The sequence below is a fragment of the Bacillus thermotolerans genome (assembly GCF_000812025.2).
Classification (GTDB): domain Bacteria; phylum Bacillota; class Bacilli; order Bacillales; family Domibacillaceae; genus Quasibacillus; species Quasibacillus thermotolerans.
Genome location: NZ_JWJE02000012.1, coordinates 1 through 92,493 on the forward strand (window position 1 = coordinate 1; position 92,493 = coordinate 92,493).

At 44.6% G+C, this 92,493-nt stretch carries 96 protein-coding genes, 1 pseudogene, 2 riboswitches and 1 other annotated feature; of the genes and pseudogenes, 18 read left to right on the forward strand and 79 right to left on the reverse strand.

Annotated features, from left to right (window positions below; genetic code table 11):
• A partial coding sequence (locus QY97_RS06520) for a transposase (protein ID WP_046128688.1) occupies positions 1–462 on the forward strand: 462 nt, incomplete at its 5' end.
• A 128-nt stretch (positions 463–590) separates the two neighbouring features.
• Here the strand turns inward: QY97_RS06520 and QY97_RS06525 are convergent.
• Positions 591–908: an iron-sulfur cluster biosynthesis family protein gene (locus QY97_RS06525; RefSeq protein WP_039233651.1), complete on the reverse strand. Its 318-nt coding sequence runs from the start codon at positions 906–908 to the stop codon at positions 591–593.
• A gap of 177 nt (positions 909–1,085) precedes the next feature.
• Here QY97_RS06525 and QY97_RS06530 point away from each other — a divergent pair, with 177 nt between their 5' ends.
• Positions 1,086–1,280: a YqzH family protein gene (locus QY97_RS06530; RefSeq protein ID WP_039233653.1), complete on the forward strand. Its 195-nt coding sequence runs from the start codon at positions 1,086–1,088 to the stop codon at positions 1,278–1,280.
• Positions 1,281–1,345: 65 nt separating this feature from the next.
• Here QY97_RS06530 and QY97_RS06535 read toward each other — a convergent pair whose 3' ends face one another.
• Positions 1,346–2,137, reverse strand: a complete 792-nt coding sequence (locus QY97_RS06535) for an SDR family NAD(P)-dependent oxidoreductase (protein ID WP_039233655.1) — start codon at positions 2,135–2,137, stop codon at positions 1,346–1,348.
• Positions 2,138–2,151: 14 nt separating this feature from the next.
• Complete coding sequence (locus QY97_RS06540; RefSeq protein ID WP_039233656.1) at positions 2,152–3,123, reverse strand: MBL fold metallo-hydrolase; 972 nt, start codon at positions 3,121–3,123, stop codon at positions 2,152–2,154.
• 238 nt (positions 3,124–3,361) lie between these two features.
• Positions 3,362–3,578, forward strand: a binding site (T-box leader).
• A gap of 74 nt (positions 3,579–3,652) precedes the next feature.
• On the opposite strand from QY97_RS06540, the gene proC reads away from it, so the two are divergent.
• Together proC and namA are read left to right on the forward strand one after the other, a co-directional pair.
• Positions 3,653–4,480: a pyrroline-5-carboxylate reductase gene (gene proC, locus QY97_RS06545; protein WP_039233657.1), complete on the forward strand. Its 828-nt coding sequence runs from the start codon at positions 3,653–3,655 to the stop codon at positions 4,478–4,480.
• 71 nt (positions 4,481–4,551) lie between these two features.
• Positions 4,552–5,568 (forward strand): NADPH dehydrogenase NamA, encoded by a 1,017-nt coding sequence (gene namA, locus QY97_RS06550; RefSeq protein ID WP_039233658.1) that lies wholly within the window; start codon positions 4,552–4,554, stop codon positions 5,566–5,568.
• Between the two features lie 35 nt (positions 5,569–5,603).
• Here the strand turns inward: namA and rnz are convergent, their stop codons facing one another.
• Positions 5,604–6,521, reverse strand: a complete 918-nt coding sequence (gene rnz / locus QY97_RS06555; RefSeq protein ID WP_039233663.1) for a ribonuclease Z — start codon at positions 6,519–6,521, stop codon at positions 5,604–5,606.
• Between the two features lie 171 nt (positions 6,522–6,692).
• Here rnz and QY97_RS06560 point away from each other — a divergent pair, with 171 nt between their 5' ends.
• Positions 6,693–7,058: a DUF1694 domain-containing protein gene (locus QY97_RS06560; protein WP_039233665.1), complete on the forward strand. Its 366-nt coding sequence runs from the start codon at positions 6,693–6,695 to the stop codon at positions 7,056–7,058.
• Positions 7,059–7,102: 44 nt separating this feature from the next.
• On the opposite strand, the gene QY97_RS06565 is transcribed toward QY97_RS06560, so the two are convergent.
• Positions 7,103–8,341, reverse strand: coding sequence for a DNA polymerase IV (locus tag QY97_RS06565; protein WP_046128689.1), 1,239 nt, complete (start codon positions 8,339–8,341; stop codon positions 7,103–7,105).
• 298 nt (positions 8,342–8,639) lie between these two features.
• Here QY97_RS06565 and QY97_RS06570 point away from each other — a divergent pair, with 298 nt between their 5' ends.
• Complete coding sequence (locus tag QY97_RS06570; protein ID WP_039233667.1) at positions 8,640–9,965, forward strand: aminotransferase family protein; 1,326 nt, start codon at positions 8,640–8,642, stop codon at positions 9,963–9,965.
• Between the two features lie 44 nt (positions 9,966–10,009).
• Here the strand turns inward: QY97_RS06570 and QY97_RS06575 are convergent, their stop codons facing one another.
• The 3 genes from QY97_RS06575 to mce form a co-directional block, all read right to left on the reverse strand.
• Positions 10,010–11,137 carry a M20/M25/M40 family metallo-hydrolase gene (locus QY97_RS06575; protein WP_039233669.1) on the reverse strand — a complete coding sequence of 376 codons (1,128 nt, stop codon included), beginning with the start codon at positions 11,135–11,137 and terminating at the stop codon, positions 10,010–10,012.
• Between the two features lie 138 nt (positions 11,138–11,275).
• On the reverse strand, positions 11,276–12,832 hold the full coding sequence (locus QY97_RS06580; protein ID WP_039233672.1) for an acyl-CoA carboxylase subunit beta: 1,557 nt from the start codon (positions 12,830–12,832) through the stop codon (positions 11,276–11,278).
• A gap of 6 nt (positions 12,833–12,838) precedes the next feature.
• Positions 12,839–13,252 (reverse strand): methylmalonyl-CoA epimerase, encoded by a 414-nt coding sequence (gene mce, locus QY97_RS06585; protein WP_039233674.1) that lies wholly within the window; start codon positions 13,250–13,252, stop codon positions 12,839–12,841.
• 175 nt (positions 13,253–13,427) lie between these two features.
• Here mce and prli42 point away from each other — a divergent pair, with 175 nt between their 5' ends.
• Complete coding sequence (gene prli42 / locus QY97_RS20970) at positions 13,428–13,523, forward strand: stressosome-associated protein Prli42 (RefSeq protein ID WP_156994624.1); 96 nt, start codon at positions 13,428–13,430, stop codon at positions 13,521–13,523.
• 53 nt (positions 13,524–13,576) lie between these two features.
• On the opposite strand, the gene QY97_RS06590 is transcribed toward prli42, so the two are convergent.
• The 5 genes from QY97_RS06590 to QY97_RS06610 all read right to left on the reverse strand — a co-directional run bounded on the left by QY97_RS06590 (position 13,577) and on the right by QY97_RS06610 (position 20,514).
• A complete protein-coding gene (locus QY97_RS06590; protein ID WP_039233676.1) occupies positions 13,577–14,572 on the reverse strand; it encodes an aromatic acid exporter family protein in 996 nt (331 codons plus the stop codon).
• Positions 14,573–14,653: 81 nt separating this feature from the next.
• Positions 14,654–15,091 carry a BrxA/BrxB family bacilliredoxin gene (locus tag QY97_RS06595; protein WP_039233681.1) on the reverse strand — a complete coding sequence of 146 codons (438 nt, stop codon included), beginning with the start codon at positions 15,089–15,091 and terminating at the stop codon, positions 14,654–14,656.
• Between the two features lie 203 nt (positions 15,092–15,294).
• Positions 15,295–16,389 (reverse strand): methylmalonyl Co-A mutase-associated GTPase MeaB, encoded by a 1,095-nt coding sequence (gene meaB / locus QY97_RS06600; RefSeq protein WP_039233683.1) that lies wholly within the window; start codon positions 16,387–16,389, stop codon positions 15,295–15,297.
• Positions 16,389–18,584, reverse strand: coding sequence for a methylmalonyl-CoA mutase (gene scpA / locus QY97_RS06605; protein ID WP_039233684.1), 2,196 nt, complete (start codon positions 18,582–18,584; stop codon positions 16,389–16,391). The genes meaB and scpA overlap by 1 nt, the downstream gene beginning before the upstream one ends.
• Positions 18,577–20,514, reverse strand: a complete 1,938-nt coding sequence (locus QY97_RS06610; protein WP_039233685.1) for a methylmalonyl-CoA mutase family protein — start codon at positions 20,512–20,514, stop codon at positions 18,577–18,579. Before QY97_RS06610 ends, scpA begins: the two co-directional genes overlap by 8 nt.
• Before the next feature lie 233 nt (positions 20,515–20,747).
• On the opposite strand from QY97_RS06610, the gene QY97_RS06615 reads away from it, so the two are divergent.
• Positions 20,748–21,608: a DUF1002 domain-containing protein gene (locus QY97_RS06615; RefSeq protein ID WP_039233687.1), complete on the forward strand. Its 861-nt coding sequence runs from the start codon at positions 20,748–20,750 to the stop codon at positions 21,606–21,608.
• Positions 21,609–22,094: 486 nt separating this feature from the next.
• Positions 22,095–22,985 carry a helix-turn-helix transcriptional regulator gene (locus QY97_RS06620; RefSeq protein WP_039233690.1) on the forward strand — a complete coding sequence of 297 codons (891 nt, stop codon included), beginning with the start codon at positions 22,095–22,097 and terminating at the stop codon, positions 22,983–22,985.
• Positions 22,986–23,040: 55 nt separating this feature from the next.
• Here QY97_RS06620 and QY97_RS06625 read toward each other — a convergent pair whose 3' ends face one another.
• The 7 genes from QY97_RS06625 to QY97_RS06655 all read right to left on the reverse strand — a co-directional run bounded on the left by QY97_RS06625 (position 23,041) and on the right by QY97_RS06655 (position 31,611).
• Entirely contained in the window at positions 23,041–24,327 is a 1,287-nt protein-coding gene (locus QY97_RS06625) for a dihydrolipoamide acetyltransferase family protein (protein WP_039233692.1), read from the reverse strand.
• Positions 24,328–24,354: 27 nt separating this feature from the next.
• Positions 24,355–25,338, reverse strand: a complete 984-nt coding sequence (locus QY97_RS06630) for an alpha-ketoacid dehydrogenase subunit beta (RefSeq protein ID WP_039233694.1) — start codon at positions 25,336–25,338, stop codon at positions 24,355–24,357.
• 17 nt (positions 25,339–25,355) lie between these two features.
• Complete coding sequence (locus QY97_RS06635; RefSeq protein WP_039233696.1) at positions 25,356–26,354, reverse strand: thiamine pyrophosphate-dependent dehydrogenase E1 component subunit alpha; 999 nt, start codon at positions 26,352–26,354, stop codon at positions 25,356–25,358.
• An 18-nt stretch (positions 26,355–26,372) separates the two neighbouring features.
• Positions 26,373–27,797 carry a dihydrolipoyl dehydrogenase gene (gene lpdA, locus QY97_RS06640; RefSeq protein ID WP_039233699.1) on the reverse strand — a complete coding sequence of 475 codons (1,425 nt, stop codon included), beginning with the start codon at positions 27,795–27,797 and terminating at the stop codon, positions 26,373–26,375.
• Between the two features lie 40 nt (positions 27,798–27,837).
• A complete protein-coding gene (locus tag QY97_RS06645; RefSeq protein WP_157761885.1) occupies positions 27,838–28,266 on the reverse strand; it encodes an acetate and sugar kinases/Hsc70/actin family protein in 429 nt (142 codons plus the stop codon).
• A gap of 29 nt (positions 28,267–28,295) precedes the next feature.
• The gene (bcd, locus tag QY97_RS06650) at positions 28,296–29,399 is read right to left on the reverse strand and encodes a branched-chain amino acid dehydrogenase (RefSeq protein ID WP_039233703.1); all 1,104 of its coding nucleotides are present in this window, start codon (positions 29,397–29,399) and stop codon (positions 28,296–28,298) included.
• Between the two features lie 151 nt (positions 29,400–29,550).
• The gene (locus QY97_RS06655) at positions 29,551–31,611 is read right to left on the reverse strand and encodes a sigma-54 interaction domain-containing protein (RefSeq protein WP_039233705.1); all 2,061 of its coding nucleotides are present in this window, start codon (positions 31,609–31,611) and stop codon (positions 29,551–29,553) included.
• 124 nt (positions 31,612–31,735) lie between these two features.
• On the opposite strand from QY97_RS06655, the gene QY97_RS06660 reads away from it, so the two are divergent.
• Positions 31,736–31,969, forward strand: coding sequence for a DUF2627 domain-containing protein (locus QY97_RS06660; protein ID WP_039233707.1), 234 nt, complete (start codon positions 31,736–31,738; stop codon positions 31,967–31,969).
• A gap of 90 nt (positions 31,970–32,059) precedes the next feature.
• Here the strand turns inward: QY97_RS06660 and QY97_RS06665 are convergent, their stop codons facing one another.
• The 29 genes from QY97_RS06665 to QY97_RS06805 all read right to left on the reverse strand — a co-directional run bounded on the left by QY97_RS06665 (position 32,060) and on the right by QY97_RS06805 (position 57,532).
• Positions 32,060–32,794, reverse strand: coding sequence for a glycerophosphodiester phosphodiesterase (locus QY97_RS06665; RefSeq protein WP_039233709.1), 735 nt, complete (start codon positions 32,792–32,794; stop codon positions 32,060–32,062).
• 492 nt (positions 32,795–33,286) lie between these two features.
• Entirely contained in the window at positions 33,287–34,078 is a 792-nt protein-coding gene (gene spo0A, locus QY97_RS06670; protein WP_039233710.1) for a sporulation transcription factor Spo0A, read from the reverse strand.
• 187 nt (positions 34,079–34,265) lie between these two features.
• The gene (gene spoIVB, locus QY97_RS06675; RefSeq protein WP_232506255.1) at positions 34,266–35,474 is read right to left on the reverse strand and encodes a SpoIVB peptidase; all 1,209 of its coding nucleotides are present in this window, start codon (positions 35,472–35,474) and stop codon (positions 34,266–34,268) included.
• A gap of 155 nt (positions 35,475–35,629) precedes the next feature.
• The gene (locus QY97_RS06680; RefSeq protein ID WP_039233714.1) at positions 35,630–36,322 is read right to left on the reverse strand and encodes an MgtC/SapB family protein; all 693 of its coding nucleotides are present in this window, start codon (positions 36,320–36,322) and stop codon (positions 35,630–35,632) included.
• A gap of 66 nt (positions 36,323–36,388) precedes the next feature.
• Complete coding sequence (gene recN / locus QY97_RS06685; protein ID WP_039233717.1) at positions 36,389–38,098, reverse strand: DNA repair protein RecN; 1,710 nt, start codon at positions 38,096–38,098, stop codon at positions 36,389–36,391.
• A 16-nt stretch (positions 38,099–38,114) separates the two neighbouring features.
• Positions 38,115–38,564, reverse strand: coding sequence for a transcriptional regulator AhrC/ArgR (gene ahrC / locus QY97_RS06690; protein ID WP_039233719.1), 450 nt, complete (start codon positions 38,562–38,564; stop codon positions 38,115–38,117).
• A gap of 262 nt (positions 38,565–38,826) precedes the next feature.
• Positions 38,827–39,672 (reverse strand): TlyA family RNA methyltransferase, encoded by an 846-nt coding sequence (locus tag QY97_RS06695; protein WP_039233721.1) that lies wholly within the window; start codon positions 39,670–39,672, stop codon positions 38,827–38,829.
• A gap of 2 nt (positions 39,673–39,674) precedes the next feature.
• The gene (gene dxs, locus QY97_RS06700) at positions 39,675–41,567 is read right to left on the reverse strand and encodes a 1-deoxy-D-xylulose-5-phosphate synthase (RefSeq protein WP_039233723.1); all 1,893 of its coding nucleotides are present in this window, start codon (positions 41,565–41,567) and stop codon (positions 39,675–39,677) included.
• Between the two features lie 233 nt (positions 41,568–41,800).
• Positions 41,801–42,685: a polyprenyl synthetase family protein gene (locus QY97_RS06705; protein WP_039233725.1), complete on the reverse strand. Its 885-nt coding sequence runs from the start codon at positions 42,683–42,685 to the stop codon at positions 41,801–41,803.
• A gap of 2 nt (positions 42,686–42,687) precedes the next feature.
• The gene (gene xseB, locus QY97_RS06710) at positions 42,688–42,915 is read right to left on the reverse strand and encodes an exodeoxyribonuclease VII small subunit (RefSeq protein ID WP_039233727.1); all 228 of its coding nucleotides are present in this window, start codon (positions 42,913–42,915) and stop codon (positions 42,688–42,690) included.
• A complete protein-coding gene (gene xseA, locus QY97_RS06715) occupies positions 42,905–44,260 on the reverse strand; it encodes an exodeoxyribonuclease VII large subunit (RefSeq protein WP_039233729.1) in 1,356 nt (451 codons plus the stop codon). Before xseA ends, xseB begins: the two co-directional genes overlap by 11 nt.
• Before the next feature lie 96 nt (positions 44,261–44,356).
• Entirely contained in the window at positions 44,357–45,208 is an 852-nt protein-coding gene (gene folD, locus QY97_RS06720; RefSeq protein ID WP_039233731.1) for a bifunctional methylenetetrahydrofolate dehydrogenase/methenyltetrahydrofolate cyclohydrolase FolD, read from the reverse strand.
• Positions 45,209–45,238: 30 nt separating this feature from the next.
• Positions 45,239–45,625: a transcription antitermination factor NusB gene (nusB, locus tag QY97_RS06725; protein ID WP_039233734.1), complete on the reverse strand. Its 387-nt coding sequence runs from the start codon at positions 45,623–45,625 to the stop codon at positions 45,239–45,241.
• A 185-nt stretch (positions 45,626–45,810) separates the two neighbouring features.
• Positions 45,811–46,233, reverse strand: a complete 423-nt coding sequence (locus QY97_RS06730; RefSeq protein WP_039233736.1) for an Asp23/Gls24 family envelope stress response protein — start codon at positions 46,231–46,233, stop codon at positions 45,811–45,813.
• A gap of 2 nt (positions 46,234–46,235) precedes the next feature.
• Positions 46,236–47,600 (reverse strand): acetyl-CoA carboxylase biotin carboxylase subunit, encoded by a 1,365-nt coding sequence (gene accC, locus QY97_RS06735; RefSeq protein WP_039233737.1) that lies wholly within the window; start codon positions 47,598–47,600, stop codon positions 46,236–46,238.
• A gap of 16 nt (positions 47,601–47,616) precedes the next feature.
• A complete protein-coding gene (accB, locus tag QY97_RS06740; RefSeq protein WP_039233739.1) occupies positions 47,617–48,126 on the reverse strand; it encodes an acetyl-CoA carboxylase biotin carboxyl carrier protein in 510 nt (169 codons plus the stop codon).
• A 209-nt stretch (positions 48,127–48,335) separates the two neighbouring features.
• Positions 48,336–48,920: a SpoIIIAH-like family protein gene (locus QY97_RS06745; RefSeq protein WP_039233741.1), complete on the reverse strand. Its 585-nt coding sequence runs from the start codon at positions 48,918–48,920 to the stop codon at positions 48,336–48,338.
• On the reverse strand, positions 48,920–49,561 hold the full coding sequence (gene spoIIIAG, locus QY97_RS06750; protein WP_039233744.1) for a stage III sporulation protein AG: 642 nt from the start codon (positions 49,559–49,561) through the stop codon (positions 48,920–48,922). Before spoIIIAG ends, QY97_RS06745 begins: the two co-directional genes overlap by 1 nt.
• Entirely contained in the window at positions 49,554–50,159 is a 606-nt protein-coding gene (spoIIIAF, locus tag QY97_RS06755) for a stage III sporulation protein AF (protein WP_039233745.1), read from the reverse strand. The genes spoIIIAG and spoIIIAF overlap by 8 nt, the downstream gene beginning before the upstream one ends.
• A 16-nt stretch (positions 50,160–50,175) precedes the next feature.
• The gene (gene spoIIIAE / locus QY97_RS06760; RefSeq protein WP_039233748.1) at positions 50,176–51,372 is read right to left on the reverse strand and encodes a stage III sporulation protein AE; all 1,197 of its coding nucleotides are present in this window, start codon (positions 51,370–51,372) and stop codon (positions 50,176–50,178) included.
• A gap of 42 nt (positions 51,373–51,414) precedes the next feature.
• Complete coding sequence (spoIIIAD, locus tag QY97_RS06765; protein ID WP_082090038.1) at positions 51,415–51,798, reverse strand: stage III sporulation protein AD; 384 nt, start codon at positions 51,796–51,798, stop codon at positions 51,415–51,417.
• A 24-nt stretch (positions 51,799–51,822) separates the two neighbouring features.
• Positions 51,823–52,026 (reverse strand): stage III sporulation protein AC, encoded by a 204-nt coding sequence (gene spoIIIAC, locus QY97_RS06770; protein ID WP_039233750.1) that lies wholly within the window; start codon positions 52,024–52,026, stop codon positions 51,823–51,825.
• An 18-nt stretch (positions 52,027–52,044) separates the two neighbouring features.
• Positions 52,045–52,557 (reverse strand): stage III sporulation protein SpoIIIAB, encoded by a 513-nt coding sequence (gene spoIIIAB, locus QY97_RS06775; RefSeq protein WP_039233752.1) that lies wholly within the window; start codon positions 52,555–52,557, stop codon positions 52,045–52,047.
• Positions 52,554–53,474, reverse strand: coding sequence for a stage III sporulation protein AA (gene spoIIIAA / locus QY97_RS06780; RefSeq protein WP_039233754.1), 921 nt, complete (start codon positions 53,472–53,474; stop codon positions 52,554–52,556). Before spoIIIAA ends, spoIIIAB begins: the two co-directional genes overlap by 4 nt.
• A 145-nt stretch (positions 53,475–53,619) precedes the next feature.
• The gene (locus tag QY97_RS06785) at positions 53,620–54,771 is read right to left on the reverse strand and encodes an acyl-CoA dehydrogenase family protein (protein WP_039233758.1); all 1,152 of its coding nucleotides are present in this window, start codon (positions 54,769–54,771) and stop codon (positions 53,620–53,622) included.
• Between the two features lie 101 nt (positions 54,772–54,872).
• A complete protein-coding gene (gene efp / locus QY97_RS06790; RefSeq protein ID WP_039233760.1) occupies positions 54,873–55,430 on the reverse strand; it encodes an elongation factor P in 558 nt (185 codons plus the stop codon).
• A 19-nt stretch (positions 55,431–55,449) separates the two neighbouring features.
• The gene (locus QY97_RS06795; RefSeq protein WP_039233762.1) at positions 55,450–56,511 is read right to left on the reverse strand and encodes a M24 family metallopeptidase; all 1,062 of its coding nucleotides are present in this window, start codon (positions 56,509–56,511) and stop codon (positions 55,450–55,452) included.
• On the reverse strand, positions 56,495–56,959 hold the full coding sequence (gene aroQ, locus QY97_RS06800) for a type II 3-dehydroquinate dehydratase (RefSeq protein ID WP_039233764.1): 465 nt from the start codon (positions 56,957–56,959) through the stop codon (positions 56,495–56,497). The genes QY97_RS06795 and aroQ overlap by 17 nt, the downstream gene beginning before the upstream one ends.
• A 66-nt stretch (positions 56,960–57,025) precedes the next feature.
• Positions 57,026–57,532, reverse strand: a complete 507-nt coding sequence (locus tag QY97_RS06805) for a YqhR family membrane protein (RefSeq protein WP_046128690.1) — start codon at positions 57,530–57,532, stop codon at positions 57,026–57,028.
• 129 nt (positions 57,533–57,661) lie between these two features.
• Between QY97_RS06805 and QY97_RS06810 the strand changes: the two genes are divergently transcribed.
• Both QY97_RS06810 and QY97_RS06815 read left to right on the forward strand, forming a co-directional pair.
• On the forward strand, positions 57,662–58,609 hold the full coding sequence (locus QY97_RS06810) for a DUF1385 domain-containing protein (RefSeq protein ID WP_039233766.1): 948 nt from the start codon (positions 57,662–57,664) through the stop codon (positions 58,607–58,609).
• Positions 58,610–58,654: 45 nt separating this feature from the next.
• Entirely contained in the window at positions 58,655–59,032 is a 378-nt protein-coding gene (locus QY97_RS06815) for an SA1362 family protein (RefSeq protein WP_046128474.1), read from the forward strand.
• Positions 59,033–59,040: 8 nt separating this feature from the next.
• On the opposite strand, the gene QY97_RS06820 is transcribed toward QY97_RS06815, so the two are convergent.
• The 3 genes from QY97_RS06820 to QY97_RS06830 all read right to left on the reverse strand — a co-directional run bounded on the left by QY97_RS06820 (position 59,041) and on the right by QY97_RS06830 (position 63,830).
• Entirely contained in the window at positions 59,041–59,913 is an 873-nt protein-coding gene (locus QY97_RS06820) for a patatin-like phospholipase family protein (protein ID WP_039233768.1), read from the reverse strand.
• A 197-nt stretch (positions 59,914–60,110) separates the two neighbouring features.
• On the reverse strand, positions 60,111–62,672 hold the full coding sequence (locus QY97_RS06825) for a vitamin B12-dependent ribonucleotide reductase (protein ID WP_039233771.1): 2,562 nt from the start codon (positions 62,670–62,672) through the stop codon (positions 60,111–60,113).
• Positions 62,673–62,993: 321 nt separating this feature from the next.
• Positions 62,994–63,830: a lipoate--protein ligase family protein gene (locus QY97_RS06830; RefSeq protein WP_039233773.1), complete on the reverse strand. Its 837-nt coding sequence runs from the start codon at positions 63,828–63,830 to the stop codon at positions 62,994–62,996.
• Between the two features lie 170 nt (positions 63,831–64,000).
• Between QY97_RS06830 and QY97_RS06835 the strand changes: the two genes are divergently transcribed.
• Positions 64,001–64,378: a rhodanese-like domain-containing protein gene (locus QY97_RS06835; protein ID WP_039233850.1), complete on the forward strand. Its 378-nt coding sequence runs from the start codon at positions 64,001–64,003 to the stop codon at positions 64,376–64,378.
• Between the two features lie 30 nt (positions 64,379–64,408).
• On the opposite strand, the gene gcvPB is transcribed toward QY97_RS06835, so the two are convergent.
• Genes gcvPB through gcvT form a run of 3 tightly spaced genes read right to left on the reverse strand, consistent with a single transcriptional unit; the run spans position 64,409 to position 68,333 of the window.
• A complete protein-coding gene (gene gcvPB / locus QY97_RS06840; RefSeq protein WP_039233774.1) occupies positions 64,409–65,872 on the reverse strand; it encodes an aminomethyl-transferring glycine dehydrogenase subunit GcvPB in 1,464 nt (487 codons plus the stop codon).
• The gene (gene gcvPA / locus QY97_RS06845) at positions 65,865–67,211 is read right to left on the reverse strand and encodes an aminomethyl-transferring glycine dehydrogenase subunit GcvPA (protein ID WP_039233776.1); all 1,347 of its coding nucleotides are present in this window, start codon (positions 67,209–67,211) and stop codon (positions 65,865–65,867) included. The genes gcvPB and gcvPA overlap by 8 nt, the downstream gene beginning before the upstream one ends.
• A 21-nt stretch (positions 67,212–67,232) precedes the next feature.
• The gene (gene gcvT, locus QY97_RS06850) at positions 67,233–68,333 is read right to left on the reverse strand and encodes a glycine cleavage system aminomethyltransferase GcvT (RefSeq protein WP_039233779.1); all 1,101 of its coding nucleotides are present in this window, start codon (positions 68,331–68,333) and stop codon (positions 67,233–67,235) included.
• A gap of 161 nt (positions 68,334–68,494) precedes the next feature.
• Positions 68,495–68,575: riboswitch (glycine riboswitch) on the reverse strand.
• 3 nt (positions 68,576–68,578) lie between these two features.
• Positions 68,579–68,669, reverse strand: a riboswitch (glycine riboswitch).
• 153 nt (positions 68,670–68,822) lie between these two features.
• Between gcvT and QY97_RS06860 the strand changes: the two genes are divergently transcribed.
• Complete coding sequence (locus QY97_RS06860) at positions 68,823–70,502, forward strand: DEAD/DEAH box helicase (protein WP_039233784.1); 1,680 nt, start codon at positions 68,823–68,825, stop codon at positions 70,500–70,502.
• Complete coding sequence (locus QY97_RS06865; protein WP_039233787.1) at positions 70,492–71,277, forward strand: YqhG family protein; 786 nt, start codon at positions 70,492–70,494, stop codon at positions 71,275–71,277. The genes QY97_RS06860 and QY97_RS06865 overlap by 11 nt, the downstream gene beginning before the upstream one ends.
• A 4-nt stretch (positions 71,278–71,281) precedes the next feature.
• Here the strand turns inward: QY97_RS06865 and QY97_RS19870 are convergent, their stop codons facing one another.
• The 8 genes from QY97_RS19870 to comGA form a co-directional block, all read right to left on the reverse strand.
• Positions 71,282–71,452, reverse strand: coding sequence for a YqzE family protein (locus QY97_RS19870; protein WP_082090037.1), 171 nt, complete (start codon positions 71,450–71,452; stop codon positions 71,282–71,284).
• Between the two features lie 61 nt (positions 71,453–71,513).
• Positions 71,514–71,894 (reverse strand): competence type IV pilus minor pilin ComGG, encoded by a 381-nt coding sequence (locus tag QY97_RS06870; protein WP_039233790.1) that lies wholly within the window; start codon positions 71,892–71,894, stop codon positions 71,514–71,516.
• Positions 71,891–72,379, reverse strand: coding sequence for a competence type IV pilus minor pilin ComGF (gene comGF / locus QY97_RS06875; protein ID WP_157761886.1), 489 nt, complete (start codon positions 72,377–72,379; stop codon positions 71,891–71,893). The genes QY97_RS06870 and comGF overlap by 4 nt, the downstream gene beginning before the upstream one ends.
• Positions 72,306–72,605, reverse strand: coding sequence for a type II secretion system protein (locus QY97_RS06880; RefSeq protein WP_039233796.1), 300 nt, complete (start codon positions 72,603–72,605; stop codon positions 72,306–72,308). The genes comGF and QY97_RS06880 overlap by 74 nt, the downstream gene beginning before the upstream one ends.
• Complete coding sequence (gene comGD, locus QY97_RS19520; RefSeq protein WP_052728939.1) at positions 72,589–73,047, reverse strand: competence type IV pilus minor pilin ComGD; 459 nt, start codon at positions 73,045–73,047, stop codon at positions 72,589–72,591. The genes QY97_RS06880 and comGD overlap by 17 nt, the downstream gene beginning before the upstream one ends.
• The gene (comGC, locus tag QY97_RS06890; RefSeq protein WP_039233797.1) at positions 73,037–73,360 is read right to left on the reverse strand and encodes a competence type IV pilus major pilin ComGC; all 324 of its coding nucleotides are present in this window, start codon (positions 73,358–73,360) and stop codon (positions 73,037–73,039) included. The genes comGD and comGC overlap by 11 nt, the downstream gene beginning before the upstream one ends.
• Positions 73,361–73,376: 16 nt before the next feature.
• Positions 73,377–74,444, reverse strand: coding sequence for a competence type IV pilus assembly protein ComGB (gene comGB / locus QY97_RS06895; protein ID WP_166701678.1), 1,068 nt, complete (start codon positions 74,442–74,444; stop codon positions 73,377–73,379).
• A complete protein-coding gene (gene comGA, locus QY97_RS06900; protein WP_039233855.1) occupies positions 74,383–75,456 on the reverse strand; it encodes a competence type IV pilus ATPase ComGA in 1,074 nt (357 codons plus the stop codon). The genes comGB and comGA overlap by 62 nt, the downstream gene beginning before the upstream one ends.
• 214 nt (positions 75,457–75,670) lie before the next feature.
• On the opposite strand from comGA, the gene QY97_RS06905 reads away from it, so the two are divergent.
• On the forward strand, positions 75,671–75,913 hold the full coding sequence (locus QY97_RS06905) for a DUF2626 domain-containing protein (protein ID WP_039233802.1): 243 nt from the start codon (positions 75,671–75,673) through the stop codon (positions 75,911–75,913).
• Between the two features lie 117 nt (positions 75,914–76,030).
• Here the strand turns inward: QY97_RS06905 and QY97_RS06910 are convergent, their stop codons facing one another.
• Positions 76,031–76,663 (reverse strand): MBL fold metallo-hydrolase, encoded by a 633-nt coding sequence (locus QY97_RS06910; protein ID WP_039233803.1) that lies wholly within the window; start codon positions 76,661–76,663, stop codon positions 76,031–76,033.
• Positions 76,664–76,859: 196 nt separating this feature from the next.
• Between QY97_RS06910 and QY97_RS19875 the strand changes: the two genes are divergently transcribed.
• Positions 76,860–77,036, forward strand: coding sequence for a DUF2759 domain-containing protein (locus tag QY97_RS19875; RefSeq protein WP_039233806.1), 177 nt, complete (start codon positions 76,860–76,862; stop codon positions 77,034–77,036).
• Positions 77,037–77,174: 138 nt separating this feature from the next.
• On the opposite strand, the gene QY97_RS06920 is transcribed toward QY97_RS19875, so the two are convergent.
• The 14 genes and pseudogenes from QY97_RS06920 to QY97_RS06975 form a co-directional block, all read right to left on the reverse strand.
• A complete protein-coding gene (locus QY97_RS06920; RefSeq protein ID WP_039233809.1) occupies positions 77,175–79,055 on the reverse strand; it encodes an LTA synthase family protein in 1,881 nt (626 codons plus the stop codon).
• A 295-nt stretch (positions 79,056–79,350) separates the two neighbouring features.
• On the reverse strand, positions 79,351–79,563 hold the full coding sequence (locus QY97_RS06925) for a YqgQ family protein (RefSeq protein WP_039233812.1): 213 nt from the start codon (positions 79,561–79,563) through the stop codon (positions 79,351–79,353).
• 54 nt (positions 79,564–79,617) lie between these two features.
• A complete protein-coding gene (locus QY97_RS06930; RefSeq protein WP_039233815.1) occupies positions 79,618–80,790 on the reverse strand; it encodes a rhomboid family intramembrane serine protease in 1,173 nt (390 codons plus the stop codon).
• A gap of 122 nt (positions 80,791–80,912) precedes the next feature.
• Entirely contained in the window at positions 80,913–81,476 is a 564-nt protein-coding gene (locus tag QY97_RS06935) for a 5-formyltetrahydrofolate cyclo-ligase (protein ID WP_083965820.1), read from the reverse strand.
• Between the two features lie 182 nt (positions 81,477–81,658).
• Positions 81,659–81,808: a 50S ribosomal protein L33 gene (gene rpmG, locus QY97_RS19880; protein WP_082090033.1), complete on the reverse strand. Its 150-nt coding sequence runs from the start codon at positions 81,806–81,808 to the stop codon at positions 81,659–81,661.
• A 230-nt stretch (positions 81,809–82,038) separates the two neighbouring features.
• Positions 82,039–82,854, reverse strand: coding sequence for a phosphate ABC transporter ATP-binding protein PstB (pstB, locus tag QY97_RS06940; RefSeq protein ID WP_039233821.1), 816 nt, complete (start codon positions 82,852–82,854; stop codon positions 82,039–82,041).
• A 29-nt stretch (positions 82,855–82,883) separates the two neighbouring features.
• Positions 82,884–83,774 (reverse strand): phosphate ABC transporter permease PstA, encoded by an 891-nt coding sequence (gene pstA, locus QY97_RS06945; protein ID WP_039233824.1) that lies wholly within the window; start codon positions 83,772–83,774, stop codon positions 82,884–82,886.
• 1 nt (position 83,775) lies between these two features.
• The gene (gene pstC / locus QY97_RS06950) at positions 83,776–84,720 is read right to left on the reverse strand and encodes a phosphate ABC transporter permease subunit PstC (RefSeq protein WP_408606252.1); all 945 of its coding nucleotides are present in this window, start codon (positions 84,718–84,720) and stop codon (positions 83,776–83,778) included.
• 75 nt (positions 84,721–84,795) lie between these two features.
• Positions 84,796–85,776 (reverse strand): PstS family phosphate ABC transporter substrate-binding protein, encoded by a 981-nt coding sequence (locus tag QY97_RS06955; RefSeq protein ID WP_039233827.1) that lies wholly within the window; start codon positions 85,774–85,776, stop codon positions 84,796–84,798.
• A gap of 224 nt (positions 85,777–86,000) precedes the next feature.
• Positions 86,001–88,130, reverse strand: a complete 2,130-nt coding sequence (locus QY97_RS06960; protein WP_456297780.1) for a peptidoglycan D,D-transpeptidase FtsI family protein — start codon at positions 88,128–88,130, stop codon at positions 86,001–86,003.
• Positions 88,131–88,275: 145 nt separating this feature from the next.
• Entirely contained in the window at positions 88,276–89,511 is a 1,236-nt protein-coding gene (locus QY97_RS06965; protein WP_099098542.1) for an MFS transporter, read from the reverse strand.
• A gap of 100 nt (positions 89,512–89,611) precedes the next feature.
• Positions 89,612–90,220 carry a superoxide dismutase SodA gene (sodA, locus tag QY97_RS06970; protein ID WP_039233833.1) on the reverse strand — a complete coding sequence of 203 codons (609 nt, stop codon included), beginning with the start codon at positions 90,218–90,220 and terminating at the stop codon, positions 89,612–89,614.
• Positions 90,201–90,377, reverse strand: coding sequence for a hypothetical protein (locus tag QY97_RS20620; protein ID WP_166701679.1), 177 nt, complete (start codon positions 90,375–90,377; stop codon positions 90,201–90,203). Before QY97_RS20620 ends, sodA begins: the two co-directional genes overlap by 20 nt.
• A gap of 78 nt (positions 90,378–90,455) precedes the next feature.
• Positions 90,456–90,911: pseudogene (locus tag QY97_RS06975) on the reverse strand (DUF47 family protein); the annotation flags it as partial.
• Positions 90,912–91,051: 140 nt separating this feature from the next.
• Between QY97_RS06975 and QY97_RS06980 the strand changes: the two are divergent.
• Entirely contained in the window at positions 91,052–91,351 is a 300-nt protein-coding gene (locus tag QY97_RS06980) for a hypothetical protein (protein ID WP_052717167.1), read from the forward strand.
• 54 nt (positions 91,352–91,405) lie between these two features.
• Here the strand turns inward: QY97_RS06980 and QY97_RS06985 are convergent, their stop codons facing one another.
• Positions 91,406–92,413, reverse strand: coding sequence for an IS1595-like element ISBath1 family transposase (locus QY97_RS06985; protein ID WP_039235659.1), 1,008 nt, complete (start codon positions 92,411–92,413; stop codon positions 91,406–91,408).
• Positions 92,414–92,493: the final 80 nt, after the last annotated feature.

A 92,493-nucleotide genomic window follows, 5' to 3' on the forward strand; every position in this document is an offset into this window, starting at 1 on the left:
ATTACACAAGGTGGACGTGCTAAAGAGGATGAGTTTGAGTTTAATAAAGATGCAGGTTTGTACGTTTGTAAAGCAGGTCACATGGCAATACGAAAAGCACGAACGGGAAAGAAAGAACAAGGGAAAAATCAAAAAGACACCTATTACTTTGATATTAAAAAATGTGCAGTATGTCCGTTCCGTGATGGCTGTTATAAAGAAGGGGCAAAAAGTAAAACATATTCTGTTTCAATAAAATCCACAGAACATAAGGAACAGGAAGCATTTCAAAATAGTGAAGAATTTAGAGAACATGCACGCTCTCGTTATAAAATTGAAGCAAAAAATAGTGAGTTAAAACATAGACACGGGTATGAAACAGCAACATCTGCGGGTCTATTTGGTATGGAAATTCAAGGAGCCACAGCGATATTTGCAGTAAACCTCAAGCGAATTTTGAAACTCCTTAATGAAAAGGAATAAAAAAAGAAAAGGAAAAAGGCAATTTTCCGCTTGAAAAACAGGTGGAAAATTGCCTTTTTGTATTCATTTGAATTTGCAGAATAAAAAACGTAAGTTTTTCAGTGCCCTCCTTCTTAAGCGGGAGGGTGTTATGTTCGTTTCATCAGGTTCATCTGTCCGTTTAAAATCTCTTCGGGACTGCTCAGCCGATACAGGTTAGCTCCCGAAACACCGATAGTCAGCTTCTCTGCAAAAAAGACCATTTGTGAGGCTTCTACAAGAACCGGCATGGCATTTGTTTGTATTTTGACATCTCCCTCGGCTGCCTCATCAACGATCCACAAAACAGGGACACCATTTACCCCGCAGCCGCAGCCTTCCGTATCGTAATGAAGCTTTAAATACGTACCGCTCTCAAGTTTGCTTTCAAGTCTTTCTGCCGCTCGTTCCGTTATATGTATGTTCATGTTATCCCCTTTCTATTTCTGTGTATTGCTTTTTTCTCTTCTTATTTATAATCAAAAATTTACAAATGACAAGCATGAGCTTCTAGAACAGCTGTTGCTTCCCTTTACCGCTCGCAGCCTCAGAACACAAACAGGCAGCTGTCCAATTTTTGCTTTTTCCTATAACGGGGGTGAATGATGCTGGACTCATTATTTATAAAGAGAAAAATTAAACAATGTCTCCGCCAATACGAATTTCATATCGAAGAATCTGAATTAGAAGTAGTTTATGAAGAGCTTTTGCTCCGTATTTATAAACACCAATTGGCAGAAGACGGCGAACTATATGAAATTATTGAAGACGAGGTATATGAATTTCTTGCAAGGGGATGAACCGACTATTCAGCTCCTTGTTAATATCGAAATAGCAGGGGCCGATTGATCTGGCAAACATTAAGTCATTTCTTAAAAAAGGCTTTACGGCCGAGCCGTTCTACCGTGCCTGGAAATAACGTATGAAGGATGCTTCCCGCGTTCATCCATCTCGGCAGGTTAATCTCTCTTTTTTGCGTTCCCATCGCTCTGATGACTTCCCTTGCTACTTGCTCAGGCTTCAGCATCCATCTTTCTACGCTTCTCGCATAAGAGCCGGACGGATCAGCAGTCGTAAAAAATTCCGTTGCGATTGGACCGGGATTCACAGCTGTTACATGCACACCATCACGGGCAAGCTCCATTCGCAGACTGTTCGTATAACCAAGCACCGCATGCTTAGTAGCCGCGTAAATGCTGGACTTCGGGGTAGCCATTTTCCCTGCCTGGGAAGCGATATTGATAATATGCCCGCTCCGCCGCGCCTTCATATGGGGAATTACCATCTGCGTACAAGCAATTAGGCCAAGAACATTGACTTTAAACATCGCTTCCGTTTCCTCCCACTTCGCCTCGTGTGCTTCATTGAACACACCAAAGCCCGCATTATTGACAAGGATATCAATCGCGGGAACTTTTTCTATGATTTGTCCGAAAACATACTCTACCTCCTCCTTTCGGCTAACGTCCACGCTATGAATCTGGATATCCACTGGAAGTGTACGGCCGATCTCTTCCTTTACTTTCTTTAACCGGTCCAGGCGGCGGGCAAGAAGAATGAGGCTGGCTCCTTCCTGCGCTGCCTGCCTTGCCATTTCAACTCCAAGACCGCTTGATGCACCGGTAATCAACACTGTTTTGCCTTTTAGACGGCCCATGCGTCCTCCTCCTTCTACCATGAGAAATAAGAATAAACACCCTGCTCGTTTTTCTCGACCCCAGCGGCTCCAATATCAAGCAAATAATCAAGCTGGCCGATCGTTTCAGACATTGTTAAGTCCAGCTCTCTTTTATAAACTGTCGGGAATAACCGCACGCATATGTCAAACGCAGTGAGAGACTGTTCTTCAATCATATCTTTTACGAACATGGCACGATCGTGCTGACGCTCAAACCGGCTTGCAATTAATGCATTTGCATTTTTTACTTCTGCTCCATGCCCCGTATAAATCGTATCCACCGGAAGACCCATCACTCTCTTTAAAGAATGATTATACTGCAATAGCGGTTTTGGCCGTTCTTCTCCATAGTTGAGCGGAGGCTCTAAGAGAGGATTCGAAGAAATCTTCGCTAGCACATGGTCGCCGCCGACCATTGCACCATCCTTTTCCCGGTAGAAAGCGAGATGACTCTGGGCATGGCCTGGCACTTCAAACACCTGCCAGTCTGCAAGCCCTGGCAGCGGGCTGCCCTCTTTTATTTCTAACGTCAGCGGACTCTCTCCGCTGCTGAACTTTAAAGGCGCCTGAATCCTTTTCAGCATCGGTTCAGCTTCAGCAGGCACGCCGCTTTCACGGAACAGAGCCCGATAAAATTCCATCGCAGAGCTAAGGAAGGCTTCATCCTTCACTACCCAATTAGCACAATAAGGATGACCGATTCGATCAATGTCTCTCGGAAGAAAATCAAGCAGGCCAGTATGATCCGGATGATGATGAGTCAGAAGCACCTGCTCGATGTCCTCCACTTTATAGCCGATGTCCGCCAATCCGGAAACAAGCGCTTCAAAAGAAGCGGCTGTCTTCGTACCCGCATCAACAAGCGTCAGCCTATCCCCCTTAATTAGAAATACATTTACGTCCCCGACCGGGAAAGGAGTCGGAAGTGTAATTTTTATAATATCGCCAAACTGTTCTGTATTCATGAATGCACTCCACCTTTTCTTACAGCTCTATCGCTTATCTTCCGCTAAGAAAGAAAGCGTTATATCAACAAGAGAATACTCCTATCAATTGTAGCGAGTTCTACAGCAATTGTCATTATTTTCACATAACAAACAACACAGGTAGAAATAAACAGAAAATTCTCTCTTGACAAGAGGCATCACATTCCTCATAATCACTAGTAAATATAATTTTGTTCTGAATGTGTGTGTTATATAGAAAAAAGCATCGACAAAGGACCAGTAAATAAATAATGGTGCAAGAGAGTGGAGCCCGTTGGCTGAAAAGCTCCATCACCCGCTTATTTATTGAACCTGCCTTTCGAGCTTTTAGGCAAACCTAAACGTTTCCCCCGGCGTTAACGGGAATCGAGTGTGCAGGCATTAGTCTGCAAACAAAGGTGGTACCACGGAAGCAACACCCTTTCGTCCTTTACATCAAGGATGAAAGGGTGTTTTTTATTTTACGGCCTATAACAGAACATACTCATCATGAAGGAGGATAATCAAAATGAAGACAGCATTCATTGGTGCCGGCTCTATGGCAGAAGCCGTGATCACCGGAGCTATTTCCAGCGGGGCATTGGCTGCTGATCAAATTCACGTAATCAATAAATGTAATAAAGAAAGACTAGAGGAGCTTAAATCGCGCTACGGGATTCATACGAGCTATGATACGGCTGAAATCCTTAAAGATAGCCATATCGTGGTGCTAGCCACTAAGCCGAAGGATGCAAAGGATGCGATCCAAAAAGTGAAAAAGCATCTCTCTCCATCCGCACTTATTATATCTTTAATGGCAGGAGTAACAATTGATTTTATTGCACACGAAACAAGCGCTTCTCACGCCATCATTCGAGCCATGCCAAACACTTCGGCCACTATTGGCAAATCTGCTACAGCGATTGCCCTGAATGAGCACGTCACCGAAGAACAAAAGATGACAGCGCTGGCTCTCTTCTCTTCTATTGGTTTAACGAAAATCGTAAAAGAGGAGCAGCTGGATGCTGTAACTGGCTTATCAGGGAGCGGCCCTGCCTATATTTATTATGTCGCAGAAGCGATGGAGCAGGCAGCAGAAGAGATTGGCCTCGAAAAGGAAGTCGCTAAACCGCTCATCATTCAAACCTTGCTTGGTGCAGCTGAGATGCTTTCAGCGACAGACGGTGAAGCAGAACAACTGCGAAAAGCAGTGATGAGCCCGGGCGGCACAACGGAAGCAGGCATTCATATTTTAGAAAACAAAGAGGTAAAGCAGGCCTTTGTCCGCTGTATTACAGAAGCAACGGCTCAATCTAAACGTCTTGGCCTTCCTTACAAAAACCCAATTCAACAATAGAAATAAGCCGATCATTTTGGTCGAAGAAACGATCTTGCTATAATGGAATCGGACACTAAAGGAGGATTCTGATGGCAAGAAAGTTATTTGAACCGTATACAATTAAAGATGTAACACTTAAAAACCGGATCGTCATGTCACCGATGTGCATGTACTCGGCGGAACAGGACGGAAAAGTGAACGATTGGCACCTTGTTCATTATCCAGCCCGGGCCGTCGGCCAAGTTGGTTTAATCATGGTGGAAGCGACTGGTGTTACGCCAGAGGGCCGTATTTCAGAACGGGACCTGGGCATTTGGAGCGACGAGCATATTGACGGACTCAAGCGCCTCGTCTCTTTAATCAAGCCTCATGGGGCAAAGACAGCTATTCAGCTCGCTCATGCTGGCCGAAAAGCGGAAGTAAGAGGTGAAATTCTAGCCCCTTCCGCTCTAGCATTTGATGAGACGATGAGAACGCCGAAAGAAATGACGAAAGAGGATATCGAGCGGACAGTGCAGGCCTTTGCTGATGGTGCACGCCGGGCAAAGAAAGCTGGTTTCGACATCATTGAACTGCATGGCGCGCACGGCTATTTGATCAATGAATTCCTCTCTCCGCTTACAAACCACCGGGAAGATGAATACGGCGGGAGCCCTGCCAATCGTCTGCGCTTCTTAACGGAAATCATCACCGAAGTGAAAAAAGTTTGGAACGGGCCATTGTTTGTTCGCGTATCCGCCAGCGACTACCATCCCGAGGGGTTAACAGCAGAGGATTATGTACCAATTGCTCAGCAGCTGAAAGAGCTGGGTGTTGATCTCATCGATACAAGTTCAGGTGCCGTTGTCCCTGCTAAGATCCAGTCTTTCCCAGGGTATCAGGTGAAATTTGCCGAAACAATTAAGCATGGGGCTGATATTCCAACCGGTGCTGTCGGCATGATCAACTCGGCGATGCAAGCAGAAGAGATTCTGCGGAATGAACGCGCCGATTTAATCTTCCTTGGACGCGAGCTGTTGCGTGATCCGTATTGGCCGCGTACAGCTGCAAGAGAATTGAGAACACAGATTGATCCGCCCAAACAATATGAACGCGGGTGGCAATAGGAGAGAAAAGGAGCAGCTGATCAGCTGCTCCTTTTCTATTGAACGGGAACCTCCATAAAGTCATGCGCCAGCACGACAGGCTTGAATACTGTTTCTGCTTCTCCTTTTAACCCCTTTGCTTCTTCCTTTGTATATCTAGAGCTAATGTGGTTCAACACGAGAACCTTTGCTCCTGCTTCTTCAGCAATTTGCGCAGCCTGTACAGTCGTGGAATGAAAGTAGTCATGCGCCATTTGCGGCGTTTCAGCTGAGAACGTAGCTTCATGTACCAGCACATCTGCCTCTTTAGCCAGCATCACAGCTGCCTTGCATGGTCTTGTATCTCCAAGAATCGCCAGGATTCTTCCCTTCTGAGGCGGCCCCATATACTTATGCGGCTGGATAATGCGCCCATCCTCCAGCTCAACTGACCGGCCTGCTTTGATGTCTTTGTATATAGGTCCTGGCGGTATATTATCCTTTCTTAATTCATCTACTAGCAGCGCTCCTGGCTTATCCTTTTCACAAATCCGATATCCATAGGAAGCAATACCGTGCTCTAGACGACGAGCCTCCACAATAAACTGCTCATCCTCAAAAATGACTCCCTCCTCTACCTCTTCAATAGTAAGCTCATATTGGAGTCTTGTTTTACTTATATTCAAGGCTGTTTGAAGGAATTCCCGGGTTCCTTCTGGTCCGTACACCGTAAGCGGCAGTTCTCCCCCTTGAAATGAGCGGCTGCCTAGTAAACCAGGCAGGCCAAAAATATGATCTCCATGTAAATGAGTAATAAAGATCTTCTCAATACGCCGAGGCTTTAATGAAGTGTGCAATATTTGATGCTGGGTCGCCTCTCCGCAATCAAACAGCCATACCGCCCCTCGTTCGTTCAGCATCTTCAAAGCCAAGGAGCTGACATTTCGTAATTTTCCCGGCACGCCCGCTCCTGTCCCTAAAAACAATAGTTCCATCTTTACCACATCCTCTCAATCAACTTCCCTTCTCATCGGGTGCAAGCCTTCTGTGTCTGCTGTTACACACAGTTCAGCCAGAAATCTCATAAAAAAACAAAAAACAGCATTTTAAATACTTTTCGGAGGGGTATATATAAATGAATGTCTACGCTAAAGGAGGAGACTTATTTGAGAAGGCTCAAGCTGGTTTTTGAACAGCTGACTGACACTTCGCCTATTGAACCGCAAGAATACTTAGGTATGCACAGAGAACAGATCGAAGGAGTTCTAACGGCCAAGCAAATTTATAAGGAGCAAGGAAAAAAAGAAGTAGAAGACTGGGTATCTCTAATTAAGGAAGGAGAAATGCGCTTAAGCAGCGACCTTGACTATACTTACTTAACTCCCTATATCCATTTAGCGATCCAATATCATATCCCCTACTTGCTTGTAGACCATGATGAATCCGAAACAAATGTAGGTCTTGTTGTTGCCCACTCTCGTCCCGTTGATAAAAGATCTATTTGGCTGCAGGAGGAGAATCAACTCTCCTGATTATCAATACCTCATCTTTCTCTCTTCTCAAAAAGCTGCTTTCATTATTCCAACTGACCATCGGGCCGTTTCCCTTTCTTGGGGCGGCCTTTTTGATGGGAGTGAACTCCTTTATGAATGATATCTTCTCCATGCTTTTGACGGATACCATCTATTAATTCGTTGAGCGCTCCCTTTTTCGCCTCTTCTTCATAAGAAAATAAGTCAAGCTGAATATCCGCCTGCTCTCTTTCAACAATGTCCTGGACTGTGATACCTAAGAGGCGAACACCATTCCCATTCCAATGGGTGAGCAGCAGCGCTTTAGCAGCCGCCCAAATATGTGCTGCTTGTTCGACCGGTTTCGTTAACCTCTTCGTGCGTGTAATCGTATGCCAATCTTTATAACGAATAGTTAACGTCACAGTACTTCCAAGTACGCCCTTTCTTTTTAGGCGAGCAGCCGTCCTGTCAGCTAGCTGCTGAAGCACCTTTAGAAGCTCCTGCTGCTTCGTTTCGTCCTTAGGAAGAGTCATCGATTGGCCGACACTTTTAAATTCTTCTGCTGCTTTCGGGTCTACCTTGCGGCGGTCCTCTCCATTAGCATATTCTTTTAAGCGTACACCTCGTATACCGAGCTGCTGCCGAATTGAATAATTATCTATAGCGGCTAAGTCTCCAATAGTGGAGATCCCCATCAGTGCCAGCTTATCTGCGGTCTTTCTTCCTATGCCATGCATCTCAATCACTGGCTTCGGCCATAAAACGGAAGGAACTTCCCTCTTTCGCAAAACAGTCAACCCCAGCGGTTTTTGCATATTAGAAGCCATTTTCGCCAGGAATTTATTTGGAGCGATGCCGATGCTTGAGGGAAGCTTTAGCTCCTGAAGCAATCGGGCCTGAATCTTCCTAGCAATGTCTATCGGCTTCCCAAGTGAATAGCTCTCCGTAATATCCATATACCCCTCGTCGATCGAGACAGGCTCGACAAGAGGAGTGTACTCCCTCAAAAGCTGAAACATATACGCAGAAGCCTGACGGTATTTATTAAAGTCCGGTGGTAAAATGACTAAGTGCGGACAAAGCCGTTTCGCCTGCCACACAGGCATGGTCGTTTTGATTCCGAAAGCCCTTGCCTCATAGCTGCATGTCACAATGATACCTTTCCGTTCCTCAGGCTGTCCGGCAATAGCAAGAGGCAGCCCTTTCAATGAAGGATTGTGGGCTATTTCTACTGACGCATAAAAACTGTTCATATCTACATGCAGAATGACGCGTCCATTCCTTGGATAGAAGCGCTTCAATCTCTCCACTTCCTTCTACTTACAAACAAGTTCTTCCTTATTATACCCTGAATTAAGGAAGAAGAACATTCATTCTCCTAGCCATTTTCCTCCCCGCAGTTACGTGTCTGACTAGTCAAATGACTTATTTACAAATTTTTCTGATTATTGTAAGCTACTATTATCTATCTGAATATGAAAGGCTACACAGCCTGGCTGAACATATTTTAGCTGCTTTTGAAAATACGGCTGACCGAAGCTGCTTCTCTATATAACCTGGATGAGGCGCGTCTACTAAAAAATTACGAGGTGACAATTGATGACTATACAAACAGCGTTAACGGGTCAATTATCTGAATTGGATAAGAAGCATTTTATTCATCCGACTTCTTCTATTAAAGAACAGCAGGAGAATGGACCGGCTGTCATATTTAAAGAAGGAAGCGGTGTGTACGTCACTGATATAAACGGCAAAACTTATATAGAAGGAATGGCCTCGCTTTGGAATGTAAATGTCGGCTACGGGCGCAAAGAACTGGCGGAAGCAGCTAAAGAGCAGCTAGAAAGACTCCCGTTCGCTTCAAGCTTTGCCACCTTTAGTAACGAGCCGGCGATCCGGCTGGCTGCCAAACTGGCAGAAATGACACCAGGTGATTTAAATGCGGTCTTCTTTACTTCTGGCGGCTCGGAATCGAATGATACATCCTATAAACTTGTCCGCCATTATTGGAAAATAAAAGGTCAGCCAAATAAGACGAAGATTATTGCCCGCAAGAGAGCGTACCACGGAGTAGCAGGGGCTTCTACCAGTGCCACTGGAATTGAGGATTTCCATCATATGACTACTTCTCTAGCGGGTGGATTTATCCATACGGAAGACTTCTCTCCAGAAGCTTTAAGAAAGACAATCGAACGGGAAGGAGCCGATACCGTTGCAGCCTTCCTGGCCGAGCCGGTACAAGGGGCAGGAGGAGTCAATATTCCGCCGGATGGCTACTTCCAGGAGATCCGCAAAATCTGTGACGAATATAATGTTTTATTGATTGCCGATGAAGTCATTACCGGATTTGGCCGCACAGGCAAAATGTTTGCTTGTGAGCACTGGGGCGTTGTTCCAGATGTAATGCTGCTCGCAAAAGGGATCTCCAGCGGTTATATTCCACTTGGCGCAGTGATTGTACGCGATCATATTCATCAAGACTTAATCAAGCTGTCGGAAGGTACGCTGCTGCATGGCTTTACCTATAGCGGTCATCCAACGGCATGTGCAGTGAGCTTGAAAAATCTTGAAATTTTAGAAAGAGAGAACCTCGTTCAGAACTCGAAAGAAATGGGGGCTTTTCTCTACAAAAAATTAAAAGCCCTTCAAGCGGAAACATCCATCGTTGGTGAAGTACGTGCTCTCGGCTTAATCGGAGCAGTCGAAATAGTAAAGGATCAGAATACAAATGAACGTGCTTCTCAAAAGCTGTCTCCGCAAATTATTGCAGAAGCGAGAAAGCGCGGTCTTATCTTAAGAAACGTCGTATTTGGCGACTCAGACACGATCGTCTTCTCACCGCCGCTTATCATTAATGAGCAGGAAATCAATGAATTTGTACGTATTTTAAAAGAAGCTATTTTAAAGATACAGCAGACTATATAAAAAGAAGCGAGGCCCGAAACAGGCCTCGCTTCTTTTCTCCTTCATCAGTTCGCTTCTTCTGCTGTGATCGCCACAATGGCAACAGCCATTTCCGCGAGCTTTACTAGCTCTTCAACAGGCATTCTCTCATTTTTCGTATGAATTTCTTCATACCCTACTGCTAAATTGACAGTCGGGATCCCAAAACCAGCGATCACATTGGCATCACTGCCTCCCCCGCTTGTCAATAGCTCGCTAGGCCGGCCAATGCGCTCAGCTGCCTTCTTAGCGATCTCCACCACATGATCACCATCGCTGAATTTAAATCCAGGATACATGACATCTACTTCTACATTTGCACGGCCGCCCAATGTCTCTGCTGTCTGTTCAAAGGCTTCCTTCATGGCTGTTACTTGCGCTTCCATCTTTTCTGGGACAAGCGAGCGGGCCTCAGCAAGAATTTGAACGTAATCACAGACAATATTTGTCGCCTGCCCACCTTCGAACCGTCCAATATTTGCTGTTGTTTCTTCATCAATGCGTCCAAGCGGCATTTTAGCAATCGCTTTCGCTCCAATGTTAATAGCAGACACACCTTTTTCAGGAGCTACACCAGCGTGAGCGGTCTTTCCGAATAGCTCTGCCTTAACCTTCGCCTGTGTCGGTGCAGCGACAATGATTTTTCCTACCGTGCCATCGCTGTCCAGGGCATAGCCAAACTTCGCCTTTATAAGAGACGGATCCAGTGCCTTGGCTCCCACAAGGCCCGATTCTTCTCCTGCAGTAATAATAAATTGGATCGTTCCGTGTCCAAGGTTTTCTTCCCTTAATACCTTCACAAGCTCCAGCATGGCCGCTAAACCTGCTTTATCATCTGCTCCAAGGATCGTTGTGCCGTCCGTTACAACATACCCATCTTTCACGCTTGGCTTCACGCCAGCACCTGGCACAACTGTATCCATGTGCGAAGTAAAATAAATCGGATCCACCCCGTCCTTCGTTGCTTCAAGCGTGCAAATCAAGTTCCCAGCTCCGTGGCCTGTCCGGCTGGATGAGTCATCTTCATATACATGAACGCCCAGCTCTTCAAATTTGCTTTTTAATATCTTTGCAATTTCAGCTTCATTTTTTGTCTCTGAATCTATCTGCACAAGCTCAAGGAATTCATTGAGTATCCGTTCCTTATTAATCATCGTATGTACCTCCGTTCTTTCGCCTCGTTATGTTTATTATCTCCCTTACAGTATACGCCTTCTCACCAGGCTATGCCAAATATTTGTAACCAAAAATGCCCATCTGGCGCATAGAGGCCGCCAGATGGGCTGAAAAAATTATAAAGGAATGTTTCCGTGTTTCTTCTTCGGACGGTCTTCCTTTTTCGTTCTCATCATTTCAAGAGCTTGAATAAGCTTAATGCGTGTTTCACGCGGATCGATTACATCATCTACCATACCGTGAGAAGCAGCTACATAAGGGTTAGCAAATTTCTCCCGGTATTCTTCAATCTTCTTGGCTCTTGTTTCTTCTGGATTGTCACTGTTCGCAATTTCTCTGGCAAAAATAATATTTGCCGCTCCTTGAGGTCCCATAACAGCGATTTCTGCATTTGGCCAAGAGAAAACTAAATCAGCACCGATCGACTTACTGTTTAAAGCTACGTAAGCGCCTCCATAAGCTTTACGCAAAATAACCGTGATCTTTGGAACCGTTGCTTCTGAATACGCATATAGAATCTTCGCACCATGACGGATAATGCCGCCATGTTCCTGCTTAACGCCAGGGAAGAAACCGGATACATCCTCAAATGTAATAAGCGGAATATTGAATGAATCACAGAAACGGATGAAACGGGAAGCTTTGTCAGAGGAATCAATATCGAGCCCTCCTGCCATAAACTTTGGCTGGTTGCATACAAGACCAACAGCTTCTCCCTTCACACGCGCGAAACCAACAACAATATTTTTAGCAAATTCCTTTTGTACTTCCGTGAAAGAGCCTTCATCTACAACTTGCTCTACTACTTTTCTTACGTCATACGGACGCAATCCGTCGAATGGAACGATATCTGTAATATCTTCACGATAATCATCTTCTTCATTGTGTTCCAGCCGCGGTGGTTTTTCTTCGTTGTTCTGTGGCAAATAACCAATTAACGCCCGTACCATTTCCAGCACTTCTTCTTCGGAACCTCCGCGGAAATGAGCGTTTCCACTAATAGAATTATGTACTTTTGATCCCCCGAGATCCTCGGATGTAATTTTTTCGCCTGTTACAGTTTCAATAACCTTTGGCCCTGTAATAAACATTTGGCTCGTTTTATCGACCATGAATACGAAGTCAGTGATTGCTGGTGAATAAACCGCTCCTCCCGCGCAAGGTCCCATGATAACCGAGATTTGCGGAATTACACCTGAATAAATGGCATTACGATAAAAAATGTGGCCATATCCGTCCAGCGAAACAACCCCTTCTTGAATACGAGCGCCGCCTGAATCATTTAAGCCGATGAACGGTGCGCCATTTTTCGCTGCCATATCCATAACGTTAGCGATTTTCTTGGCATGCATTTCTCCAAGGGCGCCGCCAAATACCGTAAAGTCCTGTGAAAATAAATAAACAGGACGGCCATTCACCTTTCCGTAGCCTGTGACTACACCATCTCCCGGACCTTTAACATCAGCCAGACCGAAATCAGTGCTGCGATGTTCAATAAATGGATTTACCTCAACAAAAGTACCGGGATCAAGAAGCAGTTCAATACGCTCGCGTGCTGTCAGCTTTCCTCTTTCGTGCTGCTTCTCGATGCGTTCATCACCACCGCCAAGCTCTACCTCGCGGCGCCGGTCATACAGTTCATTGATGCTTGTGAAAATATCTTGGGTGGTCATAACTTTTTATTCTCCTTCCGTCTTGCTCTTCTCACAAAGTTCGAATAACACACCATGAGCAGCTTTTGGATGCATGAAAGCGACGTCAGCTCCACCAGCTCCTGGTCTTGGCACCTCGTCGATCATGCGAATGCCTCTTTCCTTCATCTCCTGGATGCGCTCTTCAATATTATTTACTTTAAATGCTACATGATGAATCCCTTGTCCGCGCTTTTCAATAAATACAGCAACTGGGCTTTCACTATCTAACGGCTCAAGGAGCTCCAATTTCACATTTCCGGCATCGATAAATGCCACCTTTACTTTCTGGGTCGGTACTTCTTCTGTTTTCATATGTATAAGTCCGAGCTGCTCCGTATAAAAACGCAGCGTTTCTTCCAAGGAGCTGACAGCAATGCCAATGTGGTCCACTCCGTTCAATCATCTCACCTCTTTCAATATTAAAAATTCTCTAACACTTTAAACTTCGACATAAATCGTTAAATTCCTCCTCCATGCTTGAATATTTTTTCTTTTTCCTTGAGAAACAAAGTAAAACTCGCTATCATTAAAGAAAAGACCTCTCCCCCGGGATAAAGGAGTGTTAAGGTAGTTTATGCAAAACAGGACTATCCGGAAAGTCGTCGTATATATTATGTTAATCATTATGCTTGTTTCCACTTTATCGTTCGGCCTATCCATGATAATGTAGAACAACCGATACAAGCCATACAAAAAAAGAAGCCTATTTTGAACGTTAAAACGTCATAGGCTTCTTTTTTTCTGTATTCTGTATTCTTTATTATTATCGGCCTTTAATCCCTTAAAGGAACTCTTAATGACCAGGTACTGTTCAATTTCTTTAATGAATTGGAAAAGTGCCGCTCTTGCTTCGAATTCCTCCGTTGTTTTCGGCAATCCCATCTGGTCGATCTCCTTCTTTAAGTCGTACAGCTTATGCAGATGAACAAACGCTGTATTTCCCGGGTGAACCCGTTCACTCAAAATATCCATAAAATCAGCAAGCACATGAGCAGCCTTGACTTGATAAGAAATGGAAGTGACTATTCCTAATATGCGCTCAATAATTTCGAACTGCTTTTCCCTCATGACGAAATAGTGGTAAAACAGCGTATCATCCCTTAACAGATGATTTTCCACGTTCCGGAAAGCGAGTGCTTTCCCTTCCTTTAAAAGCTTCTCTGTCTCAATGATTTCTTTGCCGTCCCATAGATGGTTCTGATCCCGTAAATATAAAGCAATTTCATGAAAAATCCCCGCAAATTTCTCCTCAATCTGTCTTTGAAATGTATATAGCTCTCTTTCCACGCTCGGCATATACAAATTCATAATGAGGGCGACAATAATACCGATCGTAATAATACCCAGCTCATTGAACACCAAATCCATTGTCATTTCCCCTGCGGAGAAAATATGCAAAATAATAACGCTGCTTGTTATAACTCCCTCTTTCACCCCGACGGTGACGAGCGTTGGAATGAAAAATAGGAGCAAAAGGCCGATCGTCACAGCATGATAACCAATCATTTCAAAAAACACAAAAGAAAAAGCAATTGCTATCAGACAAGCTAAAAAACGGCTCCAGGCAGCCCATAGAGATTTTTTCTTCGTTCGCTGAATGCACAGCAGAGTAATAATGCCAGCCGAAGCGAAATTATCAAACCCTATCCATTGAGCAATCATAATAGCTGATGCCATTCCGACAGCGCTTTTTATTGTTCTATATCCTATTCTATACATGTGCCTCCCCTAACTTTTGAGCCCAAAGACGTATCCGCACAAAAGAAACCTTGCCATCAGTATGACAAGGTTTCAGTTGGTTTATACTTCTTCGCAGTATTTATCAAAAGCATCCTGAAGCTTCTGCACCACTGACATTGGGTCGTGCCCTTCAATCTCATGGCGTTCCACCATAGTGCAAAGCTTGCCGTCTTTCAGCAGAGCAAAAGATGGTGAGGACGGTGGATAACCGACAAAATAGCTTCTCGCTTTAGCTGTTGCTTCCTTGTCCTGTCCAGCAAATACCGTGACGAGCTGATCTGGGCGCTTGTCAGTGTGGATAGCATGAGCTGCAGCCGGACGGGCAATCCCCCCTGCACAGCCGCATACAGAATTTACGAGTACTAAAGTTGTACCTTCTTTAGAAAACGCCTGCTCTACTTCCTCTGGCGTTTGTAGTTGCGTATATCCAGCAGCCGCAGCCTCTTCACGAGCTTGACGAACGACATCATTCATTAAAAAATTAAAATCGATACTCATCTTCTTCACTCCTTTTCCCTTGCATGTACCCTTATGATAAGCGAATCACCAAGTGTTTTCAAATAAACATACTTAATTTTTTTGAAGAATAAGGTTTTAAACGGTTTCATTTGGGAATACATATAATGCAACTAGATCCATACCCCTAAACTCCCTAGTTTAAGGCTGGTGCTCACAGAGCACCAGCCATTTTTTGTTTACCCTTATTTATATATGTTTGAAAACAGCTCTTCGACCGCCTGGGCCGGAGTGACCTCCCCGCTCATGGCCTGGGATTCCATACGAGTTAAATTCCCCTTCACATAAGGATGGTTATAAAAGTTGGTCCTGAGCTGTTCGGTGATCAATGTGTGCAGCCATTCTCTTGTCTGCAGCTGCCGGCGCTCTTCAAATACACCGCTGGCCTTTGTTTTCTCTTCAAACTCTTGAATTGTCTCCCAAAGCTCAGGAATGCCGGTTCTTTCAATTGCCGAGCAGGTAAAGGCCTTCGATTCCCATCCCTTTGTGGCTGGCTGCAGCATATGAAGAACTTGATTAAATTCCCTCTTTGTTTTCTCAGCCAGCTTTTTATTCGCACCATCTGCTTTGTTCACGACGATGGCATCCGCCAACTCCATGATTCCTTTCTTCATCCCTTGAAGCTCATCTCCTGCTCCTGTTAGTACGATAAGCAGGAAGAAATCCACCATGCTGCGGACGATAAATTCACTCTGTCCAACGCCCACCGTTTCAATTAAGATCACATCGAAGCCAGCTGCTTCACATATAAGCATGGTTTCTCTTGTCTTACGGTGAACACCTCCCAGTGTGCCGCTTGACGGCGATGGCCGAATGAACGCATTCGGATGCTTGGCCAGCTGTTCCATACGCGTCTTATCTCCAAGAATACTGCCGCCCGAGATAGAGGAGCTTGGATCAATGGCCAGCACAGCCACTTTTAACCCTCTGTCGCACAGCATATGCCCGAATGACTCAATGAATGTACTCTTTCCAGCCCCTGGCACACCTGTGATGCCGATACGGATCGCCTTCCCTGTATGAGGCAGGAGCTGCTGAAGCAGCTCCTGCCCATAGTCATAATGACGTTGTAAATTACTTTCAATAAAAGTAATCGCTTTGGCGAGGTCATTGCGGCCGCCTGCCTGCACTTTCTCAGCTAACTCGTGAACATCCGGCAAATCCTCTGCTTTTTTGCGGAATCGCTTCCGCTTTGAAGACGCAAAGCCATCATGGGAGGAAGAGATTCCCTTCATTACATGCATAGCAGATTCGTTAGATGGATGCTCCTTCTTATCCATTACTCTTCCACTTCCTCGTAGCCTAGGTTCTGATAAATGACTTCTAGAATTTTCTGTGCAGAAACCGGGATAACCGTTCCAGGTCCAAAAATAGCAGCTACACCCGCATTTCGCAGAAACTCGTAATCTTGAGCAGGAATAACTCCGCCAGCAAAGACAACGATATCCTCTCTTCCCAGCTTCTTCAGCTCTTCGATCAAGGCTGGAAGCAATGTCTTGTGACCGGCTGCAAGTGAGCTGACACCGATGGCGTGGACATCGTTCTCAACTGCCTGGCGTGCAGTCTCTTCCGGTGTTTGGAACAGCGGGCCGATATCTACGTCAAAGCCCAAATCGGCGTAGGCAGTAGCCACTACTTTAACTCCCCGGTCATGGCCATCTTGCCCCATTTTAGCCATTAGCAAGCGAGGACGGCGTCCCTCCTGTTCGCTGAATTCAGCTGTCATTTGTTTGACCTCTTGAATCTCTTCCTCGTTGGAGAAGTGAGAGCTGTACACGCCGCTCACAGAACGAATAACGGCTTTATGTCTGCCGCTTACAGTTTCAACGGCATCGGAAATCTCCCCAAGTGTCGCTCTTTCTCTTGCTGCATTTACCGCAAGAGCAAGGAGGTTGCCTTCTCCTGTTTCCGCAGCTTTTGTAATTTCGCTAAGCGCTGCCTTGACGTTTTCTTCATTTCGAGAAGCTTTCATCTGTTCCAAGCGCTCAATCTGCTTTAAGCGAACAGCCGTGTTATCGATATTCAGAATATCAATTGGTTCTTCCTTCTCAAGGCGGTAACGATTTACCCCAATAATAGTCTCTTTGCCAGAATCAATCTGTGCCTGACGTCTAGTTGCCGCCTCTTCAATGCGCATTTTAGGAAGGCCGGTTTCAATTGCTTTAGTCATGCCTCCAAGCGACTCAATCTCTTCAATGTGCTCCCATGCACGCTCCATTAGCTCATTTGTCAATGTTTCTACGTAATAAGAGCCTGCCCATGGGTCAATCACGTTTGTAACGCCTGTCTCTTCCTGTAAGTACAGCTGGGTATTGCGTGCGATACGCGCAGAGAAATCCGTCGGTAAAGCAATCGCCTCATCCAGCGCATTTGTATGAAGAGACTGTGTGTGTCCCATCGCCGCTGCATGCGCTTCAATCAATGTACGAGTTACATTGTTAAATGGATCTTGCTCCGTTAAGCTCCAGCCGGACGTTTGGGAATGCGTACGTAAAGCCATAGACTTTGTATTCTTCGGTTCAAAAGACTTCATAAGCTGTGCCCAGATACGACGCCCTGCTCTCATCTTCGCTACTTCCATAAAATAGTTCATGCCGATTGCCCAGAAGAAAGATAAACGCGGCGCAAAGGAATCAATGTCAATACCGGCTTTTAAACCAGTACGTACATACTCCAAGCCATCTGCAAGCGTGTAAGCCAGCTCCAAGTCTGCCGGCGCTCCCGCCTCCTGCATATGGTAGCCCGAAATACTGATGCTGTTAAACCTCGGCATATTTTGAGAAGTGTATTCAAAAATATCAGCGATAATGCGCATAGATACTTCCGGCGGGTAAATATACGTATTGCGCACCATGTATTCTTTCAAGATATCGTTTTGGATTGTGCCGGCAAGCTTCTCCGGAGAAACCCCCTGCTCTTCCGCTGTGACAATGTAAAAAGCCATAACCGGCAGCACGGCGCCGTTCATCGTCATTGATACAGACATTTGATCAAGTGGAATGCCGTCGAATAAAATCTTCATGTCTTCCACAGAATCAATTGCTACCCCTGCTTTTCCTACGTCTCCTACTACACGCGGATGATCGGAATCATAGCCGCGGTGAGTCGGCAGGTCAAAGGCAACTGACAGTCCCTTCTGGCCCATTGCTAAATTCCGCCGGTAAAACGCATTACTTTCCTCTGCTGTAGAGAACCCTGCATATTGACGAACTGTCCATGGACGGTTTACGTACATCGTCGGGTAAGGGCCCCGCGTATACGGAGGCACACCTGGAAGATCCTGCAGATGCTCTAAATCTGCTGTATCTTCTTTTGTATAAAGAGGCTGCAGCTGAATGTTTTCATTCGTCTCAAATGACAGCTTCTCATAGGATTCTTTCACTGTCTCCTCTACAGACTTCTTCCACTCCTGCAGTGTCTCATTTTTCTTTTCCGTACGCTCGGGAGTGAACTGCTTGAAATTCGGTTTACTCATGTGCTGACTCTCCTTCCAAAAGATCAAGCAAATTAGCTAGCTTTTCTAAAATGTTCTGTCCGGCATAAATAGAGCCATTTAATCCTGATTGAGTCCAAGCCGATTGCGCTTCCTCAGGTAAGCGGCCTGCAAGGTCTACTGTCACGTTCTCTTTTGATTGCTTGATCGCTTCTGCAAGCTGCGGGCCGAATTGTTCATACGAGGCATCGGCGCCGCAAATGCAGTAATAAGGAAGGCTGCTGTCTTTCACAAATTGAACGGCTTCCTCTACCGTATGACACTCACCGCTTGTCTTTGCTGAAATGCCGCCAACCGCCAGCATACCGGTAACAAAATCTGCACGCGGCTTGAAATCCTTTAATTTTCCGAGACAGATCAGACCGGCCGCTACATCCTTCCCATCCGCACGAAGCGCTTCCGCTCTTGCACGCAGTCTTTCATAAGGCTCAGCCAGCCGCTCGGCTTTAACAGGAATGATTTCAGCTCCGCTATCCTGCACGTGGAGCTCCGCTGCAGATACGTCACCCTCTACAGATTGAATCACTTCATCAAAGGAAGAGACGGACTTGCTAGCCAGCAGGACTTCAGGCACTGGTGCTGATGTTGGAGCAGGTTCATTGATATCAGCATACACATTTGTACCGATCATCGATTTTTTGCGAAGAGCTAAATCTGTTTTTCTCTTCTCTAGTACAGCTGCTAGTTCTTTTTGAAGAACTCCGTCTTTCAGTACAGCAAGAATGCCTCCTGCCTCCTCGATATCCGTGAAATAGCCCCACGCTTTTTGACTGAGCTCTGATGTTAAGGTTTCTATGTAATACGATCCGCCTGCTGGGTCAATCACTTTATCTACATGTGATTCATTTTGCAGAATCAACGGGATGTTTCTCGCAATCCGCTCACCAAGCGGGGATGGCTGTCCATTTACCTGGTCAAATGAAGTCACTTGCAGGAACTCCACTCCACCCAGCAATGCAGAGAATGCTTCACTTCCCGTGCGCAGTATATTTACATGACGGTCCAGCCGGGATAGAGTAAAAGCGGAAGTTTCAGCCCCAACAGTGACTTTGACGCTGTCCCCTGCCAGCCCGTATGCTTCACATAAAGCGGTCCATGCTTTGCGGAATGCGCGCAACTTCGCTAGTTCCATAAAGAACTGAGAACCGATCGCGAAGTGAATATGCATCTTCTCTACTATTTCAGCTGGCGTCCATCCCTCTTCTTTAAAGAGCTCGATATAAAATACCGCTTCCGCCAGAGCAATAGAGATTTCCTGATAAGCATTCGCTCCTGCTGCCTGATACGGTGCTGTATCGATACGAATGGTTTTTAATTGAGGAAGCGCTTCTTTCATTTGGCTGATTGCTTCTATGTATAAGTTAAGTATATTTTTATCCGGCACTAATCCTTTTTGGGCGTATAATGATACGATATCCGTGCCGGCAGCTCCGCTGACCTTTTGTTCTCTCTTCTTCAATAAAAAGGCAGCAAAAGCTAGAAAATGGTCTTTCATGTCTATGTATAATGGCTGTTCATCTAATGGCAATTCTGAGAAATCACCATACGTCATACGGGCGGATACTTCCCCGCTAAATGATAAGGCTGTCTGTCCTGCTTTCATCGCCGTGGAGATTTTCTCCTGCAGCTGAGCTGGCGAATCTGCTGTTAGGGAATGGGCATTTCTCCAAGGCTTTTCCATATAACCGCCTTTTAAAAAGCCTCTCCTATAATCTGGTTCCCCTGGATACTGTGCAGCATCGCCGTCTTCTACATCCTCCGCACGGTAAAGCGGTTTCAAAGAGATCTCCTCATATGTAGCCGTATGAAGCGCTTCGAGCGGCTTTCCTTTTAAGGAAGCTTCAGCTGTCTTCTTCCACTCTTCCAAACTGACCTTGGAAAACGGCTGTTTTTTCATTTCTTGAACTTCCATGCACTCTCCTCCTTCATTTCTATTTCTAATTGAAGCCCGCGTGAAAAAGATTCTAAATTTTCTACCGGCTCATTTTTATTTTATCTCAACCTTTTCTATCAATCAATGACAACCTGACAGAAAGAATCGAACCTTCTCTCGTTCTCCTGCAGCCAGCCGTGAAAAAATTCCCATAACATGCTATGCTATCCTTACCTTCATTATTGAAGGAAACTGAATGGGGAGAGAATGAAATGAAAAAAATCTTCGCATGGTTAGGAATCTTGTTTCTAAGCTTTGTGACGGCCGCACAAGCAGACAGCGCGGTTGGTGATGTGATCGTGACGCTTGGAGAAGATTTATCACCTGCACAAAAAGAACAGCTCTTAAGCGAGATGGGTGTACCTGATAACGTAACGACTGTTACCGTCTCGAATGCGGAAGAACATCAATATTTAGGAGAATATATACCAAAAGCGCAAATCGGTTCACGAGCGATTTCATCAAGCAAAATTACGATGGCAGAGCAGGGTTCCGGGTTAAACGTAGAAACGAATAACATTACCTGGGTATCTAAAGGGATGTATACAAATGCATTATCAACTGCCGGCGTAAAAGATGCTGAGATTTACATCACAGCTCCTTTCGAGGTATCCGGTACAGCTGCTTTAACTGGTTTGATTAAAGCGTATGAAACCTCTACAGGTGAAAATATTCCGGAGGAACAAAAGCAAGTAGCAAACGAAGAAATGGTAACAACAGCTAAGCTTGGAGATGAAATAGGAGAACAGGAGGCCACCCAGCTTATTGAGCGTATCAAGGAAGAAGTGGCTCAGCAAAACCCACAGACCATCCAGGATATTAAGGTAATTATTAACAATGTATCTAATGAGTTAAATATCCAGCTGACTGACGAACAAACGAATCAACTGTCTGAACTATTTAATAAGATGAAAGAGCTAAATATTGACTGGGAACAGGTAAACAGCCAAATTGATCAGGCAAAAGAGAAATGGAACGAGTTCAAGAACTCTGAAGAAGGAAAAAGCATTTTACAGTCCATCATTGACTTCCTGCAGTCCATCGTTGACTCCATTGCAGGATTGTTTAAATAAGAGAAAAGGGCTCGGAATGGTCTCATTCCGGACCCTTTTTCGGCTTTTTACTAGTGTTGACCCTATTTATAAAAAAGACTGGACCTTGCCAAGTCCAGTTGGCCATTTTCTTAAGATTCATGGCAGCAAAAGTAAGTATCGCCTGCATGGACTATTTTTTAAGTCTCCTTAGTGAACTTAATTACTCTTGTTGATTGGAATGGAAGACGCGCAGACTCCTGCGGGATCAGCGGGACAGGTGAGACCCCGCAAAGCGCAGCTTGAGGAGGCTCACCGCCCGCCCCGCGGAAAGCGAAGCGTCTGGAGTGGAAATCAACACGCTTACAGGCAAAAATAAAAAGACTGTAGACGCTCGATTTCCATCGAGTTTGTCTACAAACTAAGGCTGCCACTCATCAAGTGGCAGCCTTTTCCTATAAGATAGCAAAAAAAGTCAAGAATTCGTTTTCTTCTTCCTTTATGATTTTATTAAAGGGGGGCTTAACGATGAATGATCCATCTTTTTTACAAAGTACACTCGAGTTCATTGAAGAACATCTAACAGAAAAGTTACCATTGAGCAGGCTGGCGGGTCACGCCGGCTTCTCCGCTTACCACTTCCATCGTGTCTTCCAAAAGGAAGCAGGAATGACAGCGGCGGATTACATTCGTTCCAGGCGGCTGGCGCTTGCTTCTGCCTTGCTTCTCTATTCAGAAGAATCAATCATGGATATTGCTTTAGAGCTCCATTTCAGCTCCCAGGAATCCTTTACGCGCGCCTTCAAAAAAGTATACCGGCTTCCCCCTGGAAAGTATCGAAAGCTAATGACTAACATGTTAACAAATGAAGGAGGAGATCTTATGACAAATCAGCAGACGAATGGATGGTTCCTCAGCGGCAGTCATCCGTTCCATTATGAGATGGGTACAGATACAAAGGTAGTTCATCAAGGGCGCTGTTCGGGCTACTTAAAGTCAAAAACCGTTCAGGATGAAGGAACCTTTGCAACAATGATGCAGCAGTTTAAATCAGAAAAATACAAGGGAAAACGCGTAAAGCTTTCTGCTTTTTTAAAGACTGAGAATGCAGCTCATTTTGCCGGTATGTGGATGAGAGTGGATGATGCAGCAGGAGATATGCTTCAATTCGATAACATGAGTAACCGGCCGCTGTCAGGAACAATGAATTGGAATAAGCACTCCATTGTCCTTGATGTTCCTCAACACAGTGCCGCCATCTCTTTTGGGGTTCTACTTTCCGGACAAGGACAAATCTGGGCCGACGGCTTTGCATTTGAAGAGGTTGACCAGACGGTGCCTGTTACACATTTAGAGACCGAGGGTGTGCTGAATGATGAACCCGTTAATTTATCCTTCGAAGAAGGTCTCAGCCTTTAAAGAAACTGAGAACATAAATGAAGCTGACCTGAACAGAAGCGGTCAGCTTTTCATATTAGTAGACAGATGTGTCCTCAGAAATATTCTCTAGAATCTCCTTCACCCGCTGTAAAAAGCGGCCGCAAATTAGTCCATCCAGCACCCGGTGATCCATAGACAGGCAAACATTGACCATATCCCGGACAGCAATCATGCCATTCGCCATGACAACCGGCCGCTTGACAATGGTTTCGATTTGCAAAATAGCCGCCTGTGGATAATTGATGATGCCCATTGACTGGACAGAACCGAATGCACCGGTATTATTGACAGTGAAGGTGCCTCCTTGTATGTCCTCTGCCTTCAAATTGCCTGAACGAGCTTTCTCTGCCAAGTCATAAATTTCCCGCGCAATACCCTTGATCGACTTTTCATCCGCATGCTTAATAACCGGAACAAATAAAGCCTCCTCGGCAGCTACCGCTATCGACAAGTGAATGTCCTTCTTTTGAATAATGGAGTCTCCTGCCCACATGGCATTGATTTGCGGATATTCCTTCAATGCTTGAGCGACTGCTTTCACAAAGAAAGCAAAGTAGGTTAACGGAAAGCCTTCTTTTTTCTTAAACTCCTCCTTCAATGCATTTCGGCGAGCAACTAATCCCGTGACATCTACTTCCGCCATCATCCATGCATGCGGTATTTCCTGCTTGGATTGTACCATGTTATTCGCAATCGTTCTGCGCAGACCCGTGACCGGGATGACTTCGTCTCCTGGCGCAGGTGAGGCAGAAGGCTTTTTCTGCTGCCTCTTTGGAAATGGAGCGCTGGCAGCAGAAGCTGCTGCTTCCTCTTCAGGCTGTACAGTCATTTGCTGTACCGGTGCGGCTTGCTTCTTCGGCAGACCGCCGGATTCGATCGCCTCCATCACATCTTTACGGGTAATCCGCCCGCCTCGTCCTGATCCGCTCATTTGTGTTAAATCAATGTTATGCTCGCGTGCCAGCTTTCTTACAGCTGGAGAATAACGGATTTTACTCTGTTTCCCTGCCTTTTCCGTTTCTGATGGAACCGTCTGTTCCTGTATATCTGGTGCACCTGCCCTCTCTTCCGAATCCGCTTCTTCAACTTCCATAAGACAAATAACCTCTCCTACTCCGAGCGTATCCCCTTCCTGAGCGATTAATTCTTTCATTATACCGGTGAAGGAAGAAGGCACCTCTGCATTAACTTTGTCTGTCATCACTTCAGCAATCGGCTCATATTTCTTTACATGTGCACCTGCTTCTACGAGCCATTTGCTAATCGTTCCCTCTGTAACGCTTTCACCCAGCTGGGGCATGGTTACTTGTTTAATGGCCACAAATATCCTCCTTTCTGTCCCTTCCCATCAAAATTCCGCTAATTCGCGCATGGCCTTCTCTACTTTATCCGGGTTTACCATGAAGAACTTTTCCATCGTCGGTGAATAAGGCATCGCTGGTACGTCAGGTCCGGCCAGTCTCTTAATAGGTGCATCCAGATCGAATAAACAATGTTCGGCAATAATGGCTGAAACCTCGCTCATGATGCTTCCTTCTTTATTATCTTCTGTTATTAAAAGAACTTTGCCTGTTTTCTTCACTGCTTCACAAACCGCTTCTTTATCCAGCGGGTATACCGTGCGCAAATCTAGCACTTCTGTTTCAATTCCGTCCTTTGCGAGCCTTTCTGCCGCCTGCAAGGCAAAATGGACACACAACCCGTACGTAATCACTGTAATGTCCTCACCTTTTCGTTTTACATCTGCCCGGCCGATTGGAAGCACGTAATCGCCATCCGGCACTTCTCCTTTAATGAGACGGTAAGCCCGCTTATGTTCGAAAAATAATACCGGATCGTCATCCCGGATCGCTGCCTTCAGCAATCCCTTCGCATCATAAGGAGTAGAAGGCATGACAATTTTCAACCCCGGCTGGTTGGCAAAAACCGCTTCTACCGATTGTGAATGATACAATGCGCCGTGTATTCCTCCGCCATACGGTGCCCGAATAACGATCGGACAGTTCCAGTCGTTATTTGAGCGGTAGCGTATACGCGCTGCTTCTGAAATAATCTGATTTACCGCCGGCATGATGAAATCTGCGAATTGCATCTCTGCAATCGGACGCATACCATACATGGCTGCTCCAATGCCCACACCTGCTATCGCTGACTCTGCAAGCGGGGTATCAATAACCCTTGCCTCGCCGAACTGATCATACAGCCCTTGCGTTGCTTTAAACACTCCGCCTTTTTTGCCCACATCTTCTCCGAGCACAAAAACCTTCGAGTCCCTTTCCATTTCCTCTCGCATGGCCATTGTAATGGCATTAATATAAGAAACAACCGGCACTTCGTTCTCCTCCTCTCTTATTGCTCTTCTGCATATACGTGGGTTAATGCATCTTCCGGCTTTGCGTAAGGAGCACTTTCTGCGTATTCTGTTGCTTCGTCTACCTGCCTCGTTATTTCAGCATCGATCGCTTTTTCCATCTTCTCATCCATCGCTCCTGTATCCTTCAAATAAGCTTTGAAAGTGAGAATAGGATCGTTGCTCTTCGCCTGCTCTACTTCTTCTCGCGAGCGGTAAGCCCGGTCATCATCGTCTGAGGAATGAGCGGTTAACCGGTACGTAATCGTTTCAATCAGAGTTGGCCCTTCTCCTCTTCGGGCCCTTTCAGCCGCTTCCTTTACATATTTATATACCTCAATCGGATCATTTCCATTAATCGTGAATCCCGGCATTCCATACCCTTGGGCCCGGTCTGACACCTTTTCACATGCTAATTGCTTTTCAACAGGAACGGAAATAGCGTATTTATTATTTTCACACATGAAGATGACAGGCAGCTTATGCACGCCCGCAAAGTTAGCGCCCTCATGAAAATCGCCCTGGTTGGAGGAACCCTCTCCAAATGTCACAAAAGTGACTAAATCCTTTTTCTCCATCTTCCCTGCTAAAGCAATACCTACAGCATGGGGAACTTGCGTTGTTACCGGTGAAGAACCTGTAACAATACGGTTTTTCTTCTGCCCGAAATGCCCCGGCATCTGCCGGCCGCCTGAGTTCGGATCCTCTGCCTTGGCAAACCCTGAAAGCATAATATCGGCAGCTGTCATGCCAAATGACAGCACGACTCCCATGTCCCTGTAGTAAGGCAGCACATAGTCCTTGCTTCTATCAAGAGCAAAAGCAGCTCCCACCTGGGCAGCCTCCTGGCCCTGACAGGAAATAACGAAAGGAATTTGACCTGAACGATTTAACAGCCACATCCGCTCATCCAGCCGACGAGCAAGAAGCATGGTTTTGTACATCTCCACTGCTGTTTCATCACTTAAACCTATGCTTTTATGACGGTTTTCAGTCATAACGATTACCTCCTCCTGTTATATATGAATCGCCCGTCCTTCTACAGCTAAAGCAGCTTCTCCAATGGCTTCACTGAGAGTGGGATGTGGATGAATCATACGGCCGATCTCCCAGCTAGCCGCGTCCAGCAGCTTAGCAAGGCCCGCTTCTGAGATCATATCTGTTACATGCGGCCCGATCATATGAACACCAAGTACATCATCCGTCTTCTGATCAGCTATAATTTTGACAAACCCTTCGCTCTGCCCGTATACGAGCGCCTTTCCTGCTGCACTGAAAGGAAACTTCCCAACCTTTACCTCATAGCCTTGTTTTTCAGCTCCCTTCTCCGTCAGCCCTACACTAGCGATTTCGGGATTTGAATAAATACAGCAGCTTACGGTCGTGTAATCGATAGGCTCTGTTTCTCTTCCAGCCAGGTGGGAAACAGCGGTCATCCCTTCATGAGCGGCTACATGAGCCAGCTGCATGCCGCCGATTACATCTCCAACGGCATAAATATGCGATTCCTTCGTCTGGTAAAATTCATTTGTTTGAATGAACCCTTTATTAAGCTCAATTTCTGTATTTTCAAGTCCCATCTTCTCCACATTAGCCTGGCGGCCGACTGAGACAAGTATTTTCTCTGCTTGAAACTCTTCCCGCTCCCCGTGGACTTCTGCCTGAACAGATACGGACCCTGTCTTCCTTTTTAGCGTTTCAGGCAAGACTTTAGCATTAGTAATGATATTTACGCCCCGCTTTTCTAAAAGGCGTGCCATTTCCTTCGATATATCTTCATCCTCCAGGGGGAGAATACGCTCAGCAAACTCTAAAATGGTGACCTTCGCTCCGAAATCACACAGCATAGAGGCCCATTCTATCCCGATTACTCCCCCGCCCACGATAAGAATTGAATCAGGAATATTCTGAATTTCCAATGCTTCATCAGATGATAAAACCTGCTTTCCATCAATGTCTAGTCCCGGGAGCGTACGGGGGTGAGAGCCGGTTGCTATAATCACATTTTTAGGCACAAGCATTTTGTTCTCTGTTCCATCATTCATCTCTACCGAAATCGTTCCCGGCATCGGCGAAAAGATGGAAGGGCCTAATATCCGTCCAGTTCCTTCATACACGTCAATCCTGCCCTTTTTAATTAGCCTCTTTACCCCTTCATAAAGCGTCGCGATGATAGATTGCTTCCTTTCCTGCACCTTTCCAAAATTAAATGCGGCTTCCGAAGCCATCACGCCAAATATTTCACTATTCTTAACCGTCTGAAACACCTCAGCGCTTCTGAGTAAGGCCTTAGACGGTATACAGCCTTTATGAAGGCATGTGCCGCCCAGCTTTTCTCTTTCAACAAGAGCCGTTTTCAATCCAAGCTGTGCCGCCTGGATCGCTGATACATATCCGCCGGATCCGCCACCGAGAATTACTACATCATATTCCTCTGCCATGTGCTCTCCTCCTCTTCTCCTTTTGGCTTCATTTATCTTCTTACACTCTATTTTTCATCATGAATTGTGCATGTGCTGCTAAATAAAGCAAGTAAGGGTCACCAGGATAATCATTTCTTTCTCCCGGCATATGCGGCATCTGCTCGGCAGGGATAAAATACACCGGAATGTTCAATTGCTGGGAAATATACGCGGCCATGTCTATCGCTTGAGCGGCCAAAGGTTCAGACCTGCTGCTTTCCTTTTGTTCTGTGCCCGGTACACAAACAGCTTCAAGCCTTGACAGGTTGATTCCCTCCTCATCAAGATACGCCAATATATCCCTGCTGATGAGAGGGCGGTTGGCTGACAGGCAGGCTTCAACTTGAAAAATTTGTTCAAAAATAGCCGTTTGGCCATCAAATATACCTGTGCTTACGGTGTTTTTGGCTGCATACATTACGAGTATCCTACTATGTTTAGTTTGCAAGGCCGCCCTCTCCTTTACGTATTTGATTTTTAGAAATGCTTACGCCGAGATAAAACATGGTGGCTATCTAGCAAAAATTGATTTCTAGACGCGCTCATTTTTTGAATGCGTTCCTCAGCCATCCGGTCAGCCGCCTGATAAGTTGGTATGTTATCACGCCTAGAAATTTCAATCGTTCTTTCGATGCTACTGTAGATCTGTTCTACCTTCTTCATTGCGCGGTCCCGGTCATATCCTTTCAGCTCGTCAGCTACATTGATCACTCCACCTGCATTAATCACGTAGTCAGGCGCATAAAGAATTCCACGCTCGTGCAATTCATCGCCATCGCTGTTTTCCTTCAGCTGGTTATTCGCGGACCCTGCTACCACTTTGGCTTTCAGCTGCGGAATAGTCGTTGAATTAATAATAGCTCCCAGCGCACACGGGGCGAAAATATCAGCCTGCACACTATAAATGTCCGACGGGTCCACCGCTTCAGCTCCGAACTCATCGACAGCCCTTTGAACAGCCTCTTTATTAATATCAGTTACAATCAGCTTTGCGCCTTCATTGTGCAGGTGGCGGCATAGATGGTAAGCTACATTTCCCACTCCCTGCACGGCAACGGTTATTCCCTTTAATGAATCTGTACCGAATGCTTCTTTTGAAGCCGCCTTCATGCCAACAAAGCAGCCATAAGCGGTAATAGGAGAAGGATTGCCTGAGGAGCCAAATGCTGGAGAAATGCCGGTGACGTAATCTGTTTCCTCATGAATAATGTCCATATCTTCTACGCTGGTCCCTACATCCTCCGCAGTAATATAACGGCCATTCAACCCTTGGATATAGCGGCCGAATGCCCTAAACATCTCTTCATTTTTGTCCTTGCGCGGATCACCGATAATCACCGCTTTCCCACCGCCAAGGTTGAGCCCGGCAGCTGCATTTTTATATGTCATGCCTCTTGCCAGGCGGAGAGCATCCTCAATCGCTGCTTCCTCTGAATCATACGTCCACATTCTTGTTCCCCCGAGAGCCGGGCCTAGTGTTGTATCATGAATAGCTATTACAGCCTGTAGCCCCGAAGCCTCATCCTGGCAAAATACTAATTGTTCGTAGTCATAGTTCTTCATATATTTGAAAATCTCCATCACGGATCCTCCTCGCTGAATGATTCGATGAAATAAATGGCTTTGCTATTTACAAGCAAGTAACATGCCAATCCTATTCTTTGATTTTTCACTTATTTTTCAGAAAATTGTCTGCAATTTCTTTCTTACTATGCAACACTTTGCAGGCATATTATTGCAAATTATATTTTCCCAGCTTATAGTACAAGCTCCTAACTGAAATATTTAAGTCTTTTGCTGTGGCTGTTTTGTTCCCTTGATTCCTTGCTAAAGCGGTCTTGAGGATTTGCTCTTCATATTCATCCATGAGCTGCTGTAAAGAGGTGCCTTTATGAAAGGCTTCTAGAGGGCGTGCTTGATCGTTCTGTCTTTGTTCACCTTCCTGTCCATGCAGCAAGGATAACGCATGAGCATCAATCAGCTTATCGCTGTAGCTGAGAAAAATCATCGCTCTTCCTAACACATTTTCCAATTCACGAACATTTCCCGGCCATGAATAGTTCATCAGTATCTCCATTGCTTCAGGAGTTAAGCCTTCAACACTCCTCCCATAATCCTGATTAATCTTAGCAATGAGCCGTTCGCATAGCAGTGGAATGTCTTCCTTCCGATTACGCAGAGGTGGGATCTGTATAGGCATGCGGTTCAGGCGGTAATATAAATCCTCACGGAATGCTCCCTCCGCCATTGCCTTCTCCAAATTTACATTCGTCGCGGCGATGACACGAACATTTACATCAATTGCCTTCGTACCTCCTACCCTGACAATCTCCTGCTCCTGAAGTACCCGTAACAGCTTAGCCTGCATACTGGCATTCAATTCACCGATTTCATCTAAAAATATACTGCCATTGTGAGCCTCCTCAAACAGCCCCCTCTTTCCACCGCGCCTAGCCCCTGAAAAAGCACCATCTTCATAGCCGAACAATTCACTTTCTAATAAAGATTCAGACAGCGCCGCACAATTTACGCGGACGAACTTATTGTAGCGCCGGCTGCTGGCATTATGGATAGCATGTGCAAACAATTCCTTGCCTGTGCCTGATTCTCCTCGTAGCAGCACTGTTGCAGGGGTATTGGCGCCGGCTTTCGCCTGTTCCACCGCTATTTTCATCTCATCCGAATCGCCGATAATTTCTTCAAACGTATACTTTGCTTCCAGCGTTCTAATGATTTGTCTGGCACGGTCCAACTGTTTAGTAAGGGTCTGAATTTCGGTCAAGTCATGAATAACCCCTACACTGCCCTTCAGCTTATCATCCACAATAATAGGGGCGACGTTTACGACTACTTCCTTTTTCTTCGGACCTACATACATCTTCACTCCGCGTACAGGCTTCTTGCTGGCCAGTACTTGTAAGTGCACACTTTCTCCCTCTGAAATATCAATTGTTGCCGGCTTGCCAATCACCTCTTCCTTGCTGAGGCCAGTCAGCCTGGTGTAGGCTGGGTTAATCATCAATCCTCTTCCCTGCTCATCAACAACCGATATAGCATCATCGCTGGAGGAAATAATCGCTTCGAGCATAGTCTGTATTTCTTTTAAGTTAGTGACTTCTTTTGCCAGCTCAACCACCTTAGTAATGTCGCGAAACAAGGCTAGAGCACCAATTACTTCTTCTTCCTCCGTTACCATTGGGAAACGAGACACAATAATGGCCGCTCCTTCTGACAGTTTATGCTCCCGGTTGAATTCTGCCTTTCTCGATTGAAGGACCTCCGGCAGCCGGCTATATGGAATGATCTCTGTAATCGGCTGACCAAGAGCCTGATCCTTCGAAATTCCTAACATGCGTGCAGCGCTTTCATTAAATAAGATAATCCTTTCCTCGCGGTCGATAACGACCATTCCTTCATCGATCGACTCAAAGATAGTACGATACTGATAAGACTGATGCCTAAGCTGTTTAATCAGTGTTTCTTTTTGCAGAAGAAGCTGGGACAGCAAATAAGCAATGGAACCCGGGATTACAACTGCTTCGGGCACCTGCTTTCGAATCTCATAGAATACTTGGCTATCACCCGTCACTTCAATAATGAGATCAGGCTTTCGACTGATGAAGTCTCTCCAATCCCTGCCCGTTTCTATATGACAGCTTTTGGCAAGATGGAGAGCTGGCGCTTGCTCATTAACATCAGTGATGGCCATTACTTGTAACACCTGGCTGTCTCTCAGGATCTTTAATATAGATAAACCGCCTTGCCCGCCCCCCACAATTAGCGCTGTTTGCATCTATCTCCCTCCTTTTCGCTGCCTTTATACTCTTTATATTACCAGTTTATAAGACTTGGTCATACTTGACAAATTTAACAGGTAGGATATCATTTTCATGTATAAACCTTTAAGGAGCAATTCAATGATTCGACTTGTGGCATTATTAATATTAGTCATTCCCGGCATCCTGGCGATGCTTGGCATTAAGCTGATGCGGGATATGTTATTTGGAATCTTACAATCTCCTTTTCCATTTTTGTGGCTCCAGTTTATCGTCGGCCTGCTGTTATTCCTCGGAGGTCTAGGGTTCATTGGGGGGTTCCTTTTCCGGCGTGACCAGCGAAACAACAAAGTACAGGATCGCTTTAAAAAATAAAGGCTTCTCGCATGTCGGTTATGCCAACACGCGAGAAGCCTTTATTTTTTATCTATGGAAAGTTTACTTTATTTCTTGCCCGGCTGATTTCTATTGATTTCTCAAACCCTGCCTAATGGCTAAAGCTGTTTGTGGGTCATCGGTAAAAATGGCTGAGCAGCCTTTTTCCATGAATCGTTTCATTTGCTTTGTTTTATTCACAGTGTAAGGGCGAATCGATAAACCTGCGCTGAGCGTCTCCTCAATAACCCCGTCCTTCACCGTTCGAATGTTAGGATGGATCGCCTGTGCCCGGATGGCTTCTGCATACTTCCACGGCATATATAGATGCGAGGAGTATAGAACAGCCGTCTCTATATCCGGTGCAATCTGACGCATGCGGGTAAGGGAATAGTGGTTAAAAGATGAAATGATCACCCGTTCCTCATAGTTAAACTGACGGATAAGAGCAAGAACCTTCTCCTCTATGCCTTCATAATCAAATTCATTATTTTTCAACTCGACATTACAGATTAACTCATTGCCTGTCATCCATTCAAATACATCCTCAAGCAACGGAAGGCCGGTATCAACTGTCACATTAGGAAATTTGCGGTTAGCCTGGAGACGAGCTAGGTCTTTCCACTCCCAATCCTTTACAAACCCGCGTCCATTAGTTGTTCTTTCCAGCTTTTCATCGTGAATAACAACGAGGCGTCCATCCTTCGTCAGCTGAACATCCAGTTCAATGCCATCCGCTCCCACTCTTTCTGCTGCTTTAAAAGCCGACATCGTGTTTTCAGGCGCAGCAGCCGAGAAGCCTCGATGAGCAAAAATAGCCGTCATCTGTACACACCCTTTGAACATACTTTTCCTTGCAAAGATAATAAAAGCTGGCCGATTGATGACTCCTTGCCCTTTCAATAAGTTATATGATCCCATTTTTCATTTATTTACGGCCATGGGAATAAATTTAGGGCTCAAAACCAATTCTCAAGCTCTATTTTAGCATCTATATGAACGAATAAAAAGCTGTCAACCATACGGCAAATTCCGCTTTCATCTGCCTGCTGTTCAGCTTTCCTGAAACTTTTTAAAAAAACTCCCTTGTTTGCATGTATGTATTGACTAATATAAACATCCCTTTTTTGAATTTTTCACATAATGAATTTAAAAAAATATGCTTTAACTGTTAGCTTCCATTTCATCACACAGCAAAAGGCCAATGAATCGCTTACATTCATTGGCCTTTAAGCAATGATTTTATTGATTGAGCATAGACTTTTCAGTACAACTAATAAGAATTAGCTGCCGTTATTTATATTATTCCTTACCCTTTCAAGAAGCCTTATGCTCCAGTCTTAATTTGTCTGCCACCATCGCGATGAATTCAGAGTTCGTCGGCTTCGCTTTCGTCATAGAAACGGTGTAGCCAAACAAGCTGGAAATGGAGTCGATATTTCCACGGCTCCATGCAACTTCGATCGCGTGACGGATAGCCCGCTCTACACGGCTCGCTGTTGTATTATATTTCTTCGCAATGTCCGGATATAATACTTTCGTGATCGAACCAAGCAATTCAATATCGTTGTATACCATGGAAATAGCTTCACGCAAGTACATATACCCTTTAATGTGCGCTGGCACCCCAATCTCATGAATGATATTTGTAATGCTTGCATCCAGGTTCACTGCTTTTCTTTCCACTGGCTTCCCTGCGCCCTGGAAAGAATGCTGGGCAAAAGAGCGGCCCTTTCCGCTTACCTGGCGGATATGATTGAAGAGACTTTCTATATCAAACGGCTTTAGCATAAAATATGAAGCACCGAGTTCTACGGCTTTCTTCGTTACATCTTCCTGTCCAAAGGCTGTCAGCATAATAACACTTGGCACTGGATCAAGAGACAAGTCTCGCATTTTCTCAAGCACAGCCAATCCGTCTACATGCGGCATGATAATATCTAAAATTAATACATCTGGCTTAGCTTCCGTCAGCATTTGCAGACATTCTTGCCCGTTATTCGCCTTCCCTGCAACTTCCATATCCTCTTGAGAAGAGATATACTCCTCCATCATTTTCACCAGGTCTAAATTATCGTCTACAATCGCCACTCTAATTTTGTCTGCCATTTTATATTCCTCCCACTTTTCGTCCGTGTTATTCCTATTGTACACCTATTGTAATAACTTTTTCGACAAGGGGAAATGATTTCCTTCAAAATTTAATAATATATATTTTCTTCGTCGGTATCTCTATATTTTCGACAAAATTCTCATGGTTTTCTACATAAAAAAACAAGCGGGAATCCCCGCTTGTTCAGCTGGCCTTTTGCTCAGCAGCTCCGTCTAGTGAAATGCCTGCTTCATTCAGCATCCACTCGATATGGACGCCATACCCGCTTGTCGGGTCATTCACGAATACATGCGTTACTGCTCCGATAACTTTTCCATTTTGAATAATTGGGCTGCCGCTCATCCCTTGCACAATGCCGCCTGTTTTTTCCAGCAGCTTTTTATCTGTAATTTTGATGACCATGCCTTTTGTTGCTGGATGTTTTTGAGGAATCGTGCTGACAACCTCTACGTCATAAGACTCAACTTTGTTTTCATTCACAACGGTTAATATCTTGGCAGGTCCTTCTTTCACTTCATGAGATAAAGCAACTGGATAAGATTTTTTATCCATATCTTTCGGGAGAGGTGAGCTCAATTGGCCAAAGATGCCGAAAGCGCTGTTTTTTGTAATATTTCCGAGCCCTTTCCGATCAGCTGAAAATTGAGCCAGCTTCTCTCCAGGGTTGCCATTGCGCCCCTTCTCAATAGATGTAACTGTAGAATTGACAATTTCTCCATCCTGGGCCACAATGGGCTTTCTTGTATCTGCGTCTGCAATGACATGACCAAGCGCCCCGTATTTCATCGAATTTGGTTCATAAAATGTTAATGTTCCGATACCGGTAGCCGAATCACGGATGTAGAGCCCTAATTTATAAGAAGGCTCATCCTTTCCTTTTAAAGGGTGAAGCTTCGTTTCAATTTCTTCTTTATTACGTTTAATCGTAATATCCAGCGATTCATTCGCTTCACCTGCTTCTTGAACAAGCGGACTGATATCTTGAGTTCGCTCCACTTTCTTGCCGTTTACTTTTGTAATAATATCTCCAATGCGGATATCCGCCTTTTCACCGGGGGATTGCTGGCCATCGCCTGTTTCAATTAAATGATGCCCAACAACAAGCACCCCGACTGTGTTAAGCTTAATACCAATTGACTGACCACCCGGAATCACTCGAATCGTATTCGATTCTGTTTTCTTCTCTTTACTCGCCGTTAAACCGGCTAGTTGCAAAAGCGTATCTGATTGATCCGTTGCGTCGTGCGAAAAAGCAAGTACGTCCTCTTTTTCGGGACTTTTTATGCTCTCTGCATGAGCTTGACTTATAAAAAGAGGAATCATTAAACACAATAGTAAGGAAACAAGGAGAATTCCACCAGTTATTATGCGACGATTTGCATATTTGCTCAAACTTTTCACTCTCCTCGCTTCTAGGTAAGCCTAAACTGCCGGCTATTAATACTTTCTCCTTGAAGCGGGCCATTTATTACGAAAAAGCTGCCCTGAGTTGGGGGCTGCTGACATGGAAAAACAAGAAAAAACAGCCCTTCTTTAACAGGCTGTTTTTACAATGCTTCCATTTCAACGCTAATAACATGATCAATTTGCTTTAGCTGATAATATACATCCGTGGTGTACAGCTTTTCATTGACCAATACCTGCAGATCCATCTGGATATGGTCACTGTCCTTTATGTCTTTCACCCGGACTTTATATGCCTTCATTCCTTTTTGCTTCATCTGTTTTAAAATATCAGTCATCTTCTCCTCATTATCCACAACGACCTTTACCTTCAACTGCTTTTCCGTTAAGGTTTTCGGTCCAATCCATTTAATGATGATGGGGAAAAGCTCCACGCTGATGATCATTAAACAAGTTGAAATAATGGCCTCCATCCAAAAACCGGCTCCACAGGCAATTCCGATGGCGCCCGCTCCCCAGACAATGGCCGCTGTCGTCAAGCCAGAAATAATATCATTATTTCTGCGCAAAATAACACCAGCCCCAATGAAACCAATACCCGAAACGATTTGCGCCGCCAGCCGAAGAGGATCCATTGGTTTCTCATACGCCACAGCATAATGATCGGCCGCATCAATGGATACGTCTGTTAGTAAGCAGCTCATAATACCAATAACGACACAAGTTTTTAGGCCAAGCGGCTTTTTCTTAATTTCCCGCTCCAGTCCAATCACCATCGATAAAACGGTAGCGATGGCTAAATTAAAAATAAAATCAATTACCCCAACAGATATCATTCCCCTTCTCCTTCCGCTCGCAGACCAATATGTGATTAGAAAAAAGCCGCTTTAAACAGCAGCTTTTTAGCTTATTTTCAAGGAAGCAGCCAAATCCAGCAATTCCTTCGCATGCTGCTTCGTCAAATCTGTCATCTCTACACCGGAGATCATGCGTCCAATCTCTCTTACCTTTTCTTCATCCTCTAAAGGCTTCACGTTGGTTTTTGTCCGTTCATTCTCCATATGTTTGGAAATGTATAAATGCGTATCCGCCATGGCTGCTACCTGAGGCAAGTGAGAAATACAAAGCACTTGTGAGTGTACAGCTACTTCATATATCTTCTCGCCAATGGATTGAGCCACACGGCCGCTGACGCCGGTATCCACTTCATCAAAAATAATAGAGGTAATGCCTTGATGCTTAGAGAAGATGGTCTTAAGCGCCAGCATAATCCGAGACAGCTCTCCTCCGGAAGCTACCTTTGATAACGGCTTTAACGGCTCACCAGGGTTGGTGGAAATATAAAATTCCACATCATCAAGCCCATCTTTTCTGAATGCCTTTATTCCTCCCCCTGCCTGGTCCGCGGTTTCCTTAAACCGAATCTCAAATACCGTCTTATCCATATACAGCTGCTTTAATTCATGGTGAATGGCTTTTGTCAGCTTCTTCGCTGCCTTCTTCCTCCAATCACTTAGCTGACGGCCTTCTAACAGCAAGTCCTTTTCATAAGCAGCCAGCTCTTTCGTCAGCTTTTCTATGTGGGTCTCCCGATTCGTCAATGTGTCGATTTCCTCTTCGATCTTCGCGCTGTACTCCAGTACCTCTTCAATGGAGCTTCCGTATTTGCGTTTAAGCTGATTGATTTCCGTAAGCCTTGCTTCGATCACATTCAGCCGGTTTGGATCAAACTCCAGCCCGTCCAGTCCTGAACTTAGATGCCGGGCTGCATCTTCTAAAGCATAAAAGCTGTCGGATACCGTTTCGTAAATAGCCTTATAGGATTCATCCACCTCTGCCGCTGTCTCAAGCTGGGTCATCGCAAGACTGAGATAATCTAATCCTCTGCCTTCTCCGGAAAGAGCACTCCTGCTGCTCTGTACCGCTTCATATAGCTTCTCAAAGTTGCTCAGCTTTCTCTTTTCTTCAGTTAATTCATTGTCTTCATTCAGCTGAAGCTCTGCTCTCTGAATTTCAGAAAGCTGAAATTGGAGCAAATCAAGCCGGTGAGCCACTTGCTGTTCGTTTTCACTAAGCTGGCGAATGGTTTTTGCTGTCTGATCGTACCTTTTATACACCTCTAAATAGCTTTCTTTCGCTTTTAGCACTTCATCCCCGCCAAATTGATCTAACAAATTTAAGTGCCGGCTGGCATCCATCAGCTCCTGATGCTCATGCTGCCCATGTATGTCTACGAGGGCTGAACCGATTTCGCGCAAAATAGCAATCGTTACCAGCTTTCCATTTACACGGCAGACGCTTTTTCCATTTGTAGATATTTCCCGGCGAATGATGACTGTTTCTTCCTCCACATCAATCCCAAACTGTTGTGCCTTCTCCAAACATGGATGATCTGCACTTTCAATCTGGAACAACCCTTCAATCTCTGCCTTCTTCTCTCCGTGCCGGACAAATTCAGCGGAGCCCCGCCCGCCGACGAGGAGATGTACAGCATCAATAATAATCGACTTCCCCGCCCCCGTCTCACCAGTGAGCACTGTCAGCCCCTTCTCAAGCGATAAATGAAGCTCCTCTATAATAGCAAAATTTCGTATGGATAATTCCTGTAGCAAAATTCATTCACCTCAATTAAAGCATTTCTAAAAAGCGGTCTGAAACGATCGTTGTATGCTCCGGTGCCCGGCAAATAATCAGGCAGGTATCATCCCCGCAAATCGTTCCCATGATCTCCTCCCAGTCCAGATTATCAATTAAGGCGCCGACTGCTTGGGCGTTTCCCGGGAGTGTCTTCATAACAACGAAATGACCGGCAGCATCAATGCTGACGAACGCATCCATGAGGGAACGTTTCAGCTTTTGAAGCGGATTAAACCGCTGGTCGGCCGGTAAACTGTATTTATAACGTCCATCTAAAAGAGGAACCTTTACTAAATGAAGCTCTTTAATGTCCCTTGATACAGTTGCTTGTGTGACATTGTAGCCTAGATTTTTCAGCCGTTCTACTAATTCATCCTGTGTCTCTATCTCATTGTTTGTAATAATTTCTCTAATTTTAATATGGCGTTGGCCTTTATTCATGTTTTTCACCTCATAAAACGTATAAATATACCTTCTTATACATTAGTTTATCTTATTTATTTCCTTATGTATAGGAAAGTAGAACAAACTAATAAAAAACTCGTCTGTTGCATACTCATCAGTTTAAGATGAAGAAGGCGGCCGCATTTCGTGAATAATAAACAAAAGACCAAATCGCATATGATTTGGTCTTCAAATGAATTACTTTTCGCTGTCTCTTCGGAAGGCAATCTCATTTCCTAGAGCCGATTTCATGTATTGGTTAGTTATTGGGCTTTTTGGATTGTTTTAACTCTGCATGGGCTGACTGGACAACCTCTTCCACAGTAGTGTGAAGATAATTCTCTCCTTGTTCATCATGGTCAGCCGGAGAAACTAAATGAATTAAAAACTCAATATTTCCATCTCCGCCTGTAATTGGCGAAAATGATAAATTTCTCACATCGTATCCTAGGCTAAGAGAGAGGTGTATGATCTTTTCAATGACTTCTTTATGAATAGCCGGATCTCTAATAATCCCTTTCTTTCCGACCTGCTCCTTTCCAGCTTCAAATTGCGGCTTGATCAAGGCCACTACATCGCTGTTGGGTATAAGCAGCGTTTTCAGTACAGGAAGGATAAGAGATAAGGAAATAAACGATACATCAATCGTTGCGAACGCCGGAAGGCCTTCTGTTAAGTCCTCGGGTTTCACATAGCGGAAGTTCGTCCGTTCCATGACAATCACACGTTCATCCTTACGCAGTTTCCACGCCAGCTGGTTATAGCCGACGTCAACAGCATAGGAACGCTCAGCACCATTTTGGAGGGCGCAGTCGGTGAACCCTCCAGTAGAGGAGCCGATATCAATCATGATTTTACCTTTTACTTCCAAATCAAAGGTATTTAGTGCCTTTTCCAGCTTAAGGCCTCCACGGCTTACATAAGGCATAACCTTGCCCTTGACCTGGAGTGGAGCGTCGGCTGGAACCTTTTCTCCTGGTTTATCCAGACGCTCTTCATTCGAATAGACAAGCCCTGCCATAATCGCACGCTTTGCCTTTTCCCTTGTCTCGATCAGTCCTCTCTCTACGAGCAGGACATCCACACGTTCTTTCTTCGCCTTCATACTTACGCCCTTTTCTGTTTTTTTGGTGTCATAGCAAGCAGCTTACGTAAAGCCGCTTCCTCTGTTAAATCAATTTCTTCCAGCAGCGCATTTACACTACCGTGCTCAATAAAGCGGTCGGGAATTCCCATTCGTTCAATGACTTGATTCGTCATTCCCTGGTCGTTGGCAAATTCCAGTACTGCACTGCCAAAGCCTCCTTGAAGAACAGCTTCTTCAATTGTCAAAATCGGCATATTCTCATTAAACAGCTGCATCAGCATATTCTCATCGAGCGGTTTAATGAAACGGGCATTGATCACTTTCACGGATACCCCTTGATTCTTTGCACGTTCAGCAGCTTCCAGGGCTAGCGGAATCGTTGTGCCGAAGGTTAAAATCGCTGCATCTGTTCCATCCCGAAGAACCTCCCAGCTGCCGATTGGAATTTGCTTCAGCTCGTCATCCATCTTTACGCCGATTCCGTTTCCTCTTGGGAAACGCATAGCAATAGGGCCGTCATTGTAATTGACCGCTGTATTGACCATGTGCTGGCCTTCATTTTCATCCTTAGGCATCATTAATACCATATTAGGCAGGTGACGCAAGAAGGCAATATCAAATACTCCCTGATGGGTTTCTCCATCCGCACCTACCAGCCCGGCCCGGTCAATGCCGATAAATACATTCAAGTTCGGCCGGCAAATATCATGTACCACCTGGTCATAGGCTCTTTGAAGGAAGGTTGAATAAATAGCCAAAAACGGCTTCATCCCTTGCGTAGCAAGCCCTGCCGCTACAGTAGCTGCATGCTGCTCCGCAATTCCGACGTCAAACATTCGATCAGGAAATTCTTCTGCAAAGCCAAGGAGCTTGGATCCGACCGGCATTGCTGGCGTAATAGCCACAATCCGTTCGTCTGTACGTGCAAGCTTTCTTACCGTTTCGCTCACTAAAGAGCTCCATGCTGGCGGCTGGCCAACCGGCTTAATCAAATCGCCTGTATCGATCTTGTATGGCCCTGTTCCATGCCATGTTCCTTGTTTATCTAACTCGGCTGGACCATAGCCCTTTCCTTTCTTCGTAATGACATGGAGAAGTACCGGTCCCTCTGTTTTCTTGGCATATTGCATATTTTCAATTAAGTCTTCGTAATTATGACCGTCAATCGGGCCAAGATAAGTAAAGCCCAGCTCTTCAAAGAACATGCCTGAAACAAATAAATATTTTAGGCTGTCCTTTAAGCGCTCTGCCGTCTGCGCCATTTTGCCGCCCACGGCCGGGATTTTCTTTAACAGCCCTTCCAGCTCGTCCTTTGCCTTATTATATTTTCCATCTGTCCGGAGACGGCCAAGTACGTTGTGAAGGGCTCCCACGTTAGGAGCAATGGACATTTCATTATCATTCAGCACCACCATCATATCTTTCTGTTCGTGACCAATATGGTTTAGTGCCTCAAGTGCCATACCGCCTGTAAGGGCTCCATCACCGATAACAGGAATAATATGTGACCTTTCTTTCTTTAAGTCTCTCGCAATAGCCATTCCCATCGCTGCAGATAACGAAGTGGAGCTATGGCCGGTTTCCCACACATCGTGCTTGCTTTCTGACATTTTAGGGAAGCCGCATAGCCCTTTATATTGACGAAGGGTATCGAATGCACCTGCTCTTCCAGTAAGGATTTTGTGTACATAAGACTGATGACCAACATCCCATAATATCTTGTCTTGAGGACTAGTAAAGCAATAATGCAGCGCAACTGTAAGCTCTACTACTCCCAGGTTCGGACCGATATGTCCGCCTGTCCTGGATAAGTTTTCAATGAGAAATTGTCGAATTTCTGCACTTAGCTCATTTAATTCCTCGATGGTCATATTTTTTAAAAAAGCAGGGTTTTCAATGGATAATAGATCCAACAGGATCACTCGCTTTCATAACTGTATCATTTCTTACTTTTCTTTATTATAACGCGGTCGTCTCGTTCTACAACTTATTCTTATATGGATAGGAAACCTTTCTCTTCCTTCCTGAAAGAATACTTTGAAAAAACAGCCGCTAACACGCAGGGTGGTAACGGCAAGCAGTTAAACAAACATAGTGGTGTTATTATATCATATGTAACAAAACACAACAATTTTAGTCAATTTTCTTAACGATCACGCGTAACAATTAATTCAACGAGTGCACTCAAAAGGGCCGGATCCGCCTTCGTGTATTGAAGGGCTGTCAGCGCCGCATCAGCGTGCTTATTGAGAGCTTCTTTTGCTCCCTCCATCGTCAGTAAAGCTGGATAAGTGCTTTTCTCCTTGGCTGTGTCACTGCCAATTCTCTTGCCAATCTTTTCTTCCGATCCTTCGACATCTAAAATATCATCCTGAATTTGAAAAGCGATGCCTACATGGAAAGCATAATTCTTAAAGTGAGCAAGCTGCTCCTCATTTGCCCCTGCAAGCAATGCTCCTGCCATGACGCCGTACGTCAGCAGACGGCCTGTCTTATTTTTATGAATGTATTCAAGCTCCTCAAGAGTAAGCTCTTTTCCTTCACCCTCCATATCCGACATTTGGCCGCCGACCATACCTTCAGGTCCCGCTGCTTGTGCCAGCCACTCGACGAGGGTCACCTTTTGCTCGCTTGAATAATGCGGGGATTGAACAATCACTTGAAACGCATATGTAAGCAAAGCATCTCCTGCCAGAATAGCTGCAGCTTCGCCAAACACTTTATGGTTCGTCGGCTGTCCTCTCCTTAAATCATCATCATCCATGCTTGGCAAATCATCATGGATCAGCGAGTAAGTATGGATCATCTCAAGTGCAGCCGCCGCTTCTAGTCCAAGCTTCGGGTCCTTCCCTAAGGAAGCCAGGGCAGCAAACAGCAGAACGGGCCGTATGCGCTTTCCTCCGGCTTGCAATGAATAATTCATCGACTTCTTCAATGTTTCCGGTGCATCCAGTCTTTCAATGACTGCTGACAGCTCACTCTCCAGCACCTCTTTGTATTCTTTCATGAAAATAGATAATTCTTCTGCCATCTTTACTCCTCCTCGTCCAATTCGAAATCTTTCTCCCCATCTCCAGTCATCAGCTTCGCCAGCTGGCCTTCTGCGTGACTCAGCTTTTCATGACAAAAGGCAGACAGCTCCATGCCTTTCTGGTAAAAGCTCAACGCCTCTTCCAGCGGCACATCTCCTTCCTCGAGCTTCACAATAATGGATTCCAGCTTTTCCATCGCTTCTTCAAATGTCAGTTCTTTATTCTCCATTCTCTTTCACCTCTATCGATTCAATCTGGCAAATCAGCTTGCCGTCCGCCACTTGGACTCCAAGGCGCTCTCCCTCTTGTACGTTTTGAATTGATTTAATCAGTTTTTCCTCTTCATTATAAACGAGGCTGTAGCCGCGCTCCATAATCTTCAACGGACTAAGCGCATGCAGCATAGAAAGCTGCCGGCGAAATGTCTCTTGTTTGCTTTTAAGCAGCCGCTGCATCTCACGCGCCAAATCTGTTTCCAAGCGTTCTGCCTGCATTCTCGCTTCGCTTACTTTTTTGGCAGGATGGCTGCGCTGCAGGCGGTTCGTTAAATCCTTGAGCCTCATAGATGTATTGGCTGCGTACGCGGATTGCTCCTTGGCCAGCCTGTCTGTTAAGCGATCTAGACGCTCTGCCTGCTGCCTATACAATGACTGTGGATTCCGCATAATGTAGGAGTTTCTTGCAGACTCATAGCGACTGCGTTCTCGCCTCACTTTCTCGGCAACCGCACGGGTGATTCTCGCTTTTCTATCCGCTACTCTCTGCAGCACTTCCTCTAAATGAGGAACCGCAATTTCGGCTCCTGCAGTCGGTGTCGGTGCCCGACGATCGGCAGCAAAATCGGCAATCGTTATGTCTGTCTCATGACCGACCGCTGAAATGACCGGAATAGCAGAAGAACGGATAGCCCTAGCCACTGCTTCTTCATTAAATGCCCATAACTCCTCAATGGAGCCGCCTCCACGCCCAACAATAAGGACATCTGCCCGCCTGTCTTTATTAGCCTGTTCCACTGCAGCTACAATAGACGGTGCAGCTCCTTCACCTTGAACAAGCGCCGGGTAAATGAGAAGCTCCGCCACCGGATAGCGTCGCTTGATGGTCGTAATAATATCCCTGACCGCAGCGCCTGTTGGTGATGTAACCACCCCGACTGTTTTCGGATAAATCGGAAGCGGGCGTTTGTTGTCCGGATCAAATAACCCTTCCTTCTCCAACTTCTTCTTCAATTGTTCAAACGCTAAGTACAAGCTGCCAATTCCATCCGGCTGCATAGATTTCACGTATATTTGATATTGTCCCCCCGCCTCATAAACAGTCACATCACCGGAAACAAGCACTTGCATGCCATTTTCGGGGACAAACTTCAGGGAACGATTAGCCGAAGAAAACATAACAGCCAATACGCGGGCTTTCTCGTCCTTCAGTGTAAAGTACATATGGCCGCTGGAATGCCTTTTAAAGTTTGAAATTTCTCCCTTAACCAGCACATTCGTTAAATGGGGATCCGCATCAAACTTTCTTTTTATATATTTTGTCAATGCTTTTACAGTTAAATAACGATCTATTTCCATATTAATTCCACCTTTTTTGCTAAAGCTAAAAAAGCTGCCTCCCTATTATAACATTTGGGAGGCAGCTTCGCCTTCAGCAAGAAAGCAATTTAAACATTAGCGGATCTTCTGTTTTGCTGACTGAACAGTATTATAGAGCAGCATCGTAATCGTCATTGGTCCTACTCCCCCTGGAACAGGCGTAATGGCACTTGCTGTCTCCTTGGCGCTTTCAAAATCTACATCTCCACATAGCTTCCCATTCTCGTCACGGTTCATGCCGACATCAACAATGACAGCTCCCGGCTTGAAATCCTCTTTCTTCAGAAACTTGGCGCGGCCGACAGCGGCAATGACTACGTCCGCCTGCTTTGTGTAGTCAGAAAGATTCTCTGTTCTGGAGTGGCAAACTGTTACAGTCGCGTGCGCCTGTAGAGATAACAGTGCGGCCGGCTTGCCAACAATGTTGCTGCGTCCTACAACGACTACATGCTTGCCCTCTAAAGAAATGTCCTCATGCTCCAGCATTTTAATAATGCCGTATGGTGTACATGAATAAAATGCTTCTTTTCCAATCACCATTTTGCCGACGTTCACAGGATGAAAGCCGTCTACGTCCTTTTCCGGCACGATAGCATCGATCACTTTCTCCTCGGATAAATGGGCAGGGAGCGGCAGCTGTACAAGAATTCCGTGAATATGCTCCGCTTGATTTAACTCTTCAATTTTCTTCAAAAGCTCTTCCTCTGTTAAATCCGCCGGGTAACGGTACACTTCGGAGTGAATGCCAACTTGCTCACACGCCTTTTCTTTATTGCGAACATATGTATGAGAGGCTTGATCATCCCCGACTAGTACAACTGCCAGTCCGGGAGTCACTCCTTTATCGCTTAATGCTGTAATTTCTTCTTTTAAGCCCGTGCGGATATCTGCCGCAATGGCCTTGCCGTCAATAATAGCTGCTGTCATGTCCGTTCTCCTTCCATGCTTTTCACACATTTACATATTGTCTTTAATTCTTGATAATACGCCGTTGATAAACTTGCTTGACTTATCATCGCTAAATTGCTTAGCTAGCTCAACAGCTTCGTTGATCGCTACTTTGTCAGGCACATCTTCCATGTACTTTAATTCAAATACAGCCAGCCGCAAAATATTCCGATCCACTTTAGCTAAACGATCAAAGGACCATCTTTCTAGATTTTCTTTGATGAGGCCGTCGATTTCTTCTATATGCTGAGCTGTTCCTGTGACACTTGCTCTTACATACTCATTGTCCGGCAGGTCTTCTAATACGTTGGTAATTGCTTCTTCGGGACTAGCACCACTGACATCCATCTGGTAGAGTGCCTGGAGGCTCTTCTCACGTGCTGTGCGTCTTTTCATATACTTAAGCTCCTTTAGCTTTTTCTGCATTATAAAAAGATAATAGCATATATTGCTAATACTTTTCAGCCCATTTTCGATATACTCTCTTTGACAAGCTGTTTTCAGTCCCCAGTTTTTCCTTCAGCCTGCTCAAACATTCATGACAGAAAAAAACCAAAGGACCCGGTCCTTTGGTTTTTCCCCTACGCTTCTGGAAGATACTCGCCTTCAGCACTTTTCGTATCGAACTGAATACCAACAACGTGGATATTCACTTCCTGCGCTTCTAATGCTGTCATATTCAACAGAGCTTGACGGATACTATCCTGGATTTTTTGAGCAACAGCCGGAATCGAAACACCGAAAGCAATTACACAATAGACATCCACTTTAATTCCTTCCTCCGTTAAATCGACGCGAACGCCTTTCCCATGATTCTTCTTACCAAGGCGTTCCACTACACCAGAAGCAAAGCTTCCTCGCATCTTTTCTACTCCATCCACTTCGGAAGCGGCAATACCAGCGATAACTTCGATAACCTCAGGGGCAATCTCGATTTTACCAAGCCCACTATCCACATCAGTCATCTCTAATAGTTGGTTCACTGCTTGGCTCTCTTCTGCCATAGTTATCCCTCCGTTTCCATTATATTATACATTTCAAGAAACTTTGTGTTAAATTCACCGCTCACAAACTTTTCATTCTCGAGTAATCTCAAATGGAATGGAATGGTTGTATGAACCCCGTCACCTTCAATTACAAATTCACTGAGTGCTCTCTTCATACGTGCGATCGCTTCCTCACGTGTAGCTCCGTACGTAATTAACTTGGCAACCATTGAATCGTAGAAAGGCGGAATCATATATCCTGGGTAAACTGCTGAATCTACCCGGACTCCAAGACCTCCAGGCGGCATATATGTATGAATTCTTCCCGGAGAAGGCATGAAGTTCTTAGATGGATTCTCAGCGTTAATCCGGCACTCAATTGACCATCCATCAAACGTGACTTCATCTTGTGTGAGTGAAAGTTTTTCTCCGGAAGCTACACGGATTTGTTCTTTCACCAAGTCTACACCGGTCACCATTTCTGTGACAGGATGTTCTACTTGAATTCGTGTATTCATCTCCATAAAGTAAAACTTCTTAGCATTATGGTCATAAATAAATTCTACCGTTCCTGCTCCTGTATAATTAACCGCTTGGGCTGCTTTTACAGCTGCTTGTCCCATTTCTTCCCGAATATTTGAATCCAAAGCCGGTGATGGTGTTTCTTCAAGCAGCTTCTGCATACGGCGCTGAATTGTACAGTCCCGTTCTCCCAAATGAATCACATTTCCATGAGTATCAGCAAGTACTTGGATTTCTACATGACGGAAATCTTCGATAAACTTCTCTAAATATACACCTGGGTTTCCAAAGGCCGTAGCTGCTTCCTGCTGTGTCATGTTAATGCCTTTTTCCAGTTCTTCCGGCGTGCGGGCTACACGGATTCCCTTTCCGCCGCCCCCAGCTGTTGCTTTAATAATGACAGGATAGCCAATTTCTTCAGCTACTGAAAGTCCTTTCTCGATGGACGGAATAATTCCGTCTGATCCAGGAACGATCGGTACTCCTGCTTCTTCCATTGTGTCGCGCGCCACGTCTTTTGTACCCATTTGTGTAATCGCTTCTGGTGAAGGACCTACAAAGGTAATGTTGCACTCCCGGCACAGCTCTGCAAAGTCTGCATTCTCTGCCAAGAAGCCGTAGCCTGGGTGGATAGCGTCTGAATTCGTTAGCTTAGCAACGCTGACGATATTGGTTAAGTTTAAATAGCTGTCTTTAGAAGATGTTGGCCCAATGCAATATGCTTCATCAGCAAGCTGTACATGAAGGGCTTCCTTATCAGCTTCGGAATATACAGCTACTGTTTCAATATCAAGTTCTTTACATGCACGAATAATTCGTACAGCAATTTCACCGCGGTTAGCAATCAATAACTTTTTAATCATTCCGATCTCTCCCTTATTATTGAGGCTTTACTAAAAATAGTGGTTGACCGTATTCGACTAATTGACCGTCTTTTACCAGTACTTCCACAATTTCTCCTTGTACTTCTGCCTCAATTTCATTAAAGAGCTTCATCGCTTCCACGATGCAAACAACTGTGTCCTCAGAAACACTGGAGCCCGCTTTCACATATGGATCAGCATCTGGAGACGGTGATTGGTAGAATGTTCCTACCATTGGAGAAGTAATTTTATGTAAGTTTTCATCCGTTGCTGGTGTTTCTTGTACAGCTGGTGCTTCCTGTGCAGCCGGCTGAGCTTCTTCTTTCTTAGCTGGCGCTGCTTGAACTGGTGCAGCAGGCTTTACCGCTGTTTCTTGTACGGCAGCAGGCTGAGCCGCGGACTCTGCATATGTACCTGAAACGCTTTTTTTCAACTTAACCTTGCTGTTTCCAGATTCAAAAACTAGCTCTGCGATAGATGATTGGTCAACAAGTTTGATAAGTTCTCTGATTTCCTGTACCTTCATGTTAGACACTCCTTGAAAAATAATATGTATGCGCTGTCACTGATAAATAACAGCTCGTGAACCCCTAAGATTGTTGGAGTACACATCATTCATTTTATCTTTTTTTGACTGAATAGGAAACAATAAATCAGAATTTTAATAAAAAATCTTTGACTGTGAGCCTTTCTTCCCAATAAAAAAAACAGCGGTATTCCCGCTGCCCTTCTACATTATTGAACAGGCTGAAACTCAACAGCAATCGACTGCTGCTTGCCAAGCTCGTCCTTTGCTAGACGAATGATTTCATTAGCAGCGGCAGCTGAATGCTCATCGGACTTGATCGTAATTCGAATGCTCTCTCCATCTGCGCGCACAAGCGCATCAGAATATCCTTTTGACTTAATTAATGTTTCCAATACATTCTCTTTCGTTGCAAGCTCAGTGAGCTCCTCCATCTCTTCATAAGCCGCATTTTTTTCTTCTGCCGGCAGGTCTGCTGAAGCTACTTTAGCCGTCAGCTCCTCCTTCATTTTGTTGCGGTCATCCTGAATCTCTAATCGAAGCATATCAAACGCCTCATCCCCTGCGGCTTCTGTCACTACTTCCGCTTCTTTTTCCTCAGCTGCACTCTCTTCGCTATCTACCCCAGCTTGGCCATCCGTTCCGTCTCCAGAAGGCTCAGTAGCTGTTTCTTTCTCAGCAACTGACGCGGTTTCATTCGAAAGCTGCTCCGGTGAAGTAATGTAGTAAACAGACAATACAACAACCAGGCTTAGCATGGTCAAAAGCCAGACAGTTTGTTTTTTCAATAGCATTACACATCCTCCTTTGGTTTCCTTGGCATGACTGCCACGCGGTGACTCGGTACATTTAATGCCCTTGTGACCGATTCAATGATCCATTTTTTGACTTGAATATTTTCTGCTCCTTCAGCAACAACTAATACTCCGCGTATATCCGGCTTTTTCACCTCCAGCACAACAGGCTCCTCTCCGTCCCCTTTCTTAACAGTTACCAATTCTTCATCCTGTGTTTGATCCCGAACGGTCCGCTCCCCGCCTTTCGTATCTTCTTCTTTTGTTTCCTGTGCTTTCACGGCAGTATTCTTCTCAAGTACTTTTTTTTCAGACGCTTCTACCGTGACAACGACTGATACATTGCTCACACCGGCGATTTGCTCCAACGCCTCCTTCAGGTCCTCTTCATAGGCTGCTTCGAAATCTTCCGGTGGGGGCTGTGTTTGTTCACCTGCCGCTTCAGAGGCTTCTCCTGGGAGAACAGTCTCGATTTCCTTCTTGCCTTGCCAATCACTGAGAAACATGAAGCTGATGCCTAATACGACGGCGATCATCATCCATTTTGTTTTGTTGTTAAGCGGCTTTTCCTGCTTCTCTTCTGTTTCCTTGGATGAAAATAATGATTGCAGCCATCCTGAGCGGCTTTTTTTGTCACTCAAGGCTGTCCCCCTCCTCTACCATATGAATATTCAACTGCTCCTCGGAAATATTCCACTTTTGTGATAGAAATGAAGCAATCTTATTTTCAAGCCCTTCCTCCTCCTGTTCCTGTGACTGAATAGCGACCTCCTCTACCGGCTTCATCGTCTCCCTGGCCGATAGCGAAGCAACATATACGTCAATATGTTCAATGCTTTCAGGAAGTGAATTCTCCCAGCTGCTCACCTTAATATCTACTTCTACAATTTTCCTTTGAAAGGCTTGTTCCACTTCCTCCTGCACCAGCTCTTTCATCTGCTGCTCACTGCTTTTTAGAATAAAAAGTTCTCTTGAATTCTCCAAACTGCTTTGCTTATCTACCGTAATGACAGAGGCTTGCTCGTTCGTCATCACTCCGTCTGCCCATTTCGTCAGCTCCTGTTCTGCATCAACAGAAAATATTTTCCACAACGGCTGCAGCATAACAAACAAGAGTAAAAGACCTACAGCGATCTTGGCGTATTGCTGGAAGCTGTTAGACGGCAGCAAAGCATCCATCACTGCAGCCAGCAAAATAAAGACAATGACATCTGTCAGCCAATCTGTTAAGATATCCATCTTTTCGTTCCTTCCTTCACCGGATCATCATCGTAACGTTACTGGCGGCAACGAGAATAACGATAGAAACGAAAAACATAAAAGAGACAATCACTAAGGCGGCAAATATATACGTCATGTTTCTCCCGATAATTTCCAAACACTCTGATACCACTTCATCGCCAAGCGGCTGTAAAATGGCACCTGCCACCCGGTAGACGATGACAAGTACTAAAATCTTTAAAGCTGGAAAAGCGACAATAAGAAGTAAAATCCCTGCACCTGCTACCCCGATGGTATTCTTTAAAAGCAAAGAGGCACTCATCACCGTATCTGCTGCTTCAGTAAACATCCTGCCGACAACCGGAATAAAGTTCCCTGCAAAAAATTTAGCTGTTCGAATCGCAAGCCCATCCGTCACTGCTGCCGCTGTCCCCTGTATGGAAACAACAGCTAAATACACGGCCATAAATGCACTTAATAAACCGATACTGCCCTTACGGAGCAAGTCCGCCAGCTTTGTAGCCTTATAGCGGGCAGAGAAGACGCTGACCAGGCTGAGCAAGGTGGAAAAGAACAAAAGAGGTAGAATAATTTTCTGCGCGGCCATTCCTCCTGCATTCATAAGAAAGATGACTAACGGATGAAAAACAGCAGCGGACACAGCACCTCCTGTAGAAGCAAGCAAAGCCAAGAGAATAGGCATCAGCGCCAGCAAGAAGTTCACCATATAATCAACGGCCTCTGTCGCATAGTTGATCGCCAAGCGAAAACTGTTTAGCGCTAAAATCAGGAGCACCATTAGGACAACACTATAGGCCGTTTTACTGACCGTTCCTTGCTCAAACGCATTTTGAAGTGTCTGCAAGAAAGCGGAAAAAACCGTCAGCAGCACCAACGTGCCCAGCAGCTTCCCATTGGCGGCCAATTCATGAAACATGAAGCTTAATATCCCTTTCACCCACGCTTCCATCGAGAAGGCTTGTCCATCTTTCAGCAATTCTGTCAGCGGCTTCTTCTCCATGCCGGGCAAGTATTGACCGTAAGTGCTTATCAGCCTGTCCCAATGAACGGAAAGGTCGTTGATCCCCAGCTGTTCCATCTGTTCCTCTGCCGCCGTCTGAAGTGTCTCGTTCGGGTCGACAGGCGCCTCTTCTGTCTCTGCATGCACACACACTTTTGGTATAAATAAAAGCAGGCAAAGCAGCAATGTAATTTTTATATAAAGCCGCATACTGACTCACCGCCTTTCCCCGGCCGCTTTTTCCATTGCTGCTTAATTTCCTGGAATCATCGTCAGAATCGTCTCTATCAATAAGGTTAAAATCGGGACAGCCATTGACAGAATAATGATCTTGCCTGCTAGTTCCATTTTCGCGGCCAATGCTTCTTGACCAGCATCTTTTGATATTTGAGCGGCAAATTCCGCAATATAGGAGACTCCTATAATTTTCAGGATTGTTTCTACATATACCATCTCTAGCTGAGCGCGGGCGGCCAGCTTTTGAATTAATAGAATGATCCCCGCCATTCGATCAGCTAAAAATAGAAACAAGCTGCTTCCAACGAATAGAACGAGCAAAAAAGCGAAAATGGGCTGTTGCTCTTGAAGAAGAAGAACTAAGAACACAGTTACGAGAACAACAGCAGCTATTTGAATAATTTCAATGGTCTCTCTCCTCCATCATTGAAATAGAAATACTTCTTTAATCTTGTCGAATAAATCTTCCATAATGGAAACGACCATAAATAGAATGTAGATAAAGCCAAACAGCGTTACCCACTGGGCATATTCTTTCTTGCCTACTTGCTCTAGGATCGTATGGAGGAATGCCACCACTAAGCCGACACCGGCAATTTTAAAAATCACTTCCACCTCAATCCCCATCTTCTTCCTCCTTTTCTGCTAAAAAAGCAGAAGTACGATTAACAGCCCCCCAAGCAAACTGAGACTTCTTATCATATGTCCGTACCTTCTTTGCTTTTCGCGCGCTTCTTCCTCCTGGTGCTCTAAATGACTCATCGCTATGGCAATTTGCTTTTGCTCTGTCAGCCGGTCATACTTGCCGACGGTTTCTCCAAAATCTATTAGGATGTTCCATTCATTCTGCGTTAATGCCGTTCTTGGCCATACCTGGTTTAAGCTTGCCTTCCACGCTTCTTTTGCGTCCCATTCAGTCGACATGAGCAGTTCACTAAAAGAGGCAAACAGCTCGCTCAGCGGCTGAGGCAGTCGTTCGGAAAGCTTTCTTGCTGATTCATGCAGAGGAGTAAACCCATGTACGATTTCCGCTTCTAATGACTGTAACGCGGTTCTAAGCAAACGGATTTGCTTCGTCCGGTCACTCAGCTTCCTTGACTGTTCCATGCCTATCCAAAATGAAGCAGTGAGTATCAATAGAATCCCGAGCCATTTCATCGGCGGACCCCTGTCCAAATCGGCAGTTGACAGCCTTCCTGATCGAGAACTTTGACAATCCTTTCTCCGTTATGAACTGCCAGTTCAATGAATCGTTCAAATGCACCGCCCTGGATGACCTCCCTCATCATTGGCCTTCGCATAGTTTCTTCAAGACTGGCCCCATGGGCTGTAACCATTAGAGCTACTCCGGAATTGACCGCTTCAGACAACGCCTGTCCATCTTCCTCCCTGCCAATTTCGTCGGCTACTAATACTTCAGGACTCATAGAGCGGATCATCATCATCATTCCTTCAGCTTTTGGACAGGCATCCAATACATCTGTCCGCAGTCCGACATTCAGCTGGGGGATACCCTTCACACAACCCGCAATTTCTGACCGCTCGTCCACGATGCCGACCTTCACTGGGCTGATCTCTTTTTCTTTTATGCCGGTGGCTGCTATTCTGGCCAGATCTCTAAGCAAAGTGGTCTTTCCTGATTGGGGAGGTCCGATAATTAAAGTGCTCTTCCAGCCCTCTTCGAAAAGCAAAGGGACAAAAGGCTCAGCAATGCCAGGCTTTTCTCTGGCTATACGCACATTGTAAGAAGAAAGGTGACGAAGTCCCTTTACTCTGCCTGCCTCTACAAGAACCTTGCCTGCAAGTCCTACCCGATGTCCGCCTTCTATGGTTAAATAGCCGCACCTTAACTCTTCATCAAGTGCATAGAAAGAGTGCTGGCTTAGTTTGTTAATGAGCGCTTGTCCTTCTTCGACTGTCACTACATGTGACAGGTGAAACGGACGGCCAGCAAGCACTTCGACCGGCTTTCCAATGCGCACCCGTATCTCTTCTATTTCACCCTTCACATGGGGTGGCAGCTCTGCGATCGCTTCCTTTAATGTTTGCGGCAAATAAGCATAGATCACTTCCATGAAAGTCTCCTCCTTTTCTATCCAATGTATGTCGCCAAACGCAATATATGTCACTTCTATCAGTGGATATTCACGGGCAAAAAAGAAGAAGCAAACGCGTTAAAAAGCAAAAGAGACCGGGTTCCTTCCGGTCTCTTTTCATCATTTATTCTGTTTCAGTTTCCTTCATTGCCCGTTCAGCAAGCATTTTATACGTAATGTCATCCATTGGCGGATTGTGCAAGCCGGCACGGACATTTTGCCAATAGCGGTGTAGAGGATTCTTCTCTGATAAGCTTCTTGCCCCCACAATTCTCATAGCCAAGTCGACTACCGTTATTGCTTGATTCGTCACAAAGGTCTTGACTGTACCGATTTCTTCCTTGAAATGATGATGAGGATGTTGTTCATACTGCTCTGCCACGCCGTATAGAAAATGACGCGAGGCAAGAAGCAGCGTATCCATCTCACCAATCTGCTGCTGGATAGCCGGGACAGTGCCAATTGGCTTCCCAAGACTGGCCGGTCTGTAACCAGCCGCAAACTTAACGGCATAGTCCCGAGCCGCCCCGGCGATTCCTAAATAGCAGGCGGGTATATGAAGTGTCCAGCCAGTCCGCCGGCTTTTCTTCTCTTCTGTCACATATTCATTTAAATAACCAGCGGGCACCTTCACTTCCTTCATAATCAAGTCATGACTTGCTGTTCCTCTCATCGCGACACTGTCCCATGTTTCGCGAATGGATACTCCTTCCGCCTCGCGAGGAACCAAAAACACACCTGCCCTATCATCATTTTCTATAGAAGCTGTGACGAAAAGGTAATCTAATACAGGGGCTCCCGAAGTAAAGGTCTTTTCGCCGGTAATTACATAATATTGCCCGTCAGCTGATAGCTGAGCAGTGGTCGAAGGCTTGGCTCCCCGAAGCGGACTGCCAGCGTTGCGTTCGCTGGCAGCTGTGTTTATCAGGGCGCCGTCTCTTAGCTCCTTTGTTAAAAATGAGACGACTTCGTTATTCCAGTGCCGATGCTCAGCAAATTCCAGAATGGCTCCCATATGCCAGCCAATCGTTAAGGCTGTTGATCCGCACCCCTTTGCTATCTGTTCCTGGCAAGCCAAAAACTCGCTTAACGAGCTTCCTCCTCCACCGAATTCTTTCGGCAGTGTCAGTTTTGTGTAGCCCATTTTCTTTAGGTCATTAAAGTTATCATAAGGAAAGGAATTCAATTCATCCAGCTGGCTTTCTCTTTTTTGAAAATCAGACGTTTTCTCTTTTAATTTGCCTAAGATAGAAAGCTCCTGAAAGTTGTGTCTCATCTTTCTCCTTCTTTCTATTATTTCAATCAGTCTAGTCGGGATTTATGAGGATGTGTAAAAAGCTGCTCCTTCTGAAAGGAACAGCTTTTTAGGTTGTTTAATTACGCCCGAGAAACATAGCTGCCGTCATCTGTGTTGACAACAAGTACGTCGCCTTCGTTAACAAAGAATGGTACTTGGACAGTTAAGCCTGTTTCAACAGTTGCCGGCTTTGTACCGCCGGAAGCTGTGTCACCTTTGATGCCCGGCTCTGTTTCAACTACTTTTAATTCTACTGTGTTTGGAAGCTCTACTCCAAGTGTTTCTGATCCGTACATCATAATAGATACTTCCATATTTTCTTTAAGAAATTTCAGCTCATGTTCAATTTGTGAACCTGGCAATTCAATTTGCTCGTAGGAATCATTATCCATGAATACGTGCTGGTCGCCATTGGCATATAGGTATTGCATTCTGCGGTGATCAATTTGTGCTTTTCCTACTTTCTCACCCGCGCGGAACGTTTTCTCCTGGATGTTGCCATTACGCAAGTTGCGAAGCTTAGAGCGAACAAACGCCGCTCCTTTTCCCGGTTTTACGTGTTGGAAATCAACCACACGCCACAGACCGCCATCTACTTCAATTGTTAAACCTGTGCGAAAATCATTAACTGAAATCATTTACGTTCCTCCTGTTTCTTTAAAGAATGAGTAATTCTTTCGTGGAATGCGTGAGCGTTTCGTTGCCATTTTTCGTAATTAACGTATCATCTTCAATGCGTACACCGCCAACACCCGGCAAATAAATGCCCGGTTCTACCGTCACAATCATTCCAGGCTCCAGCACGGTGTCAGAACGGAAGGAAAGAGTCGGCCCTTCATGCACTTCAAGACCGATGCCATGGCCTGTTGAATGGCCAAAGTAGTCGCCGTAGCCTTTTTCCGCAATATAATCGCGGGTAATAGCGTCTGCCTCTTTACCGGTTAAACCAGCTTTAATCTCTTCCATGCCCTTCATCTGTGCATCCAGTACGACCTGATAAATTTCTTTCATCTGTTCAGGTGGCTCGCCAACCGCAACGGTACGGGTAATATCAGAAACATACCCTTTGTAATAAGCTCCGTAATCCAATGTAACCATATCGCCTGCTTCAATCACTTTATCGCTTGCTACCCCATGTGGGAGAGCAGATCGTTTGCCAGAAGCAACGATGGTATCGAATGAAGAAGAAGCAGCGCCCCATTTGCGCATGAAAAATTCCAGTTCATTTGATACCTCAAGCTCTGTCACCCCGGGACGAATAAACTCAATAATATGCTTGAAGGCCGCATCGGCGATATCGGCCGCTTCCTTTAATATCTTAATCTCTGAATCATCCTTAATCAAGCGCAACTTTTCAATCAGGCCGCTGACTGGAACTAATTCTGCTGAAAAAGCCTTGTTCATCGTTTCATAAGATTGGAAAGTCGTATGTGCCTTTTCAAATCCGATACGCTTAATGCCCAGCTTTTCCGCCTGTTTCGCTGCTTCTTCGTACAACGGACCTTTATGCTCCACAACCTGAAACTCCTTTGCTTGTGCTCCAGCTTGCTCAACGTAACGGAAATCAGTAATGAAAAGTGCTTGATCACTGGAGATAAGTGCTGCTCCGGCTGTTCCTGTAAAGTTCGTTATATAACGGCGATTGTATGGACTCATAACCAGCAGCCCATCGATCCCTTCCTTCTCCATCAGCGAACGCAGTTTATCGATCTTTGACATTTGCCTCTTCCTCTCCGTTGTTATGTATAAGCGCCTGCAAAGCAAGCTCATAGCCTAAAAAGCCTAAGCCAACAATTTGGCCGGCCGCTACAGGCGCGATTACTGAGTGCTCGCGAAATGGCTCGCGTTTGTGAACATTGCTGATATGCACTTCAATTACAGGCATAGAAACAGAGGCTACTGCATCTCTAATGGCATAGCTGTAATGAGTGAAAGCCCCCGGGTTAAATATAACTCCCTCTACGCCTTCATCTTCCGCTGCATGCAGCCTATCAATAATTTCCCCTTCGTGGTTCGATTGAAACGCTTCTACATGGGCCCCCTTTTCCCTTGCTTGGGCTATGATCCGATTTTCTAAATCTTTTAATGTTTCATATCCGTAAATATCAGGCTCGCGTTTGCCTAGCCTGTTTAAATTGGGCCCATTTAATAAAAGTATCTTCCTCATGTCATCTCCCCAATGCCGTTTTTAGTTACAGGAATATTTTATCATATCTGAATTCTTATGGGCTACTTAACCGTTTGCGTTTCCCCAATTCATCCGCTTCTCTTTCAGCAGATGTCTTTCATATCCATAAGAGATCGAATACCCAATAAACAAGCCGTATAAAGCAAATAAGCTAAGGCTCGTGGACAATGTGTCTCTACTCATTTCCAGCCAGAAAGGAAGCGAAGGAAACAACGGAGATAACAAAATGAAAAATACAGCCCACACCCCGATTCCAAACAGTATGCTTGTCCAGATCGTCTTGCTTTGCTTCAAGAAGAAATAGTAAGCAGCCGCTACGATGAGCGATAGAATGGTATGAAAAATGATCCCGGCTAACACTTTATAAAAACCGCTGTGAAGTTTTGGGATATTGACATATTCTACGATCGCATTGATATCAAATGTCATAAAATGAAAATAAGCAGCCAATTGAGCGACTACACTCCATATAATCCCTCCAAATAACCCAATAGTTAACGCGTAGCTTAAAGGAAAGCTCGCCTCCGTCTCTTTTGCTTTGCCTCTTTCCATTTGGCTCCTCCTTCATATGAAATAAAAATCAATCTTACAGGTGATTCAGCTTTTATTTTTCCTTGATACGAGATAGAATATGTATTATAGAAGGTGTTTACATTTGTTAATCATGAAAGAGGGTATGAAATGAGCAATCAAAAGCCAGTGTATGGCGGGCAGGCTCTTATAGAAGGTGTTATGTTTGGCGGAAGGCATCATACTGTGACAGCTGTTCGCCGTAAAGATGACTCTATTGAGTTCTTTCACCTTCCCAGAAAACATAACCCCATTCTTCAAAAGCTGAAAAAGATCCCTTTCCTGCGCGGTATTGTCGCTCTTCTAGATTCAGCGGCTACCGGTTCAAAGCATTTGGACTTCTCCCAGGACCGTTACGACCGGGACCCGAGTGAAGATGAGCAAATCAGGGAAGAAGCAGCAGAGCCTTCGAAATGGTCCATGATTCTAGGGGTCGCAGCTATCGGCATTCTTTCCTTCCTATTTGGCAAATTTGTATTTACGCTGATTCCTGTATTTCTTGCAGAACTGACGAGACCCGTTTTCTCCGGAGATATGGCTCAGATTTTAGTCGAAGGTGTGTTCAAGCTCATTCTCTTGCTTGCTTATATTTATTTCATTTCTATGACGCCGCTTATTAAGCGAGTATTTCAGTATCACGGGGCAGAACATAAAGTCATTAACGCTTTTGAAAGCGGACGCCCGCTAACAGTGGAAAATGTGCAGGCAGCTTCAAGGCTCCATTACCGCTGTGGATCCAGCTTTATTTTATTCACTGTCGTCGTAGGCATTTTCGTCTACATGCTCGTTCCTACTGACCCGCTTTATGTACGTGTTTTAAACAGAATCGCTCTTATCCCGGTGGTGCTCGGTATTTCCTTCGAGGTACTGCAGCTAACCAATAAGCTTCGCGACATACCTGTATTGCGCTTCCTTGGCTATCCGGGACTATGGCTGCAGCTTTTAACAACAAAGGAGCCTGACAACAAGCAGGTAGAAGTAGCGATTGCTTCCTTTGAAAAACTGAAGGCTATGGAAGAAAATACGAAAAAAGGATTAAACACAGAGAAAATTGTCTAATATGTAAGTAATAGCTTTTTAACAGCTCGTTAGGAGGTGGCTTTTTTGACAATCCGCACAGTCATTACCTATACATTGATCGGACTCGCTGCTATCGGCTTGTTCTCCATGCTGTTCTATTCACCAGGAGCTTTACTTAGACAAATATTGATCTTCGCTATCACTGCGGTTGTTATTTATGGAATTTACCGTTTGATCGTACGCAACCGCAATGGCGGAGGACGGGCAGAAGACAAAGCATTTGCCAGAGCAGCCAAAGAATCGAAGAGACGCATGAAAATGAAGCAGCCTTCCTCCCCTTCATCCGCATCTCCGAAAAAACAGGCTTCTTCTAAAAGAAGACCGTTTCGCAAAAAAAGTGCTAATCACTTGAAAGTGATTGAAGGGAAGAAAGGAAAAAGAAACAACCGGGTGTCTTCATAATCCGATTGTTAATAACACCACCGCTTCAAAAAAGCTTCAGTATATTCGCGCCCCACATGAATAAGGGCGTCTTTTTTTTCGTCTGTTAGCTCAAAGTCTGTCGTACTAGCCTCTGTCACCGGAATAAAAATGATATCCTTTTCATGCCTTCTCGAAATATAACGGGCATCGTGTGCGTCCTTCATCGTATAAAACATCGCACTCAGTAAATCAGCCCCTGTTTTCACCTTCCTCGGCACGTGTGTAGTTTTCGTACTAAGCTTTACTCCAAGAATAGGGCGCTTCCGTTTTTTTCTTTCATCAAAGAGAAAGAGCGGAAAGTTGCTCAGCATTCCTCCATCAACGATTAATGCTTTGCCATGGCGCAAAGGAATCTTAACGGGCTGAAAGAAGTATGGAAGGGCACAGCTCATCCTGACCGCCTTGGCAACAGAGAAGGTATAAGGATTGATATTGTACGAGGGCAAATCGTCTGGAAGGACGAGTATTCGTCCATTTGTAATATCGGACGTAACAATTCTCAAAGCCTCAGGCGGCAAGTCACCAAAGGTGCGCAGGCCCCTTAGAGCCAGTTTTTCCTCCAGCCACCTTTCCAGCTTCTTCCCTTTATATAAACCAAGGGTGAAATAAATTTTCAGCCAGCGGATTAACGGAAAGTCAAAAGGCGTATCGTCCAGCAAGTGCTCAGCGCTGACTTCTCTCATCATGAGCTGTAACTCCCTGCTTGTATAGCCAGCCGCAATAAAAGCGGCAATCATCGACCCAGCACTCGTGCCTGCCAGCCTGACAAATGAAATCCCTCTTTTTTCCAGCGCCTCATAGGCACCTACTAAAGCGAGCCCTTTCATGCCTCCCCCAGAAAACACCCCATCTATTTTCATGTAATGTCTCTCCTCTTTTCTCTTTTTACATGTGTATAAAAGATAGAAGTTGTCCTAGAAGAGAAAGGAAAAATTTTTTACATATAAAAAAGCGGCTTCCATATAAATGGAAACCGCTTTTTTGCTCAATCATTGATGGACTGTTCTTTGCTTTGCCGCTCTGTAAACAGCCTATTGATTCAGTCAAGGACGACCAATTACAAACCGCACTTCAGCTGAGCACCGCAGTTCGTGCACGTATTACATCCGCCTGCTTCTTCTACTGTTCCTTTGCGGCAGACTGGACATGTATCGCCCACTTCACTGCCGATGGTTACATTCGTTGAGCGGATTTCTTGAATTGTGTCTACTAGAACAACATGATTCTCATGTTCTTTCTCAACGGGCTCTTCATTTGCATCAAAATCATTTTCTTCTGCTTTTAGCGTCAGGACTTGGGAGTCACGGCTGCCGTCTACGTACACCGTGCCGCCTTTCGCTCCGCCTTTGTACAAACGCTCGTACACTTTTTCCACCTGCTCTACAGTATAGCCGCGCGGAGCATTGACCGTTTTGGAAATGGAGCTGTCAATCCAGCGCTGGATCACACATTGGACATCTGCGTGTGCTTCAGGCTTCAAGCTCATAGCTGTCACAAACCACTCAGGCAGATTGTCCGGATCCGCTTCCGGATGACGATCCAAATATTCCTTCACGATATCGGCCTTCACTTCGATAAACTTACCTAAGCGGCCGCTTCGATAGTAAGTGAAGGAGAAGTAAGGCTCCAATCCTGTAGATACACCCACCATCGTACCTGTTGAGCCTGTCGGCGCTACAGTAAGCAAATGTGAATTCCGAATGCCATATTTAAGAACACCTTCGCGAACATCCTCCGGCATCTTCTTCATATAGCCTGTTTCAATAAACGCTTGGCGAAGACGCTTCGTTTCCTCTTCTGTTTCTCCTTCAAGGAACGGGAAGCTGCCTTTCTCCTTCGCTAGCTCAATCGATGTTCTGTAAGCTGTTGCAGCGATTGTTTCGAATACTTTGTCTACCAGTTCGTTGCCCTCTGGAGATCCGTATTCCTTCTCACAATAAATCAGCAAGTCAGCCAGACCCATGACCCCAAGGCCTACACGGCGTTCGCCAAGCGCTTGCTTTCTGTTCTCTTCCAGGAAGTAAGGTGTTGCGTCAATAACATTATCCTGCATGCGCACACCCGTGCGGACGGTTTCTTTTAGCTTTTCAAAGTTCACCGTTTTTGTATCCTTGTCTGCCATTTCTGCCAGGTTCACAGCAGCTAAGTTACACACAGAAAACGGTGCGAGGGGCTGCTCGCCACATGGGTTTGTAGCCACTACTTTCTGTCCATACGCTTTGGCGTTCGTCATATCGTTAGCATTGTCGATAAAGAAAATACCCGGCTCTGCAGAGTACGTCGCACAAACATTGATCAGCTTCCATAGTTCTCGAGCTTTTATTTTGCGGTATGTGCGTACGGCATAACCGAGCTTTTCCCATTCGCGCACATCGCCCACTTCATGCCAATGCTCATTATAATAATCCATTTCTTCTTTTGTATATTTCTCAACATCCGGGAAGCGGAGCTCATACTCTGTGTCATTTTCGACCGCTTCCATGAATTCTTTCGTCAAGCAGATAGAAATGTTTGCGCCTGTTAAGAACTCAGGATTGTGAACGGTATACGTTCCGCCTGTTCTTAATTTTTCTTCTGCATCTTTAATGATTTCAGCGCTGAATCCGCCGTATCCAGGAATGTTTTTGTAATTCACAACTCCTTGATACATTGCTTCTTCACGCTCAGTCAGCGGCTTAAAGTTAAGCTTGTCTTTTGCCGCTTTTTTGATTTGTGCATCTTCTGTATTTTCAAGCAAATAGCGTAAAATACGCGGGTTTTGCATTTTAGAGATAATGAATTCGATTACATCAGGATGCCAGTCCGCGAGCATAATCATTTGTGCACCACGTCTTGATCCGCCTTGTTCAACAAGGTGAGTCAGTTTAGCAATGTCATCGAGCCAGGATACAGACCCTGATGATTTTCCGTTTACGCCTTTAGCCAGCGTGTTGCGCGGGCGAAGCGTCGAACCATTCGTACCGACCCCGCCGCCGCGGCTCATAATCTCCATCACTTGTTTGCGGTGTTCAGAAATGCCCTCACGAGAGTCTGGAACGAACGGCATTACATAGCAGTTAAAGTACGTAACATCCGTCTCGGCACCTGCTCCGTAAAGCACACGGCCGGCTGGGACAAAGTTCAGGCTCATTAATTCACGGTAAAACTTCTCAAACCATTCTTTTCTCTTTTCTTCCGTTTGTTCTACTGAAGCAAGGCCTGTTGCGTTACGTTTAGCAATTTGCTCGTAGTAAATTTCAAGCGGCTTCTCAATTACATCAAGCGGCCGGCGGATCATACCGCTTTCCTGTTCCTTCGGGTCATCCAGTGCAGCCCGGTATTCCTCATCTACAAGTACGTCTGCTTTGTTCTCTTCCCAGTCAATCTTCACGATAAATCCAAGGCCTCTCGCGGGAAACTTCGGATCCTCTTTGATGGTCAGCACAACAAAATCGCCTTCTGCCAATGTCACCTTCTCCGTATCCTTGAAGGAATAACGGTCGATCATTACAAGACGTGAGACACCTTTATGAGTGATCTTCATCTCTGGAGTGATGGGGTGGACTTGAGGGAAAACGCTGATGTCTTTATTCAGCCTATCAATGTTAACGGACATATTTTTTTGTGACGCAACAGACATAATCACAGCTCCTTTTTTCTCTACGAATTTCATAAGGGATTCAATTCAACTATACCCATATATTCTAATAAAAAACCGGAACAAACACAACATATTGTGTTTGTTCCATTAGATTCATTACTATATATTGATTTAAAACCATCTTTTTGTCAAGATGAAAAAGACTTGGAACCCTAGACAAAAAAGGGAATAACGCCGCCGATACGCTGTTATCGGCTTAAAAAGAAAATTTTGCGTCATAAGCCCTTGTTAATCAACCTTTGGATTTTTCCGCAAAAAAAGAGAACAAGTCAAAAGACTGGTTTCCCTTTTTCGCGCAATTTACCTTTTGAACGTCCATTCATCATTTTCATACTTTTCCTTTGCCAGCTTTTCTACATAAGCCATCTGCTCAGCAGAAAGCTCAAGCGGTTCGAGCTCAATGTTAAGCCCTTCTTCAAATCCTTTCTTGAAGGCTTCAGAGGCCATGGTGAAAGTAATCGGCCGGGCACTGATGTCATTCATTGCTACTGCTTTGTTCTTAAACGCCCGCTGCATACGTTCTTTTACACGTTCATTCGGATATGTAAATAAGCTGAACAGCTTGTCCTCATCAAGGTCGAGCAGAATCGAACCATGCTGCAGGATCACGCCCTTTTGCCTTGTCTGGGCACTGCCGGCTACCTTCCGTCCCTCTACGACGAGCTCATACCAGCTCGGCGCATCAAAACAAACAGAGGATCGAGGGTTTTTCAGGCTTTGCTTCTCTTCCTCCGTGCGCGGAATAGCAAAGTAAGCCTCCAGTCCAAGATGATGAAAACCTTTTAGGATTCCTTCAGAGATCACCCGGTAGGCTTCTGTTACCCCTTCCGGCATCTCAGGATGCTCCTCAGTAACAATGACGCTGTATGTCAGCTCATGCTCGTGAAGCACACCTCTTCCTCCAGTCGGACGACGAACAAAGCCGAGTCCGTGCTGCTTGAGCGCCTCAAAGTTTATTTCTTTTTTTGCTTTTTGAAAATAACCAATCGACAACGCCGCTGGCTCCCAGCCATAAAAGCGTATGACTGGCGGAATGCGTCCTTCACTGTGCCATTCCAGCAAGGCTTCATCCATTGCCATATTGAAGCTGGCGGATTGACGACCAGAATCAACAAATTTCCATGTTTCCTTTTTCATTATGTATGCCGCCTTTTATTAGGAATTCACTCAACTAGTGTACCAAAACCGGTTCAAAAAACAAAGAATTAGATTCATAGTAAAAACACATCTATTTCTTTTGATTCTTCTTTCTCTCACGTTTATAATAGAATGCAGTGTTACTTGTTTACTAGGAAGGAGTGTTCTTGTTGCTTTATACAATCGCAGCCATTTTAGGCGTCATTATTTTGTATTCTTTATATGTTTACTTTTCTCAGAAAAAAGCGGTCACTTCGCTCTCTCAGGAAGAGTTCGTTAAGGGCTACCGAAAAGCGCAGCTGATTGATGTGCGTGAACCGGGCGAATATGAGGCTGGTCATATTTTAGGAGCCCGCAATATTCCGCTTACCCAGCTAAAAACCCGTATGAAGAAGGAAATACGTCCAGACAAGCCTGTGTATCTTTATTGCCAAAGCGGCATGCGCAGCGGACGCGCTGCCAAAACATTGCGCAAAAACGGCTACCATGACCTTTATCATCTTGAAGGCGGCTTTAAAAAATGGACCGGAAAAGTAAAAAGCAAGTAAAAAACTGCCCCTTAAAGGCAGTTTTTTATTTTACTGTTCTTTTTCATAACGCAGGACTGGCTTGCGAGCAGCCAAAGTTTCATCAAGGCGGCCAATGACTGTCGTATGCGGAGCTTCCTGCACCACTTCCGGCGTTTCTTCCGCTTCCTTCGCAATTTGGATCATCGCTTCGATGAAGGCGTCCAATGTTTCTTTCGACTCTGTTTCTGTCGGTTCAATCATCATACATTCCTCCACATTGAGTGGGAAGTAAATGGTTGGTGGATGATAGCCGAAATCCAGCAGCCGCTTCGCAATATCAAGCGTGCGCACTCCCAGCTTCTTCTGCCGTCTGCCGCTCAGTACGAACTCATGCTTCGAATGGCGGTTATAAGGAAGGTCAAAATAAGGCGCTAGGCGGCGCATCATATAGTTGGCATTTAACACCGCATACTCCGTTACTGCTTTCAGGCCATCTGGCCCCATAGAACGGATGTATGTATAGGCACGGACGTTAATTCCAAAGTTCCCATAGAATGGCTTCACACGGCCAATAGATTGCGGACGCTCGTTATCAAATTGGTACATGCCGTCTTTCTTGACAAGAACCGGCTTTGGCAGGAATGGCATTAAGTCAGCCTTGACGCCGACCGGACCAGACCCTGGGCCTCCTCCACCGTGAGGTCCTGTAAAGGTTTTATGGAGATTTAAATGCACTACGTCAAAGCCCATATCTCCTGGCCGTGCTTTAGACATAACGGCGTTTAAGTTGGCTCCATCGTAATACAGCTTTCCGCCGACACCGTGAATGATTTCTGCCATCTCTAGAATGTTCTCTTCAAACAGCCCAAGCGTATTTGGATTAGTCAGCATTAAAGCAGCTGTTGTTTCATCTACCACCCGCTTCAAGTCCTCCAAATCAACTAATCCGTCCTCTCCGGATTTAACTGTCACCGTTTCAAAGCCAGCAACTGCTGCTGAAGCTGGGTTCGTTCCATGGGCCGAATCCGGTACAATGACTTTTGTACGGTTGAAATCACCATTTGCTTCATGGAAAGCACGAATCATCATCAATCCTGTCCACTCTCCGTGAGCGCCGGCTGCCGGCTGAAGAGTGACCTCATCCATTCCTGTGATTTCCTTCAGATGCTCCTGCAAATCATACATCAATTCCAAAGCTCCCTGGACAGTTTCCTCCTGCTGAAGCGGGTGAATATGAGCGAGGCCATCTAGGCGGGCAATATCCTCATTAATTTTCGGGTTATATTTCATTGTACAGGAGCCTAGAGGGTAGAACCCTGAATCCACTCCATGATTCCTCTTAGAAAGGGCTGTGTAATGGCGCATAATATCAAGCTCCGACACTTCTGGGAGCTCTGGTGCTTCCTCGCGCACGTACCCATCCGGCAAAAGTTCCGCAGCATCCTTTCGTGGTACATCCAGCTCAGGCAGGCTATAGCCGATACGTCCCGGCTGTGACATTTCAAAAATAAGCTTTTGGTCTTTCTTACTCATGATGCTCCCCCACTTCTTTTGCAAAGAGTTCGATTTCTTCTTTTGTTCTCATCTCCGTAACCGCAACCAGCATGCAATTCTTTAACTCCTTATAGACGAGACCAAGGTCATAACCGCCGATGATCCCCTGTTTAAGCAGCTGGCTATTCACGTCCTTCACTGGCTTATTAAGCCGGATGACGAACTCATTAAACGTCGGCGCTTCAAATACGATATCGACTCCTTGCTGCTTTAGCGCTTCCTTGGCAAAATGAGCCTTTTGCAGGTTTTGTTCCGCACTCTCTCTCACCCCGTTCTTTCCTAAAGCGGTCATTGCCACACTGGCCGCTAAAGCATTGAGCGCCTGGTTAGAACAAATGTTGGACGTTGCCTTGTCACGGCGAATATGCTGCTCACGCGCTTGCAGAGTCAGTACAAAGCCTCGTTGGCCTTCTTCATCCTTTGTCTGTCCGACAAGACGGCCAGGAACCTTTCTCATCAGTTTTTTTGTAACAGCGAAATATCCGCAGTGCGGTCCCCCAAACTGTGCAGGAATGCCAAACGGCTGGGCATCTCCGACAACGATGTCCGCACCAAATTTCCCAGGAGGTGTCAATATGCCTAATGACAGCGGGTTAGCAGATACGACAAACATGGCGCCCTCGCCATGAGCGGCCTTTTCGACATCCGCGAGCGGCTCCACTACACCGAAGAAGTTCGGGTACTGAACAATAACTGCCGCGGTATCACGATCCACAAGGCTATTCAGGCTTTCTAAGTCAGTCGCCCCATTTTTATACGGCACCTCTATCACTTCAATGCCTTGACCTTTTGCATAGGTTCTTAAAACGTCGCGCGCTTCCGGATGAACCGTCTCTGATACAAGCACTTTCTTTCTCTTTGTTTGACCTGCACTGAGCATAGCTGCCTCAGCAAGCGCGGTTCCGCCGTCATACATAGAAGAATTCGCTACATCCATTCCTGTTAATTCACAGATCATCGTTTGAAATTCGAAAATTGCCTGCAGTTCCCCTTGTGAGATCTCCGGCTGATAAGGTGTGTATGCTGTGTAAAACTCCGAACGTGAAATAACATGGTCCACAATGGATGGAGCATAGTGATCGTACACACCTGCTCCTAAAAAGGAAGCATACTGCTTATTGTTTGCATTTTTAGCAGCAAGCTGGCTAAGTTCTCTCTTTAATAACGGCTCTGCTTTTGCCTCTTTTAAATTGTAGGTGCCTTTAAAGCGTACTTTTTCTGGAATGTCCTCAAATAGTTCTTCTATACTTGACACACCGATAGCATCAAGCATTTCCTTCTTATCAGATTCTGTTAACGGCAAATAACGATGCTTCATGATGATCCCTTCCCTCTCCTCTTATTTAGAGCGTTTATAAAACGGTGACTTTACCGCCTTCGCAGCTAGTTGTTTGCCACGTATTTCAACGACCAGCTCCTGGCCTGGCACTGCAAAGGCAGCCTCCACTAGAGCAAGTCCAATACTCTTCTTTAAGGTTGGTGACTGAGTACCTGTTGTAACTTGGCCAATTTCTTTTCCATCTGCAAATACCGGGTAACCGTGACGAGGAATCCCGCGGTCAATCATCTCAAGACCGATCAGCTTCCTCGGTACACCCTTTTCCTTTTGGGCTCTTAATGCTTCCGCACCGATAAAGCTATCTTTTTTCAGCTTAACAGCAAAGCCAAGCCCCGCTTCTAGCGGCGAAATATCCTCTGTGAGCTCCTGTCCATACAAAGGCAGTCCGGCTTCAAACCGAAGTGTATCACGCGCACCCAATCCGCATGGCAACAGCCCTTCCTCTTTGCCAGCATCAAGAATAGCTTTCCAAAGCGCAGGTGCCTCTTTGCTTTCTACATAAATTTCAAATCCGTCCTCGCCTGTATAGCCTGTTCGGGAAACAAGCGCATAAACATTGCCCAGCTTGACGCGAGGATGAAATTTAAAAAATTTAATTTCGCTTAAGTCTGTCTCTTTAGAGAGCTCCTGAAGAATGCTTTCTGCGAGCGGGCCCTGAATCGCCAATTGTGCCCATTCTTCAGATACATTGCTGACCTGCACTCTGCCCGATTGATGACGCTTCAGCCACTCGAAGTCTTTGTCCGTATTTCCTGCGTTTACAACAAGCAGATAATCTTGGTCGGCCAGCATATACACAATTAAATCATCAATCGTGCCTCCCTTTTCATTGCACATCACTGTGTAGATAGCTTGATTAGGCTGAAGGTTGGAGAGATCATTTGTCAGCATTTGCTGCAGAAAAGAAAGGGCATCTTCTCCTTCTACTCTAATCTCTCCCATATGAGAGACATCAAATAAACCCGCTTTCGTGCGAACGGCTTCATGCTCTTCCTTAATGCTGGTGAACTGTACAGGAAGCTCCCATCCTCCAAAATCAATCGTTTTTGCTCCATACTCTTTATAGACATCAAATAATGGTGTCCGCTTTAGCTCACTCATTCGTCTTCTCCTTTCATTCTTTGTTTATGTATTACATAGTAACTTGTGCTGCATGCTCCTCCATCTGTCCCGTCAGATATTCAAGCCAACCAATCTGATAGAATAATTAAAATACTTATCAGGCAATAAAAAAGGACAGAGGACCCCTTATAAAAGTTGTCCTCTGTCCTTGAACCTGAAAGTTTAGCCTGACCAGCAGGTTGTCTTCTTTGGTAGTTTCCATGAAGAAACATTCTCCAGAGACGCGTCCAGCAAGAGTTCTTTTGCCTGAGAGATTCACAAAAAAGGTTGCTTGCTCCTTCGGCGCCGTTAAACAGTCTCTCCCCTTGCCTTCATTCGCTATATTTATTTGAGAAATGGGCATGCTACGAATATCTGAATAAAGAAAGTGAACTGCATTTATTTTATCGAAATAACAAAATATTTGTTCATTTATATCCTACACGAAAGATACCATTTCGGCAATACATTTATAAAGGAGTTTGTTCAATGAATGTAGAGGTGCTTTTTGATCAAGAGTGGGGAGAAGAATTAGAAAAAAGAATATCGCAGGACGGCCCATGGGGAAACTGGGATCTTTTCCGTTCGACATTGGAAATGGAAAAGCGGATGATGGTCCCTTCCTTTGAAGGCTTACTCGCTCCTTCGTTTCTTCCTGAGCTGACAATCCTCCCTCATCAGCTGGAGGCTGCACGAAAAGTCATTGAAGAAATGAATGGAAAAGCGATTCTAGCAGATGAAGTGGGTCTCGGCAAAACGATTGAAGCTGGGCTTGTTTTAAAGGAGTACTTAATCCGGGGCCTTGCTAAAAAGGTGCTTATCCTCGCGCCTTCTTCACTCGTCTCGCAATGGACGAGTGAATTAAACACAAAGTTTCATATTCCTGCTGTTGCCCAGAAAAAACTATATAACTGGGATCAGTATGATATTGTCGTTGCTTCAGTGGACATGGCCAAGCGAAGCCCCCATAAAGAGAAAATTTATGAGCAGGATTATGACATGGTCATTATCGATGAAGCTCATAAATTAAAAAATCCTAAAACTAAAAATTATCAATTCGTCCGGCACTTAAAAAAGAAGTTTTGCCTTCTGCTCACAGCTACTCCTATTCAAAATAAATTGGATGAAATGTTTCACCTTGTCTCTCTGTTAAAACCGGGGCATTTAGGCAGCGAAACACAATTCAGCCAGGAATTTAAGAAAGGAAAACGGCAGGTGCAAAATCACGCCCACTTAACAGCGCTAATGAACAAGGTTATGATCCGCAATCGGCGGGAGGATACCGGAATGGAATGGACCACGCGTAAAGTAGAATCCATTAAGGTTCGTTTCAATGAGGAAGAACGCGTCTTTTATGAATGTCTTGAACACTTTGTGAGAAGCCAGCCGACAGAAGCAGGTTCTGCCTTCTCAATGCTCACCTTGCAGAGGGAAGCCTGCAGCAGCAAGGAAGCCGTTTATTTCACCTTGCAGAATATGGCTCAAAAACTATTTACAGATCAGGCAAGCTTTCCGCCGGAATTCCAGTCCGTACTGAACGCTATGGAGAAAGTAACCGAAAATTCAAAGGCACAAAAAGCACTAGAGCTCGTTCAGTCCATCAATGATAAAGTGATCATCTTTACTGAATACCGTGCTACCCAGCTATACTTACAATGGTTTTTCAAAAAGAATGGCATTACCTCGGTACCCTTCCGCGGCGGCTTTAAGCGCGGCAAAAAAGATTGGATGAAACAGCTGTTTGAACAGCATGCGCAAGTGCTCATTGCCACCGAGGCTGGTGGAGAAGGGCTTAACCTGCAGTTTTGCCATCACCTGATCAATTTCGACCTTCCGTGGAATCCTATGCGGCTGGAACAGCGAATTGGACGGATCCACCGTTTCGGGCAGGACAAAGATGTACATATCTACAACTTTAGCATTGAAGATACTATTGAAGATCGAATCCTGCAGCTGTTATATGAAAAGATTGACCTGTTTAAACAAGCTGTCGGGCAGCTGGATGATATTCTGGCAAAAATGGATATGCCCGATTTAGAGGAGCATTTAACGGATATTTTCCAGCATTCTAAGTCTGAAGGAGAACTTCAAGTGAAAATGAAAAACTTAGAGGCTGTATTTGAATTGGCAGATGATTGGAAGAAAGGAGAGGATTCCATTGCTGAATAGCGAAGTTCATTTTTTTTTAAAAGAATACTTTACTCAGACAGGCTGTACGTTTATAGAGGAAACTGCCGGATCACTGGCTGTCAAATTAACACCTGAGCTTGATAAAGAGTTAATGAATCGCCCTTTCTATTGGCATTATGCTGAGAAGACCGGCATGAAAGGCGAGCCTCTTTCTCTCACCCTTATTACCGATCAACAAAAAGCACCAGAGGAATTAAAAGGGGAGAGTGTCCACGTTGGAACGTCACGCTTTCATCAAATTTTCCAATCTGCTAAGAAGCATACGCGCTTTGTCCGGCTCTATGAACAAAACCATAATCAGCAGCAGCAGCCGCTTCATCCATGGCTCTTGATCAACGTAAAAGTCTCCTATGAAGCGGACCGAAAGAAGGATCTCTATTACTCACTTGGCCTAAACTTAATTAACGGCCTGATTCAGGATGACTTTATGGATACTTTGTATGCGAAATCATTAGTATCAAACATTCCCGACTACTCCTTTACAATTACACCTTTAATTAAGCCTGCAAGCGGTGTTAAACGACTGCAGCGCTTTATGGCTGAGCGTATCCAGCAAGAGAATCACAGCTGGGCCGCCCAGGCACATAAGCGCTGGATGGAGGATATACATTTGCTTCAAGCTTTTTATGAAGAAACAGAAGAGAAGCCTGACGCTTACTTCATTGAGAAGGAAGCACTTGAAAAGCAATACGCTCCTAAAATTCACGTCAATATTATAAACGGCGGGCTTCTATATCTACAGCCTGTTCATTGACTGCTTACTTTCGGACAAACAGCTGGCGGAGCGCCCAAGGCAAGACACCGAACCATGTGTATGCTAAGGGCGCACGCTCTGCCTTTTTACGCTGCCTCCTCTCTCTTCTGATATCTTTCGGCTCTTGCAGATACCGAAACAGGGCTTGGATACAATCTCTCACCACTTCATTCATTCAAACCGCCTCCTTTAGATTGTGTCAGTGTTGCCCACTTTTCATTTTTTATACTTATTTATTACTCCGTCCACTGAACAATTTGCCTCTGCGTCATATGATAGACCACTTTGGAGGAGAAGCTGGCACCCTTCTTTTCTGTCTTCAAGTGAATAACCACTTGCTCTTCCCCTTCATTAGGAACAGCTGCGTACCTTACCTCTCCCTCATTTGTAGAGAAGATCCCGGAAACGGGGACATCGGGCTGCACAGCAGGCAATATTCGTTCGAGCACCATTAACTCCATAACTTTCGTTTCATAGTAATCAGCCAATAGGGAGGCGGTTTGCTGCTTACTGACAAACACAGAGGTTCCGAACACTGCAATGGAGCTCACCATAATAAATAACAAAAGCACATAAGGCAGCAGGACTCCTCTCTCATCGCAAACGATTCTTCTCATAGTCCTTCTCCATCGAACACATGCAGCTTTGCTTCCTCTCTCTGTCCATTGACAAACAGCACCTGTACACAGACAGATAGCCCGCATTGCCGGAAAAGAATAGAGGATACTTCCTGCAGCATGATCTCGTGTCCTTTTCCACTTACTCTTCTCCTCACTCCTTGCTTGTACTTCTCAATCGAAATGCTGTCTTCTCCATACAGATAAGTAAGCTTATCGGCTTTCGGCTCTGCGGAGCGGGACAAGTGGAGCTCTTTCCTCAGCTGTATGACAAACAGCTCCCACTCACTCCTTCTCCCTTCGCCCAGTTCCTGGTCAATAAGAGAAATAGACTGATAGATAAACGGGAAAAGAGCTGCAACCCCTATAAAGATCAACAGAATGAGCAGTGATTCCAGGGCAGTAAACCCTTTATTGCTCCTTAATACAGAATGTCTGGTCAGGTGAAGAAAAACAACCTTGGCCACTTTCCCAGTAAATGACATATCCATCCTCCTCTTTATGATGAATTTGCAACTCCCCGCTCTTTAGAAACTGACTCTCTCCTTCTTCAAAAAGAACTCTCATCCCCTCCTGCTTCTCCCACAGCAGCTGAGACTGCACCATCATCTGCGTTGCAATCGGCAGAACTACGGTGCCTAATAGCAGGATCGTCATCATGGAAAGCAGGCTCTCGGCGAGCGTAAACCCTCGTTCATTCTTTCTGAACATAGAACCGCCCCTTTCCAATCTGGACCACATAAGAGATAGACTCACCCCGATGCATAAAGCGCAGCAGGCCAAACTCAATTGTATTTCCATTAGGCAAAAACGTCATTTTACTTAAGGAGCCGGCTATATAAGTGACTGATTGAGGCATCGTTCTATGAAGGGACAAGGAAGAACCTGAGAGAGAATGAACGGTGTAGCCTTGCGGGTTAGAGGAAAAACGGACCTCCACTCTCTCCTGTCTGCTAATGGCATATGATTGCGCGAAGAACAAGTCTGCCTGCAGCTGATAGAAAAATTGATTTTTTTCTGCGCTGGCAGTAAGCTTCGGAAGCGGAAGAACCAGCACGGATAAAAGTACAAGCATGACAGATAAAACAAGAAGAACCTCCAGCATAGAGAAGCCTCTGTCTTTCTGTAATGAGAAAAAGACCTTATGAAACAATCGCTACTTCCCCGCCTGCTTTAATTTCCAGCTGCTGGCCATTCGGACAGGCTGTCTCGTTACTCCGCAAATAACCTGTCTCGACCATTTCCGCTACGGAAGCAGGGTACTTATCCATATCAATCCGATAGGCCTGCACCTGCCCCTCGACCATGTGCCTAAATGCCTCACACCCTTTATCGTTAATATTGTTGCTTTGCTTCGCAATATTCGGGATCGCAACAAATAACAAAACCGAAATGACCAGCAGGACAATCATCATTTCGATTAAAGTAAATGCCCTTTCATCCTTACTGAACAAAGTTTTTATCATTTTTTCTCTCCTTTCTTTATACAGAGCCAACCATTTGAAACATTGGCAGCATGACAGATAGATAGATTGAAATGATGACCATTCCAATAAACGAAAAAATTAACGGCTGTAAAATAGAGGTCCACTTTTTTATATGTTTTTCAATTAAGACTTCACAGAACTGGCTGAAAATCAGCATCTCTTCCCCTATTCTTCCATTCGCTTCTCCATGCTGTAAAATTAATGAAAAACGTGAAACAAAGCAGGGCATTTCTTTAACGGCCTCTGCAAACGACCGGCCTATCAGCAGGCGGGTCTCTATCTCCTTTGCTACATGTGCCAGCATAGGATGAACCGTTTGCTGCTGCAGGATGTGCAGCACTTCATTAATAGCAAAGCCGCTTTGAAGCAAAGAGGCGGCCTCTTTAGCAAATAAACGTGTAAAAACTAACGGAAAGTAACTAGACAGGATAGGGAGCTTTGTAAGCAGGAGGATTTTGCGCGGTGGAGACTGGCGATCATAGTAGAAAAAAGCGGAGACTGCCGCTAGAAGAAAGGTAAGAGCTGCCAACAGAAGTGCTGGGGGAGCCCCCCGAAGAAAGACGATCAACAATAGCGTTATACCGCTGGGGACAAAGCCGAGGGCTGCGTAGAGCTCTTCAAAGCGCGGCATTAAGAAGCTGTTCAGAAGAAATAGCAGTACAAATAGTAAAAACAACAGGAACATCGGGTACTGAAGAAGCTTACGAACCTTTCCTTTCACCTCCTCTGTCTTTTTCCATTGTTCGCCGGCATAAAGCAAGGTCTCTGATAGATGTCCATGCTTCTCAGCAAAAAAGACCTGCAGGCAGATCATAGAGGGAAAATCCAGTAACCGAAGAATTTCATTTAAAGGGGTACCAGCACTTAGCTCCGCGCGAATTAAACGGACAGCTTTTTGGTGATCACGATCAAAGTTCATCACTAAAAACTCCAATGCCCGTCCCATGGGGAAGCCCTGCTCGAGCATCTCACCGAGCCTGAAAATAAATTCCCCCTGGTAATTATTCGCTTTTTTCTTCTTCAAGTACCCAGCGATCATATTCAGTTTGAGAGAGATATCCAAGAGCAATCCCCTTTCGTAATGCATGTTTTAAGAGCGGATAAGAGGCAGTGCTGTCTTCTCCTTTCGCTTCCTTTAATACAGCTTGCAAGCTAGATCCTTGTAGCACCTCGTAAACAGCAGCTTGTCTGCGCTCCCGGTTACAGGGGCAATAGACGGAGCCGTGCTCCCCGCATGAGGGACATAGTATAGTGACAAGACGCTGTGCTGTGACCCCTATGAGCGTCTGCTGAATCTCGTGCCATTGAAGGCCAAATTCAAGGAGGCGAAAAACCGCGCCTTTTGCATCTCTCGTATGCATGGTCGTTAACACTAAGTGACCAGTAAGTGAAGCGCGTATAGCCATTCTCGCCGTTTCCTCATCGCGAATCTCTCCAACCATAATGACATCAGGGTCATGTCGCAAAATCGCCTTCAAGCCCGTTGAATAGGTAATACCCGCTTTTTCATTCACTTGAATTTGCAGCCATTCATCATGGTTTCTCTCTACGGGATCTTCTAATGTAATTACATTGCGGCCAAGCTCTTTCACACTATGCTGTATAAGAGAATAAAGTGTCGTCGTTTTACCGCTCCCTGTAGGACCGGTGAAAATAATTAACCCATGTGCATGTGATACAAGAGATAAAAGTTTTTCAAGAGAATCTGGAAATAGGGAAAGCTGAGACAAATCGAGGATGTTTTGCTGCGGGAGTAAACGCATCACTAAACTTTCTCTTGACAGTACTGTGGGCAGGGTGGAAATGCGCAGGGAAAGAGACAGGTTCGAATGGTCAAAATGAAAGGAACCGCTTTGCGGCTTTCTTTTCTCCCCTATATCTAGAGAAGACATAAATTTAAAGTGGGAAATGAGACGTTCTCCTTCCCGGACGGAAAGTTCGCCATGAGGGGCTAAACGGCCTTTCGAACGCATGTGGATCGTGTAGCTATGCTTGCGGGGAATAAAGTGGATATCAGTCGCCTGCAAGGACAAGGCTGTTCCAAGCAACTCTTCGACTGTTTCTTCGATGCTCACTTGATTGATTTCACCACCTTTCCAGTAAGCTACAGACAATATTCGCCATCCTCGTCAAAACTCCTCCTTTTTTATGCTATTTTTTAAAAAGTTTTTAGTTTACTGGAAAATATTGAATAATCTTTCTAAGGCAGGAAAAGTAATATTTACAATACTGTGACCGTTCCATTATAATAAGATATTGATGGAGTTATGAACAAAGGAGGGATACATAATGGACCGCATGTTCCGCGTACTGGCTTTCTGGACAGGCATTTTCGCTGTCATGTTCTATCTTGGTGATATGGATAAAACAGCTATGCTTTTCCTTGCGCAAACAGGATTCTTTTTGATTGTAGGCTTTTTAAATTTAACTGAACGTATGTATATCTATCTTTTCGCAGCGTATTTAACTGTATTCTTTTGTGGGTTTACCTACTGGACTACCTTCATGGTAACTCCAAGCATTGGCCATTAATAGATGGCTTGATCAGCCGGCTCAACAGCAGCCGGTTTTTTTGTGGGTTTCCGGCAATAAACAAACAGGATGCTTGGTAAACCGAATCCCTCCAGCTTATCAAGCACCCTGTCTTGATCAAAATCCGTTTAAAAATGGGTTACTGTCCATTTCATCACCAATCGTTGTGGCCGGACCATGTCCTGGCAAAACAATCACTTCCTCAGGCAAGCTTAATAAGTGATTATGAATGCTCTTTAACAGCTGTTCATGGTTGCCGCCCCTTAAATCCGTGCGACCAATGCTTCCCATAAATAACGTGTCCCCAGCGAACACCACATTCCCTTCTTCAAAAAAGTACGAGATGCTTCCAGGCGAATGGCCCGGGGTGTGGAATAACCGGAAGGAAAAGCTGCCAATCGTTAATTCAGCTTCATTAGTCAGAAGGTGGTCAGCAGCGCGCGCCTTCACTTCTCCTAGTTCAAATCGGGCAGACCCGTTCAAAGCAGGATTTTCCATCCACTCTTCTTCCTCTTTATGCAAATAGACCGGAATATGAAATTCTTGTCTTACTTGCTCGACGGCGCCAATATGGTCAAAATGAGCATGCGTCAATAACACTGCCAGAGGCTTTAAGCCATTTTGCTTCAGCCAAGCTACGAGGCTTTCTCCCTCTGCCCCCGGGTCAAAAATAATGCACTCCTTCTCATCATTGGATAATATGTAGCAATTCGTTTGCAGCAGTCCCAACGGCAACTGTGTCCAATCCATCTATTCTCTGCACACCTTTCTTTTAAATAAATTACCTTTATCGTACCAATGTTGGATATCTTTTTAAAGAACAATGACTTTTCAGCTCGACAAAGGTAAAGAAAAACTATAAAATAGTGTTGAATATGTACTGATTTTACATAGTAGTCGTCTTTATTCAGGCTATATCGAGTGATGGAAGAAAGGGGTTGGATTTATGTACGGCTTAGTAGTTATCTTTGGACTTGTCACTATCCTTGCCATATTCAGCTCAATCAGCGCATTGAAAAACAAAAACATCTTAGGTATTGTGTTCGGGCTTGGAACATTAGCTGTATTTGGCTGGTTCACTGTTATGACCGTTATTAACCACGGTTATCCTGGCGGCCATTAAGTGATCTGACACCTTTGAACGCAACTGAGCTTAGGTGACTTGCGCTCGTGCTTTTAAATAAACCGCCTCCGCTGCATAGCGGAGGCGGTTTATTTATATACGAAGCAAAAAAAGCCTGCCGGATTCGGCAGGCTTTTTTCATTGCGCATCAGGCTGCTTCTTTGCTGCGTCTGGATCGTAAAAGCGAAGAAGGTCACCGTAGATGATGCGGTCAGAATAGTTTAATTCTGTTGCTGTTTTTTCAAGGTATGGTGAGCAGTAGCTTTTTTCAGTTGGCTGTTCTGTTGCTTTATCCCAGCACTTATTATCCGCATATACATAATCCTTCGTTATGAAACGGCCATCACGGAAGGCTACAAAGTCTTCATGTTCTTCAGAGAGCAAATCCTGCCCGAACTGTACATCATCTTTTGTATCGATGCCAAATAAATGAAGCAGTGTTGGCCGAACATCGATTTGTCCGCCTACTTTATCGATGACTTTACCTTCTACGCCAGGAATATGAATCATGAATGGCACCTTTTGCAGCTGAGCAGAGACGAACGGTGTTACTTCCTTGCCCAGATATTGAGCCATTGCCTCATTGTGATTCTCTGAAATACCGTAATGGTCGCCGTAGAGAACAATCACAGAGTTTTCATAAAGCCCGGAAGCCTTCAAATCCTCCACAAACTGTTTCAGTGCCTCATCCGTATAGCGGACAGTCACAAAGTAGCGGTTTAGTGTACCGCTCTTTGAGTTGAATTCATCGATGAACTTGTCTTCCTCGTCATAATAAAAAGGATGGTGATTCGTCAGTGTAATCATTTTAGAGTAGAATGGCTTAGGCATTTCTTTCATATGCGCTGCCGACTGCTCGAAGAACGGGATATCCTTCATTCCCCAGTTTACACTGTTCTCTTCATTTACGTCATAGTCACCCACTTCATAGAAGCGCTCATACCCTAAAGACTTGTACATAATGTCCCGGTTCCAGAAGCTCTTATTATTTGCATGCATGGCATTGGAAAAATAGCCATTTTCATCAAGCTTCTCTGCTAAAGAATCATACTCATTGCCGGAATGCGTAAAGAAAACCGCGCCTCGGCTCAGCGGATAAAGTGAATTCTCTACGAGAAACTCTGCGTCCGATGTTTTACCTTGGCCTGTTTGGTGATAGAAGTTAGGGAAATATAAGCTTTTCTTTGCAAACTCATTTAAGAATGGCGTAATCTCCTGGCCATTTACTGTATTATTCATGACGAATTGCTGAGTAGATTCGACCGATACCATAATTAAGTTCTTGCCTTTCGCAATACCGAAGTATTCATCATTCGGCTCGGCATAGTTGGCAGCTGAATAGTTTTCAATGTCAGCAAGCTCGCTGCCATCAGCAAGTGCTCGCTGAGCAGATGATTTCGATTGAAGCAGTACATCATACACATGATAATTAAATGTACCAATATTTTTCACAAGCATTTCGCGGTCAAACGTTCTAGTTAAAAGCTGAGGGCGCTCTACTTCTGCTAATCCAAGGTTTAAGAAAAACACAGCGACTGCGCTTAAGAAGTAAGCCCGAGTGTTCATCTTCGACATGGAGCCAAAGTTAATGAACTTAGGCTTTACTTTTAACAGGACTGCTAATAAGATAAGGTCAGCAAAGTAAAGAATATCGTACCATTTAAATTCTTCTGTTACACTGTTCCCTAAATCTGCAAAGTTACTTGTTTGAAACAATAGCGGCACGGTAATAAAGTCATTAAAGAAGCGATAAAATACGACATTTGCGTAAAGCAGGAAAGTGAGCAAAAAGCTCGTAATCATAATGTAACGCTTTTTACCTTTTTCACTTTTAAAGAATACGCTGATTCCCATTGCAAGCATAATAAAGCTTAACGGGTTAATAAATAAGATGAATGCCTGCAATGTGTTTTCAATGTCAATATTAAAGCTCGTCTGATAAACAATATACGTTTTAATCCATAAGAACAAAACGGCAACAGCGATCAAAGATACGTTGTTGCGTAAAGCTCCCTTCATTCCATTACCCCCTTAATACCGCTCATACCATACAACATCATAAACATCTTTTTATATAAGTTTTTTGTAAAAACATCATAGGTAATCTTAATACTTTTTTTACAAAAAAGCAAACAAGAAAAAGCAAAGGTTTTGTAGAATAATAGACTGTTCACAAGAGGGTATTTTTCTTATCATACGGCCGTGCCCTGAAGTAGTTTCATTTATTTACAGATGGGTCCTTAAAAATATTGTCTAAAATAAAATGAGCTTATTCGCCCGAAACGAATAAGCTCATTGGTCCGCCTTTACTTTCTTACTGAGAGGAGGTATTCTTTTCCCTCTCCAGCTGCTGCTCTCTCCTTAATACGAGGATCGCCAATTGAAAGTCTTTAACATCTATCAGCTGCAGCTCATACAAATCTCTTATTTCTCTCTCCATTAACTCCAAGTCGGCTAGCCGGTTTCCTACATAAACAAAAATGCCGAAACGCTTCAACAGCTGCTGTACATCCCACATTGTATTCATGCTGATTGACCAAGACCTCCTTATTAGCTGTATTCTGCCTATAGACAGCTGCTGCTATTGAGAATAACCTAAATACAAGCCTCCAGCTGATAAAGCAACAGCTCCTAATAAGAAAGCCAGCTGGAGTGCTCTCTTTTTCTTTGCGGGCAAATTCACTACGCCCGCCGCTAAAAAGCCACCAATCAATCCGCCAATATGACCTGCATTATCAATCCCTGGAACCGTAAAACCAAATACCAGGTTAATCACAATAAGGATAATAATATTCATGCCCATCGTTCGAAAGAACAGACGCGGATAGACCACACCAAAGTACAGCAGAGCACCAAAGCAGCCAAAGATTGCTCCGCTCGCTCCTGCAGACAGACTGTCATTCATAACAAAGCTTGCAAGCGTACCGACAAATCCTGAAAACAAATAAATGAGAAGAAAGCGGAATCGGCCAAAGATACGCTCAACAGCTGTACCAAGGAAGTAAAGAGCAAAGGTATTCATCAAAAGATGCAAAAACCCGATATGCAAAAAGATAGGTGTAAAGAAGCGCCACCATTCTCCCTCTAAAATGAGCGGGTTGAATTTCGCTCCGAATCGAATCAAATTAAGCGAGTTTGTGCTGCCTCCGCTTACTTCCAGCAGAAGAAAGACAAGTACTTGAATGGCAATGAATGCGTGGGAAAAGAAAGGCGTGGAGAACTCAAATACTTTCTTTTCCTCTTCACTTCTTTTTAGAGAATGGGCCAGTGCCGCCCTATGGTAAGCAGCTGTCTCTTCTTCGGTTGCTTCATTAAAAAAGTCAGCGTCTATTTCTTCAGGAAACAACTGATCTAGCGACTGCCTTGCTTCAGCCAGCTCGTCCTTAACAATAAGCAGTGAGTCCACTCTTGTCTTCTTGCCTTTAGGAAAGTAGAAGGGTTCATCTATGTACGTTTCATACTCATCCACAGGCGGATAAGGAGAAATGTACATATTGATAACGGTCAGTCGGCGCCTGCCCAGCTGTTTGCGCAGGCTTTCTCCTATTAATGACACGCGCTCAATATCCTTCCTGACGAGTGAACCCCAATTTAATTCATTGGCAGTCAGCCGAATAACAGGTGCCAGCTTGTTCGATAGGTTCTCAAGCAGCATCTCTCTCCGTTGTTCACGCATTTGGATAATTTGATAATCTTGTTCCACGATTAAAAAGTAGGCCATCTTCCAAAACAAGCTGTTTCCATAAGAATCCATCTCATCCCTGCCTTTACCCTCTTTTTCACCCTTTTGTTAACTATATCGAAAGCCAAAGCAGGGTGTAAAGCAAACCACCCTACTATCAAAATAAAGATTCTGCCGCCCTTTGCTTACCTAAGTCAGGAGCAACTAATGACTTCCTTTTCCGTTATGATCGTATTCACCGGCAGGTCGTGCGGCTCTTTCGGGATATCCTCCAGCAGCTGCATCGAGAAAGCAAGGGCAGCCATTTTTCCTGTATAACCTGACAAAAAGCAGTCATAGTAGCCGCCTCCAAAGCCAAGGCGGTGGCCCGAGCGGCTGAACGCAAGTCCCGGAACAAGAACAAAGTCCATCTCTTCACGCGGAACGAGATTTGTACGGACCGGTTCAGGTTCATATAAGTTTGCATAAATATTCTCAAGCTCTGTGAAAGAAGTCAGCTCGTAGAAATCCATTTTTCTTGAAGCTGGTACACACTTGGGAACGACCATTCTCTTTCCCTCCAGCCACCCCTGCCGGATAATCTGCCACGTGTCCACCTCCGGGACATTAGAAACAGTAACAGCCACTGTTTGAGCTTCTTCCCATACTTTAAGCCCGTATAAACGTTGAGCAATTTGAAAGGAAAACTGCTCATAACTGAGACGGTCCAGCTTAGACAGGCTTTCTTTCATCGTTTGTCTTGTCAGCTTCTTATTCATGTACATCCCTCAGTTTACTTATTCTTTACATTATTCCCTTCCTTATGAAGGAATTAGACACCTTTTATGTATAAACTGCAGTTCAAGTCTCTTCAAAAGGAGGATGGCATAAAACAGACTCCCAAGAAGAGGGCAAAGCGAAATTTGCCTATAAAAAAACAGCAGGAATAAATCCCCGCTGCTTACTTTGTTTCACGGTGTAAAGTTACACGTTTTTCTCTAGAGCAATATTTTTTAAGTTCCAGACGATCTGGGTTGTTACGCTTGTTTTTATTTGAGATATAATTACGATCACCGCACTCTGTGCAAGCTAGTGTAATGTTTACGCGCATCTTTTTCCCTCCAAACTTTTCAATACATGTGTATCTTGTTTACGACTTTTCTATAATAGCACTTTTCTTTTGTAAATGCTAGTGTGTTTTTGCCGTTCTTCTGTTATTTGATCATTTCCCTTCCCGCATTCCTTCTAAATGGAAAAAGATCATCTTCACGCAGTAAAAAACGTAGTAAAAGGGAGACTAATGAAATTAGCCTCCCTTTTACCATTCAGTCCAAGTTTGAATCAGCCAAATCTTCCTGAAATGTAATCTTCTGTACGGCTATCAGATGGGCGATTGAAGATTTTATCTGTTGTATCATATTCAACTACTTCTCCATTTAAGAAGAAAGCTGTTTTATCCGAGATACGAGCCGCCTGCTGCATGTTATGAGTAACAATAATGATGGAATACTTTTCTTTTAATTCATGCACAAGCTCTTCTACCTTTAATGTAGAGACCGGGTCAAGGGCAGAAGTAGGCTCATCCATTAACAATACATCTGGCTCAAGGGCTAAACTGCGGGCAATACATAAGCGCTGCTGCTGACCGCCCGATAAGCCATAAGCATTTTCATGAAGACGATCTTTCACTTCATCCCAGATAGCTGCTTGACGCAAGCTTTTTTCTACTCTTTCATGAACGAGCTTTTTATTTTTAATACCATGAATTCTTAAGCTGAAAGCCACATTTTCAAAAATTGACTTTGGAAACGGATTTGGCTTCTGGAAAACCATGCCGACTCTTGTACGAAGTTCTTCTACACGAAACTCTTTGCTGAAAATGTCTCTTCCACGATACTCAATTGTCCCGGACGTTCTTACATTAGGAACAAGATCAATCATTCGGTTCAACGTCTTAATATAGGTGGACTTTCCGCAGCCTGAAGGGCCAATAATAGCTGTTACTTCTTTCTCACGCATTTCAAGATTAATATTCTTCAATGCATGGTGATCACCATACCAAAGATTGCATCCGCTTGTATTGTAAACGACCGGACGTTCTACACTGGGCTGCTCGACTGGATTATCTACACGTCTTTCTACTACTGCTAAAGCCATTTTATTTCCTCCTCATTTATCTTTCAGCTTTAATATTTCTTCTCGAAACGGTTACGGATCCATATAGCTACCGAGTTCATCAGAATCAAAATAACTAACAGAACAATGATGCCAGCAGCTGCCAGAAAGTGAAACTCTTCCTGAGGTCTGCTAGTCCAGTTATAAATCTGCATAGGAAGAGCGGTAAACTGGTCAAACACGCTTGTCGGAAGGAATGCCACAAATGCCGGAATCCCGATAACGACTAACGGTGCTGTTTCACCAATCGCCCGTGAAAAAGCAAGAATGCTTCCCGTTAAGATGCCAGCTAATGCTGATGGCAGTACAACACGGAGTACGGTTTGCCATTTTGAAGCACCAAGTCCATAAGAAGCTTCTCTTAATTCGTTAGGTACAGCCCGGATCGCTTCCTGAGCAGCTACAATAATGACCGGAAGAATCAGTAAACTCATTGTTAAACCGGCAGCCAATACGCTGTTGCCGAAAAAGAACATTCTTACAAAAATCGTTAAACCGAGTAAACCGAATACTACTGATGGGACCCCTGCAAGGTTAGAAATATTCATCTGAATAAAGCTGGTAAAACGGTTTCGCTTCGCGTATTCCTCCAGGTAAATAGCAGTTCCTACACCTAAAATTAAGGAAACAGGAATAACAACTGCCATCATCCAGATGGTTCCGATGATGGCCGCTTTAATACCGGCCTGTTCCGGACGCCTGGACGCAAAGTTCTGGAAGAAATCCCATGAAAGATAAGGAGCTCCCTGTGAAACAATTCGGGCAAGGAGGACAATCAACACAAGGGAAGTCACAACTGTCGCCAAAAGAAACACAGTTTTATAGATGTTATTTTTCACTAAGCGGGTTGGAATCTTCTTGACTACCTCGTCTGTATGGACAGTTTTTTGTGCGCTTTCCATGTTAGTAGGCCTCCCTGAATCTCTTAGAAATTCGCTGCGCCAGCATATTCATGAAGAGAGTAAATAAGAATAGCGTAAAACCAACAGCATAGATACTGTAATAAATCGTTGTGCCATATCCAGCGTCTCCGCCCGTTACTTGTACAATGTAAGATGTCATTGTCTGCAAGGAAGATGTCAGCTCTAGAGAAGCTGTAGGTGTTGAACCTGCCGCAATAGAAACAATCATCGTTTCCCCGATTGCTCTAGAAAGTGCTAACACAATTGACGCAATAATTCCTGATAAGGCCGCTGGAATAGCGACACGCCAGGTCGTTTCCCATTTCGTCGCACCGAGCGCCAGTGAACCTTGGCGTACAGCAGTAGGAACAGATGACAGAGCATCTACCGAAAGAGAGACAACGGTTGGAATGATCATAATCCCTACTACAATTCCTGGACTAATGGCATTAAACATTTCCACCGAAGGAAAGAGAGAGCGAATAAGCGGTGTAACGAATGTTAAAGCAAAAAATCCGTATACGATCGTTGGCACCCCTGCTAATACTTCTAGTACCGGCTTCATGACTTTCGTTACTCTTCTAGAAGCATACTCACTTAAATAAATCGCTACGGCAAGTCCGATAGGTATTGCAGTTACACCTGCAATTAAGGTGATTTTTAACGTTCCAACAATCAGAGGAAGTATGCCGTACGTAGCCTGTGTTTCAGAGAATGGATACCATTCTGTTTCCGTGAAAAACTCTGTAATTGGTATTTGCTTAAAGAAAGAAAACGTCTCAATAATTAACGTCAAAACAATCCCGATAGTTGTTGCTACTGAAACAGCTGCCATTAAGAAAAGAAGAACTGGAATGATCTTCTCTCCTCGTCCAGCACGCCCATCTCTATATTTTTTATCGAGCATGCTTTGGATCGAGGATTTTTCTGTCTCATTCGTTTTCAAAATGAAAACTCCTTTCAACCCCCACACAAAGCGGAATATGGATGTATTCCGCTTTGTGTTGTTATCTAGTTTTTATTATTTCTTCAATCCTTCTAATTTCTCTAAAGCGGACTGATACTCTTCTTCAGGAAGACTTACGTAACCAACTTCTTCAGAGAGTGTACCTGCATTTTCGATCATGAATTTCATGTAATCATACACTGCTTCATCTTCTGCCACTGCTTTGTTAGATACATATACAAACAATGGTCTTGATAATGGAGAGTACTCACCGCTCTCAACTGTTTCATTCGTAGGTTCTACCGGACCTTCTCCACCATCAATTGGAACAACTTTCAAGTTATCTTTATTTTCTGCGTAATAAGCATAACCGAAGTAACCAAGTGCATTTTTATCGCCCGTTACGCCTTGTACTAATACGTTGTCATCTTCAGAAAGAACGGCATTCTTGTCAATTTGAGCATCTTCTAAAATGACTTCATTGAAGTAATCATATGTGCCTGAATCCGTTCCTGGAGAATAGAGCTTGATTTCTTCGTCCGGCCAGCCTTCACGAATATCGGACCACTTCTTTGTTTCTCCATTGTCTACCCAGATTTTTTTCAACTCATCGACTGTTAAATGATCAACCCAATCGTTTTCTTTATTAACTACAACAGACAGACCATCGTAAGCCACTTCAAATTCTGTAAAATCAATACCTGCTTCTTCAAGAGCCTTTACCTCCTCCTCTTTAATAGGACGAGAGGCATTGCTTACGTGTGTTTCGCCTGCAGCAAACTTTTCAAATCCGCCGCCTGTGCCTGACTGGCCAACTGTCACGTTCACACCAGGCTGTTCCATCATATATTCTTCAGCTACAGCTTCCATGATTGGGAATACAGTTGAAGAACCATCGACTTGGATCTCCCCTTGAAGCTGCTGATTTTCCTCCCCAGCATTTTCAGCACTGCTTGCACTGTTGTTGTTTCCTTCCGTCTCAGCACCGCCGCATGCTCCTAGTAATAAAGCGGTACTCATGACTGCTGCTCCTGCGTAGAACTTCACTTTTCTCATCTCGGTTACTCCCCCTGATTACTGTTTGATTTTTTATTTCGTGCTTTTCTTTACAGTAATTAGATTAAGGGATGACTGTTAAAAGGGTTTTAATAGAATGTTAATGTTTTGTAAACTGTTTTCTACACTTCACGACAAAATTTGACATAATTAACAACCCTTAGGACCTAATACTTTCAAACTATCTTTATATAAAAAAACAGCCCGCTTGAAAGCGGGCTGTTTTATTCTTCCTCATCTCTTTTTTCTTCTTCTGATAGCTGCATTTCTTGTTCTATAATAATATCTGAAGTTTCCGCTGCCATTCTCTCTTCCTTCAACTCGAAGTATTTGTCTAGTATTTTCCGACCAATTGTATTGTTGATTGGAGTGGAGTAAGCACTACTCTGATAAGCCCAAGGAACAACAACTGAGAAGGCCACTTCGGGATTATCATACGGAGCATAGCCAACCAGGGTAATATTCCATGTCATTGGCAAAGACTCTCCTCTTTCTAAATACTCCTCCCTCTTCGGTCCATCATACACACCTTCAGCGGTTCCCGTTTTTCCGGCCGGCTGATAAGAGGCTCCACCGAAGTATCTGGCAGCCGTTCCCTGCGAGCTTCCCATTACCATTCGGAAGCCTTCCTGTACCCGTTCGATTTCACTTTCCGTGGCATCCAGCCGGTTTAACACTTGAGGATGAATATCTTCGACAAGCGATCCAATCTTTCCTGTTTCAGATGCTGGTTCGTGAATCGATTTAACGATATGAGGCTTCATGCGATTTCCGCCATTGGCAATGGTAGATACGTACTGCGCAAGCTGCAGTGGCGTATACGTATCAAACTGTCCAATCGCGTAGTCCAGCACAAGACCAGGCTGCGTGATTTTCCCCTGGTAGCCGGTCTGCTCGTTTGGCAGATCAATGCCTGTACGGACGCCTAAACCAAATTGTCCGAAGTAACGCCGCATTGTCATGATGACTTGCTGTGCATCCATTCTTAATGACATGTTCGGACGGTATTCCGTGTTTCCAATCTTCATCGCTGTTTTATACATATATACGTTAGAAGAGCGCATTAGCGCATAATGGTCGTTCACTCTCATCGCCCCGCCCCGGTTAAACCAGGAACTTTTTGATGGAGTGCCGGCAAGCTTGATTGGTTCGTCTATGAAGGTATGCCCCGGCTCAATCGCATCTGCCATAAATCCCGTCAATACGGTCGCACCCTTTACAACGGACCCCATCGTATAAGAAGTTGTAATATTACCGAGCGCGAAGTCCCTCATCTCCGCTTTTCCATCTTCGTTAACATGATATTGCTTTCCTGCAAGTGCCAGTATTTCGCCCGTGTTTGGATCCATCATCGTCACAAAAGCCCGGTCAAGAAGCGGGTGTCCCGGCTGGCTTTTTGCTCTCCAAAGCTCTTCCTCAATAATTTTCTCTACAGCCAGCTGCAGGTCCATATCGATGGTCAGCATGAGATCATTCCCCCGCTGTCCTTCACGAATGATTTGTGAATCCAGGATATTACCAGACTTATCCGTCACATTCTTCACTTTTGTTTTTTGGCCGCGCAGCACTTCTTCATATTGGTACTCAATATAACTCGTGCCAACCCGGTCATTACGGCTGTAATCTCTAGAAAGATAGAAATCTATCATTTCTTTCGGAAGCCCTTCACGGGAAGAAGAGATATTACCAAGCACGGTTCTTAATGTTTCATCATATGCATACGCCCGCTCCCAGTCCGTTGTCGTATTCACTCCAGGGAGAGAGCTGAGATTCTCACTAACGAGCGCATACTCTTTTTGTGTGACACCTTTATTCTTTACGATTTGTGGAGTCATCGCATAACCCGAGGTAAATTCCCGGTAGATCGCTAATATTTCCAATTCCTCTGCGGATAAAGATTGCAGCTCTTCCTCCGTAATCCGATCAAGCTGCAGCTGATAAAGATCGTCCTCGGAAATCTCTCCCTCTTCATAGCGTGTCCATTCCTTTTCCGTTACTTTTGCTTTAGCAGCCTCTTCATTCTTCATGATCCAGAAATCTTTCTTGTCTCGTTCCGTCACCTGATCTGTTTCCTTCTCGATCAGCTTCGCCAGCTTAGCGGCTGTTTCCAGCATTTCTTCCTGGGAGGCTCCTTTTTTTCGTGTATACGTGATTGCGTTTTGCGGCACATTATCCACGATAATCTGACCTTCGCGATCATAAATTTTTCCACGCGGCACACTCGTATTGACAGTTACGTTTTCTGTTCGCTCAATTTTTCGCTGATAATCTTCTCCTTGGACAATCTGTACGATGCCCAGCCTGAAAATTAAAACAGAAAAAAGCAAAAAGACAACGAAAAACATCATGTTCATCCGAATGGAAACACGAGTTTTCTTTTTTCTCTTTGTTTTTTTCACTAGTCACTACCCTCTCCATTAAAAATTATTCATTCCCTACTATTTTAAACAACTCCGGATATTTTTTCTATACACAGCTCTCCAAAAAACAAGAGACTTATCAGCCGTTCACTAAGTCTCTTGTCTTTGGAAGGCTTACTTTTCGAATGCAGAAGTAAATCAAAGTATGCCCCGCTTCTAATGCGACTAAAAGAATCGGGATGCTTTCTTTTTCGTCAAACAATGTAATGGCTACAATAAATGCGAGTATAGAAACGATTCTTCCCGCATTGACGAAAATCTCCCGAACGACCATATATTCTACACGCTGGTCTGCTGCATGACGGCTCTTTCCTATCACATCATAGGTCATGGAAGAGTAGGGAACTAACAGAAACGGGTAAGCCAAAGCAATGATGGCTCCGTATATTAACAGCTTGGCAAAGGTCAGCCCAGTTAAGAGGATAAACAAGGACAAAAACAAAACCATTCCCCCAAGAAAAATTGTCCTTTTCCTGTAAGGTTTCTTTACGAGCCTTACAGCAAGAAAGTAGCTAAAGAACGATATCCCTGAATATACGAGCCCGTACGTGCCAAGTGCCAACTCACTGTTTGTGGTAATAAAAACAAAAACAGAGATAATAAACACAAAAACGCCCTCTCTAAGCCCTTGAAAAAAGTGAGCGTTTAATATGCGGCGCCAATCATCGTACGTATGCCGTTCCTTCCACACTGCCCGCAGCCGAAATTGCCCATGGGCTGGGCGACGCTTAAGAAACAGGCTCAAAATCACAGCAATGACAAAACAGCTGAGCGATAAGCTGAAAACAATGAAGTAGCCTGTGGTAGAAGCGAAGCGGCTAATGATGAAACCGGCCAGCATGGGGCCAATCATGCCTCCGGCTGAGAAGAGTGATCCGAAAAATCCATTAAAGAAATCTCTTGTCTCCGGCTCAGTAATCTCAAATGTTAATACGTTGTAGGCTAACCAGAAGAAGCCATAGCCGATCCCAAGCAAAGCTCCGAGCAAGACAAGCCAATCCGACGCTTGACTGCCGATAAACAGAACGGTTAAGTAAAAAACACTGAGAAAGATAACTCCCATCCTTAAAACAATGACACGATCTACCTTCTTTGCGCATTTGCCTGCAGCCAGGAAGGCCAGCGGCTGGAAAATAACAGCTGTTAAATTATAAATGGCCAAATCAATGAATTGGCCTGATTGCTTCCATAGAAAAATATTAACGAATGTGTTGGATAAGGCTGCACTTAACGAATACAATCCCCCGATAAACAGCAGCAGTCCTAAATCTCTCGTCAAATCTAACTGGCCAAACATCTTTCGGACGGACAACAACAATGAACTTCCCCCTTCCTCCTTACTTAGCGTTTGGAGAAGCAGAAGAAGTTATGCAAAAAAAGAAAAACCGGACCTTTAAAAAGTCCGGTTTCGCGTATTATTTTGCTTGGTCGTAGCGCTTAGCTACTTCGTCCCAGTTTACTACATTCCAGAATGCATTGATGTAATCAGGGCGACGGTTTTGATAGTTCAGATAGTAAGCATGCTCCCAAACGTCCAAGCCAAGGACTGGTGTTTTGCCTTCCATGATTGGAGAGTCTTGGTTTGGCGTGCTTGTTACCTCTAGCTCACCGTTGTTCACAACAAGCCATGCCCAGCCAGAACCAAAGCGGCCAGCAGCTGCTGCTGCGAATTCATCTTTAAATTTATCAAAGCTTCCAAATTTGCTGCTGATCGCATCCGCTAACGCGCCAGTTGGCTCGCCACCGCCATTTGGAGAAAGCAATTGCCAGAATAAAGAGTGGTTCGCATGTCCGCCGCCATTGTTGCGCACAGCTGTACGGATAGATTCTGGAACCGCATCAAGGTTAGCGATTACTTCTTCAACAGATTTGTTAGCTAACTCATCTTGTCCTTGAAGAGCATCGTTTAGCTTTGTTACGTACGTGTTGTGATGTTTTGTGTGGTGAATGTTCATTGTTTCCTTGTCAATATGAGGCTCTAATGCATCATATGCGTAAGGTAGTTCAGGTAATTGGAATGCCATGATAAATTTCCTCCCTATGTAAGTATTTTGCTACTTGCAAATAAAGAGTAACAAAAATAAAGAAGCGAATCAATGATAATGCTTGTGTAATGTGCGAAAACTCTGTTAAGTGTCGTGCTGCCTTTCTTCCTGGATACATCATTACAAAATTTCGCAAAAAATGGCTTCCCTCTTCTATATAAAAAAGCGAATCCCTCTCTTGAATAAGAGGAATTCGCTAAGTTTCATATATGGCTTATTCTGCATCCCTGATTCCGAGGATCGCTTCTGCAATGTTAACGGCATGGTCTCCCATACGCTCTAAGTTGCTGACAATATCCACGAAGACGATACCCGCTTGTCCCGAACATACTCCCTCATTCATACGGAGGATATGCTGTTTACGCAGTTTTCTTTCCATTTTATCAATTAAGTCTTCTTTCTTCGTTACCTCACGGGCTAGATCCAAGTCGTTCGTGTCTAGCGCTTTAATGGCTTCGTTAACAGATGAAGTGGTCAATGCGAACATTTCTTCCAAATCAGCCATCGCCTGATCAGTAATCTTCACCTTGTTTGCCTGTTGATAATCGACCAGTTCAATGATGTTTTCAGCATGATCCCCGATCCGCTCAATATCACGAACCGCATCTGCCAGCATATTGTGTCTGTCCAGTTCCACAGAAGAAAGAGAAGTCCCTGACAACTTAATCAAAGGCTGTTTTCGCAAACTTTGTTGTTTTTTATAGAAATAATATAAATTGAATCTTCTGTTATAATATATATAAAGAAATACGAAACTTCTTACCTTTTCAAACGTATTTCTTGTAGACACTTTTATAGAGGAGGGATTGTTTGAAAGCATTATTTTATTTGTTCATCTTCGCTTTCCTTGTTTTCATACAACTTTTTCCGTTTCGAAAAATAGTGACGGGAGAGCATATAGGTGAAAATTTAAAAAAACTCAAGAAACATCAATGGTTCAAGGACTATCTGAATAATGAAGAATATAAGAATCTAATCGTTCACAACGAGAATGTCCGTAAAACTATTGGTAGTTTTAATACCAACAAACTTGGTAGAGAATCCTATTTAGTTAAGTGCAAAAAGAAGTTGAACCAAGTCTTAGTTAGAGAACTGCATAGTGCAAACTAAGCAGAAATTGAAAAGAACTAATTTCTGAAAAAGACCTCAGCGAAGAGGTCTTTTTTATGCACCCCTTAACATCTGGACAGTTTTATAATTTGACTTTTGACACGCTGAAACAAGCATTCGCTCTACCTGTTTATCGAATGCTAAATCCTTGCTTAAATCAAGCCAACGAAACCAATAAAGGTAGTTATCCAAGTATTTAGTCGCTACACCTTGAAAACGCTCCATCCATCCCTTCAGACGGCTGTGAGAGTTATTTACGTGTTGGATATGATAGATACCTTTCTTGACACGTTGTTTTTGGCGTTCATTGACAGTTTCGTGTAGTAAACCTTTGAGTTTAGCAAACCTCTTATAATTGGTTGCAGTATCTGTACATAACAAAGCAGACGGGTGAATATGCTTACCTATCACATCATCAATTTCTTCAGCCTTAACACGTCCCGTTCCTGCTTTTCGAGCAATAAGGTTTCCGTTGCGGTCTTGTGCCACTACCACAGCAATTTTAGAGTTAGAAATTCCTCTCTTTTTGTCCTTTTCTCCACGCTTCTTTGCTTTCCTATGTGAGACTTCACGACCTTTTAAAGACTCACGAAAGAAGGTTTCGTCACTTTCAACTATCCCTTGTAGTTGATTAAATCCAAGACTGCCTAATGCGTTCAAGATTTTATGTCTCCAATAAAATGCAGTGGATATGTGTATTTGTAGACGTTTAGCGATTTTGGGTAGAGTGTAGCCTTCTACCATTAGTTCAATGTATGTTACCCATTTTTCAGGGTATCGTGAGCCTGAAAACGGAGTATTAGTCATATCATTGAAAGACTTTCCACAATCCTTACATAGATAGCGTTGTCTTGACCTATATTTACCATTACGTTTCACAGACATACTGCCACAATGAACACAAGCCATACCCGAAGCAAACCGAGCCTCACGAATGGTTTTGAGCAATTTAGTGATTTTGTCTGGTTCTTCTGGAAATAAATCCTGTTTCATAGCGGTAAACAACGCTAACTGCTCTGATTTAGTTAAATCGCTGAAATCTTCATATACATCTTTCCACATACTGAACGCCTCCTAAACCCTATTATACAAGCCTTCTACAAGTTTGGTCAAGAAAGCAACAATCTATACGAAAACAGCCT

What these genes read in the sequence shown, in the direction of transcription:
- comGC (WP_039233797.1), bottom strand. Translation starts at nt 73,360, where the DNA reads ATGATAAAAACTTTGTTCAGTAAGGATGAAAGGGCATTTACTTTAATC.
- QY97_RS06620 (WP_039233690.1), top strand. Translation starts at nt 22,095, where the DNA reads ATGAATGATCCATCTTTTTTACAAAGTACACTCGAGTTCATTGAAGAA.
- pstB (WP_039233821.1), bottom strand. Translation starts at nt 82,854, where the DNA reads ATGGCTTTAGCAGTAGTAGAAAGACGTGTAGATAATCCAGTCGAGCAG.
- scpA (WP_039233684.1), bottom strand. Translation starts at nt 18,584, where the DNA reads ATGAGTAAACCGAATTTCAAGCAGTTCACTCCCGAGCGTACGGAAAAG.
- QY97_RS06805 (WP_046128690.1), bottom strand. Translation starts at nt 57,532, where the DNA reads ATGGAAAGAGGCAAAGCAAAAGAGACGGAGGCGAGCTTTCCTTTAAGC.
- QY97_RS06830 (WP_039233773.1), bottom strand. Translation starts at nt 63,830, where the DNA reads ATGAAAAAGGAAACATGGAAATTTGTTGATTCTGGTCGTCAATCCGCC.
- QY97_RS06825 (WP_039233771.1), bottom strand. Translation starts at nt 62,672, where the DNA reads ATGTCTGTTGCGTCACAAAAAAATATGTCCGTTAACATTGATAGGCTG.
- spoIIIAE (WP_039233748.1), bottom strand. Translation starts at nt 51,372, where the DNA reads ATGCGGCTTTATATAAAAATTACATTGCTGCTTTGCCTGCTTTTATTT.
- QY97_RS06860 (WP_039233784.1), top strand. Translation starts at nt 68,823, where the DNA reads ATGAATGTAGAGGTGCTTTTTGATCAAGAGTGGGGAGAAGAATTAGAA.
- aroQ (WP_039233764.1), bottom strand. Translation starts at nt 56,959, where the DNA reads ATGAGGAAGATACTTTTATTAAATGGGCCCAATTTAAACAGGCTAGGC.
- QY97_RS06935 (WP_083965820.1), bottom strand. Translation starts at nt 81,476, where the DNA reads ATGAATAAGAAGCTGACAAGACAAACGATGAAAGAAAGCCTGTCTAAG.
- prli42 (WP_156994624.1), top strand. Translation starts at nt 13,428, where the DNA reads ATGCAAAACAGGACTATCCGGAAAGTCGTCGTATATATTATGTTAATC.
- QY97_RS06535 (WP_039233655.1), bottom strand. Translation starts at nt 2,137, where the DNA reads ATGGGCCGTCTAAAAGGCAAAACAGTGTTGATTACCGGTGCATCAAGC.
- QY97_RS06905 (WP_039233802.1), top strand. Translation starts at nt 75,671, where the DNA reads ATGGACCGCATGTTCCGCGTACTGGCTTTCTGGACAGGCATTTTCGCT.
- efp (WP_039233760.1), bottom strand. Translation starts at nt 55,430, where the DNA reads ATGATTTCAGTTAATGATTTTCGCACAGGTTTAACAATTGAAGTAGAT.
- QY97_RS06705 (WP_039233725.1), bottom strand. Translation starts at nt 42,685, where the DNA reads ATGGCAGAAGAATTATCTATTTTCATGAAAGAATACAAAGAGGTGCTG.
- QY97_RS06880 (WP_039233796.1), bottom strand. Translation starts at nt 72,605, where the DNA reads ATGTTCAGAAAGAATGAACGAGGGTTTACGCTCGCCGAGAGCCTGCTT.
- accC (WP_039233737.1), bottom strand. Translation starts at nt 47,600, where the DNA reads ATGATTAAAAAGTTATTGATTGCTAACCGCGGTGAAATTGCTGTACGA.
- xseA (WP_039233729.1), bottom strand. Translation starts at nt 44,260, where the DNA reads ATGGAAATAGATCGTTATTTAACTGTAAAAGCATTGACAAAATATATA.
- QY97_RS06910 (WP_039233803.1), bottom strand. Translation starts at nt 76,663, where the DNA reads ATGGATTGGACACAGTTGCCGTTGGGACTGCTGCAAACGAATTGCTAC.
- QY97_RS06615 (WP_039233687.1), top strand. Translation starts at nt 20,748, where the DNA reads ATGAAAAAAATCTTCGCATGGTTAGGAATCTTGTTTCTAAGCTTTGTG.
- spoIIIAB (WP_039233752.1), bottom strand. Translation starts at nt 52,557, where the DNA reads ATGAAATGGCTCGGGATTCTATTGATACTCACTGCTTCATTTTGGATA.
- rpmG (WP_082090033.1), bottom strand. Translation starts at nt 81,808, where the DNA reads ATGCGCGTAAACATTACACTAGCTTGCACAGAGTGCGGTGATCGTAAT.
- spoIIIAC (WP_039233750.1), bottom strand. Translation starts at nt 52,026, where the DNA reads ATGGGGATTGAGGTGGAAGTGATTTTTAAAATTGCCGGTGTCGGCTTA.
- comGF (WP_157761886.1), bottom strand. Translation starts at nt 72,379, where the DNA reads ATGTCATTTACTGGGAAAGTGGCCAAGGTTGTTTTTCTTCACCTGACC.
- spo0A (WP_039233710.1), bottom strand. Translation starts at nt 34,078, where the DNA reads ATGGCAGACAAAATTAGAGTGGCGATTGTAGACGATAATTTAGACCTG.
- proC (WP_039233657.1), top strand. Translation starts at nt 3,653, where the DNA reads ATGAAGACAGCATTCATTGGTGCCGGCTCTATGGCAGAAGCCGTGATC.
- rnz (WP_039233663.1), bottom strand. Translation starts at nt 6,521, where the DNA reads ATGGAACTATTGTTTTTAGGGACAGGAGCGGGCGTGCCGGGAAAATTA.
- gcvPA (WP_039233776.1), bottom strand. Translation starts at nt 67,211, where the DNA reads ATGAAGCATCGTTATTTGCCGTTAACAGAATCTGATAAGAAGGAAATG.
- QY97_RS06655 (WP_039233705.1), bottom strand. Translation starts at nt 31,611, where the DNA reads ATGCAAACAGCGCTAATTGTGGGGGGCGGGCAAGGCGGTTTATCTATA.
- QY97_RS06525 (WP_039233651.1), bottom strand. Translation starts at nt 908, where the DNA reads ATGAACATACATATAACGGAACGAGCGGCAGAAAGACTTGAAAGCAAA.
- lpdA (WP_039233699.1), bottom strand. Translation starts at nt 27,797, where the DNA reads ATGGCAGAGGAATATGATGTAGTAATTCTCGGTGGCGGATCCGGCGGA.
- QY97_RS06635 (WP_039233696.1), bottom strand. Translation starts at nt 26,354, where the DNA reads ATGACTGAAAACCGTCATAAAAGCATAGGTTTAAGTGATGAAACAGCA.
- nusB (WP_039233734.1), bottom strand. Translation starts at nt 45,625, where the DNA reads ATGAAAAGACGCACAGCACGTGAGAAGAGCCTCCAGGCACTCTACCAG.
- QY97_RS19870 (WP_082090037.1), bottom strand. Translation starts at nt 71,452, where the DNA reads ATGAATGAAGTGGTGAGAGATTGTATCCAAGCCCTGTTTCGGTATCTG.
- QY97_RS06610 (WP_039233685.1), bottom strand. Translation starts at nt 20,514, where the DNA reads ATGGAAGTTCAAGAAATGAAAAAACAGCCGTTTTCCAAGGTCAGTTTG.
- meaB (WP_039233683.1), bottom strand. Translation starts at nt 16,389, where the DNA reads ATGGATAAGAAGGAGCATCCATCTAACGAATCTGCTATGCATGTAATG.
- QY97_RS06580 (WP_039233672.1), bottom strand. Translation starts at nt 12,832, where the DNA reads ATGACCACCCAAGATATTTTCACAAGCATCAATGAACTGTATGACCGG.
- QY97_RS06930 (WP_039233815.1), bottom strand. Translation starts at nt 80,790, where the DNA reads ATGGATTCTTATGGAAACAGCTTGTTTTGGAAGATGGCCTACTTTTTA.
- gcvT (WP_039233779.1), bottom strand. Translation starts at nt 68,333, where the DNA reads ATGAGTGAGCTAAAGCGGACACCATTATTTGATGTCTATAAAGAGTAT.
- QY97_RS06985 (WP_039235659.1), bottom strand. Translation starts at nt 92,413, where the DNA reads ATGTGGAAAGATGTATATGAAGATTTCAGCGATTTAACTAAATCAGAG.
- folD (WP_039233731.1), bottom strand. Translation starts at nt 45,208, where the DNA reads ATGACAGCAGCTATTATTGACGGCAAGGCCATTGCGGCAGATATCCGC.
- spoIIIAF (WP_039233745.1), bottom strand. Translation starts at nt 50,159, where the DNA reads ATGGATATCTTAACAGATTGGCTGACAGATGTCATTGTCTTTATTTTG.
- QY97_RS06660 (WP_039233707.1), top strand. Translation starts at nt 31,736, where the DNA reads ATGATTCGACTTGTGGCATTATTAATATTAGTCATTCCCGGCATCCTG.
- QY97_RS06925 (WP_039233812.1), bottom strand. Translation starts at nt 79,563, where the DNA reads ATGAATACAATGTGGGATGTACAGCAGCTGTTGAAGCGTTTCGGCATT.
- QY97_RS06665 (WP_039233709.1), bottom strand. Translation starts at nt 32,794, where the DNA reads ATGACGGCTATTTTTGCTCATCGAGGCTTCTCGGCTGCTGCGCCTGAA.
- QY97_RS06540 (WP_039233656.1), bottom strand. Translation starts at nt 3,123, where the DNA reads ATGAATACAGAACAGTTTGGCGATATTATAAAAATTACACTTCCGACT.
- pstA (WP_039233824.1), bottom strand. Translation starts at nt 83,774, where the DNA reads ATGGAAAGCGCACAAAAAACTGTCCATACAGACGAGGTAGTCAAGAAG.
- QY97_RS06810 (WP_039233766.1), top strand. Translation starts at nt 57,662, where the DNA reads ATGAGCAATCAAAAGCCAGTGTATGGCGGGCAGGCTCTTATAGAAGGT.
- spoIIIAA (WP_039233754.1), bottom strand. Translation starts at nt 53,474, where the DNA reads ATGGAAGTGATCTATGCTTATTTGCCGCAAACATTAAAGGAAGCGATC.
- QY97_RS06920 (WP_039233809.1), bottom strand. Translation starts at nt 79,055, where the DNA reads ATGAAGGGAGCTTTACGCAACAACGTATCTTTGATCGCTGTTGCCGTT.
- QY97_RS06870 (WP_039233790.1), bottom strand. Translation starts at nt 71,894, where the DNA reads ATGAGAAGAATCGTTTGCGATGAGAGAGGAGTCCTGCTGCCTTATGTG.
- QY97_RS06795 (WP_039233762.1), bottom strand. Translation starts at nt 56,511, where the DNA reads ATGTCAAAGATCGATAAACTGCGTTCGCTGATGGAGAAGGAAGGGATC.
- ahrC (WP_039233719.1), bottom strand. Translation starts at nt 38,564, where the DNA reads ATGAATAAAGGCCAACGCCATATTAAAATTAGAGAAATTATTACAAAC.
- QY97_RS06530 (WP_039233653.1), top strand. Translation starts at nt 1,086, where the DNA reads ATGCTGGACTCATTATTTATAAAGAGAAAAATTAAACAATGTCTCCGC.
- QY97_RS06745 (WP_039233741.1), bottom strand. Translation starts at nt 48,920, where the DNA reads ATGCTATTGAAAAAACAAACTGTCTGGCTTTTGACCATGCTAAGCCTG.
- QY97_RS06575 (WP_039233669.1), bottom strand. Translation starts at nt 11,137, where the DNA reads ATGATTAATAAGGAACGGATACTCAATGAATTCCTTGAGCTTGTGCAG.
- QY97_RS06960 (WP_456297780.1), bottom strand. Translation starts at nt 88,130, where the DNA reads ATGAACATGATGTTTTTCGTTGTCTTTTTGCTTTTTTCTGTTTTAATT.
- accB (WP_039233739.1), bottom strand. Translation starts at nt 48,126, where the DNA reads ATGAAGGTACAGGAAATCAGAGAACTTATCAAACTTGTTGACCAATCA.
- QY97_RS06955 (WP_039233827.1), bottom strand. Translation starts at nt 85,776, where the DNA reads ATGAGAAAAGTGAAGTTCTACGCAGGAGCAGCAGTCATGAGTACCGCT.
- namA (WP_039233658.1), top strand. Translation starts at nt 4,552, where the DNA reads ATGGCAAGAAAGTTATTTGAACCGTATACAATTAAAGATGTAACACTT.
- QY97_RS06785 (WP_039233758.1), bottom strand. Translation starts at nt 54,771, where the DNA reads ATGAGACACAACTTTCAGGAGCTTTCTATCTTAGGCAAATTAAAAGAG.
- QY97_RS06680 (WP_039233714.1), bottom strand. Translation starts at nt 36,322, where the DNA reads ATGATATCTGTTGGGGTAATTGATTTTATTTTTAATTTAGCCATCGCT.
- bcd (WP_039233703.1), bottom strand. Translation starts at nt 29,399, where the DNA reads ATGGAGATTTTCAAATATATGAAGAACTATGACTACGAACAATTAGTA.
- QY97_RS06570 (WP_039233667.1), top strand. Translation starts at nt 8,640, where the DNA reads ATGACTATACAAACAGCGTTAACGGGTCAATTATCTGAATTGGATAAG.
- QY97_RS19875 (WP_039233806.1), top strand. Translation starts at nt 76,860, where the DNA reads ATGTACGGCTTAGTAGTTATCTTTGGACTTGTCACTATCCTTGCCATA.
- QY97_RS06695 (WP_039233721.1), bottom strand. Translation starts at nt 39,672, where the DNA reads ATGAAGGCGAAGAAAGAACGTGTGGATGTCCTGCTCGTAGAGAGAGGA.
- xseB (WP_039233727.1), bottom strand. Translation starts at nt 42,915, where the DNA reads ATGGAGAATAAAGAACTGACATTTGAAGAAGCGATGGAAAAGCTGGAA.
- QY97_RS06595 (WP_039233681.1), bottom strand. Translation starts at nt 15,091, where the DNA reads ATGAGTATCGATTTTAATTTTTTAATGAATGATGTCGTTCGTCAAGCT.
- QY97_RS06590 (WP_039233676.1), bottom strand. Translation starts at nt 14,572, where the DNA reads ATGTATAGAATAGGATATAGAACAATAAAAAGCGCTGTCGGAATGGCA.
- QY97_RS06820 (WP_039233768.1), bottom strand. Translation starts at nt 59,913, where the DNA reads ATGAAAATAGATGGGGTGTTTTCTGGGGGAGGCATGAAAGGGCTCGCT.
- gcvPB (WP_039233774.1), bottom strand. Translation starts at nt 65,872, where the DNA reads ATGAGTAAGAAAGACCAAAAGCTTATTTTTGAAATGTCACAGCCGGGA.
- sodA (WP_039233833.1), bottom strand. Translation starts at nt 90,220, where the DNA reads ATGGCATTCCAATTACCTGAACTACCTTACGCATATGATGCATTAGAG.
- QY97_RS06730 (WP_039233736.1), bottom strand. Translation starts at nt 46,233, where the DNA reads ATGGCAGAAGAGAGCCAAGCAGTGAACCAACTATTAGAGATGACTGAT.